Here is a 115,343-nt window from a genome sequence, read left to right as displayed (position 1 = left end):
ACAACAGATCCAAGAATTGAACCTAAGGCAAAAAAGTTGGATAAAATTTCTTATGAAGAAATGTTAGAACTTGCAAGTTTGGGTGCAAAAGTTTTACAAAATCGTTCCGTAGAACTTGCAAAAAAATTAAATGTAAATTTGGTAACTCGAAGTAGTTTTAATGAAAATGAAGGAACAATGATAACAAAGGAAGATCAAATGGAACAAGCTTTAGTGAGCGGGATTGCTTTAGATAAAAATCAAGCTAGAGTAACCTTAAGAAATGTCGAAGATAAGCCAGGTATTGCAGCTGAAATTTTTTCTGTTTTAGCAGATGAAAATATTAATGTAGATATGATTATACAAAATGTAGGTGTAGATGGGGCTACAAACTTAGGTTTTACTGTTCCTCAAAATGAACTTGATTTGGCTAAAAATGCCATACAAAAAATTTTAAGCGCTAAAACTACTATAGAAAGTGATAGTGCGGTAGTAAAGGTTTCTATAGTGGGTGTGGGCATGAAGTCTCACTCAGGAGTAGCCAGTAAAGCTTTTAAGGCTTTAGCAGATGAAAGGATTAATATAGGTATGATTTCTACTAGTGAAATAAAAATTTCTATGATAGTTCATGAAAAATATGGAGAATTAGCAGTTAGAGCACTGCATGAATGTTATGGGCTAGATAAATAAATGAGTGATTTTTTAAGTTTTACTCTTGAAAATATTCGTAACGGTGGAACTTTTATGGCATGGATGGAGTCGCGTCGCCTAGAATGGGCTCCTTTAATGGCAGCAAGACTTAAATATCTTTTAGAAGGTTATACTTTTGTTTTAGTGTGTGATGATCAAAGATCTTGGTATGAAGAATATTTTTTAAAAAATATTAATGCTAAAGCTAATCGTCCTATGTTGCCTTTTGTATCTTTAAATTCTTTGTGTAAAAAAAAGGTGCAAAATTCAGAAGATATAGCTTTGCTTAATGATTTACTTGATATTTCTTTTCCTAATGGTTATGTGTATTTTTATATAGGCAGTGCAGCAGATCATAAATCTTTAATTGCTAGATCAAAAGATGATAGCTTATTGTGGCTTTTTGATGAACAATTACAAGATAGTTTTTATTTAAATTCTAAAGACAAGGATTTAGACATTAAGCTTATTAGTTTGTATCAACTTTTTGATGTAAGTTTGGATGCTATTTTATTTTCTAAAGTGCAATTAGGGTGATTTTTGTTTATTAGCAAGATTATTATTAGTGAAGATTTTGAAACTATTAAAGAAGAAATGATTAATGCTTTTGGTATAAATAATTTAAGATTTTTTATACCTCAAAATGAGTTTTTACTTGATGATGCTAGAGCGGTAGAAAAAGAAAGTTATGTAGCAGAAACGCAAGAAAAAATTCTTGTTTTAATGGCGCATTCTTTTAGGATTGAAGCACAAAATTTCTTACTTAAACTCCTTGAAGAACCTCCAAAAAATATCAAATTTTTAATAGTAGTTCCTTCTAAAAATTTGCTTTTACCAACGGTAAAATCGCGTCTTATTTGCGAAAAAAGAAAATGCAAAAAAGAAGAGAAAATACTTGCATTAGATCTTGAAAAAATGGATTTAAAAATGCTTTTTGATTTTGTGCAAAATAATGAAAATTTAGATAAAAATGAATTGATGGAGCATATTTGTTTGCTTGCAAAACAAAGTGTAAAATATAAAAATTTTAATGCTAAAGAACTTGAGTTATTTTATCAAAGTTATGAGCTTGCAAGGCTTAATTGTAAAAGTGGAGTGATTTTAGCAACGCTTTTGTTAAATTTTTATTTAAAGCCCTAAGATGAAATTTTTTAAGATTAATTCAAATACTGATTTTAATTTGCTTTGTTCTTTTATAAGTCCTCATAAAATAGGACAAAAAATCATGTCGCAAAAAGAGCAAATTCATTTTATTTTGATAAAAGATCTTAGCACTCCTGCAGTAAATATTTTAAAACAAGATGCTTTAAGAATAGGGGCTGAACTTGTTACACATAAAGAAGTTATTACAGCTAAAATCGCTCACTCTAATGCTTTATTAATGGCTACAAAAGAACAAATGCAAAAGCTTGTTGCTAAAGAAAAACTTCAAGATTTTGGACTTAAAGATTTAGCTAATTTTTTGCAAAAAGATTTTTTAAAACCTAAGAAAGTTGAACTTATGGGTGTGATTAATGTTAATGAGGATAGTTTTCATCCAAATAGTCGTGTAAATGAAAATAATTTTGAAAAAAGACTTAATGAAGTCTTGCTTTTAAATCCACAATATGTTGATATAGGAGCTGTTAGTTCAAGACCAGGAAGTAAGTATTGTGGTAAGGATGAGGAATTTAAAAGACTTAAAAATATTCTTGATTTAATTTATAAAAAAAAATATTATGAAAAAGCTATTTTTAGTCTTGATAGTTTTGATGAATATGTTTTAGAATATGCTTTAAATAGAGGTTTTAAACTCATTAATGATATTAGTAGTTTAAGGAATGAAAATTTAGCTAAGCTTGCTAGTAAATATGAAGCAAAATATTGTCTTATGCATATGCAAAATGATCCAAGTAATATGCAAGATAATCCTTATTATGAAGATTTGCTTTATCAAATGAGTGAATTTTTTAAAATTAAGCTTGAGCTTTTGGAAAAATATGGTGTAAAAGAAAGTATTTTAGATGTAGGTATAGGTTTTGGAAAAAGTGCAAAACATAATATGATTTTAATTAAACATTTAGAACATTTTTTGCAATTTAATAAACCTTTACTTATAGGGGCAAGTCGTAAAAGTGTTATTAATGCTTATTTTCAAAGTGAGGTAAAAGATCGTTTAGCAGGGACTTTGTATTTACACTTGAAAGCTTTTGAAAATGGAGCTAGTATTATAAGAGTACATGATTTATATGAACATAAGCAGCTTTTTGCTTTAGCACAGGCTATGGATAAAATAGGAGTTTAAATGACAAAAGAGCAGTATTTAGAAAAAGTAAAACTAGCAAATTTATGGATGAGGGCGTATTATGAAAAAGATGAGCCTTTAGCAAGTGATGAAGAATATGATGCTTTAATCAGAGAATTAAGAGCTTTTGAAAAGATAAATGAAAATGAGATTGCAAAAGATTCTCCAACGCAAAAAGTTGCACCTATTATACAAAGTGAATTTAAAAAACTTGCCCATTTAAAACGCATGTGGTCCATGGAAGATGTTTTTGACGAAACGGAGCTTAGAGCATGGGTAAAACGTGTAAAAAATGAGAAAAATTTTTTTATAGAGCCTAAATTTGATGGGGCAAGTTTAAATTTGCTTTATGAAAAAGGTAAATTAATAAGCGGTGCAACAAGGGGTGATGGTGAAATAGGTGAAGATATCACTCTTAATGTTTTTGAGATTGATAGTATTCCTAAAAATATCCCTTATAAAGAAAAGATAGAAATTCGTGGTGAAGTAGTTATTTTAAAAGAAGATTTTGAAAAAATCAATGCTAAAAGAGCGAGTTTAAATCAGGCTTTATTTGCTAATCCTCGCAATGCAGCAAGTGGGAGTTTAAGGCAATTAGATACAAGTGTTACAAGGGATAGAAATTTAAAATTTTATCCTTGGGGGGTAGGAGAAAATAGTTTAAATTTTAAAACTCATAGTCAAATTATGAGTTTTATAAGAGAACTTGGTTTTTTAAAAGATGAATTTATTAAAGTTTGTAAAGATGTTGACGAGGTTTTAAAAGCTTATAAAGAGCTTTTAGCTTTAAGAGAACAAAAAGCTATGATGATGGATGGAATGGTTGTAAGAATTGATGATCTTGCGCTTTGTGATGAGCTTGCTTATACGGTAAAATTTCCAAAGTTTATGGTAGCTTTTAAATTTCCTGCTCTTGAAAAAACAACGCGTTTAATAGGTGTGAATTTACAAGTAGGAAGAAGTGGAGTGATTACTCCTGTAGCTATTTTAGAAGCAGTAAATTTAGATGGAGTTATGGTAAAATCAGCAACTTTGCATAATTTTGATGAGATTGCAAGGCTTGATGTTAAAATTAATGATTTTGTTAGTGTTATAAGAAGTGGGGATGTGATACCAAAAATCACTAAGGTGTTTAAAGAACGTCGAGATGGTTTAGAAATTGATATTACTCGTCCTCAATTTTGTCCTACTTGTCATAATGAGCTTTTAGATGAAGGAACTTTGTTAAAATGTCAAAATATAGACTGCAAGGATAGGCTTGTAAATTCTATCATTCATTTTGTTTCTAAAAAGTGTTTAAATATAGAAGGTTTGGGAGAAAATATTGTTGAGCTTTTATATAAAAATAAAAAAATTACTACACTTGAGAGTATTTTTCACTTAGAATTTGCTGATTTTGAAGGTTTGGAAGGTTTTAAACAAAAAAAGATTAATAATCTTTTAAATTCTATTAAAAATGCAAAAGAATGTGAGCTTTTTCGTTTTATTAATGCTTTGGGTATTGAGCATATAGGTGAAGTTGCCGCTAAGAAATTAAGCTTGAGTTTTGGTTTGCAATGGCATAAACAAGATTTTCAAGCTTATATGAGTTTAGAAGGTTTTGGTGAGCAAATGGCTTTAAGCCTTTGTGAATTTACACGGGTAAATCGTTTAAGAATTGATGAGTTTTATAAACTTTTAAATTTGAAAGTAGAAGCTAGGCAAATTATAAATAATAGTACAATTTTTGGAAAAACCTTTGTTATTACAGGTACGCTTTCACGTCCTAGAGATGAAATAAAAGCCTTAATAGAAAGTTTTGGAGCTAAGGTAAGTTCTTCGCTTTCTAAAAAAACAGATTATGTGCTTTTTGGCCAAGAAGCAGGATCAAAATTAAGTAAAGCTCAAGATCTTGGTGTAAGGTGTATTAATGAGAACGCTTTTCATAAGCTTATTAAAAAATAGTATTTATATTTTAGTTTTTTTTAGTCTTGTTTTATTTTTATTAACTTGGCAAAAAACAGCTTTTGCACTTCTTTTTTTACTCCCTCTTTTTTTAACTCTTTTTTGGGAATTTTTTTTATTTTTAAAATTAAGAAAAAATATTATTAAAGAGGCTACCTTGATTAAAGGGAGTTTATTTTATCGTATAAGTATGGGGGATTTTTATCTTTATATTTTTAGTTTTTTTCTAGCATGCTTTGGTATGGTTTCTTTATTTTTAAATTTTTTAAGTTTAGAAAAAAATGATTTTATTTTTGCATTTATTATTTTACCTTTATTAATGTTGTTTTTTAAAAATAAGCTTCATTTGCAATTTGTAGACAATGCTTATAATGATTTTAGAATAGTTATTATTTCAAGTTTTTTCACTGCTTTTTTATATGCAGGTTTTGGATTATTATTTTCTTATGATGAAATTTTAAATTTAAACCTTTTTTCTCAAAAGATTATTGCTTATAAGAGTTCTTCTTTTTTTTATTTGGATTTTTTATCTGAAATTTTATATTTTATTTCTCATTTAAAACTTTTCTTTTTTTCTTATTTTGGGAATTTGGGTTTTAAAATTTTAAATTTTATTTTTGATTTTTTTAACTTTTTTATGTTTTGTTCCCTTTTGTCCTATATATTTAATTTTATTTTGAAAATAAAGATCAAGTATGTGATTTTATTTTTATCTTGTGTGGGGGTTGTTATGAATTATTCTTTAAAAGAAGAAAGAAATAATGTTTTAAAAAGAGAACAAGAGCAAATCTTATCATGGATGAACAATTTTGTTCTTTTTAAAGATAATAATTTTAGCGTAATTCAAAAAGAAAAAGATGAGTTTGAAAAAGACCTTAAAGAAGTGAAGAAATTGTTTAATAAAAATGCTTTTGAACTAGGTATTTGGTGGTTTTCTAAAGAAAAGCAGGATTTAGAAAAAAGAATAAATGAAAGTTTAAAATGAGATACGATTTTTTTGTTGCAAAACGTTTAAATATCAGTAGAAATAAGGCTTTAGAATTGATAGAAAATGAAGAAGTTTTGCTTAATGATAAAAGTTTTAAAGCTTCTTTTAATATAAAAAAATTTTTAGTAAAACTCAAACAGAAAAAAGATTTAAGTTTTGAAGAGATTTTTTCTTCTAAGGAATTAAATTTGGAGCTTTTAGGTAAAATTTATGTTTCAAGAGCGGCTTTAAAATTAAAAACTTTTCTTCAAAATAATAATATTTTTATTAAAGATAAAATTTGTTTAGATATAGGATCTAGTACAGGAGGCTTTGTTCAAATTTTATTAGAAAATAAGGCTTTGAAAGTTGTTGCTTTAGATATAGGGGATAAACAATTGCATGCAAGTTTAAGATCTCATGCTAGGCTTATTGTTTATGAGAACACAGATTTAAGAGAGTTTAAAAGTGAAGAACAATTTGATCTTATAACTTGTGATGTAAGTTTTATTTCCTTAAAAAGTTTGCTTTTTTATATAGATCAATTAGCTTTAAAAGAGCTTATTTTGCTTTTTAAACCTCAATTTGAAGTAGGAAAAAATGTTAAACGAGATAAAAAAGGGGTTTTAAAAGATGATAAGGCTATTTCAAAATCTAGATTAGATTTTGAAAAAGAATGTGCTAAATTGGGTTGGATTTTAAAAAATACGCAAGAATCTTGTATTAAAGGAAAGGAGGGTAATATTGAATATTTTTACTACTATGTTAAAAACTAATGTTAGTTCTTTGGCATTGGGTTGTTTTGATGGTATGCATTTAGGACATTTAAAGCTTGTAGAACATTTAGATGAAAATGGTATTTTACTAGTGATTAATAAATTTAAAGGTAAAATGCTTTGTTCTAATACACAAAAAGAAGAAATATCAAAGAAAAAAGTTATAGAATTGGATTTTGAAAGTATAAAATCTTTAGAGGGTAAAGAATTTTTAGATTTTTTAAAAAAAGAATTTATACATTTAAAATTAATAGTTGTAGGTTATGATTTTTCTTTTGGTAAAAATAGGGTTTATAAGGCTCAAGATATTGAATTATTAAGTAAAATAAAAACTTTAATAGTAGATAAATTTAGCATTGATGGTGTAGCAGTTCATACAAGCTTAATTAAAGATTTTTTAGCTAAGGCAAATTTACAAAAAGTAAAAAAATTCTTAGGAAGAAATTATAGTATTAAAGCAAGGGTAGTTAAAGGACAAGGGCTTGGTTCTAAAGAACTTTTTGCTACTATTAATTTAGAATGTAAAGATTATTTTTTACCTTCAAATGGAGTTTATGCAAGTATATTAAAGAGTAAAAACAAAATTTACAAAAGTGTAAGTTTTATAGGTATAAGATCAAGTGATGATAAATTTGCTATAGAAAGTCATATTTTAGAACATTTGAATGAAAAATTTTCTTTAGATGAGGTTTTAGAACTTGAATTTGTTGATTTTATTAGAGAAAATCAAAAATTTAAAGATTTGAAAAAACTTAAAGATCAAATTGCTAAGGATATTCATCAAGCGCATAGCTTGTTAAGGGGAAGTTAATGAAAGATGAGCTTTTTAAACAAGATTTAAAAAAACAATTTGAGTTTGATAAGAATGTGGCTAGTGTATTTGATGATATGATTAATCGATCTGTACCTTTTTATAAAGAAAATCTTGAGCTTTGTGGGAGATTACTAGCTAAAATTTTACCTTTGCAGGCAAGTGTTTGTGATTTGGGTTGTTCAAGTGCTAATTTTTTAATTTTTTTAGCTAATCTTAGAAAAGATTTAAAATTGTTTGGAGTTGATAATTCTGCTTGTATGCTTGAAATAGCAAGATCAAAAATACAAGCTTATGGATTTGATGTAAAATTTTTTGAAGCAGATTTATGTGAATTTGATTTTTATAAATGCGATGCTTTTATAGCAAATTATACTATGCAATTTATTCGTCCTCCTAAAAGACAAGAAATGATTAATAAAATTTATGAGAATTTAAATACTCAAGGTGTTTTTATTATGAGTGAAAAAATTCTTTATGAAGATGCCTTTTTATCAAAAAATATGATAGAACTTTATGCGCATTATAAAGAAAAACAAGGTTATTCTAAATTTGAGATTGCAAGCAAAAGAGAAGCTTTAGAAAATATTTTAATACCTTATACACAAAAAGAAAATATTACAATGTTACAAATAGCCGGTTTTAAAAAGATAGAAAGTATTTTTAAATGGGCTAATTTTGAGACTTTTTTGGCTTTTAAGGAATAATATTATCTTCATCATCAAATTGATCTTTTGGAAAACCTACTTTATAAGCATTAATGCAATCTTGACTAATGATGGATTTATTTTTGCATTCTAGGCTTCTTTCTCTAGCTTCTTGAGGGTGATTTTGATAATATTCTACACTTTTAGTTTGTTCACATCCTAGCAAAAGTAGGCTGATAAAAATTGAAAGAAAAATTGTTTTCATGGCAGTTTTTCTTGTACTAAATTAACCTCATTTCCAAAGGTGGAGTTTTGCATTTTAGAAGGATAAACTTCAGAAAATTCTTCTGCCATAGGTGCTACAACTATATTGTCATTATTTTCTAAATTATGATCAAAATCTTTGGTATTTTGATTTTCTAGGGTATATTCATAGTTTTTTAGATTTTGCTCAAGATCTTTGACAATTGTCTTATTTTCTTGTTTTAAAATTTGTGTTTGCTGGTTTAAAGTTTTATTATTTGATATTTTATTGTTAAATTTTGATTGAATGTTGGGGCTATATTTACTTTCTTCATGTGTTGGTTTAATGCCTATTTTTAATGCATGGATACATTCTTTGCTTAAAGTATTTCTTTCTTTGCATTTTTTTGCTTTTTCTTTTGCTTCGTTAGGATGAGTTTTGTAATAGTTTTCCATTTTGTCATCATCACAGGCTGTTATAAAAAACATTATAAATATTATAAAAAAAATCCCTAATTTTTGCATTCGTTTATCTCCTACTATTTTTTATAATCTTATCTAATTAATAATAAATTAATAATAAATTATTTTTCTTCATTGTAAGAAAATATAGGCAAAGACCATTGATATTTAATAGCTAAAAGTCTAGCTATTACTCCTATAAATAAGGTTAAAAGTGTGCAAATTAGGGTATTTAGTTCAAACCAAATAATAAATATATAATAAATTGCTCCTGCTATCATAGCAATACCTGCATAAATTTCTTTTTGAAACACTAAAGGAATTCTCATGCATAAAATATCTCTTAAAATTCCTCCAAAAACTCCAGTAATAACAGCAGCCGCAATAGCTATAATAAAACCATGGTTTTCATCTATGGCTATTTGTGCTCCAAGTATGCTAAATACCACAAGTCCAATGGCATCAAGAGTTAAAAATAAGCTTTCAAGTTGAGTGACTATGCGTGGAATTTTGGTTGCTATAAGAGCACAAACACAAATTAAGATAATATATTCAGGGTGTTTTACCCAAGTTAGTGGATAATGTCCTAAAAGCACATCTCGTATACTTCCTCCACCTATTGCTGTTACAAGTGCTATGAAAATTACCCCAAAAAGATCCATTTTATGTCGTCCTGCGGCTAAGGCTCCTGTCATACCTTCTGCTGAGATTCCTATAATATAAAGAATGGTGATGGTAAGGGCGTTTATTTCCATGTTGAGTCACCTAAAATTTATCACAATTTATTTTATATTTATTGATATCTTCGTTTTCAACTTCATGATTTGGCACTTTATAACATTCTTTAAATTTTGGGGTTTTGATGATTTTAATATAAGAAAAAGGTATAGCAATATGATTTTTAATAAATTGTGGATTTTTATCATAAAGGACTAGATTTAAAACTTCAATGCTATGAAATTTTAAAGCCAAAATTCTCTCTTTTTGTTCAATTTCATTCCAAATTTTATTATTAATTTGTTCATTTTGTGGAGTAATATTACTCATTAAAAATACTGAATTTTGAGCAGCTTTATTAAAATTAAATGAGGCATTTGGTGCGGTATGTCCTCGTGTGTAGCCGCTATTTTTATAATCACTCCATGTGGTGCGGTATTTTTTAGGTATATTTGTATCATCTTCAAAGCGTGGACGTTTTTTAATTTGTTTATTTTTAAAATTTTTAGCTTCTACTTGGTAAGCTATGGCTTTAGTGCCTTTAAGTTTATAATCGTAACAATTTAAATAAAAAAATTTATCTAAAATTTGAGAACAATTAATAGGGTTAAAATAAGAAGCAAATTCAGCACTAGGTTTATAATGTTCAAAGGCAAAACTTTTTAAATATAAAATTAATAATACAATCAATATTTTCATGTTATCTCTTTATCCTTGCTTTTACAAAGATGGTTTAAAAAACATGTTTTGCATAAAGGTTTTTTTGCTTTACAGGTATAGCGTCCAAAAAGCACCATAGCTTGATGAAGATAGTTAAGATTGTCTTTAAATATGTATGTTAAATCTTCTTCTGTAGCTTCAGGGGTTTTTGCTTTACTTAAATTTAAACGATGTGCAACGCGAAAAACATGAGTATCTACTGCCATGAAATTAGCTCCACACCATTCAATTAAAACTACGTGAGCTGTTTTTTGTCCTACTCCAGCTAAAGATTTTAAATCTTGTTCATTTAAAGGGATTTCTCCATCAAAATTCTCGCAAACTGTTTGCGCCATTTTTATAAGATTTTGGGCTTTATTATTATAAAAAGAACAAGTTTGTATGTAGGTTTTAAGACTTGATAAATTAGCTTTTGCAAGAGTTTTAATATCAGGATAAGCTTTAAAAAGATCTGGAGTGATAAGATTTACTCTTTTGTCTGTGCATTGAGCAGAAAGCATAACGCAAACTAAGAGTTCATAAAGGTTTGAAAATTTTAGTTCTGTTGTAGCTTTATTAAAATGTTGTAAAAAAAGTTCTTTAATTTTTAAATTTCTTTTCATTTTTTAATTTTAGTTAATTAGCTTTAAACCAAGTTTAGATATAATTAATTTTATATATATTTTATTATAAAGGAAACATAATGAAAAAATTTTCTTTAGTCGCAGCAGCTTTGATTGCGGGTGTAGCTTTAAATATAAATGCAGCTACAGTGGCCACTGTAAATGGTAAAAATATTAGTGATGCACAAGTAGGTGATTTTTTTGCCCCTGTTCTTAGAGGTCAAGACTTTAAAGCTTTGCCAGATGATCAAAAAAGAGCTCTGGTGCAACAATACATTATGCAAGATTTAATAACACAAGATGCTAAAAAGCAAAATTTGGAAAAAGATCCCCTTTATGCAAAAGAACTTGATCGTGCAAAAGAAGCTATACTTCTTAATGTTTATCAAGAAAAAATTTTAAATGCTATCAAAATTGATGCTGCTAAAGTAAAAGCATTTTATGAGCAAAATAAAGACAAATATGTAAAACCTGCAAGAGTGCAAGCAAAACATATTTTAGTAGCTAGTGAAAAAGAAGCTATGGATATTATTAGTCAACTTAAAGGTTTAAAAGGTAAAGAATTAGAAGCTAAATTTACTCAGCTTGCTCAAGAAAAATCTATTGATTCAGGATCAAAAAATCAAGGCGGTGAACTTGGTTGGTTTGATCAATCAACTATGGTAAAACCTTTTACAGATGCTGCTTTTGCCCTTAAAAATGGTACAATTTCTACAACTCCAATAAAAACCAACTTCGGTTATCATGTCATTTTAAAAGAAAATTCTCAAGCTAAAGCTCAAATTAAATTTGAAGAAGTTAAGCAAGGTATTGAAAATGCGCTTAAATTTGAAGAATTTAAAAAAGTGATGAATGAAAAAGGGCAAGAATTATTAAATAATGCTAAGGTGGAATACAAATAATGGGTGTATTAAGCCTTGTAAAAGTAGGGGTGGTTAGTGGAAGTGACTTAAATAAAGTTTATACTTATGCTAAGGCAGAGGGTTTTGCCATCCCTGCAGTTAATGTTGTAGGAACTGATTCGATTAATGCTGTTTTAGAGGCTGCTAAAAAGGTTAATTCTCCTGTTATTATCCAGTTTTCTAATGGTGGAGCTAAATTTTATGCAGGAAAAAATTGCCCTAATGGAGAAATTTTAGGAGCTATTAGCGGAGCTAAGCATGTGCATTTGCTAGCTAAAGCTTATGGTGTGCCTGTGATTTTACATACTGATCATGCTGCTAGGAAACTTTTACCTTGGATTGATGGACTTATTGAGGCTAATGCTGAATATAAAAAGATTTATGGGCAAGCTTTATTTAGTTCACATATGTTAGATCTTAGTGAAGAAAGTTTAGAAGAAAATCTTAGCACTTGTGAACTTTATCTTAAAAAACTTGATGCTTTGGACATAGCACTTGAAATAGAGCTTGGTTGTACGGGTGGTGAAGAAGATGGAGTAGATAATACAGGTATAGACAATTCTAAACTTTATACTCAGCCAGAAGATGTGGCTCTTGCTTATGAAAGACTTGGAAAGATAAGTGATAAATTTTCTATTGCGGCAAGTTTTGGAAATGTTCATGGGGTCTATAAACCAGGCAATGTAAGTTTGCAACCAGAAATTCTCAAAAATTCTCAAAAATTTGTTAAGGAAAAATTTGCTTTAGATGCTCACAATCCTATTAATTTTGTGTTTCATGGCGGAAGTGGTAGCGAGTTAAAAGATATTAAAGAAGCCTTAAGTTATGGTGTTGTTAAAATGAATATCGATACAGATACTCAATGGGCTTTTTGGGATGGAGTGCGTAAGTACGAGCTTAAAAATAGGGCTTATTTGCAAGGACAAATTGGAAATCCTGAGGGTGATGATAAGCCAAATAAAAAATATTATGATCCACGTATTTGGTTAAGAAGTGGAGAAGAAAGTATGATAAAGCGTTTAGAAATTGCTTTTGAAGATTTAAATTGTATAAACAAAAACTAAACTTAAAAATTTAGTTTTTGTTTTAAAATTGTTATAATAAAATTTTTATAATAAATCAGTTAAAATCTTAAAATTAAATTTTTAACGAGGTATTTGTTTTATGGAGATTAAATCAGATGCAATTTCAGAGCTTGTTTTGCCTGAAGGTAGAGAGGTAAAAAGTTCTTTACTTTATTTAAAAATTATTTTTATTCCCGCTTTTTTGTATGCTTTAATTTTATTAGCTTATTTTAATATCATCAATTTTAAAGTTGAATTTTATACCCTTGTAATGACTGGTGTGATTTTTTTTGTAGCATTGATTTTTGCTAGACATAGTGCTGAGTATGCTTATGGTATTTTAGAACAGCAAAAAGATGAATTTAAGCAAACATTAAAAAGATATATTATGAAACACTTTTTAGCTATTGGAAAAGATACAAAATCAAATGCTAATTTTGATGATTTTGCTCGTGCTTATATTCAAGATGCAAGAAATGAAAATTTTGCTAATATAGGTTTTGCTATATTTCCTATGATGGGAATTTTAGGTACTTTTATAAGTATAGCTTTATCTATGCCTAATTTTAGTTCTAGTGATACAGAGGCTTTAGAACAAGAAATTGCTGATTTATTAAGCGGGGTAGGTACGGCTTTTTATGTTTCAATTTATGGAATTTCTTTGGCGCTTTGGTGGATATTTTTTGAAAAATTTGGTAAGAGTAAAATAGAGCGTTTATTAAATCGTCAAAAAAACTCAACTAGTAGTTTTTTTTGGACTAAAGAAGAATTAGAACAAAGATATTTAAGTGAAAGTTTGCAACATTTTGAAAAGATTAGTACTATTTTTAAACAAGTCAGTAATGAGGATTTTTTTGCTGAACTTGATCATGCTATTGATAGGAAATTTGGTATTTTTCAAGATATGTTAAATGTAGAAGAAAAAGCTATAAGATTAAGTAGCGAACACATTAAACAGGCTATGGGTGAATTAGGTAGGGCTCAAAGAGATCAAAGGGATCTTGGAAAACTTTATAGTGAGATGTTAAATGGTGTTGCCTTGTTAAATCAAAATTTAAAAGAAATTAATACAAGAATGTCAGAACAATATAATCGTTTATTAGATATTAGTACAGATAAAATTCATCATTTTGATAAAACTTTGAGTGCATTTGATGAAAGAGTAGAGCGTTTTGGAAAAAATTTTGAACTTTATGAAAGAGCTATGTTAGAAACTCAAGAGAAGGTTTTTGAAGGGTTTAAAAGTAGTTTATTTGAGGGTATGCATAAATTTAAAGAAATATATGAAGAAGAAAAAAGTATTGATGCTAAGATTAAGATGATGGATGAGCTTAAAAAGGAAATAAAAGCACTTGATGAAGAAACTAATAAAATAATGGATAAATTTGATAAAAAAGAGTGTAATCAAGAAGAACAATTAAATGATACCATGCAAGAATTAGAACAAGAGTGTAAAGAAGACAAATGAAAAATGAGTCACAAGAGGATAGTAATTTCTGGATAGCTTATGCAGATTTAATGGCAGGTTTGTTATTTGTTTTTATTTTATTAATAGGAGTTATTGTTGTTAAATATGTTTTAACTCAAAGCGATTTAAGAGAGATTAAAGAAAATTTAAATAAGCAAGAAGTTAGATTAGAAGAAAGCAAAGAAGAATTAAGAAACAAAGAAGCCATAGTGTTTAATTTGAGTTTTGATTTAAATAATGCTTTTCATGCTTTAAGTCTTGCTAATTCTCAAAAAGCAGAATTAGAAGCTAATATTACAAATTATAAACAACTTAGTAAAGATTTAAATTCAACTCTTGATGATAAAGATAAACAAATCCTTATTTTAATCGCACAATTAGAAAAAAAAGATGAAGAATTTAAAAATTTACAAGAAGATTTTAAAAAAGCTAAGATGAAGGTGCAAAGTCTTGGTTTTATCCGTGAAAATTTAAGTAAGCAATTGCAAAACAAACTTGATGATAATATTACTGTGGATGAAAAAACAGGTTCGATTTCTTTGCCTGCTGCAGTTCTTTTTGATAAAGATTCTTATGTTTTAAAAAATGAAGCTAAAGCAAGTTTGAGAAAAATTTTAAGTGAGTATTTTAACGCTATTTTTGAAGATCCAAAAATTCTTGCTAATATTGAAAATATTATTATTGAAGGTCATACTGATAGCGATGGATCTTATATTTATAATCTAGATTTATCACAAAAAAGAGCTTACGAGGTGATGAATTTTATTTATACTTTTTATAAAAATGAAAAACTTCAAAAACTTTTAATGGCTAGTGGACGTTCTTTTTCAGATCCTGTCTTTGTTAATGGGATAGAAGATAAAAATAAAAGTCGTCGTATAGAAATAAAATTTAGTATTAAAAATGATAATGCTTTAAAAGAAGTAGAAAAATTTTTTGAATTCCATTAAAATGATAAGTCCTATACAAAAAGTTAATTTTAAAGGATTTGAATTTTATGTAAAGCGAGATGATTTATTAGGAGAGCTTAATGGGAATAAAGCTAGAAAACTTGCTTTTTATCTTCATCAAAAATATCCTAAAAATCAGCGTTTTATTAGCTATGGTGGAACTCAAAGTAATGCTTTGGGAGCTTTAAGTATTTTTGCTAAGCAAAGATCTTATAAATTCCTTTTTGTTTGTGAAAAAATTTCTCATTTTCTTAAATCTCATCCTTGTGGGAATTATGCTTTGGCTTTGGAAAATAATGTAGAATTTATAGAAAATACTAGTTTTTTGCCTTTAAAAGAATTTGCCTTGTCTTTATGTGAAAAAAATGATATTTTTATAGAACAAGGTATAGCTAATTTTAGGGCTGAACAAGGTTATATAGAGCTTGCTAAAGAAATTCAAATCCAAAGTGAAAATTTAAATTTGCAATTTGATATTTTTTTGCCTTCAGGTACAGGTACTTCTGCAGCTTTTTTAGCAAGAAATTCTCAATTTAAAGTATTTACTTGTGCTTGTGTGGGTGATATTAAGTATTTAAAACAGCAAATTTTAACATTAATGCAAAATTACGATTTTTCAAATTTGGAATTTTTACAAAGTGTTAAAAAATATCATTTTGCTAAACCTTATAAAGAATTTTATCAACTTTATATAGATTTAAAATATGAATTAGGTATTGAATTTGATTTGCTTTATGATATTTTAGCTTTAAATATAGTTTTGAAAAAAGAATGGAAAAATCCTTTACTTTATATACATCAAGGTGGACTTTTGGGTAATTTGAGTATGCTGCAAAGATATCGTTTTAAAAAATTAATCTGATAATATTATAATTGTTCTAATTTTTGCAATAAATCATTGGTATTAATAAAACCTGTAATTTTTAATTTTTCTTCTTGATTTTTAAAGAAAATTAAAACAGGAGGACCAAAAACTTGAAATTCTTTCATGATTTTGATTTGTTCACTATTATTTTCACTTACATCTATTTTGATAAGTTTATAATTTTGCATTTTTTTTATGATTCTTTCGTCGCTAAAAGTTAATTCATCTAAAAGTTTACAATTTTCGCACCAAGAAGCTGTAAAATCAAGCATTAAAGGTTTGGTATTTGTTTGTATTTCTTCTTTTAATTGTTCAAGGGTGTTAATATAGGTGTAATTTAAGATTGATTTGCTTTGAGGATTGAAATTAATATTGAAAGGATTTAATATATTTTTTGATCCAAAAATTTCCCCTAAAAATAAACTTAAAGAATACGTTAAAACAAGGATTAAAATACTCTTTTTTATTTTAGATATTGTAGTATAGCTTTTTTCAAATATTCCCATAAACACGCTAAAAAATACTCCAAGTATTCCATAGGCTATTAAGATATAATCAATTTTAATAATTCTAGAAAGTATCCAAATTGCCATAGCTAGCATAATAAAACCAAAGAAAATTTTAACTTTTTGCATCCAATAATCAGGTTTTAAAAATCCTAATCCCAATCCTATAAAAAGTAAAGGTATGCCCATACCAAAACTCATGATAAACAGTGCGCTAGCTCCTAATAATGCATTACCTGTATTAGCAATGTAAATTAAAGCTCCTGCTAAAGGAGCAGCCACGCAAGGTCCTACTATTAAAGCAGATAAAAATCCCATAGTAGCTATACCTAAAATACCTTTACCTTTTTCACTTTTTTTATGAATAAAATTTTGAAATTTTAAAGGCAATTCAAAACGAAAGACTCCAAACATAGCAAAAGCAAATATTATAAAAATTAAGGCAAAAAGAATTAAAATGATAGGTTTTTGTAAAATTCCTTGAAGACTTGCTCCTAGAATGCTTGCTATAACTCCAGCAAGAGCATAGGCCAAAGACATAAAAAACACATAAATAAAGGAGAGAAAAAAACTGTGTTTTTTAGATGTATTAGATCCAATTTTAGTTACTATAAGAGAAGATAAAATAGGGATCATAGGCAAGATACAAGGGGTAAGAGAAAGTAATAAACCATAGCCAAAAAAGCTAAGTAAAATCCAAAAAAGATTATCTGTAGCTAAAAAATGGGCTATAGCATTTTCTTCAGAATCGATTTTGATTTCTTGTTTAGTTGTTTGCATTTTATAGGGTTTGGAGATTTTAAAGGTATTGTTATTGTATTCAAGATCAAAATACCAAGTTTGAGGATTATAGCACAAACCTTGTTTAGAGCAGCCTTGAAATTCAAGTTTGATTAAATTAATTTCATTTTTTACAAAGCGCTCTAAAAGTAAATTGGGTAAAGCTAAATTGATATTTTGATCATAAATATTTTCATTGTCTTTTTTGATGCTTTGGGGTAAATTGATTAAAGAGCTTATATCTTTTTCATTGATATAAAGTTTAAGTTTATTAGAGTAAAGATAAATATCTTTTCCTAAATTAATATCAATAGAAATAGAGCTATTGTAAGAATTTGATTTTATATTAAAGGCCTCATTTAAAGATAATATAGAAGCAAAACATAAAGAAAGACTTAATAAAAAAATACTAATAAAACGCATGATTTTCCTAACAAATTATTTTTAGAATGAAATTATAATTTATTATAGTAAATTTTGTTTTTTTGTAAAATTTTGAAAATAAAAATTTATAAATTTTTATTTAAGATACAAGCAAATATTTATTTTTACTATAAAATATAGTAATATTATTGATATTTTAAATTCATTTTAATAATGAATAATTTTCTTTAAATCTTTAAGCATTTTTTTAGCCATTAGTTCATACCCTTTTACAGTAAGATGTACATCATTTAAGGAAAATTTTTGTTCTATCCATTTGTTTTTTCCTCCACTATCTTGCATGAATTGATGCATATCAAAAATAAGTGTTTTTTCTTCTTTTGCAACTTCATAAAGGGCTTTACGTATAGTAAAAAAATCAGGTGCTAATTTATAGATTTTTCCTTCTTTTTGTACCACGGTTGGAGGTGAAATTAGCATAATGAGTGCATTTTTGTTATAGGTTTTTAAAATTTTTATCCAATTTTTTAAATTATTTTTAAATTCTTGTTTTTCAAAACCTTTAAAAAGCACATCATTAGATCCATAAGCAAGTATGATTAAATCATTATGTAAAAGTTGGAGTTCTTTTTTTACAACAGTTTGATTCCAAGAGAGCCAAAGGTCACTTTTAGCTCCATTAATAGCAATGGTATCTAAAAAAATATTGTTATTTTTTTGGGTAATAAAATATCCTCCAAGTTCTGCATCTTTTTGCAAGGCTGAAATTTCTAAAGGAAAATGTAGTTCTACTTCTTTATAAAACCATTGATTAATTTGAGTTGTTCTTAATATGTAGTTTTTATTTTGAGCGTCTTTGATGCTAAAAGCATTTGTATCGTGTTTAGCTTTAAATAAAAATCCTATCTTAAAAGATTTTTTATCTAAATGGGTATCAAGATGAATTTTTGCACCTTTATTTTTTGCTTTGGCTATAACTCCACCTAAGGGAAAATTTTCTTTAGTATTGGTATAGTTTCTTGAATTTAGAATTTCAAAATTAGTATAAGAATATTTAAGATTAAGATTTTGTTGGTATTTAGGTTGCAAGGGATAACTAAAGCCTATTGCATTAGAATGGATTAAATATCCTCTTATAATACGTGGAAAAAAATCAGCTGCCATATGAGAATCCCCATAAATTCTAATGCCTATATTTTTTTTATCCTTGAGTTTTTTTTCTAAAATTTTAAGATCTTTTTTAGGAGCATAATTGCTTAAAGCAGAATGATTTGCACTTTGTTTTAATATAGAATCTATTGTATCATCAGCGTTTATTTTTTTTGCGTAAGAATATGTAAAAATAAGTAAAGATAATAAAATAAATCTTAATTTATTTGCTGGCATTTTCTTCCTTGAATTTTATGTGTTTTAGCAAGAGTTTAGACATTTCTTGTGCACCGCGTGGTGTAAAATGAATACCATCATCTGTTCTTGCTTTTATGCTTTTATTATTTTCATCCTTTATATAAGCTGAATATTTATCATTAATACTAAAAAAAGATTTAGTATTAATAAAAATTTCTTTATTTTTTGCAATTTCTTCACTATAAATTTTGTTTAATATTTGTATTTTTTTATTCAAATCTTCTTTTTTAACAGGAGGAATTTCAAACCAAAATACTTTAACTTTATATTTTTTAGCAATTTTAATGATCTCATCGACACGACTTGTGTAAATTTCAATCCAAGAAGCAGATCCAAAGCGATGGTAATTGCCTCCTTTTTTAATATCCCAAGGATCATTAGCTCCAAGAAGTACTACAAGGTATTTAATGGTTGAATTTTTTAAGGCATCATTAGTAGCTTTTGACCAATCAAAATAAGATTTATAAGAAAGTCCTGTATTTTGTTTGCTTAAATTAAGGGTTTTAAGATTTAAATTTCTAAAATCTTTGTTTAAGGCTATGGCAACTCCTTGCATTAAGGAATCTCCAATGAATAAAAATTTATCCCCACTTTCTAATTCTAATTGAATATTTTCATCAAAATGATTATCTTTTGAGTTAATAGCTATTTGTTTATGAAGGTTTTGTTCGTATATTTGAGGGTGGTTAGGAATTGTTTCTAAAAGATCTTTGCTTAAATTTTCATCTGTTATTTTATTTTCTTGAGTTTCAAGTTCATAGATTTGAGGCAAGGGATTATTGCTTAAAATGGCACGAATTTGTTCTAATTTTACTTTAAAACCATTAGCTTCTTTTAAAAGATCATTGTGAGGATAAAATATCAAATGATATTTTTGTTCTATATAAGAGCTAATGCTTTGATTCATAACAACAACAACTAAACTAAATACTATGATTAAAATAAAGAAAAATCTAATTACATTCATTTAAAAACTCGAATAAATAAAATCAGGAATTCCATCTGGCATAAAAGCAAAAACCAAAAGTAAAATAAAAGCTATGATAAAAGGTTTTAATAAAAATGGGGTAAGATTAAGAATTTTAATGCAATAATCTTTAAAATTGATAAACAAAGGATAAATGATAAAAAGTATAGCAAAAGCTACTAACATATAAATATCATTGTAGCTTGGAATATTAAAAAAATTGTCATAACAAGCTTTAAAATACTCTAATGCATCGTCTAAATTTTTGCTATAATAAAAGAAAATCCAAGTAAAACATATAAATTGCAAGGTTAAAAATCTTCCTAAGATAGGAATTTTTTGTAAATTAAATTTGCTTAAAGCTAATAAATGCATAAACACAACACCAAAGCCATGCAATAAACCCCAGATCACAAAAGAAAGTGTATTTCCATGCCACATACCTGAAAGTGTAAAAGCAATGAGTATATTTGATATAGTGCGAGCTAAACCTTTTTTATTTCCACCTAAGGGTATATAAATATAATCTCTTATAAAAGTTGAAAGACTAATATGCCATCTTGCCCAAAAATCTTTAAGATTTTTAGCAAGATAAGGCATGTTAAAATTAAGCGGCAATTTAAAACCTAGCATTAAAGCAAAGGCGCACACTAAATCAATATATCCACTAAAATCACAATATATTTGAATAGTATAAGCATAAATTGCACTTAAAAGTTGTATAAAATTATAAGTTTGTGGAAAATCTAAAATATTTTTGGCATAAATTCCTAAATAATTTGCAATAAGAACTTTTTTAACTATGCCAAAAATAATTAAAATAATAATAAGATTAGTATGTTTAAATTCACGTTTTTGAAAAGCTTGTTCGAAGAAAAAAGAACTTCTCATAATAGGCCCTGAAATTAAAGTTGGAAAAAATGATAAAAAAGTTGCTAGATTTAAAAAACTTTCTAAACGATGTTTTTTATAAACTTCTACAATATAAGTAATGGAACTAAAAGTATAAAAACTAATGCCTATAGGTAGCATTAAGTCTATATTTAAAAATTCTAAGCCAAAAAAATTAAGCATTTCATCAAAACTTTCTTTAAGACTAGGAAAATATTTAAAAAAGCATAAATTTAAAACAATAAAAGCTATGCAAGTTATAAAAATATAACGTTTTTTACGCACAAAGATTACTAAAGCAAAATAGTGTATAAAAAAAGTATATATAAATAAAACTAAAGCAAAATAAGGATTGATCAAGATATAAATAATATATGAAAAAATTAAAATCAAAATATTTTGTATTTTATAACTATTTTTAAAAGCCCAATAAATAGCAAAAAAAGCTATCATTAAAATACTAAATTCTAAAGAAAAATAAGTCATATTTTAATCCAAAATATAATTTACTCTAAATAAAGAGTTAGATTATTTTTTTCTATTTAATGCAAGGTTTTTGATATATTCATCAGCTAAGTAAAGCCCATTACCATGTTCTCCAATGAGTTTAATTTTATCGACTATACCGCGAAAAAGTGCTTCTTCTTCATGTTGTTCACTTACATACCACTGTAAAAAATTAAAAGTAGAATAATCTTTGTGTATTAGCATGTGTTCTACTAAGGTATTGATTGATTTTGTGATAAATTGTTCATGTGCATAAGTTTTTTCAAAAACATCAAGTAAAGATTTGAAATTTTGTTCAGGTTGTTTTACTGCTTTAAGTTCTACATGAGAGTCTGTTTCATTAAGATAAGTGATGAGTTTTTGTGCGTGATTATTTTCTTCGCTTGCATGAGCAAATAAAAAAGATCCAGCTCCATCAAAACTGTTTTCATAACACCAAGAACTCATACTAAGATATAAATTTGCTGCGTACATTTCTTTATTTATTTGTTCATTTAATAAATTTACAATTTCTTTAGAAAGCATAGTCAGTCTCCTTCTTCACTTTTTAAAATATTTTATAATAATATATTATTTTTTTAAAAATAAGATAAAATTGTAAATTTAAAGATTAAAAATTTTAAATTATTTAATAATGAATCTGGTATTTTCATAGTTTTATTTCTTGTTAAAGCGGATTTTTTACTTTAAAATTAATTATATTTATAATGCAAAAGTAAAAATGTTTCTAAAATGTTTCCAAAATTATTTAAAATTTTATCATTTTTTACAAGCAAGGAGAAAACAATGAACAATAAAATAATTTTAAGTATAATAAGTTTTGCTTTTTGGAGTGGTTTACATGCAGCAGATTTAAAAAGTGCAGGATCATCAACTGTATATCCTTTTACCTCTTTTGTTGCTGAAGAATATGCTTTGATTAAAAATGTAAAAACCCCTATAGTTGAGAGTTTGGGAACAGGTGGGGGATTTAAAGTTTTTTGTGAGGGAATTACTGATATTTCTAATGCTTCAAGACCTATGAAGCTTAGCGAATTTCAAGCTTGCCAACAAGCAGGTATTACTGATATAGTAGGAGTTATGATAGGTTATGATGGTATAGTTTTAGCGCAAAATAAAACTAATATTCCATTAAATATTACAAAAAAAGAGCTTTTTTTAGCTTTAGCAAAAGAAATTCCACAAGATGGGAAATTAATACCTAATCCCTATACTAACTGGAATCAAATCAATAAAAATTTACCAAATCGTAAAATTAGTATTTATGGTCCTCCTTCAAGTTCTGGCACAAGAGATACTATAGAAGAGCTTATAATGAGTGATATTTCTAAAAAACTTCCTGAATATAAGGGAGAATATAAAACTATACGCCAAGATGGGGTTTATATTTCAAGTGGAGAAAATGATAATTTAATCGTTTCAAAATTAAGTATTGATAAAAATGCTTTTGGAATGTTTGGTTATGGTTTTTTAATGAGTAATTCAGATAAGATTAATGCGGCCAGTATTGATGGAATTGCTCCAAGTAAAGAAAATATTGCAAATGAAAAATATGAACTTGCAAGGAGTTTGTTTATTTATATTAATGCAAAGAAAAATCCTCAAGAAGCTTTTGAATTTGCAAAAATTTATATGAGTGATGATTTGGCAAAAAGTGGTGGAGAGCTTGAAAAAATAGGACTTATTCCCTTAAATGATGATAAATTAAAAGCTTCTCAAAAACACATAGAAAATAGAAATATTTTAACAAGTGAATTTGTAAAAGCTGGGAAAGTTTTTTAAGGAAATGTTTTGTTAAAAGAAAAAATAATAAAATTTATACTTTTTTTATGTGCTTTTGTAAGCGTGATAGTAAGTTTTGCTATTATGCTTACTATCTTAATTGAAGCTTTAAAATTCTTTCAAAAAGAAAGTGTTGTTACTTTTTTATTTTCAAGCGAATGGGCAGCAGATGCAGCTTTTATGAATGCTGATGGGACGAGCAAGCAAGGTGTTTTTGGTGCAGTACCACTTTTTTGGGGGACTTTTTATATTTCTTTAATCGCTATGCTTACGGCTTTACCTTTAGGGGTGATGTGTGCTATATATTTAGGTGTTTTTGCAGGTAGAAAATCAAAAAATTATTTAAAACCTATTTTAGAGATCATAGCAGGAATTCCTACTGTTGTTTTTGGATTTTTTGCAGCTATAGTTGTTGCACCTTGTATAGTGTGGTTTTTTTCTTTATTTGGGATACAAGCTAGTTTTCAAAGTGCTTTAGGGGCTGGATTTATTATGGGAATCATGATAGTTCCCATTATAGCTTCTTTATCTCAAGATTGTATTGAAGCTGTGAGTGAAAAAAGGATTAATGGAGCTTATGCTTTAGGTATGACAAAAAAAGAAGTAGTTTTTGCAGTTATTTTGCCTGAGGCTGTACCTGGTATAGTAGCAGCTTGTCTTTTGGGACTTTCAAGGGCTTTAGGAGAAACTATGATAGTTGTCATGGCAGCTTCTTTACGCCCTAATTTAAGTATGAACTTCTTAGAAGATATGACAACAGTAACAGTAAAAATTGTAGAAGCTTTAAGCGGGGATCAAGCTTTTGATAGTTCTTTAGCTTTGAGTGCTTTTTCTTTAGGTTTTGTGCTTTTTATCATTACTTTATTTATTAATATGTTTAGTGTCTATCTCATTAATCGTTTTCACAAAAGGAAAAATTTATGAAAAAACTTTTCAAAAAAAGGCAAAAAGCTTCAAAATCTTTTAAAAGACTTTGCAAAATGGGACTTTATATTAATTTAGTTTTTCTTTGCATTTTTTTAGGAAGTGTGCTTTATCTTGGCATTGGAGCTTTTAAACAAACTTATATTTATGTGAAAATACCTAATAATTCTTCTGTTTATGAGCTTTTATCTCGTGCAGAGCAAAGAAAAATAAGAACAGGACAAATCACTCAAGAAACTTGGCTTTTAGCAAATTCAGAAGTGGATCAATATGTCAAACGTAAATATAATCGTTTGAGCGAAAAAGAAAGAGTTTTAGTAGATAAGTTGGTGCAAAAAAAAGAAATAAAATTTCAATTTAATATGAATTTCTTTTTAAATGGGGATTCAAAATCACCTGAAAATTCAGGGATTTTATCTTCACTCATGGGAACTTTACTTGTAATGTTAGTATGTATGATAGTAAGTGTTCCTATAGGAGTTGGAGCAGCTATTTATTTAGAAGAATTTGCACCACAAAATTTATTTACACATTTTATAGAAGTGTGTATTAATAATCTTGCAAGTATTCCTAGTATTTTATTTGGTCTTTTGGGTTTGGGTGTATTTATTAATCTTTTTAGTATGCCTAGATCAAGTGCTTTGGTAGGAGGACTTACTTTGGCAATGATGAGTTTGCCTATTATTATTGTTTCTACAAAAGCAGCTTTAAAAAGTGTTGATATTAATATGAAAAATGCTGCTTATGCTTTGGGTATGACTAAGGTACAAATGGTAAAAGGTATTATGTTGCCTTTGGCTATGCCTATGATTTTAACAGGTTCTATTCTTACTTTAGCTCAGGCTATAGGAGAGACTGCACCTTTAATGATTATTGGTATGATAGCTTTTATTCCTGATGTGGCAAATTCTATTTTTGATCCAACCAGTGTTTTGCCAGCTCAAATTTATTCTTGGTCATCTATGCCTGAAAGAGCATTTTTAGAAAGGACTGCAGCTGGTATTATTGTGCTTTTAGCACTTTTGATTATACTTAATTTAAGTGCTGTTTTATTAAGAAAATATTTTCAAGGAAAATTAAAGTGATAGCAAAAATAACAAATTTAAATTTATTTTATGGAAAAAAACAAGCTTTATTTGATATTAATATGCAAATAAAGAAAAATCAAATCACTGCTCTTATAGGAGCTTCAGGATGTGGAAAATCAACTTTTTTACGTTGTTTTAATAGGATGAATGATAAAATTGCTAAAATTGATGGTTTGGTTGAGATAGAAGGAAAAGATGTTAAAAATCAAGATGTCGTGGTTTTGCGTAAAAACGTAGGTATGGTTTTTCAACAAGCAAATGTTTTTGTAAAAAGTATTTATGAAAATATATCTTATGCGCCAAAACTTCACGGTATGATTAAAAATAAAGATGAAGAAGAGGCTTTGGTAATAGATTGTTTAAAAAAAGTAGGGCTTTTTAAAGAAGTTAAAGACAAACTCAAACAAAATGCTTTAGCTCTTTCAGGAGGGCAGCAACAACGTCTTTGTATAGCAAGAGCTTTAGCTATTAAACCCAAGCTTTTGCTTTTAGATGAACCTACTTCAGCGCTTGATCCTATAAGTTCTGGGGTTATAGAAGAACTTTTAAAGCAATTAAGCCATAATCTTTCTATGATTATGGTTACGCATAATATGCAGCAAGCTAAGCGTATTGCTGATTATACAGCATTTTTTCATCTTGGTGAACTTGTAGAATTTAATCAAAGTAAAGATTTTTTTGTAAATCCAAAAGAAGATAAAACTAAGGCTTATTTAAATGGTGTTTTTGGATAAATATTATTTTAATAAAGCTTTTAAACCTATGAGTTTTAAAATCCATTTAAATTCTACTAATTTTTTAAGATAAGAGGGAAGTTTGCCTTTTAAGTGAATATTTCCTATTTGAGCTATGGCATAATTATTGCCTAAAGAGCATATAGTTGTTTTATGATGATAATAAAACTTTATTTTATTATTTGTATTAAAAATTTTAGCTAAATACAAACCTTGTTGGTAAGCTAATTGTGCGCTTGATGGAAAAAATTGTCCACTTTTTTTATCTTTTAAAGCACAACAATCACCTAATACAAAGATATTTTCCATTGTTTGATTTTGCTTTATAGGATTTAAAAATCCATTAACTTCGATTTTGCTTCTTTGAGATTTAAAAAAAACTAGAATTTTCTATAACTTTGTTTCCTTTAACTCCTGCTGTATAAAGTATTAAATCAGCTTCTATTTTTTCTTTTTGACCATTTTTTTCAAATATAAGAGAATTTTTTTCACATTTTTCTATTTTAGCATTAAGATAAAATTCTACACCTAATTTCTCTAAATATTGTTTGGCAAATTGTGCTAAATTTTTATTGAACATGGGTAAAATCATAGGCATAGCTTCCACACATTTTAATTTAATATTTTTAAAATGTAAGGCTAAATCAGCTAAAAGTTCTATGCCGCTAAAACCTGCACCACAAACTATAACTTCACATTTATCTTTTAAACTTATTTCTTGTAATTTTTTGTGTATATCTAGGCAATTGTTAAAATTTTGCATAGCTAAAGTATGTTCTTCTACTCCGCTAATTTTAAAATCATCTCTATTAAATCCAAGTCCTATAATTAGTATATCATAAGTGTAATTACCATTTTTAGCTATAATTTTTTTTCTTGAATTTCTAAGATTTCATCTTTTATAAATTTACATTTTTTAGGCAAAATATCTGTATATTTTAAAGTAATATTTCTAGTTTTGCTTACTACTTCATGAAGCAAAACACTAATATAATGACTTTCTTCTTTTGAAATCAAGCTAAAGTCAAATTGATTGAAAATGCTTGCATTAAGACTTTTTATAAATGATAAACTTGCATATCCTCCACCTAAAATTAAAATTTTTTTCATAAATAAATAACCTTTCTTTGGCAATGTTAATTTTGAAAATAAACACAAATTATTTTGCAATTTAATATTAACAAAAAATAATACTATATTTTTTAATATAATAAATATAGTATTAAAATCAAAATATATTGTTAATAAAAGTAACATAATTTGTATATTTTTTTACTTTTTTACTCAAAAATATACAAATTAAGTAAAAAGTTTATAATTAATTCATAATAAAAATTGAATTAAGGTTTTCTAATGAGGTATTCTTGGTCTAACACTTTAAGTTATATTTTAATAACTGCTGGAGCAACTATAGGTTTTGGTGCTACTTGGCGTTTTCCTTATCTTGTGGGAGAAAATGGCGGTGGTGCATATGTTTTAACCTTTGTTGTGGCTATGATAATTATAGGAATTCCTATGATTTTAGTCGAAAATATTATAGGTAGAAGAGCACATAAAAATGCATTAGATGCTTTTGATCCTAAATATCAAGGTAAAACTTTTTCTAAAGCTTGGAAAATTGTAGGATTTATGGGTCTTATTGGTTGTTTTGGAATTATTGCATATTATATGGTTTTAGGTGGCTGGGTCTTAACTTATATTAGTAATATATTAAGCGGTAATTTAAATCTTTCAGGTAATGTGACAAAGGAAATTACCCAGCAATTTTATAATATAAACATAGAACAATAATCCTTTAATGATTACTTTTTATACTTTAATTTTTATTTTATTAAATTATGTAGTTTTAATTAGGGGAATTTCTGATGGTATAGAAAAGGCTATGAAATTTTTAATGCCTTTGTTGTTTTTATGTCTTATTGTTGTAGTGATTAGAAATTTAACTTTAGAGGGTGCATCTGTTGGCATTAATTTTTATCTTAAGCCTGATTTTAGTAAGATTACTCCAACACTATTTATAGCTGTTTTAGGACAAGTATTTTTTGCTCTTTCTTTAGGATTTGCTGTTATGATTACCTTATCCTCATTTTTAAATAAAAATGAAAATATGGTAAAAACTGCTATTGCTACTAGTGTAATTAATACTTTAATCGCACTTTTAGCTGGTTTTATGATTTTTCCTTCTTTATTTGCTTTTGGCTTAGAACCTAATTCTGGTCCTAAATTAGTATTTGAAGTTTTGCCTATAGTTTTTTCAAAAATGCATTTTGGTTCATTTTTTGCTGTGAGTTTTTTTACACTTTTATTAATAGCTGCATTTACTACTTCTATCACTCTTTATGAGCCTTTAGTTACTACTTTGCAAGAAAAATTAAATATGAGTAGAAAAAAAGCTGTTTTTTGGATTTTATTTTTAAGTTTTATTTTGGGTAATTTACCTTCTATTATGGCTTATGGACCTTTAAGTGAAGTGAGTATTTTAGGTAAAAATATTTTTGATGCTTTTGACTTTATTAGTGGTAATGTATTTTTTGTATTAACTGCATTAGGTGCTTCAATTTTTGTTGCTTGGGTTTTAAAAGAGGATGCAAAAGAAGAGTTAGCTAGAGGATTTAATAATAAAATGGTTATAAATTTATGGTTTTATTATGTCAAATTTATAATCCCTATTATAATTGTACTTATATTTATAAGTGGAATTTTTTAATTTTTAAGGAGTGTTAAATGATTGTAGGTTGTGCTAAAGAGATTAAAACTCATGAATATAGAGTTGGACTTACCCCACAAAATGTTAAAGAATATATTGAAGCTGGACATCAAGTTTTAATAGAAAGAGGAGCTGGAGAGGCTATAGGTTTTTTAGATAGTCATTATGAAAAATATGGCGCTAAGCTTGTAAATAAAGACGAACTTTTTGAAAAAAGCCAAATGATTGTTAAGGTTAAAGAACCATTGCAGAGTGAATATGAGTATTTTAGAGAAAATCAAATTCTTTATACTTATTTACATCTAGCTGCTGATGAAAACTTAACTCAAATGTTGCTTAAAAAGCATATTTCTAGCATAGCTTATGAAACTATAAAAGTAGGAAATGCTTTACCTTGTTTAGCTCCTATGAGTGCGATAGCAGGAAGTTTGGCTATTTTTGAAGCAGCTAAATACAGTCAAAAAACTTATGGTGGTAGTGGAATTTTATTAAGTGGTATTGCAGGAGTGAAAAAAGGGAAAGTTGTTATTATTGGAGGTGGAGTTGTGGGTATAAATGCTGCCCAAATAGCTCTTGGTATAGGTGCTGATGTGAGTATTTTAGATATCGACACGCAAAGATTAGCTTATATAGATCAAATTTTTAATATGAAAGTGCATACTTATTATAGTTCTAAGACAAATTTATTATCTTTGCTAGAAGATGCTGATGTGGTTATAGGTGCTATTTTAATACCTGGAGCAAAAGCTCCTAAAATTGTTAATAAAAATGATTTAAGTATTATGAAAAAATCTTCTATTTTGGTAGATGTTGCTATAGATCAAGGCGGTTGTTTTGAAACTTCTAAACCTACTACTCATAGTGATCCTATTTATGTATTTGATGATATAGTTCATTATTGCGTAGCTAATATGCCTGGATGTGTAGCTAAAACTTCTACTTTAGCGCTTACAGAGGTGACTTTAAAATTTGGTTTACAAATTGCAAATAATGGTTTTAAAGAAGCAGTTTTAAAAAATGAGGTTTTACTTAGCGGTTTAAATACCTATAAGGGTATGTGTATTTATGAGGCCGTTGCCAAGGCTTTTAATATTGATTATATAGATACTAAAAAGGCTTTAGCTTAAATACTTTTTTAATAGAATTTTTTATTTTTACAATAAAAAATTCTATGTTTTTATAAAATCAAATTCAATAATTTTTAAAAAAATAAAACTTTTTACTTAGATTTTGTATTTTTATCATAAATTTGTTTAGATAATTTAGCTAATAAGACAAGACTTTTATAGTATTAATGAATTGTTAGTTAAAACATACCCATTGATTTATAAATAAAAATTATTTAAAAATATGTTTAAAATATAATATTTATAAATTAAATGTTTGCCTTTTGTGATTTTGTATAATTTCTAAAACAAAATCCTATAATAATTAATTTAAAATAAATTATAAAACCATGGTTTATATAATATTTTATGTGAAATCTAATTAAAATGTAACTTTTTGTAAATTTTTAAAAAATAATTCTTATATCTTGATATTTGCATGAATACTTTTTGGCTTATTTTTATTATTTTTGTTAAGTTATCACCATTATTTTTTATATGTATAAAAAAGTAACATTATAGAAGTATTTTTTAATTTTTTATTCCTTTGATCTTAATAAATATTTTGTTTTTAATGTACTTAGTATTAATATAAGATTAATTACAAATAAAGGATTGTTGTATGGAAGAAGTTGTAATAGTAGCAGCTAAAAGGAGTGCTATTGGATCTTTTTTAGGTTCTCTTAAAATGCTTAAACCTGTAGATATGGTTAGTGATTTAAGTAAGAATTTAATATCAAATTTAAATTTAGATGCTTCTTTGGTAGAAGAACTGATTTTGGGACAAGTTTTGCAAGTTGGTCAGGGCCAAAATATAGCTAGACAAGCTCTTTTAAAAAGTGGTTTAAAAGAAGATAAAACGGCTTTTTTGGTAAATATGGTTTGTGGATCTGGTCTTAAGGCTGTAGAACTTGGTTTTAACTCAATAAGTTTAAATCATTCGTCCTTGCTTTTAGCTGGCGGTGTTGAAAATATGTCTTTATCACCTTTTATAGTTGAGCACACTAGACTTGGTTGCAAAATGGGTAATCAAACTTTAATAGATACTATGATTCATGATGGTTTGTGGTGTGCTTTAAATGATTATCATATGGGTATTACTGCTGAAAATTTAGCTAAGAAATATCAAATTTCAAGAAAAGAACAGGATGAATTTGCTTTTAATTCACATAAAAAAGCATCAAAAGCTATAGAAAAAGGTTATTTTAATGATGAAATTTTAGCTTTAAATATAAAAAATAAAAACAATGAAGTACTTTTTAAAGAAGATGAGTTTGTAAGAAAGGATATAAGTTTGGAGAAACTTTCAAAACTTCCTCCTGTTTTTGATAAAGAAGGTAGTGTAAGTGCTGGAAATTCTTCTGGCATTAATGATGGTGCTGCTATGCTTATGTTGGCTTCTAGAGAAAAAGCTAAAGAATTGGCTTTGCCTATTCTTGCTAGTATTAAATCTTTTTGTAGTGTGGGCGTTGATTCAAGTATTATGGGTATAGGTGCTGCTTTTGCAACTAAAGAACTTTTAAGAAAAAATAAGCTTGAACTAAAGGATATAGATTTAATAGAAATGAATGAGGCTTTTGCAGCACAAAGCATAGCTTGCATTAGAGAATTAAAAGTTGATGAAGAAAAGGTAAATATACATGGTGGAGCTATAGCTTTAGGGCATCCTATAGGTGCTAGTGGGGCTAGAATACTTATAAGTTTAATTTATGCTTTAAGGCAATATAAAAAGAATTTAGGACTTGCTACTTTATGTATAGGCGGAGGTCAGGGGATAAGTGTATTGGTTGAAGTAAAGGAATAAAGATGAATAAAATTATAAATGATTTAGATATTGCTTTTAAAGATTTAAAAGATGGCATGACTCTTTTAGTTGGTGGATTTGGACTTTGTGGTATACCTGAATATAGTATAACTAAGATCAAAGAATTAGGTGTAAAAGATTTAACAGTAGTAAGTAATAATTGCGGCATAGATGATTTTGGTCTTGGAATCTTGTTAGCAAATAAGCAAATTAAAAAAATGATAGCTTCTTATGTGGGTGAAAATAAAATTTTTGAACAGCAATTTATTAATAAGGAATTAGAAGTCATACTTACTCCACAAGGAACTCTAGCTGAACAATTAAGAGCTGGAGGAGCTGGAATTGGTGGTTTTTATACTCAAACAGGAGTAGGAACTTTAGTAGCACAAGATAAAGAACATAAAGAATTTGATGGGAAGATTTATATTTTAGAAAAGGCTATAAAAGGAGATTTTGCTTTAGTAAAAGCTCAAAAGGCTGATAAATATGGCAATTTAATTTTTAATAAGACTGCTAGAAATTTTAATCCTTTATGCGCTAGTGCAGGAAAAATTACTGTGGTTGAGGTTGAAGAACTTGTAGATGAACTTGATCCAGATAGCGTGCATTTGAGTGGAATTTATGTAGATTTTGTTTACAAGGGTAAATCTTATGAAAAAAGAATAGAAAAATTAACTGTATATAAAGGATGATTGATGTCAAAACAAATTATAGTAAAAAGAGCTCTAAAAGAGATTGAAGATGGGATGTATGTTAATTTGGGTATAGGAATACCAACTTTAATAGCTAATAAAATTAATACTTTAAATTTAAAAGTATTTTTACATTCTGAAAATGGACTTTTAGGTATAGGGCCTTACCCTAAAGAAGATGAAGTAGATGCTGATTTAATTAATGCAGGTAAAGAAACTATAAGTATAGTTAAAGGGGCTTGTTTTTTTGATAGTGCCCAATCTTTTGCTATGATAAGAGGAAATCATATTGATTTAGCACTTCTTGGAGCTATGGAGGTATCTCAAAGCGGAGATTTGGCAAATTATATGATACCTGGGAAATTGGTTAAGGGTATGGGTGGAGCTATGGATTTGGTTGTAGGCGCTAAAAGAATAGTTATTGTTATGGAACATACTAATAAAAAAGGTGAAAGCAAGGTAAAAAAAGAATGTACTTTGCCTTTAACAGGTAAGAATGTGGTGCATAGATTGATTACAGAGCTTGGAGTTTTTGATTTTGAACAAGGAAGCATGAAGCTTATTGAATTACAAGAAGGGGTAAGTTTAGAACAAATAAGGGCTAAAACTGAGGCAGAATTTGAGGTGTGTTTGTAGGAAATAATATGTTTTTATTAAGACGTTTCACTTCAGCTTGTGTGTTTTTAGCATCAAAATGTTTACCTGATTCTTTTGTTTTAGTGGGAATTTTAAGTTTTTTGGTTTTTATTCTTGTTTATATTTTCACAGATCAAAATGTATCAGATATAGTTTTTAGTTGGGGAAATGGCTTATGGACACTTTTAGGTTTCTCTATGCAAATGGCACTTGTTTTGGTATTAGGTCAAGCTTTAGCTAATGCTTTATTGATTCAGAAATTTTTAAAATATCTTTCTTTTTTGCCCAAAGGTCCCTATATGGCTATAGTTTTAGTTACTTTTGTATCTTTAGTGGCAAATTGGATTAATTGGGGATTTGGTTTGGTTATTAGTGCTATTTTTGCAAAAGAAATTGCAAAAAATGTTAAAGGGGTGGATTATAGACTTCTTATTGCGAGCGCTTATTCTGGTTTTGTGATTTGGCATGGAGGCTTTTCAGGATCCATTCCTTTAAGCATAGCTACGCAAAATGAAAATTTGCATACAATAAGTGCAGGTGTGATTAGTAAAGCTATTCCTCTTACTCAGACTATTTTTTCTACTTATAATTTATTTATTGTTGGTGTAATTTTTATTGTTTTACCTTTTTTGATGGCTATAATTCATCCTAAAAAAAATGAAAGGATTGAATTTGATATAAATTTATTAGAAAATGAAAAAAAAGATTTTAAATTGATTAGTCATGAAGTTCATAAAACCCTAGCGTATTTTCTTGAAAATAGTGCTTTACTTTCTTATCTTTTAGTTTTTTTAGGTTTTATTTATCTTTGTATGCATTTTTTAAAAGGGGGAGGACTTAGTTTAGATATAGTAAATACTATTTTTCTTTTTTTAGGAATTTTACTTCATAAAACTCCTTTAGCTTATATTAAGGCTATTAATCATTCTGCTAAAAGTGCAGCTGGAATTTTGCTTCAATTTCCTTTTTATGCTGGAATCATGGGTATGATGATAAGACATAATTTAGAAAACAATTCTTTAGCACAAATGCTTTCTTTAGCTTTTACGCAATTTGCTAATGAAAAAACTTTTGCTTTGATGACTTTTTTAAGTGCTGGGATTATTAATATTTTTATTCCTTCTGGTGGAGGTCAATGGGCTATTCAAGCTCCTATTATGCTTCCTGCTGGACAAAATTTGGGGGTAGATCCTAGTGTGATTTGTATGGCTATAGCTTGGGGTGATTCTTGGACTAATATGATACAGCCTTTTTGGGCTTTACCGTCTTTAGCTATTGCAGGTTTAAGTGCTAAAGATATTATGGGTTATTGTGTGCTTACTCTGATTTTTGTAGGTTTGGTGGTTTGTTTTGGATTGTATTTTTTAACATAAAAAGGAGAAATAATATGAAAAAAGTTGCAATTATTACAGGAAGTGCTAGTGGAATAGGGTTAAATATGGCTGAGAAATTTTTAGAGCAAAATTATAATGTGGTTTTTTCAGATATTAATGAAGATGCTTTAAATTTGGCTATGAAAAATTATCCTCAAGAAAAAATTTTAGGTATTAAATGTGATGTTAGTAAAGAAAGTGATATGCAAAATTTAATTCATAAGGCTTATGAGAAATTTAAACGTATAGATGTTTTAATTAATAATGCAGGACTTCAATATGTTGCTAAAATTGAAGATTTCCCTGTTGATAAATTCAAGCAGATGATTGAAATTATGTTAGTAGGTGCATTTTGCAGTACAAAATATGTTTTACCTATCATGAAAGAACAACAATTTGGTCGTATTATTAATATATCTTCTATTAACGGTCTTATAGGTTTTGCTGGAAAGGCTGCTTATAATAGTGCAAAACATGGGCTTATAGGTCTTACAAAGGTAACAGCTTTAGAATGTGCTTTATTTAATATTACAGCTAATGCCATTTGTCCAGGTTATATAGATACTCCTTTAGTAAGGGGTCAAATGCAAGATTTAGCAAATACTAGAGGAGTTAGTGTAGATCAGGTTTTAGAAGAAGTGCTTTATCCTTTAATACCTCAAAAACAATTGATTGATATTAATGATATTGCAGCTTTAGCTTTATTTTTAGCTTCTAATGAGGCTAAGCATATAACAGGTCAAAATATGATAATTGATGCAGGTTATACAGTACAATAATGAGGTAATATTAATATGACGGGTATAATTTTAGGTTTAATTATTTTAATGGTATTAGCATATCTTGGTTGGTCTATAGTATGGGTTGGACCTATTGCAGCTGGTGTGGTAGCTTTAGGCGGTGGTTTGGATTTATTTGATAGTTATACTAATGTTTATATGGGAGGTTTTGTTGCTTTTGCTAAAACTTGGTTTCCTGTTTTTATGCTTGGAGCAATATTTGGTAAATTGATGGAGCTTACTTATATGGCTAGTTCTGTTTCTTTAACTATAGGAAAAATTCTTGGTGAAAAAAGAGCTATTTTGGGTGTGATTCTTGCAGCTGCTATTTTAACTTATGGAGGTGTTAGCCTTTTTGTGGTAGTTTTTGCAGTCTATCCCTTAGCTTTATCTTTATTTAAAAAGGCTAATATATCAAAAAGACTTATTCCTGCTGCTATAGCATTAGGTGCTTTTACTTTTACTATGGCAGCTCTTCCAGGTAGTCCTCAAATTCAAAATTTAATTCCTATAAAATATTTTGATACTACTGCTATGGCAGCTCCTATTATGGGTATTATATGCGGATTAATCATGTTTGTTGGAGGATATTTTTATCTTAAATACAGGGAAAATTATTTAAAAAATTTGGGAGAATTTTATGAAGAATCAAAGGATAAATATCAATTACCCTCAGATGAAAAAATTCCTCATTTTATTTTATCGTTAATTCCTTTATTGTGTGTAATTATTTTGTTAAATGTATTTTCTTTTGAAATAATTAATGCTTTATTGTGTGGTATTTTTGCAATTTTACTTTTAAATATACACAGATTTAGAAATTTTGTTAAAGCTATGAATGAAGGAGTGCAAGGTTCTATAATAGCAATAATTAATACATCAGCTGCAGTGGGTTTTGGAAGTGTGGTTAAAGCAGTTCCAGGATTTCAAACTTTAACTAATTTGCTTTTAGATTTTAAAATTAATCCTTTAATTTCTGAGGGTATAGCAGTTAATTTATTAGCAGGAGCTACAGGATCTGCATCTGGTGGTATGGGTATAGCTTTAGAGGCTTTAGGTGCAAAATATAAAGAAATAGCATTAAGTGAAAATATTCCTTTGGAATTATTTCATAGAGTAGCTTCTATAGCATCTGGTGGGTTTGATGCTTTACCTCATAATGGAGCAGTTTTAACTTTGCTTGCGATTACTAGTATGAGTCATAAAAAGAGTTATTTAGATATTTGTGTAGTTGCTGTTATTATTCCAATAATAGCTTTAATTGTTGGTATAATACTGGCTTATTTTGGAATTTATTAAAAAAGAATTTGCTTAAATTGAGGAATTATTTTAAAAATTTAAATAAAAACTTAAGATTTTATTTAAAGATATTTTTAGTTAAGATTTATTTGAAAAAAAGCATATTTTTATTACAATCATACTCTTAAAAATAATTTTTAAAGAGTATGATTTAGAATATATTCTAAAGATAAAGACTTTAGGGTGAATCTTAAAATTAATCATTTATAAATCAAGGTTTTTAAAAATAATTATGATAAAAAAACAATTTTCCTTAATAAGACTTACTTTTCCTATTTTTTGGGATTTACTTTCAAAATATTTAACAGTTATTATTAATACTGCTATGGTTTCTCATTATTCTAATTTTCTTGTAGGAGCTATGGGTGCTGGAAATCAAATTTTAGACTTTTTTATTACTATTTTTTCATTTTTAAGCGTGGGTTGTAGTGTGGTAATTGCACAAGCTCTTGGGGCAAGAGATTATGCGCTAGCAAGAAAAGTAATTCATCAAAGTTTATTTTTAAATGCACTTTTAGGTTTTGTGTGTGCTGTGTTAATTTTTTGGCATGGAAAATATTTACTTTATCTTTTAAAAATTCCACAAGAATTATTAAAAGATAGTGAAATATATTTACGCATGCTTGCTATTTGTTTATTTTTTGATGCTGTAAGTATTGTCTTAGCTGCTATTGTTAGGGTTTATAATATGGCTTATTGGGTTATGATTATAGGTTTTTTAATGGATATAGTAGTAATTTGTGGGAATTATTATGTTTTACATTATACAAACTTAGAGCTTTTTGGAATAGGGCTTAGTAATATCATAGCACGTGTTTTTGCTATAGTGGCTTTAGTTATTATACTTTTTTATAAATTGCAAATTCACCTTACTATTAAAGAAATGATAAATTTAGAAAAAAAAGTTTTAAAAAAAGTTTTAAATATAGGGGGTTTTTCAGCAGGTGAAAATGTTATATGGACTATACAATATACCATAGCTTTTGCTTTTGTAGCAAGTTTAGGGGAGGCAAATTTGAGCGTACAAACTATTTATTTTCAAATCTCAATGTTAATCATGTTAATAGGACAAGCAGCTAGTATAGCTAATGAGATTATTGTAGGTAAATTAGTTGGTGCAAGATATGAAAATATAGCTTATAAGCATACTTGGCGTGCTTTATATTTTAGTGTTATTGCTAGCGCTTTGCTTGCCTTTTTAAGTTATTTATTTCAAGATTTTATTATGCAAACTTTAGGACTTAAAGAAGAGCTAAAAAATCTTATGATACCTTTATTTACTCTTTCTATTTTTCTTGAGATTTCGCGTACTTTTAATATTATTATGGTTAATGCTTTACGTGCTAGTGGAGATGCTAGATTTCCTTTTTTTAGTGGACTTGTATTTATGATGGGGGTATCTTTGCCTGTGGGCTATGTGCTTTGTTTTTATTTTAATCTTGGAATTTTGGGTATTTGGATTGGATTTTGTGCAGATGAGTTTTTGCGTGGAATGGTAAATTCTTATAGATGGAAAAGTAAACAATGGCAAGGCAAAATTCTTGTTTAAAAGAGTTAGTTTATAATAATGAAAGATTTTTTTATTCTAAAAAACATATTAAATTTTTAAGATTAAGGATAAATGAAAAAGGCGAATTGATTCTTAGTATACCTTATTTTTGTCCTTTTTCTACTGTATATAAGTTTTTAGATGACTCAAAAGAATGGATAAAAAGATCTAAGCAAGCATTTAAACAAAAATCTTTAAATGAGGAAGAATTAATTTTTTTAGCTAAAAAATATAAAATTATTTTTAATACGCATGCTAAAAAAACTTATTTTAATAAAAATACTATTATTAGCCCAAATCAAAAAAGCTTAGATTTATTTTTAAGAAAAAATGCTCAAAAGATTTTTTTATTTTATCTTAAAAAATGGAGCAGAAAAACAGGTTTAATTTATACTCATTTAAGTATTAAAAACATGAAAACACGCTGGGGATCATGCAATTATAATAAGGCTTATATTAATTTAAATTTAAAACTTTTGCAAAAAAGCTTAAAAGCCATAGAATATGTTATTTTGCATGAATTAGCTCATTTAAAATTTCCAAATCATGCTAAAGAATTTTATCATTTTATAGAATATTTTATGAATGATTTTAGACAAAGGGAGAAAGAATTTTTAAGTTAAAAATGTTATATTTATAAGTTTATTTTTCAAAAAAGGCATAATATGATTTTAGAATTTGATTTTATTTATAGCGCAAATAATGATATATTTGAATACTTATTGCGTTTTTATGCGAAAGATTATCATTATGCTTTGGAGAAGCAAGGGGATACCTATCGTTTTGTAATTGAAGGTGATGAGGAGAAATTAAAGCTTTTTTGCGATTCTTTAAAATTGATGAGTCATAGTATTTTTTTAAAAAAATTTGATGTTAAAATAGGAGAAAAATTTAGTTCTTCTTGTATAGAAGATCAAGATTTTTTAAAATTTTCTTATATCACCCATTTAAATTCTAGTGCCTATCAAGAAAAAAAAGTTTTAAGTAAAAATGAATGGGGTGTATTTTGCGAATCTTATTTTTCAAGTGATTTAAAAGAATTTCATTGTATTGATGAAACTTGTTTTAATGTATTTTTAGACCAAGCTTTTAGTTTGTTATTAAAAGATAAAAGTATTTATATAAAAGATAAAAAAGGTATTTATGAATTGGCTTTATTTAAGGATGATTTTACTTGCGATTTTTTAGTTCCTTGTGATATTAAAGCTATTAATTCAGCTTTTATTTGTTCAAATGAAAATTTAAAATTTCTTGCTAGTCTTGAAAAACCTTTGATAAAATTAAGATTAAATGCTATGTTTAGAAAAAATCATAATCTTAAATTCCATGATTTTAAAATAAGACTTGCACAAGATTTGTTTTGCTTTGCTTTAGGATTTAAATTGTTTGAAGATGGATATAAATTTTTAAGCGTTAAGAAAATTAAAGAATATGAAAAAGATTTTCAAATTGTACCTTTAGATAATCAATTTGTGGTTTTAGAAGGTTTTGAATTTATAAATATCAAGGCAAAGGAATTGATTTTTTCTAAAGAAGATAAAAATATGGCAAGAATTTCTTATATGCTTAGTCTTTATGGGGAAAAAGCTTTTATATTGGAATTAAGCAAGAATTATGAAGATATCTTACTTGTAAATAAAGAGCTTAATTTACTTCAACTTTCTTTACCTAAAGATTCTAAAGAACTTTATGATGAGATTAAAAAAGATGAAATTGGAGCAAAACTTTTAGAAAATTTTGCTAAAGAATTTCCATTATTGAATGAGGATTTTATACTTAAAAATAATTTTTATTCTTTATTTTGTTTGGTGGGTAGAGTGCTTAATTTAGACACTAATTTACAAAAGGCAGGAGAAGAACTTTTAAAAATTGCTGATGAATCAAAAATGCCACGAGGAGTTAAGATTGATTATCGTTTAAAAGAAAATAAAAGCTTTGATTATACGAGGACTGTGCGTTCTGTCATGAGTTTTATGTTAGCAGGAGTGGATAGTCTTAATATTGCTTATGGAGTTGTAGAAAGTTTAGCTTATTTTTTACGTGATACTTATGATGATTTAAGGGATAAAAATTTAAGTGAGTTAGCCTTAATAAGTGGTTCTTTGTTTGAGCATAAGGCTTTACTTAAAAATACTTTAAAACATCTAAAAAATTGTCAGCTTAGCAATGTGCCACTTAGGATATAAAATAAAAATTTCAGGACTAGTCCAAGGTGTGGGTTTTCGTCCTTTGGTTTTTGAATGGGCTTTGAGATTAAATCTTTTTGGAGAAGTAAGAAATGATGGTTTTGGAGTAGAAATTATACTAGCTTGCACTCAAGAAGAATGTGAAATTTTTATAGAAAAGATAAAAAACCATCTTCCAACTCTAGCTAGAATAGATAAACTTGATATAATAAAAACTTCTATTCCAAAATATACAAATTTTAAGATAAGCTCTTCTTTACAAAATACAAAAAGTGTACCTATGTTAAGTGATTTTTCCCTTTGTAAGCAATGTAAAAAAGAATTTTTTGATAAAAATAATGTGCGTTTTTTATACCCTTTTATTACTTGTACACATTGTGGACCGCGTTTTAGTATTATAAAAAGTCTTCCTTATGATAGATGTAATACTAGTATGCAAGATTTTATTATGTGTGAATTTTGTAAGAGTGAATATGAAGATCCTAAAAATAGGCGTTTTCATGCTCAGCCTATTAGTTGTCCACAATGCAAAATAAGTGTTTTTCTTAAAAATCAAAAGGGAGAAATTTTAGCTGAGGATACAAATGCTTTTGTAAAATGTGCTCAGCTTTTAAAAGAAGGTAAAATTTTAGCTATTAAAGGTATGGGTGGTTTTCATTTAATGTGTGATGCTTTTAATGAAGAAACTTTAAAACTTTTAAGAATGAGAAAAAATCGTCCTGAAAAACCCTTTGCTTTGATGTGTAAAGATTTAAATTATGCTAGAGAACTTGCTTTTATAAATGAACATGAAGAGGCTTTGTTAAGCGGTAATTTAGCACCCATTGTAATCTTAAGAGCTAAAAAAAAATATCCTTTTATAGCTCCTAATGTCAATAAATTAGGTATTATGTTAGCTTATACTCCTTTGCATCTTTTACTTTTTGAGTTTTTCAATGGTACACTTGTTGCAACGAGTGCGAATTTAAGTGGAGAGAGTATTATTAAAGATGAAAAAAATTTGCTTCAAAAACTTAGCGGTGTTTTTGATTTTTATTTAGATTATGAAAGAGAAATTATTAATGCAAGTGATGATAGTATAGCACAGGTTTTTAATAAAGAGGTTATGTTTTTACGCACTTCAAGGGCTTTAAATCCTTTTTATTTAGAAAATCAATTTAAACAAGAAGGTACTTTTTTAGCATTAGGTGCTGAACTTAAAAATGAATTTGTGATTTTTTATGAAAATAAATTTTTGATTTCTCCTTATATAGGAGATTTAAAAAGTGTGGATGTCCATGAAAGATTTTTTAGTCTTTTGGAGTTTTTTAAGCAAAATTACGATTTAAAATTTGATGCAATACTTTGTGATAAACATCCGCATTTTAGTTATATAAAACAATTTAAAAATACGAAAAAAATTGCTCATCATTATGCGCATTTTTGTGCGGCATATTTTGAATATGAGAAAGAATTTATTCAAGATGAAAAAGCTTTAGCTTTTATATATGATGGTACAGGCTATGGAGAAGATGGTAAGATTTGGGGTGGAGAAATTTTTATAGGAAATCTAAAAGAATATGAGAGGATAGCGCATTTTGAAAATTTTACTCTCATTAATAGTGATATTAAAAATATACAAAATTTAGCTTTAAGTTTGATTTGGCATTATAATTTAGAAGATCAAGCTCAAGAGTTTTTAAATAAAATTCCTAAAATTAAACTTGAAAACCTGAAAAAAATTTACACTCAATCTACTTTACAAACTAGTTCTTTAGGACGTATTATCGATGCTTTTGGAAGTATAGTTTTTAATATGGATAAAATTTCTTATGAGGCGCATATAGGTTTAATGTGTGAAGCTTTTTATGATGAAAAACTTGATTTTTCTTATGAGCTTTTTTATGAAAAGGGACAGATTAATTTTAAAAACTTGATTTTAGGCGCTTTAAAAGATGATAAAACAAAAGCTATTACAGGTATGTTTAATGCTTTGGCTAATTTTATTATCACTTTTAGTAAAAATTATAATTTAAAAGTGCTTGTAAGTGGTGGTGTTTTTCAAAATAAAACTTTATTAGAGCTTTTAAAAAATAAAAATTTTAAATTTTATGTACCTTTGAAATACCCTTGTAATGATAGTTCCATAGCTTTAGGACAAATGGTGCATTATTTAAATTTGCAAAAATTAAAATAAATATTTTAAAAACTCATAATTTTTTAATTATTTTAAAGTTAAAATTCAAAATAAAAATTATAAAGGATAACAAATGTGCAAAGATTGTGGTTGCTCTATTAATTCATCCATGCCTCATGAAAATACTCATCATCATGTTCATCATGAAAATCCTAGTTTAAAAGAAAGTAAAACTATAGAAGTTATTTCAAAAATTTTAAGCAAAAATGATGAACAAGCTGCGCATAATAGAACCCATTTTAATGAGACTAATACACTTTGTATTAATTTAATGAGTTCTCCAGGAAGTGGAAAAACAACTCTTTTAGAAAATACTATTAAGGCTTTAAAAGATGAATTTAAAATCGCGGTTATTGAAGGAGATTTAGAAACTAATAATGATGCTTTAAGAGTTAAAAATGCAGGTGCTTTAGCTTATCAAATCACTACAGGGCAAAGTTGTCATTTAGATGCTTTTATGGTGCATGAAGCTTTGCATCATTTATCTATAGATAATATAGATTTGCTTTTTATAGAAAATGTTGGAAATTTAGTATGTCCTGCAAGTTATGATTTAGGAGAGCACTTAAATGTCGTTTTACTTTCTGTAACCGAAGGTAGTGATAAGCCACAAAAATATCCTGTAATGTTTAAAAAAGCAGATATTGTACTTATTAGCAAAGCTGATTTGGCGCATCATTTTGATTTTGACATTAAAGAGGCAAGTCGGTTAATTAAAGAATTAAGTCCAAGAGCTGATATTATTAGTCTTGATGCTAAAAATGGTACTAATATGGAGCTTTGGTATAAATTGCTTAAATTTAAAAAGGAGCTTTTTTAAATGTGTTTATCTATTCCATCTGAAATTTTAGAAATTGACGAGTTTAATAATGCTTTAGTGCAAACTTTAGGAGTAAGAAGAAAAGTGAATTTAGACTTGATTGATGAATCTTTGCAAAAGGGTGATTATGTTTTAATTCATGTTGGTGTTGCTATGGAGAAAATCGATAAAGAAGCTGCTTTAGAAAGCATAAAAACTTATGAAGAAATCGTAGAAAAAATGAATAATGAAGAAATAAAAAGTGATGAAGGAGATTTAGGTTTAAATGAATTTTATCGACGAATTCAGAAATAAAGATAGTATTTTAGCTTTAAAAAAACTTATAGTTAAAGAACTTAAAACTCCTATTAATATTATGGAAATTTGTGGAGGCCATACTCACAATATTATGAAATATGGTTTAACCTCGATTTTGCCAAAAACGATTAATTTTATTCATGGTCCAGGTTGTCCTGTTTGTGTTATGCCACGAAATCGCATTGATGTTGCCATTAAACTTGCTTCTATGAAAAATACCATTTTTTGTACTTTAGGAGATCTTTTAAGAGTAAGAGGAAGTGATTTTTCTTTACTTGATTTAAGAGCAAAAGGAGCTGATATTAGAGCGCTTTATTCTCCTCTTGAAGTATTAAAAATTGCTAAAGAAAATTCAAATAAAATTATTATTTTTTTTGCTATAGGTTTTGAAACAACAACTCCTATGAGTGCTTTGCTTCTTAAAAAACTTATAGAAGAAAAAATAAAAAACGTATTTTTTCATATTAATCATGTTACTGTTCCAGCCCCACTTATAGCAATTATGAGTGATAAAAATGTAAGAATTGATGCTTTTTTAGGTCCTTCTCATGTGAGTGTAATTACAGGTTATAAGCTTTATGAACCTTTGGTTGAACAATTTAAAGTTCCTATAGCTGTTAGTGGTTTTGAGCCAGTTGATATTTTAGAGAGTATATTAAATATAGTAAGACAGGTTAATGAAGGAAGTTTTAAAGTTTATAATCAATATAAAAGAGCAGTCAGTCAAGAAGGCAATGTAAAAGCTCAAGATTTAATTAAAGAATATTTTCAAATTTGTGATTTTGAATTTCGTGGTTTAGGGCTTATTAAAGAGGGTGGTTTGAAATTAAAGGAAGAATTTAGTGCTTATGATGCAAGTAAACAATTTGATTGTAGTGTGCAAAGTAAAAGTGAAAGTAAAGCTTGTATTTGTAGTCAAATTTTAAGAGGTTTGGCTAAGCCTTATGATTGTAAAGTTTTTGGTAAGGCTTGTACTCCAAAAAATCCTATAGGAAGCTGTATGGTTTCAAGTGAAGGAGCTTGTGCAGCATATTATAAATATTCAAAGGTTGGTGTATGAAAAATATTTCTTTGGCACATGGAGGCGGTGGAGAAGAAAGTAATGAACTTTTAACAAAATTTTTTAAAATATTTGATAATAAAATTTTAAATGAGGCTAATGATGCAGCTATTTTAGGAAATTTAGCTTTAAGCACAGATTCTTTTGTTTTAAATCCTATTTTTTTAGATGATGAAATAAATATAGGAAAACTTTGTGTTTGTGGGTCTGTAAATGATGTTTTAATGGTGGGAGCAAAGCCAAAATATTTAAGTTTGAGTCTTATTCTAGAAGAAGGTTTTGAAATAGACAAACTTGAAATTATTTTAAAAAGTATTAAAAAAGAGTGTGAAGAATGCGAACTTACTCTTGTTTGTGGTGATACTAAAGTGGTGCCAAAAGGCAAGGGTGATGAAATTTATATTAATACTACAGTTTTAGGAGAAATCATTTCTAAAAAAGAAACTAAAAATATTCATGCAGGATGCAGTATACTTATTTCAGGCGATATAGGTAGACATGGGGCTAGTGTTTTGATTAAAAGAAATGATTTGCAAGCAGATGTGAAAAGTGATTGTAAGGCTTTAAATAAAGAAGTTTTGGAGCTTTTGGAAAAAAATATTAAAGTAGTAGCTATGCGTGATGCTACACGTGGGGGTTTGAGTGCAGTTTTAAATGAATGGGCAAAACAAAGCGGGTATGATTTATTAGTTTTTGAAGAAAAAATTATCGTACAAGATGAGGTTATGGGACTTTGCGAACTTTTTGGCTATGAAGCATTTGAACTTGCAAATGAAGGAACTTTCATACTTTGTGTTGAACAAGAAGATGAAAAAGAGGCTTTAGAAATTTTAAAAAAATACAATCAAAATGCAAATATTATAGGTAGGGTTTTAGAAGAAAAAAAAGCACAAGTAATCTTAGAAAACTCTTATGGGGCTAAGCGTTTTTTAGAATCTCCTAAGGGTGAACTTTTGCCAAGAATTTGCTAATGCATGAATTAAGTATTGTAGAATCTTTAATAGAACTTTGCGAAGAACAAGCTTTAGCTAATCAAGCTAAAAAAGTACAAGAAATTTATGTTAAAATAGGACGTTTAAGTGGTATAGAAGGAGATCTTTTTAAACGTTGTTTTGAAACTTTTAAAGAAAATTCGTCTTATTGTAAAGATGCTTTGCTTTTTATGGAGCTTGCCCCGCTTGAAATTACATGTTTGGTATGTCATAAAGTGAGTGTTTTAAAAGAAAATATTTTTAAATGTTCACATTGTAATGCTTTAGATTATAAAATCACTCAAGGTGAAGATTTGCATCTTATGCGACTGGTAATGGAATAAATAAAATTTAAATATAAGTATTTGATATTTTTATGCATTTGATTGATTTTTTATTTTATTGATTTGATGATTCTTGCGAGTTTAAGTAGACTAGAAATTAAAAATTCTTTTTTTATAATTTTAGAATTACTTTTAAGTTCATATTCACTTTGAAGTAAAAGGGTGAAAATTTCTTTATATTGTTCAATTTTTAAACTGAAAGCTTGCGAGCTTAAGTTTTGTCCTACTTGGGGTGGAGGTGTATAACCTAAAAGTTCTTTAAAGTCTATTTTTCCATTGATTTTAACATAAAGTGCGATTTTAAATAAGCGATAAAAAGCATTATATAAAGAATTAATTAAAGCAATTTCATTGAAATGATCTAAAATTTTTTCAAGTTCACCTTGAAAGTCTTGTTTTTTTAAAATTTTTTCAAAAAAGCTTTCAAAATTTCCTAAATTTAAGCTATAACAATATTGTTTTATAGTTGTTTCATCTACTTTTAAACCATAAAATTTATTAAGTTCGCTGGCTGCAAGGTATAAATTTTCATCAAAATTTGTAAATAAAGTAAATAAAGCATTGTGAGTAATTTCTATTTTTAGTTGCTTAGCTTTAATACTTAAAAGTTCTATTCCTTCTTTTGCTCCATTGGCTTTAAAAAAGCGTACAAAATGAGGAGAGAAAATTTTTTCTATATCGTTTTGTTTAGAATTTTCATCATAAAATTCCAAAATAAAAAAATGATTTAGGTTTTTTTGGCAAAGATCAACTAAAATTTTAAGATCTTTTATAGGTATTTTTTTAGAAATTTTAATTTCTAGTAGTTTTTTTTCACTAAATAAAGAAGCAGAAGATAAAAAATCATTTGCTATAGTAAAATTATATTCTTCAAAAAACAGTTTTAAAATTTCATCAGCTTGATATTTTTCTTTAATGAACTCACTATAAAGTTCAATTTGGAAATTATCTGATCCATAAAGGAAAAAAAAGTTAGAAATAGAATTTTTAGTAAGTAGGTTTTGAAGATCTTTTCTATACATTTTCTTCCTTTTTGTTTAATTTTTGGGTGATTTTTCCATAAATTTTAGCCATTACAATATCTGCTTGTATAATTTGCACTTCAACTCTTTCTAGTAAATTTACTTTTGTATCATAAAGAATAAGATCAGCTCCTTGAATTTCGTCTTCGAGCTTAGCTATGCAAATTCCATCATTTTGTATGATTAAGGCCTTGAATGTTTTTCCTATATTTTTAGCTGCCCATCTGGCAAATTTTCTATCCATAAAATCAAATGCTACTTTATCAGCTTCTCTTTCAAGTATGTTAAGATTTTGACAAGTATTTTCTATATTTAAAAGTAAATAATTAAATAATTTTTCATCGTTTTTTTGTTTGGCTTTTAAAAGTCTGTGCAAAATAAGATCAGAATATCTGCGTATAGGGCTTGTAAAATGAGAATATTTTTTAAAACCTAAACCAAAATGTCCCGCATTAATACTAGAATACTCAGCTTTTTTTTGTGCTTTAATAATAAGTTTATCGACTTCTGATCTTAAATTAAGTTCATCGGCTAAATTTTGTATATTACGTATGAGTTCTAAAAAATTACCTTTAAAATGAGCATCAATTCCAAGTTCACGTAAAGCGCTTAAAAGTTTATCAATTTTTTTTGTATCTGCGCTTAAATGATTTCTAAAAATGCCTATATCTATGAGTTTTGCAGCTGCTTTATTGGCTAAAAGCATACAATCTTCTATTAAATTATGCGATGGAGTATCTTTTTCAAAAACAGTACTTTTAAGATGTAAATTTTTATCTAAGGTCATTCTAAGTTCTTCAGTTTGAAATTCAAAAGCATTTTTAAGACGGTTTTTGCGTAAAATTTGAGTGACCTCAAAGAGTTTATAAAGCCAAGATAATTCTTTTAAATCAGGTTTATTTATTAAAATTTCATCTACTTCATCATAATTAAAACGGCGTTTTGAGTTGATAATACCTTCAAAAAGCTCTTCTTTTACAACTTTATATTTATGATTTAAAGTAATTTTAAAACAGTAAACTAGGCGATCTAAATTAGGTTTTAAAGAGCAAATGTTTTCGCTTAAAGGACGTGGAAGCATGGGTATGGCAATATGAGGAAAATATATTGAAAATCCGCGATTTCTTGCTTCTTTGTCAATAGCACTATAAGCATAAACATATTCGCTTACATCAGCAATAGCTACATAAATCTCACGTTTTTTTATATCAAAATAAATTGCATCATCAAAGTCTTTTGCATGAATAGGATCTATGGTGCAAAAAGGCAAAGATCTTAAATCTGTGCGATTTTTATACATATTAGCATCTACAGTATCACCATTAGCTAGAGATTCTTTGATACAAATATCATTAAAATCATTATTTTTATTAAAAAGTGCTAAAGAAATTTTTTCATCTACTTTTTCATCATCTATATGTCCTAAAACTTCTATAATATTATTATTTTCATTTTCTATTTTTAAAATTGTCCCTAGAGGCAAATTTTTTAAAGATTTTTGAGAGGCTTTTAAAGCAGTACTTAAACCTGTTTTTATATTCATTCCAAGTATAGCTTGACCATATTTTTTAGTAATTACTAAAGAGGTTTCATTAGCTCTTTTTATAATTAAAACCACTTTAGCGCTAGGACGTTTTTTCTTTAAAGGTAGTAGTTTTACCGCAATAATATCTTTATAATTTGCTCCTTTTAAATATTTATTTTCTATTAAAAGATCTTTTTTAAAATTCTCATCAAAGCTTTTTAAAAATCCTGTTCCTTTAGATGAAATATCAAGTCTTCCAAAGGTAAAACCATTATTAAGATAATATTTATTTTTGTGTTCTTTGATAATGTTATGAACTAAAAGTTCTCTTAAAATTTGTTTAAAATCATTATTGATATTAGAAACATTTATACCATAATTCAGACTATTTAAAAATTCTTTCACTGTTTATACTTTGTAACTTTTTATGAAATTCTTACATAAAGTTTATAAAAAAAATATGAAATTTATACTTTAATTGTTATAATGGATTTTTTAATTTTTTGAATTTTAAGGAGTAATTGTGGCAATTAGGGTGTTTTATGATAAAGATTGTGATATAAATTTAATTAAATCAAAAAAAGTGGCTATTATTGGTTTTGGTTCTCAAGGTCATGCTCATGCTATGAATTTAAGAGATAGTGGTATTGATGTTATTGTAGGGCTTCGTGAAAATGGTTTAAGTTATACTAAGGCAAAAAATGCAGGTTTTGATGTTATGAGTGTGAGTGAGGCTTCAAAACTTGCTGATGTAATTATGATCTTAGCTCCTGATGAAATTCAAGCAGAAATTTTTAATCTTGAAATTAAACCGAATTTAAGTGAAGGTAAGGCTATAGCTTTTGCCCATGGTTTTAATATCCATTATGGACAAATTGTCGCTCCTAAGGGTATTGATGTGATTATGATTGCACCCAAAGCACCAGGGCACACAGTAAGAAATGAATTTGTTATAGGTGGTGGAACCCCTTGTTTAATCGCTATTTATCAAGATGAAAGCCAAAATGCTAAAAATTTAGCTTTAAGTTATGCAAGTGCTATTGGAGGAGGACGTACAGGTATTATAGAAACAAGCTTTAAGGCTGAAACAGAAACTGATTTATTTGGTGAACAAGCTGTGCTTTGTGGTGGACTTAGTGCTTTAATACAGGCAGGATTTGAAACTTTGGTTGAAGCAGGTTATGAACCTGAAATGGCTTATTTTGAATGTTTGCATGAAATGAAACTCATTGTAGATTTGATTTATCAAGGAGGGATTGCTGATATGCGTTATTCTATTTCAAATACTGCAGAATATGGTGATTATATTACAGGACCAAAGATTATTACAGAAGAAACCAAAAAAGCTATGAGAAAGGTTTTAAAAGATATACAAAATGGTGTTTTTGCCAAAGATTTTATTTTGGAGCGTCGTGCAGGTTTTTCAAGAATGCATGCAGAGCGTAAAAATATGAATGATTCTTTAATAGAAAAAACAGGGCGTAATTTGCGTGCTATGATGCCTTGGATTAGTGCTAAAAAATTAGTAGATAAAGACAAGAATTAAGCCTTGTCAAAAAAGAAATTATCTTTTATTGTACTTATATTTTTTTTAATCTGTATAGTTTTATTTGTGGGAATTTTAATTAAGTATAAAAATTCCCAAAATATTAATTATCAATCAGATTTTATTATTCAAACCAAAGAAAACCAAGAAATAAATATAGATTTTATTGATAAAAATATAACAAATGAACATTTTGGTATTTTTAAACCTATAGAAGAAGAAAGTATTCAAAATGATCAAGCTATAAGTATTTTAGAGCAAAGAATTAAAGATTTGAATATAAGTTTGAAAGAACAAAATTTAAGCAATAAAGAGCAAAATCTTAGTTTAGAGTCAAACCAAAATTTCATTTTAAAAGATGAAAATACTTCGTTACAGGATAATTTACATTTGCAAAAGGATGTGAAACCGATCAAAGATAATTCTTTGCCAAAACTTGCTATTATTATAGATGATATGGCTAATGCAAATCAAGTTAAGAATTTGAAAGCTTTAAAATTAAAACTTAATCCTTCCTTTTTTCCACCAGATAAAAACCATAATAATACGCCAAAACTTGCTTTGCAATTTGATTTTTATATGGTACATCTGCCTTTAGCTGCTATTGATTATAATAAACCTGAACTTGATACCTTGAGTCCTAATGATAGCAAAGAAAGAATTTATAAAAAAATTAAACAAATTAAAAAAGATTTTAAGAATTTAAGATATATTAATAATCATACAGGTAGTTTATTTACTAGTAATGAAAAGGCTATGAGAAACCTTTATGAAGTTTTAAAAACTCAAAATATATTTTTTGTAGACTCTAAAACTATAGCTTATTCTAAAGCAAGTAAAATAGCTAAAGAGCTAGGACAAATTTATATACAAAGAGATATTTTTTTGGACAATGAAGATGATATAGCATATATTAAAAAACAACTTTTCAGTGCAGTAAAACTTGCGCAAAAAAAAGGTTTTGCTCTGGCTATAGCTCACCCTAAGGAAAACACTTTTAAGGCTTTAGAGCAAAGTAAAGATTTGTTAAAAAGTGTGAATCTTGTATATTTGAGTGAAATTTATGGTAAGTAAAATTTTAGATTGTGAATTTTTAGAATATTTTAAAAATTTACAAAAACCACCTAAAAAATTATATTATAAAGGAAATTTATCTTTATTAAAACAAGATAAGATTGCTATTATAGGATCTAGACGCATGAATGTTTATACAAAAAATTGTGTTTTTTCTTTAGCTAGTATGCTTAAAAATGCTAATATTTGTATAGTTAGTGGAGGTGCTTTAGGTGTAGATATTACAGCAAGTATGGCAGCTATGCCTAATACTATAGGTATTTTTGCTAATGGTTTGGGACAAATTTATCCTAAAACAAATGAAAAAATAATCAAGCAAATTTATCAAAATGCTTTGGCTTTGAGTGAAAATGAGGATAATTATGTGCCTAAAAATTATGATTTTTTATTTAGAAATCGTTTGATTATTGCTTTGAGTAAAGTTGTTGTTATAGCACAAGCTGATATAAAAAGTGGATCTATGCAAAGTGCTAGACTTGCTTTAGAATTAAATAAACCTTTATATGTTTTGCCTCAAAGACTTCATGAAAGCATGGGAACTAATTTACTTTTGAAAGAAAATAAAGCAAAATTGATTTATGATTTAAGAGATTTTGTGGATGAGTTTGCACCTTTGAATATGCAAAAAGATGAATTTTTAGAGTTTTGTCAAAAAGGTGTAAGTGTAGATGAGGCCTTAAAAATTTTTGGTGAAAAAGTTTATCAATATGAACTTGAAGGAAAAATTTCTATAGAAAGTCTTTTTATAAGGGTGTTAAAATGAAGGTTTTAGCTTTAGATGTGGGTTTAAAACGTATAGGTGTGGCACTTTGTGTGGATAAAAAAATTGCTCTACCTTTAGATGCAGTGTTAAGAAAGAATCGTTATCAGGCTGCTAATGAAATAAAAGCTTTGATTCAATTATATGATATTTCTTTGCTTATAGTAGGTATTCCAAAAGGAGGATCAAGTCAAGAAGAAATGACAAAGCGTATTAAACATTTTATATCTTTGCTTGATTTTAAAAAAGAAATTTGTTTTGTTGATGAGAGTGGAACTAGCAAAGCTGCTTTAGAATTGGGTGTGGTAAATACTCGTAAAAAAGATGGAAAATTAGATTCTTTAGCTGCTTTGCTTATGATAAAGGATTATTTTGCTCTCTAGAATCAGAAAGCTTTACACTAAAGAGGAGTTTGAAAATCTTTTGTCTTCTTTTGAAGAAGAAAAAAATATTTGTATTTTTTTAAATACTTTAGTTTCTAACGCTAAAATTTTAGAAGATGAATTTTTAAAACAAGGTTTAAAATTTCGTAAAATAAATGCTTATTGTTATTTGTTTCAAGCTAAAGATAAAAGTATTTTAAGTTCTATGAAGGCTTTTAAAGAATATAATTTTTATATACAAAATTATGCCTCTTATTTATGTGCTTTAAATTTAGATATTCAAGAAGGTCAAAGTGTACTTGATATGTGTGCTGCTCCTGGTGGAAAAAGTATCAACCTGGCTAATTTTACACAAAATAAAGCTCATTTAGTTTGTAATGAGGTAAATAAAGATAGGTTTTTTACGCTTCAAAAAAATCTTAAAAATTATAGAGTAAATGCTAAAATTTATATGAAAGATGGTAAAAGCATTGGTAATTTATGTCCTTTAAGATTTGATAAAATTTTGCTTGATGCACCTTGTTCAACACTTTCTAAAATAGGCTTTGAATTAGAAAAAAATTATAAAGAGATAAAAAATATTTCTAAATTACAAAAAAAGCTTTTACACTCAGCTTTAAAAGCTTTAAAAATAGGTGGAGAGCTTGTATATAGTACTTGTACTTTTACTAAAGAAGAAAATGAAGAAGTAATAGAAAATGCATTAAGAAGTGAATTTAATATAGAGCTTTTAGATATTAATTTAGAAAATGCAAAAGCTAAAGATGCCAAAAGTAATGAATTTAGTACAATGATAAAATGTAAACGTATTTTACCAAGTATAGATTATGATGGATTTTTTATAGCTAAACTTAGAAAATTAAGTTAAAATTGGATTTTATTCACATTAAAAATTAAATTCATAAAAAAACTTAAAAAACAATAAATATTTTTTTGTTTATTTTAAAGCTTAAAGTTCTATTTTTAGGTATTTTAAGAAGAAAATCACAGAGTGAAAAAGCTGTGAATAAAGTATTATTTTTTTTAAACTTAAAAAATAAAATTTTGTATTTTAGCTAATTTTGGGGCAATAATATTTTGACAATATGCTTGAGAAGGGTTCTTTGTAAAATAGTGTTGGTGGTAGTCTTCAGCTTTATAATAAGCTTTTAGTTTTAAAACTTGAGTAACTATATTTTTATTTAAAATTTTTTGTTGATCTTTAATAAAATTGTCAATTAATATTTTATCTTCTTCATTTTGATAAAAAATTACCGAACGGTATTGTATACCTATGTCTGGACCTTGTTTATCCATACTTGTTGGATCATGTATTTTAAAAAATAAATTTAAAATATCTAAGAGTGTAATTTGCTTTTCTTCATAGTCTAATTTTACAACTTCTATATTGCCATCTTTATTGCAAACACTTTCATAGTTGGGATTAGCTTTACCTCCACTATAACCTACTTCAGTGTGCAAGACACCTTCTTTTTGTTCAAAGGCGGCTTGAATGCACCAAAAGCACCCACCACCTAAAATAATACTTTTCATAGTTTCTTTCCTAAAAAATTTTTAACTTAAAAAAGCTAAGAATTTATCGATAATTTTTAATAGCTTTTTCTAAAATTGCAATAGCAGCTTTTTCATCTTGGAAATCTTGTACTTTAACCCATTTGCTAGGTTCTAATATTTTATATGTTTCAAAAAAATTTTTGATTTTATTTAGGCTTGCTTGAGGTAAATCTGTGTAAGTTTTGATATTATCATATCTTGCATCGATTTTAGAATTAGGAACAGCAAGCAGTTTTTCATCCATACCGCTTTCATCTTCCATAATTAAAACTCCGATTAAACGACAAGGGAGTATAGCTCCTGCTTGTATAGGGTATTCATTAACAATTAAAATATCTACAGGATCACCATCATCAGCTAAGGTATTAGGGATAAAGCCGTAATTTGCAGGATAAAACATTGCACTAGCCATAACACGATCTACCATAATAGCAGCACTGTCTTTATCAATTTCATATTTTATATTAGATCCATATGGAATTTCAATGACTGCATTGATTTTATTTGGAATTTCTCCAATTTTAATTTTATTTAAATCCATTTTATTTCCTTTATATATTTTGAATTTTTTTAATCAAATCTTTCATATCAGCAACAATAGGTTCTATCGTACGTTCTCCATCTATGATGAAATGAAGTTTTTTCTTTTGATAAAAAGCTAGAATTTCATTTAAAGGTTGTGTATATACTTTCATTCTATTATAAAAAATTTCTTCATTATCATCCGCACCACGATTTCTACCTAAGACGCGTTCTTTTGCTATTTCTTCGCTTACTCTTACTTCAATTACTCCTTTGAGAGAAATTTCATTTTGTTTACTTAAAACCTTATCAAATTCTATCATTTGTTCTATGCTTCTTGGATAACCATCAATAATAATAGTTTGTGTTGGAGCAGTTTTAAGAGCTGAAATTATAGTATTAATAACTATATCTAAAGGAACAAGATTGCCTTTGGAGATAAAACTATCTATAGTTTTTCCAAGTTCGCTCCCACTCGCTATTTCAGATCTTAAAAGATCACCTGTTGAATAATGGGTGATATGAGTATCACTTTGGGCTATTAAACTTGCATCAGTAGTTTTTCCACTCCCTGGTGCACCTATAATTAAAAATAATTCTTTCATTTGATATTCTCCCTTAGTTTGATTCCTAATTCTCTTAAGGCTTCATTATTAGCTATTGAAGGTGCTTGTGTCATAAAGCATTGTGCTTTTTGAGTTTTTGGAAAAGCTATTACTTCTTTAATGCTATTAGATTTTGTTACTAGCATAATAAGTCTATCAAGACCTATTGCAATTCCCCCATGAGGAGGAGCTCCAAAACTTAAAGCATTAAGTAAAAAACCAAATTGTTCTTTTTGTTGTTTTTCGTCTATATTAAGTAGTTTAAAAACTTTTTGTTGTATATCATTTTTGTGAATTCTAATGCTTCCACCCCCAAGTTCTACTCCATTTAGCACTATATCATAAGAAAACGATGAAATAGCTTCTAAATCATCTGCGTCAATATTTTTTGGCATGGTAAAAGGATGATGCATTGCAGAATAAGTTCCATCATCATTTTGTTCAAACATAGGAAAATCAATCACCCATGCAAATTCTAAAAGATTTGTATCAATAAGATTAAGTTCATTAGCTAGAAAAATTCTAAATCTTCCCATATAATCAAGTACTGTTTTTTTATTTCCTGCACCAAAAAATACTACATCCCCGGTTTCAAGTTTGCAACGTTGAGCTAGTGTTTGTAAATCTTCTTCGTTAAAAAATTTACAAAGAGGACCTTTAAGACCATCTTCTTTAACTTGTATAAAAGCTAAACCTTGAGCACCAAATTTGCGAACAAATTCTTCAAATCTTTGCATTTGTCTTTTTGAAAAAATAGTATCACCTTTAGGAACACGTATGGCTTTAATACGATTTTTCTTTGTATTGTTAGCAATATTTGCAAAAATTTCATTATTTGATTTTGCAAAAATATCAATAACATCGATCAATTGAAGATCAAATCTTAAATCTGGTTTATCAGATCCATAATTTTCCATAGCTTCTTGATATTGTATTTGTCGAAAAGGAATGTGAATTTCTTTTCCACAAGCTTTAAAAATATCTTTTAACAAAATTTCAGCTGTTGTTATAACATCTTTTTGTTCGCAAAAACTCATTTCTATATCAATTTGTGTGAATTCAGGTTGACGATCAGATCTTAAATCTTCATCTCTGAAACATTTTGCAATTTGAAAATAACGATCAAAACCGCTGCACATTAAAAGTTGCTTGAAAAGTTGAGGGCTTTGAGGAAGGGCATAAAATTGACCTTGATGCACACGAGAAGGTACAAGATAATCTCTTGCGCCTTCTGGAGTTGCTTTAGTGAGAATAGGAGTTTCAACTTCTAAAAAACCCATATTTGCTAAAGAATTTCTAGCGGCTATACAAGCTTTAGAACGTAGGGCAAAATTGTCATAAAGCTTAGGATTTCTTAGATCTAAAAAACGATATTTTAGACGTAATTCTTCATTAACATTTTCATCTCCAATAGCAAAAGGGGGAATAAGACTTTCATTTTCTATACTAAGTTCAAAAACAACAACTTCAATTTTTCCTGTTTGTAATTTTGAATTTATAAGCCCTTCTCCGCGTGGACGTATGGTGCCTTGTACAATTAAAACAAATTCATTTCTTACATTAGAAGCAATTTCATGAGCTGCTTTGCTATCATTAGGATCGCAAACAAGTTGAATAATACCGCTTCTATCTCTTAAATCTATAAAAATAACTCCACCATGGTCACGGTAGCTATTTACCCAACCGCAAAGTTTAACGCTTTGACCAACATGGGAAATTCCCAAGTCTGTATTATAATGAGTTCGCAAATTTATTCCTTGAAAAATGTTTTTAAGATAAAAATTAAAATTATAATATTTTTATTCTTTTGCTTTGCTAAGATTTGATATAATTTTTTATGCAAAATAAAATAGATTATAAAAATATTAAAAAAATTGGACTTGTTGCACGACCTAATTCGAGTTTTGATAAAGAAATTTTAAAACTTCAAACAATTTTAAGAGTATATGATATTGAACTTGTGTTATTTAAAAAAAGTTCTAAAATATTAAATTTATTACAATATGAACTTGATGATTTATTTAAAATATGTGATTTGATTATTTCTTTAGGTGGAGATGGAACTTTGATTTCTTTATGCTGTAAAGCTTGTGAGCATGATAAGCCACTTTTAGGAATTCATGCAGGACGTTTGGGTTTTTTAACCAATTTTAAAATGGATGAGGCAGAAAATTTTTTTAAAGCATTTTTTCAAGGGGAATTTAGGGTTGAAAAACCTTATTTATTGAGTCTCTCTTTGGAAAATAAACAAGGAAAAAATTTAGAAAAATTAGCCTTTAATGATATAGTTATTGGTAAAAATAATAAAGCGTCTATGGCTCATATAGAAGTGTTTAGAAAGGCTAAAAAATTTAATGAGTATTTTGGAGATGGTCTTATTGTTGCAACTCCAGCAGGTTCAACAGCTTATAATTTAAGTGCTAATGGACCTATAGTTTATACCTTAGCACAAGCTTTTATATTAACACCTGTATGTTCTCATTCTTTAACTCAAAGACCTATTGTTTTACCAAAGGGTTTTGAAATAGAAATCATGGCAAAAGATTGTATACTTTGTGTAGATGGGCAAGAAAATTATCAAATGAATGATTTTAAAAGTGTAAAAGTGGGTTTAAGTGATAAAAATGTATCTTTAATTCATCCTAAAAATAGAGATTATTTTCAAATTTTAAAAGAAAAATTGCATTGGGGAAATTAATGATTGATAAAATTTTAATAAAGGAAAATCTTAGCTTTAAAAAAGTAGAGCTTCAAATTTCTAAAGGACTTACAGTTTTTACAGGTCTTAGCGGGGTAGGAAAATCAGTTTTATTTAAAGGAATTTTATCAGCTTTTTCTTTATGTGAAAGTGAAGCTAAATTTGTTGAAGTTAGACTTGATGATAGATTGGATTTAGAAAGTTTTGGTATAGAGAGTGAAGAAGAGAATGTATTTAAAGTTTTAAAAGAAAAAAATACTAAATATTTTATTAATAATCAAAGTATAGCCAAAAAAAGTTTATACAATTTAAGTAAAACCTTTATTAAATATTTGAGTGTTAAAGAGAATAATGAATTTAGTAATGAAAAATTTTTAAAGCTTTTAGATACTTTAGAAGTTCAACAAGATTCACAATTTATTTCTTTTTTGGAAGAATTTAAAAAGGAATTTTATGAATATATAGAAGCTTTAAATCAATTAAATCTTCTTTTAGAAGAAGAAGCAAAAATAGAAGAATTAAAAGAGCTTGCTAAAATACAAATTGAAAAAATTTCAAGTATCAATCCTAAAATAGGCGAATATGAAGAGCTTTTAACACTTAAAAAAAAGCTTTCTAAGAAAGATAAATTAGAACAAGCTTGGAGTAAAGCAGAGCGTATTTTTGATTTTGAAAAAGTTGTAATAGATGCTTTAAATTTAAGTGAAGTAGATCCAAGTTTTTTTAGTGAATGTTTAAATGAGTTGCGTATTATTTATGAAAATTTAAAAATGGAAGATTTGGATTTTGATGTTGAAACGCTTTTAAATCGTATTGAAAATTTGTCTTATCTTATTAAACGTTATGAAAGTATAGAAAATACTTTAGAGGTTTTAAAGTCCAAAAAACAAGAATTGCAACATTATGAAAATTTAAGTTTTGAAAAAAAAGAACTTGAAAATAAAGTACAAGTATTAGAACAAAAATGCATGCAAAAAGCACAAATAATAAGTCAAAAAAGAAGTAAAAATCTTCAAAAATTAGAAGATTTATTAAACGATTATCTTAAAAATCTTTATATGAAAGATTTAAGTTTAACCCTTAAAGAAAATAATAAAATTGCAGTTTTTGGTAAAGATGAGATTGTGCTAGATATTAATTTAACAAGTTTGAAAAATTTAAGTTCAGGAGAATTAAATCGTTTAAGACTTGCTTTTATAGCTACAGAATGTAAAATTTTAAATGAAGGCAAGGGTATATTGTTTTTAGATGAAATTGATGCTAATTTAAGCGGAAAAGAAGCTATGAGTATAGCAAGAATCCTAGTAGAGCTTTCAGAGTTTTATCAAATTTTTGCTATTTCGCATTTGCCTCAACTTTCTTCTAGGGCCCATAATCATTTCTTGGTTGAAAATAAAGATGGGGAAAGTGTGGTAAAAAAGCTTAATCAAGATGAGAGGATAAAAGAGCTTGCTAGAATGGTTAGTGGTGAACTTGTAAGCGATGAAGCGCTTGAATTTGCTAAAACTTTATTTAGGGGTTAAGTGGATTTTTTATTTTATTATGCTAAAATATATAATTATAAAAATTTTCTTTCTTAAAATAAGTATAACGTAGATAAAATTTCAATATAAAGGTATTTTGCACAATGGGTAAAAAAATTTTAATTATTGATGATAATAAAATGCTTGCAAAGCTTTTAGCTAAAAAAATTCAAACAACTTTGAATTATGAAGTAGATATTGCTTTTGACTTTGCAAAGGCTCAAGAATTAATGGAAAATGAGTATTTTTTAGTTTTTGCAGATTTATGTTTATTAGATGCACCAAATGGTGAAGTGGTTGATTATATTATTGAAAAGAAAACTCCAGTTGTAGTATTAACAGCTAGTGCAGATAAAGCTACTAAAGAAAAATTTATGCATAAAGATATACTTGATTATATTTTTAAAGAAAGTGAAACTTGTATTGATGAGATTATCAATTCTATTGTAAAATTAAATCAATATGCAAAAACTAAAGTCATTTTGGCTATGAGTAATTTAAATGAGCGCAATGAAATTAAAAAAATACTCACTCAAAGAAAATTTAATGTTTTAGCTGCAGCTCATGGTGAAGAAGCTTTAAGTTATTTAAATGATAATAATGATATTAAGCTTATTATTGCCGATGCGCATATGCCTGTAATTAATGGTTTTGAATTGTTAAATCAAGTAAGAGAACGTTTTAATGATGATGAATTGTGTGTGATTCTTTTAGGTGAGCATAATGATACTTTTGAAGTTGATGCTTTTAAAAATAGTGTTAATGAATATTTATTTAAACCTTTAAATAAAGAAAGTTTTAATTGTCGTTTGGATCGATGTTTATCTTATATGGAAGATAAGAAATTTTTAAATACTTATAATATTTTAGATCCTGTTTCTGGAATTAAAAATTATAATGCTTTAATGAGTGGTATTGAAGATTATTTTGCTCAAGTAGCTGTAAAAGAAGAAGAATTTGCTTTTGCTTTTTTGAATATAGATAATCTTGAAATGATTAATGAAGAGTATGGTTATGATGTAGGCGATGAGGTAATTAAAATTTGTGCTAATGAGATTGTTAATGAAGTTAAAGGACGTGATCTTGTGGGTCAATATAGTGGAGAAAAAATTTGTATTATACTTAAAAATATATCTCAAGAAAAAGCTATTAAGATTTTTTCTCGTATACGTGTAAATATTAAAAAAACAGGTGTTTTAGTAAATTTAGATGAAGTTTTTTTTACAGTGTCTATAGGTGTAGTTTTTGGAACGAGTAAAGATAAATTTGATAATTTAGTTCAAAAAGCAGATAGGGTATTAGCTCAGGCTAAGAATAATGGTAAAGATAGGGTTGAAATATGTTCTTAAATTTTGAAAATGATGGTAAAATTATTGATACACATTGCCATTTGGATAGTGAAATGTTTAAAGATGATTTAGATGAGATTATAAATCGTGCTTTTAACAATGGTATAGAAAAAATAATTATACCAGGTGCTGATATAAACGATCTCCCTTATGCGGCTAAAATTGCAGAACAATATGAAAATATTTTTTTTGCAGCTGGTGTGCATCCTTATGAAATTGATAATTATGATGAAATGGTATTAAGGCAGTATTTATCTCATAAAAAATGTGTAGCTATTGGTGAATGTGGGCTTGATTATTTTCGTTTTAAAAGTGATATTTTAGAAGAAATTGAAAAAGAAAAAGAAAGACAGAAGAAGGTTTTTATAGCTCAAGTTGAACTTGCTATTGAATTTAAAAAACCTATTATTATTCATTCAAGAGAAGCTAATTTTGATACTTATGAAATTTTACATTATTATTCAAAAGATCTTCAAGGTGGAGTTTTGCATTGTTTTAATGCAAGTGAACATTTATTACGTCTTTGTGAAGAGGGCTTTTATTTTGGTATAGGTGGAGTTTTGACTTTTAAAAATGCTAAAAAATTACTTGAAATTTTACCTAAGATTCCTAAGGAAAAATTATTGCTTGAAACTGATGCTCCTTATTTAACCCCAGAGCCTTATCGTGGAAAAAGAAATGAGCCTTTATTTACTCAATTTGTAGCAAATAAGATGTCTGAAATTTTATCTTTACCGAGGAAAGAACTTTTAGAGCTTTGTTTTAATAATTCTGAAAAATTATTTTTTAAGGGTACTGGATGAAAAAAATTTCATTATGTTTTATATTTTTTTATACCTTTGTTTTTGCACAAATGAGTACTCCTGAATTTTATGATAGACAAATGAATATTTTAAGAAATTTGGATATACACCCAAGTTTTATAAGTGATTTAGTTTTTATTCAAACGCAACAAGATTTAAAATCAAAACATACTCAAAGTTTAATAAATAGCATGCAAAATTTTTCTCAACTTACATTTATGATAAGAAAAATTTTAGCTCAAGAAGAACTCCCTGAAGAAATTTTATATTTAGCTATGGTTGAATCAGGATTGAAAACTCATAGCGTTTCAAATGCTAAAGCAGTAGGTGTTTGGCAATTTATGCAAGCAACAGCCAAAGATTTAGGTTTGAGAATAGATGCTTATGTTGATGAAAGACGCGATCCTGTTAAATCAACCTATGCAGCTATAAATTATTTAAAAATATTAAAAGAAGAATTTGGTAAATGGTATTTAGCTTTTTTAGCTTATAATTGTGGAAATGCTAAGTTAAAACAAGCTATTAAGCAAGCAAAAAGTGATGATTTAAGTGTGTTGCTTGATCCTGATAAAAAATATCTTTCTTTGGAAACTAGAAATTTCATAAGAAAAATTTTAACCTTCGCTTTTTTAGCTAATGATAGAGATTTTTTATTAGATGAGGATGCATCTTTAATTAATTATGCTTTAAGTAATGAATTTATAAAAGTTGATATTCCCTCTTCTGTTTCTTTAAGGGAAATAGCACGGAAATTAAATATGGATTTTTCAAAGTTTAAAAAATATAATCCTCAATTTAAGCATGATTTTACGCCCCCAGGTAAAGGGTATTATATATATATACCTATAAATAAAGTAGCATTTTTTAATCAAAATTTTAAAGTAGACAAACTTTCAAAAGTAGATACAAGTATACCTATGACAAGAATTTATATTGTTAAATCAGGGGATTCTTTATATAAAATTGCAAAAAATTATAATATAGATATTGATACTATTCGTCAATTAAATCAAATTACAAAAAATCATCTTAGTGTTAATCAAAAATTAATTATACCAATTAAGGAGAATGTGAATGCAAAGAAAAATAATTATGCTAAAGTTGTTAGCCGTTAGTTTAACAGGATTGATTTTTAGTGGTTGTTTAAGTACAAGTTTTTTTTCTAGCATGGATAATGCTACAATATATTATCCATCTAATGACTTTAAAAGTACGCCTCATTCATCATCAAGTGCTAAAGGAACCATGAAACCTTATACTATTAATGGTAAAACTTATTATCCTACTGTTGTATCTGTAGGTGAAACTGCTGATGGAATTGCTAGTTGGTATGGCCCAGGTTTTCATGGAAAGAAAACTTCTAATGGGGAAATTTATAATCAAGATGGTTTAAGTGCAGCTCATAAAACCTTGCCTATGAATACTATTTTAAAGGTAACTAATTTAAATAATAAACGTGAAGTTATTGTTCGTGTGAATGATAGAGGTCCTTTTGTAAACAATCGTATTATAGATTTGTCAAAAGGGGCTGCAAGTGAAATTGATATGCTTGCTTCAGGTACAGCTCCTGTAAGACTTGAAGTTATAGGTTTTGGTTCTAAAAATTCAGGTAATAACATTGTACATTCTAATGTAAATTATGGTAGTAGTGGTGAGATTGTCAATAATGGACAAATTTATGAAGGCGGGAATTTTATGGTGCAAATTGGAGCTTTTAAAAATTCAGATGGAGCTAGGACTATAGAATCTAAATATAAAACTTATAGAACTTATAGTAGTACTATACGTAAAAGTTCAGCAGATGGCTTAAGTCGTGTTTTTTTAACAGGTTTTAGAAGTGAAGATGAGGCTAGAGATTTTGCTGCAAGTGGTGTATTTTCAGGTGCTTTTGTTGTAAGAGAATAAAAAATGATAGAATTAATTTTTTTAGATGTAGATGGTTGTTTAACAGATGGAAAAATTATTTATACTTCAAATGGAACCTTTGTTAAAGAATTTGATGTTAAAGATGGAGCAGCTATTGAGGCTTGGCTAAAGCTTGGAAAAAAACTTGCTATTATTACAGGCAGAATTTGTCCTTGTGTGGAGAAAAGAGCTAAAGATTTAAAAATAAATATTTTGTATCAAGGTGTTAAAGATAAGCTTTCTTGTGCAAAAGAAATTTTACATCAATGTAATTTAGAATTTTTTCAATGTGCTGCTATTGGAGATTATTTAAATGATAAGTCTCTTCTTGAAAATGTAGGAATGAGTTTTAAACCTAAGGATGCTCATAAAGATTTAAAAGTAGATATAGTACTTGATAAAAAAGGTGGTCAAGCTGCTGTGGCGCAAATGATAGAGATTTTAATAAAAAAGAATAATTTAAAAGAAAAATGGGATAAGCTTTGGCTATAAAAATTTTTGGAATTTTGATTGCTCTTTTTACTATTACTTTTACAATTTTGAGTTTGCAAGATCCATATTCTTTAAATTTGCAAGCTCATGCTTTAAATTTTAAAAATATTGAAGCTCAAAATTTAAGAGCTTATGAGAGCAATACCAGTGTGGTTAAAGCTTATTATAAAACTCGTTCTTGGATAAGATATGCTAATAAAGATGAGTTTTATGATTTTATTAATTTAAATTTAGATTTTAATTTAAGTGCTAAACGTTTAGAATTTTTTGATAAAGATATGAATAAGGTTTTATTTGAGGGAAATGTAACTTATGTAGGTCTTAATGGTGTAAAAATTACTTCTGAAGAAGTAGAATATCAACCTAAAGATAAAATTTTATATACTCATACTGATTTTAAAGCTTTGATTAATGGAAATATTATTAATGGAAATATTTTAAATTATGATATAAAAAATAAAATTTTAAATATTCAAGGAGTAAATGCGTGTTTGCGAGAAAAATAATTTTATTTTTAGCTTGTGTAAGTGTGGTTTTAGGAGGGCAAATTGAAGTAAAAGCTTTGAATTTTTATTCAGATGAAAATAAAGGTGAAAGCATATTAAGCGGTAATGTAGAAGTGATTAGAGGTGATGATATTTTAAATTCTGAAAAATTAATTATTTATACGGATAAAAATCGCAAACCTATTCGTTATGAAGCTATGCAAAATGCTAGATTTAAGATTATTTTAAAAGATAAAACATATAAAGGAAGTGGGGATAAATTTATTTATAATGTTGTTCAAGATGTATATGAAATAAATGGAAATGCTTATATAAACGAGCTTAGCAGTAATCAAAAGCTTTATGGAGATAAAATTGTAATAGATAGAAAAGCTAATATTTATCGTGTAGAGAGTAAGGATCAAAAACCTGCTCGTTTTGTGTTTGAGCTCAAAGATAAATGATAATTGGTGCTAAATTTATTACCTCTTTGGTGAAATTTGATAAAAATTTACAATCAAATATTAGTGAAGTAGCTTTTTTAGGGCGTTCTAATGTTGGAAAAAGTTCTTTGATTAACTCTTTGTGCAAGCAAAAAAAATTAGCTAAAAGTTCAGCAACTCCTGGTAAAACTCAAATGATTAATTTTTTTGAGGTAATGTGTAAAAAAGATGAAGAAAAATTTAATATTAATTTTATTGATTTACCCGGTTTTGGATATGCAAAAGTTTCAAAAAATTTAAAGCAAATATGGAATCGTAATTTAGATGAGTTTTTAAAACTTAGAACTTCTATTAAATTATTTGTACATTTAATAGATGCAAGACATACTCATTTAGAAATTGATATGTATTTAAATGATTATTTAAAAAGTTTTTTAAAATTAGATCAAAAAATTTTAAAAGTTTTTACTAAATGCGATAAATTGAATCAAAGTGAAAAGGTTAAATTAAAACATGAATTCAAAGATTGTATTTTAGTTTCAAATACGAATAAAATAGGCCTTGATTCTTTAGAGTATGCAATAATTAATCAAATTTTAGGCTTTGATAAATGAGAAGAAATCTTAATATTTATAAAGCAAAATTTAATGGTAATTATATTATTTTAGGATTTTTTTTTATTATTTATCAAATTCTTGGTTCTATTTTTATATATGCCCCTTTACTTTATGGTATATTTTTTTGTTATATGTTTTGCCTTTTAGAGGAAAGAGAAAGAAATTTTTCTAAATTAGATTTTAGATGGTATTTTTCTTTATTTTTTTTATTTTTTACTGATGTTACTTATAATTTTGTTATTTTTTCATCCTGGTTTGCATTTTTTATTTTTTATTATATTTGTGCTGATTGGATTAAAACAAACTTAAAAATAGGTAAATTTATTCCTGTAGTTTTTGTTCTTTGTACCTATTTTATCGTTTTATTTTTAGATATTGTATTTTCTTATATTGAAGATGAAGAGATTAAAATTTTATCTTGGGTATATTTTGTTTTAGTGTTTATGGAATCTTTATTAGCTTATGTATTTTTTAAGGATAAAATTTAAATGAGAATGCGTTTGGTTGTTTTTTTTATACTTTTATTTTTTATATTTTTATTAAGTCGTGTTTATTATTTGAGTATAAAATCAAATGTATATTATGAAGAACTTGCTAAACAAAATGCTATAAAAACTGAATTTTTAGTACCTGTTAGGGGACAAATTACCGATAGAAATGGGACATTATTAGCTATTAATGATTTAGGTTTTAGTATTTCTATTGAGCCTTATTTGAGTATTAAAAAATCAAAAAAAGGTATTTTAGAAAAAGAATTGTCTAAACTTGAGGATTTATTTCCTGATTTAAATGCTAAAAAATTAGTTGATATTTACAAAAAAAATGATTCTTATTATAATCAAGATTTTATTAAGGTTATAGATTTTATACCTTATGATGAGATAATTCCTTATTATTCAGAGTTAAATCTTAATAAAATTATAAAAATAGATCCTGTTGTAAAAAGAAAATATCCTTTTGGTAAATTAGCTTCTCATATTATTGGTTATGTAGGAAAAGCAAATTTGCAAGATATTCAAGAAAATGAGATTGCAAAACTTGCAAATTATACTGGTAAAAGTGGTATAGAACGCTATTATAATGATATTTTACAAGGTAAAAAGGGGAGTAGAATTTATAAAGTAAATGCTTTAAATCAAGAAGTTGAGCAACTATCTTACACTCCTCCTTTATCTAATGATATACAATTAAGTATTGATATAGAGCTTCAATCTTATTTAACTTCGTTATTTGAAGGTAATGCAGGTGCTGCTATTATTATGGATATTAATGATGGATCTATTTTAGCAGCTGGAAGTTATCCTGAATATGATCTTAATCCTTTTGTAACAGGAATTTCTTTTAAAGAATGGGATGAACTTTCAAATAATCTTGATCATCCTTTTACAAATAAACTTATTAATGGATATTATCCTCCAGGTTCTGTTATAAAAATGGGAGTGGGGCTTTCTTTTTTAAATTCAAAAAATATTAGCCCATCAACTCAATATGTTTGTAATGGTAGTATAGAGCTTGGTGGTAGATTTTTTAGATGTTGGAATAGATCAGGACATGGTGCTGTAGATTTAAAACATGCTATAAAATATAGTTGTGATGTTTATTTTTATAATGGAAGTTTGCAAGTTGGAATAGATCAAATTAATGAAACCTTATCTCGTATTGGTTTTGGTGCAAAAACCGGGGTTGATTTGCCTAATGAATTTGTAGGTACCTTGCCAAGCAAAGAATGGAAAATGCAAAGGTATAAACAAGCTTGGTTTCAAGGTGATACTTTAAATACGGCTATAGGTCAGGGTAATTTTCTTGCTACTCCTATGCAAATTGCTAGATATACTGCTCAAATTGCAAAAGGTGAAGAACTTATACCGCATTTTTTAAAAAGCATAGAAAATAATAATACCGCAATGCAAGATTTTTCAAATAAAAAAGAGATTTTTACTTTATTCGAAAAGAGCCAATTGCCTTATATAAGAGATGCCATGTATGCAGTAGCTAATGAGCAAGGAGGAACGTCTTATCGCTATTTACATAATCTTGATATCAAGATCGCAGCTAAGACAGGAACAGCACAAGTAGTAGGTTTTTCTCAAACTGATAAAAATAGGGTTGATGAAAAGCAATTTCAATATTATACAAGATCACATGCTTGGGTGACTTCTTATGCACCTTATTCTAAGCCACGTTATGTAGTAACTGTATTGGTTGAGCATGGAGGTAGGACTATAACTTCAGGACTTACTACAGCAAAAATTTATCAAAAAATGATAGATTTGGGATATTTTAAATAATTTAAAATAAAAACTAGAAAAAGTATTCTAGTTTTTATTGATTTTAAATCATCCTAGTTCTTTCTTCTAGCCATTTTAAAGCTTTTGGTTCATTGTGGAGCTTAGGGGAAAGTTTTTCATAAACTTCTTGATGGTAATTATTGATCCAAGATTTTTCCTTTTCATCTAATATGTTTTGATCAATGCAGCTTAATTCAAAAGGACAAAGTGTTAGAGTTTTAAAATATAGAAATTCTCCAAAATCTTTATTTTTAGGTTTATCTATTTTTGTATTAACCACCAAGTTTTCAAGTCTAATACCCCATTTTCCCACTTTATAAATTCCTGGTTCTATGGAACTTAACATTCCTTCTTTGGCTTTTGTTTTTTCAAGTACAGGGCTAAGATAAGAAAGTACTTGAGGGCCTTCATGAACATTTAAAAAATAGCCCACCCCATGACCTGTTCCATGAGCATAATCGAGTTGTTCTTGCCATAAAGGCACTCTTGTTATGCTATCAAGTAAAGGCATACAGATATCTTTTGGGAAAATAGTACTTGACATAGCTATATGAGCTTTTAAAACTAAAGTATAATCATGAATTTGTTCTTCATTTATCTTGCCTATAGGTACCACTCGGGTAATATCTGTGGTACCATTTTTGTATTGTCCGCCAGAATCTATAAGTAAAAGTCCATCTTTTTGAATATAGGAAAAATTTTCTTTTTCTGCTCTATAATGTGGAAAAGCTCCATTGCCATTAAAACCTGCTATAGTAGCAAAACTGTTACTAATATAATAAGGACTTTGAGATCTTAGTTGGGTAACTTTGGTATCAATATCAAGTTCACTTATTTGTATATTATTTTCAATGCTTTCTTCAAGCCAAGCAAAAAATTTACATAAAGCTACCCCATCTTCTATCATAGCATTTTGAATATGTGCGATTTCTTTATTTGTTTTAGTAGCTTTTAAGTGAGTACTAGGATTGATTTCTTCTAAAATTGTAACATTTTTATTTAAAAAGCTTATTAATAAAGCAGTCATTTTTAATGGTTCTATAAGTAAGCTTGTATTTTGGAGTTGTTTGAGTTCATTTTCAATTTCTTTATAATCTTTAAGCCAAATGCCATCAGAATTTAATTTTTTTTCAAGTTCAAAATCAATTTTTTCTTTATCTACAAAAAGTAAAGCTTGATTTTCTAAGATTAATAAGTGGCTTAAAAATACAGGATTATAATTTACATCACTTCCTCTTAAATTGGTAATCCATGCTATGTCATCAAGACTAGAGATAAGATGATTTTTTGCTTGAAGTTGAGCCATTTTTTCACGTACAAGACTGAGTTTTTCTTTTCTTGTATATGAACAATATTCTAATTCGTGTTCATAAATTTTATTTTTAGGCAAGATAGGGCGATTTTCCCAAATTGGAGTAATAAAATCTTTATGTTTTAATTTAGCTTTACAGTGTTTTTGCAATTCTTTTTGTAAAGATAGAGGTAAAACTGCAAAATCTACACCTAAATTTTGATCTTCATTTAAATTTTCTTTTAACCATTTTGTAAAAGTATTATTGGTATCTTGTTTTTGAAGCATTATGGAGGTATTTTTTAATTCTTTTTCAGCTTGAAGCCAATATCTTCCATCTACCCATAAAAAAGCTTCTTTATGGGTAATAAGTAAAGTGCCTACAGAACCTTTAAAACCACTTACAAAAACTCTACTTTGATAAAATTCAGGTAAATATTCACTTAAATGTGGATCAGCACTTAAAATTAAATAAGCATCGATTTTTTCTTTTATCATGAGTTGTCTAATTTGTTCAACTCTTGTTTTATAAATGTTCATTTGCTTCCTTTTCTTTTTGATTTTCTATTATTTTATAAATAGGTTTTCTTATTAAAAATAAAATTAGAGTCATTATAAATAATAACCACATACATTGTCCAAATAGATCAGGCAAAGAAGATATATTTTTGTCATCAACATGTCCTCCAATTAATCCTGCAACTACATTTCCCAGGGCTCCTGCTACAAACCAAAGTCCCATAACTTGATTTTTTATTAGATTAGGAGCAATTTGAGTCATTATCGATAAGCCAACAGGAGAAAGACATAATTCTCCTAAAGATAAGAACCACATACTAGCAATAATCCAAAGCATGGAAACGCTTGCATTGCTAGTTAAGACATTTTTAGCTGCAAACATCATGATCATAAAACATACACCTGCCATTAAAATTCCCAGGGTAAATTTAGTAATAGAAGATAGTTTTAAACCACGTTTGTCAAGAAAAATCCATATAGCAGACATAATAGGTGCAAAAATTATAACAAAGATGGAATTAAGAGATTGAAACCATGGCGTTGGTATTTCCCAGCCAAAGATTACTTTGTCTGTAAAATCTTGTGCAAAAAGATTAAAAGAAGTTGGTTGTTGTTCAAAAAAACTCCAAAAAAATACTGCTGCAAGAAATAAAACGACAAAAACAATTAGATTCTTTTTTTCTTTATTACTTAAAGAGCTGAAAAAGAAAAGATATAAAAAATAAATTCCTGTGCAAGTTAAAATAACAAAAATCATTTTTTTAGATAGTGAAACTGGGCTTAAATCAATTAACCCAAAATAAGATAAAGCAATTATTGTCGCAAAAATAGCAAGACAAGTAATAACAATAAGACCCATATGTTTGTTTTCTTTAACAGGTTTTTCCCAATCATATGCTAAACCAATTTCTTGATTAAATTCTTTTAAATCTGGTATGGTTTTAAAATAAAAAATTATAACGGCTAAAAGCATGCCAAGTCCACCCGCACCAAAACCAATATGCCATCCATATTCTTTTTGTAATAAGCCACAAATTAAAGGAGCGATAAAAGCTCCAAGGTTAATACCCATGTAAAATATAGTAAAACCTGAATCACGCCTAGTGTCATTATTTTTATAAAGCATGCCTACCATTACAGAAGCACAGGTTTTAAATAAACCAGTTCCTACGACTATAAATCCTAATCCTATAAAAAACATCAAGGAATCAAAAATAGAAAGAGCTATGCTTAAATGACCTAAAGCTATGATGATAGATCCTAGAAATATTGCTTTTTTTTGTCCTAGATAATTATCTGCAATCCAGCCTCCAGGTAAAGCCGCAAGGTATAAACATCCTGCAAAGATTCCTACTATAGCGGCAGCACTTTCTCTTTCCATACCAAGTCCACCTAGGTTAATGGCTGCAGACATAAATAATACAAGTAAGGGGCGAATTCCATAAAAAGAAAATCTTTCCCAAACTTCTATCATAGATAAACTAAATAAAGGTTTTGGATGTCCTAAAAAAGCCGTATTTATTTTTTTATTTTGCATATTAAATTACCTCTTTTTTAAAATATTTATTTCATTATATGAAATATCTAACAAAAATATATAAATTATATAATTTAGTAACATTTTTTAATATTTCTGTGTATTATATGTTACAATATGTGACCTAATTTTATTATTAAATGTAATAATTATTATAAATTTTAAAAATATTGGTATAAAATTTATAATAATGATAAAATTAATATTATTTTTATATTTAAAAATAAAATGATTAAAATGGGAAATAAATTTTATTTTTATCAATAAAAGATATATTTAGTTTTAAATGCAGATTTAAATTTCTTGAATTGTCAAGTTCAATACTATGAATTTGAGAATGCATATTTAAATATTCTAGATTGTGTATAAAAGGAAGTATTTGCTCGAAATTAGCTTGTAAATCTATAAAAATATAATGATAGGGAAATTTATTTTTTTGTGAAATTTTAAGATTATTGATAGATAAATGGTTACATAAATTATTAATTTGTTTAATAAAGGAGTTTTTATCATATGAGTATGAATTTAGTTTTTGTAATAATCTTGTAATTTTTTATCTTCAATTGCCATTTTTTCGATTAAATTATTTTTAATTTCTTGTAGATAAGCAAGTTCTAATTTAATTTCGTTTATAGGAAAATTACGAGTTTTTTTGAAAAAATCTTGTAAAAAATTATCATGGAATTTAAAAGCTAGAAATAAAGCACAAAGAAAAACAAAACAAACGAGTAGAAATTTTTCTCTAGAATTTAAATTGTGCAATAATAATTCTAATTTAATCATGTATTTTCTCTAAAATGATTTTATATTCATTTTCACTTTTATTAAGAATTTTAAAATGAGAACTTAAATATTTTAATGCCAGATCAAAATTGTTTTTATTCCCAAAAATAAGAATGATTTTAGATCCTTGTATTTTAAGATAAATAATTTTAAGCTTATTGTCATTAAGCCATGATATAGTGTAATTTAGAATAGAAGATATATCTTTTTTTGTATTCATTGTATTTACCAGGGATGATAAAATTTGACTTTGCTCTTGTGCTAAAGATGTTTTATTGTTAAGAGTGGAATTTAAATCTTGTATGCTTTTTAAAAGTTCTTGTTTGTTTTCTTTTAATTTAAAAAAATCTTTTTGTGTAAGGGTATTTTTGCTTTGAGTGACTTGGTTTTGTTTGTATTTTATAAAATCTCCAAAAAGTAAGATTGCAATACTAAGACTAAAACTGAGAATAAATAAAAAAATAATTTTTATATAAAGAGGTATTTTTAATTTATCATGTTTTATAAAATTACAAGTTGGATCTAAATGTTTTATACTGTATAAACTTAATTTTTCTAAACTATTTTTATTAAGTAAGGTATCTAAATTTAAGCATTTTATTTCTTTTGAAATGTGATTTTTAATATAATAAAGATTATAATGAAGTATTATTTTACTATCATAATGTTCTAAAAGCTCTAAAAAACGATTTTGTTTTAAAAATAATTCTATATCATCTTGATTAAAATTTGCTATTTTTTTTAAACTAGTAAATTTTCCTTCTTCATAAAAGTATAAATATAAAGTTTTGTCATATAAATTTAAAATGCAAAAATTATTTTCTTCTATTAAATTTTCATCATATAAAGCTTGAAAGATTAAAGGCTCAGGAAAACAGTAAGAACTCTTATTTAATTTAGAAATAGGGGTTAAAAAACAGTGATAAATTTCATTATATTTTAAAAAAGCCATTTGGTAGCTAAAAGGATTATTAAGTTTGTGATCTTTACTTAAAACATTAAAAAGTTCATCTTCTTGATATATCCCTATTTTTTGAGAATAAAGTAGTTGTGGAGATTTAACAAAACTTATTTTTTTTGAAAAATTAATTTTAATCATCGAAAAGTTTAGCTAAAAATTCTTTATCTTTTTGCCAATTCTTTTTTACTTGCACAAATAATTTTAAGAGTATTTTTTTTTGTGCAAGTTTTGCAATTTTTAAACGTGCTGTTTTACCTATCCTTTTTAAAGTTGCACCTTCTTTTCCTATAAGCATGGCTTTATGGGAAAGGGTGTCAGTAATAATTTTTGCTTCTAAGATTAAAAGGTTAGGGGTATTTTTGGTATTTAGGATGAAAACTTCACTGCTATAAGGAAGTTCATTACTTAAGTTTTCATAAATACTTTCAAGTATAAAATCACGATAAAGTTCTTTTTCATTGTTTACACTAAGAAAACTAGGATCATAAAAATATTCATGTTCATTAAGATATTTAGTTATTTCATCTAATAAGATTTTTTTATAACTTTTTTTCTTACAAGAATAAGGAACAATAGCTTTAAAATATTTATCAAATTTTGCGTATTGTGCAAGTTTTTTTAAAAGTGTAGCATTATCACTAAGATCAACTTTGTTTAAGACTATAATATGGGGTGCTTGTGGATTAAAACTGAGAAAATTCTCATAATCTTTTGTATTATCAAAAATACTTGCAACAAACAAAATTACATCACAATCTTTTATAGATTTAATCGCACTTTGTATTAGCAGTTGATTAAATACTACATTACTTTTGTGAAGTCCTGGGGTATCTGTAAAAATGATTTGATTGTTTTCGTGCATTATAATAGCTTTAATTTTACGTCTTGTAGCATTTTGTTTGTGGGAGACTAGGGCGATTTTTTCTTCAAGTAAAGAATTAATTAAAGTGCTTTTTCCCGCGTTCGTTCGCCCTATAATGCTAACAAAGCCACTTTTCACAAAATATACCTTGCAAGATCTTTATTCTCTATAATATCTCCAAGTTTTTCATTGACCATTTTTTTATCTACTATAAATTTTTGTCCCGCATATTCGTCAGCTTCAAAGCTAAGATCTTCAAGTAATTTTTCTATAACTGTATGCAAGCGTCTAGCACCAATATCTTGCATTTCTTCATTAGCTCTTGAAGCGATTTTAGCAATTTCTTCAATAGCATCATTATTAAATTCAAGTTCTAAGTTTTCTGTTTTTAAAAGTTCACAGTATTGTTTTAATAGTGAATTTTTTGGGCGTGTTAAAATTTCATAAAGGGCTTTATCATCAAGACTATCAAGTTCAACTCTTAAGGGAAAACGCCCTTGAAGTTCAGGGATTAAATCGCTGGGTTTGCTAAGATGAAAAGCGCCTGCAGCAATGAAAAGAATATGATCGGTTTTTAAGGTTCCTATCTTTGTTTGTACGCTTGATCCTTCAACAATAGGAAGTAAATCTCTTTGCACCCCTTCTTTGCTAGGATCTTGTCGGCTTGAATTTCCGCTTGAAACAGCAATTTTATCAATTTCATCAATGAAAATAATCCCCTCATTTTCAGCTCTTTTTAAAGCTTCACTTTTGATACTTTCTTGATCTAAAATTTTTTCTCCTGCTTCTGTTTTTAAAGCATTTTTGGCATCTTTAATTTTCATTTCTTTTTTTACTTTTTTACTACCAACCCCAATAACTTTAACTATATCTTGCATGGCACCCATTTCAGGAGGTAGATTAGGATTTGCATCAAACATATTTTGAGAAATTTCTATTTCTATGGTGCTTTCATCAAGTTCACCATTTCTAAGTCTAATTTTCATTTTTTCAAGACTATTTTTATATTCTTCTTGTTTTTCATCACTGATACCTTTTGGTAAAGGTGGTAAAAGTTTCTCTAAAATTTTATTTTCTATAAATTCATCAATTTTATCTTTATTTTTTTCTCTTTGTTCATTTTTAACTAAATTTAAAGCCGCATTAGCTAAATCTCTAACCATGCTTTCTACATCACGACCTACAAAACCTACTTCTGTGTATTTACTTGCTTCAATTTTAATAAAAGGAAAACCCATCATTTTGGCTAAACGTCTAGCAATTTCGGTTTTTCCAACACCAGTTGATCCTATCATTAAAATATTTTTAGGCACAATATCATCTTGTAATTGAGGGCTTAATTGCATTCTGCGGTATCGATTTCTTAAAGCTATAGCTATAATTTTTTTAGCTTTTTTTTGGCCTATAACATAATCATCTAAAAATTGAACAATTTCTTTTGGAGTTAGATTCATTTCTCATCCTCGATTGTATAAGTTTTAATATTAGTATTTGTATAAATACAAATTTCACCTGCAATTTCAAGACTTGATTTAACAAGTTTTTCTTCGTCTAAATTAGCATATTTGGCTAAGGCTCTTGCAGCTGAAAGTGCATAGTTTCCACCACTTCCTATGGCAGCAATTTTGCCATCTTCTGGTTCTACTACATCCCCGGTTCCTGAAAGTAAGAAAATATGATTTCTATCAAGCACTAGCATCATAGCTTCAAGTTTTCTTAGGTATTTATCTTTTCTCCATTCTTTAGAAAAATCAATAGCTGCTTTTAAAAGATCTCCTTTTGAACTTTGAAGAAGATTTTCAAACATATCAAAAAGATTAAAAGCATCAGCAGTAGATCCTGCAAAACCTGCTAATACTTTACCATGGTTAAGTTTTCTAATTTTGACTGCATTAGCTTTTAAAACTGTATTTCCAAAGCTTACTTGACCATCTCCTCCAATTACAGATTTGTTTTTACCTTTATAGGCTAAGATTGTTGTTGCATGAAACATTAGTGTGCCTTTATATTAATATTAAATTTCGCATGTATAGCATGACCTAGTTTTGCACTTACTTCATGAATTCCAAGGCTTTTTAAAGTATCACATTCTAAACTTTTTTTATCAAGATCTATATTTGTTTGTTCTTTTAAAGCATGGACGATTTCATCTTTTGTTACGCCACCAAATAAATTGCCATTAGCACCTACAGGTTTTGAAATTTCAAGAGTGATTTTACCAAGCTCTTCTTTTAATTTTTCTAAATTTGCAAGGGTAAAACGTAAATTTTCCATTTCTTTTTTCTTATCATTTTCATATTTTTTTAAAACCTCGTTTGTGGCAGGTTTAGCAAGACCTTTAGCGATTAAGAAATTTTGACCATAGCCATCTTTTACTTCTTTAATTTCACCTGCTTTTCCAAGGCTTTTAACATCTTTAATTAATAATACTTTCATTGTAAATTCCTTAAATATTAAAATTTTCTTTTATTTTTTCCTGCGATAATAAAACGTAAAGCATTGAGTTTGATAAAACCTGCTGCATCTTCTTGTTTGTAAACTTCATCTTCTTCAAAGGTGCAATAAGCAGTGTTAAATAAACTATCATTGGCGCTTTGACGAGCTATAACTATGATATTGCCTTTATAAAGTTCAAGTTTTACTGTTCCATTAACATGAATTTGAGATTGATCTATTAAAGCTTGAAGCATCATTCTTTCAGGAGAAAACCAATAACCATTATATATTAAACTTGCATATTTTGGCATTAATTCGTCTTTTAAATGCGCTGCTTCTTTATCTAGTGTGATACTTTCTATGGCTCTGTGTGCTTTTAAAAGTATAGTTCCACCTGGAGTTTCATAACAACCACGACTTTTCATTCCTATGTAACGATTTTCAACTATATCAATGCGACCTATACCATGTTTTGAGCCTAATTTGTTCAGTTTGCTTAAAAGCTTAGCAGGACTCAATTTCTCACCATTTATGGCTATTAAATCTCCTTTTTGAAATTCAAGTTCAATAATTTCACTTTCATCAGGTGCATTTTTTGGATGATTTGTCCACCTCCACATATTTTCATCAGGTGCTTTTGATGGATCTTCTAAAATGAGTCCTTCATAAGAAATATGAAGTAAATTAGCATCCATAGAATAAGGGGATTGACCTTGTTTTTTAGAAATATCAATACCATGTTTTTGTGCATAAGTTAAAAGTTTTGTGCGACTATTTAAGTCCCATTGACGCCAAGGAGCAATGATTTTTAATTCAGGATTAAAAGCAAGATAAGCTAATTCAAAACGTATTTGATCATTCCCTTTTCCTGTTGCACCGTGACTTACAGCATCTGCTTTGGTTTGTAAAGCAATTTGTGCTTGAGTTTTTGCAATTAAAGGTCTTGCTATACTTGTGCCAAGAAGATATTCGCCTTCATAAATAGCATTTGCTCTAAACATAGGAAATACATAATCTTTAACGAATTCATCTTTTAAGTCTTTGATAAAAATATTTTCTTCTTTTATTCCCAAGCTTAATGCTTTTTTTCTTGCAAGATCAAGTTCTTCACCTTGTCCAATGTCGGCTGTAAAAGTTACAATTTCACAGCGATATTGATCTTGAAGCCATTTTAGAATAATACTTGTATCAAGTCCACCAGAATAAGCTAAAACTACTTTTTTTATTTCATTTTTCATTTTTTTCAAAAAAATCCTTATTTAAAGATTAAAAATAATCAAATATTGTATCTAAAATTCATTAAAGAAAAGTTTTTTATTTTTTTATTTATCAAAGAAAAAATAAGAGTGTTTATAGAGTTTGTTTTAAAATTTGATTTTTTTTGCTAAAATTGTTTTTATGAGAGTGGATAAATTTTTAAATGTAGTCAATATTACCAAAAGACGTGCTATTGCTGAAGATATGTGTAAAAGCGGGGTTGTAGGGATTAATGGAGTTATTGTTAAAGCAAGTAAAGAAGTAAAAATAGGTGATATTATAAGTTTGCATTTTACTCAATATGTTCAAAAATATAAAGTTTTGGCTTTGCCAAGTACTAAAAGTATTCCTAAAAATACACAAAATGAATATGTGGTGAAATTATGAGAGAGTTTATTTTGGCTAAAGATGAGCTTAAATTAATGCTTGAAAATGTACCTAAAGAAGGTGTTGTTTTACTTGAAGGAGATTTAGCTAGCGGGAAAACAAGTTTAGTTCAAGCTTGGGTTAAATTTCTTGGTCTTGATGAAAAAATAGATTCTCCAACTTTTTCTATTATGCAAAAATATAAAAGTCAAAATATATGCATTTATCATTATGATATATATCAACAAGGTTTAGAGGGATTATTGGTTAATGGTTTATTTGAAAATTTTTTTGAAGAAGGTTTGCATTTAGTTGAATGGGGGGATGAGAAATTAAAGAGGGCTTTGTTAAAACTTGGAATTGTAAGTGTGCAAATTAAAATTAGCATAGAAAAAAATAAAAGAAAGTATGAAATTTATGAGTAAGTTAGAAGTTATTAATTTAGAAAAAATCATTAAAAAAACTAAGATTATTCATGGAATTTCCTTAGAAGTCAATAGTGCAGAAGTAGTAGGACTTTTGGGTCCAAATGGAGCAGGAAAAACAACAACTTTTTATATGATATGTGGACTTATTGCTCCAAGTAATGGAAGGGTTTTATTAGATGGTTTAGATGTGACAAAAGATCCTTTAAATAAACGTGCCAGATCAGGAATAGGTTACTTGCCTCAAGAAAGTAGTATTTTTAAAGATTTAAGCGTAGAAGATAACTTGCTTTTAGCAGCTGAAATTTTTTATAAAGATAAGAAAATTTTACATGAAAAAGTTGAACAAATGCTTGAACTTTTAAGTATAGAGCCTATACGCTTAAGAAAAGGTTTAAGTTTAAGTGGAGGTGAAAGAAGGCGTTGCGAGCTTGCTAGAAGTTTAATATGTGAGCCAAAATTTTTGCTTCTTGATGAGCCTTTTGCTGGAGTTGATCCTATTGCAGTGGCTGAAATTCAAGTTTTAATTAAGGAACTTAAAAAACTTGATATAGGTATATTAATCACAGATCATAATGTACGTGAAACTTTAGCTATTTGTGATAGAGCTTATGTTATAAAATCAGGATCTTTGCTTGCTAGTGGAAATGCTGATGAAATTACAAAAAATAAAGATGTTAAAAAATACTACTTAGGAGCGGAGTTTAAACTCCTTGATTAATGCTAAAACAAAAAATTACTCAAGTGCCTAAAACTAAAATTTCTCAGACTTTACGTTCTTGGTTGCCTATTTTACAAGCTAGTATAGAAGATTTAAAAGATAGTTTAGATAAATTTTCTCAAGAAAATCCTTTTTTGGATATTCAAGATTCTATACAAACCCATGATAAGGGTAAAAAATATTTTGATTCATTTTATAAACATAATGTTAATTCAGCTTTTGTAGAAAGCAAAGGATTAACTAAAAAAAGTGTTTATGAGCTTTTAAATGAGCAAATTCTTCCTCCTCTTTTTCCTACTAATAAATCTCAAGAACTTGCAAAAAAGATCATAGAATGTTTAAATGAAGAAGGTTATTTTGAATATGATGAAACCATTTTAAAAGCATATTCTTTAGAAGAAATTGAACGTATTAGAACAAGATTTAAATTTTTAGATCCTATAGGTGTGGGAGCAAAAGATTATAAAGAAGCTTTTTTATTTGCACTTGAGAATATGGAATTAGATGCAGATCTTGACGAGTTTTGTAGAATTTTAATTAAAGATTTTGAAAATATACAAAATTACACTAAAAAATCTTTATATAAAGATGCTTTGACAGTTTTAAAACGTTTTAGCATTCCTCCTTTTTTAGAGTATTTTGAAGATTCTCGTATGATTGTTCCAGATATTTTTGTATATAAAGAGAATGGTGAAATTAAAGTAAAAATTAATGAAGAATATTATCCTGAAATATCTATACAAACTGATGGTTTAGAACATGATTTTTTAAGTCATTATATTAAAGAAGCAAAAAATTTAGTTGATGCATTAGCTATGCGAAAAGCAACTCTTTATAAAATAGGTCTTATGATAGTAGAATATCAGTATGATTTTTTTATGGGAAAAGAGATTAAACCAATGACTTTTAAAGATTTAGCACTTGATTTAGAACGTAATGCTTCTACTATTTCAAGGGCTGTTGCTAATAAATATTTAAGTTGTGAAAGAGGATTGATACCTTTACGTGATTTTTTTGCATTTGCTTTAGATGAAGAAGGTGAAACTTCTAATGTTGGTGTTAAAGAATTTATAGTTAATTTGATAAAAAATGAGGATCGTAATAAGCCTTTAAGTGATAGTAAAATTTTAGAATTTATTAAAAAAGAATTTAAAGTTGATATAGGACGAAGAACTATTACTAAATACCGCAAGCATCTTAATATAGCAAGTTCTACAGAAAGAAAAAAATTGTATGAGCTTGAAGGATAAAATTAAGCAATTATTATAAATTAATAAAATAATTTATATATTATAAATCTTTTAATTTGCGAATTTCATCCCTAAAAGCTGCAGCTTTTTCAAATTCTAATGCTTTAGCAGCTTCTAACATTTGTTTACGCAATTCTTTGATAAGTTTGGTTCTTTCTTGTGCAGGCATTTTTTCTAGTTTTTTACTCTTGCGATAAATTTCACCTAAATTTTCATCATTTTTTAAACTTTCTTCTATGTGACGTTTTACTGAAGTTGGTGTAATATTGTGTTGTTTATTATAGGCTTCTTGTAATTTACGACGCTCGTTGGTAATGTTTATAGCTTCTTGCATAGATTTTGTGATTTTTTTACCAAAAAGTAAAACCTTGCCATTTACATTTCTAGCAGCTCTTCCTATAGTTTGGATAAGACTTGTAGTGCTTCTTAAAAAACCTTCTTTATCAGCATCCATAATAGCAATTAGTGAAACTTCAGGTAAATCAAGTCCTTCTCTAAGTAGGTTAATACCTATTAGTACATCAAAAGTACCATTTCTTAAATTACGAATAATTTCATTACGCTCAATCGCATCTACATCTGAGTGCATATATTTTACTTTTATACCTAGTTGTAAATAATATTTTGTCAGTTCTTCAGCAAGTTTTTTAGTGAGTACAGTAACTAAAACACGTTCATTTCTTTGAATAACTTTTTTAGCTTCATCAAATAAAATTTCAACTTGATTATCGCTATCTTTTAATTCTATAAAAGGATCAAGTAGTCCTGTTGGACGCATGATTTGATGAAAGATGTTTTTTTCACTCAGCTGAAGTTCTAAAGGTGCAGGGGTAGCTGAAACAAAAAGAAATTGACAATTTTTATGAATAAATTCATCAAACATTAAAGGACGATTATCAAGAGCTGAAGGAAGGCGAAACCCATAATCAACCAAGGTTTGTTTTCTACTCCTATCTCCTGCAAACATACCACGAAATTGAGGTAAAGAAACATGACTCTCATCGACAATAACAAGAAACTTTCTATCTTTTATAGCAAAATAATCAAAAAGTGTATAAGGGGTGTCACCTTGTTTAAGACCTGTTAAATGCCTTGCATAATTTTCAATACCCTTGCACATTCCTGTGCTAGTAAGCATTTCAAGATCGAATTCAATCCTTTGTTTAAGGCGTTGATATTCTACAAGTTTGTTCTCATGTTCAAATTGAGCTAAGCGTTCGTTTAATTCTATTTTAATATCTTTTATGGCTTGTTGTAAACGTGTTTGACCTACGCTAAATTGACTTGTAGGATAGAGTATGAAACGTTTTAAATCTTTACCTTTTTTATTTTCTAAAACATTAAAATGATACATATTGTCTAATTCATCGCCAAAAAATTCAAGTCTTACTACTTCATCTTCATAATAAGCAGGATAAATGTCTATAATATCGCCTTGAACACGAAAATCAGCGCGATCAAAGAAATTATCATTTCTTGTATACCCCATATCTACAAGTTTTTTTAAAAGTTCTTTTTGTGAGATTTTCATATTTAATTCAAAGATTAAAACCATACCTATGTATTCTTGTGGGTTTCCAAGCCCATAATTTGCTGAAACACTAGCAATACATACTACATCTTCATAGCTTAAAAGTGAAGCTGTTGCACTTAATCTTAAGCGTTCTAAATCTTCATTAGTTGAACTATCTTTTTCTATAAAAACATCTGTACGTGGTATATAAGCTTCAGGTTGATAATAATCATAATATGATATAAAATATTCTACATGGTTCTTAGAAAAAAAACCTTTAAATTCGCTATAAAGTTGTGCACAAAGGCTCTTATTATGACTCATAATAAGAGTTGGCATATTAAGTTCTTTAATAACATTAGCCATGGTAAAGGTTTTTCCACTTCCTGTAACTCCTAGCAAAGTTTGATATTTATTTCCTTGTTTGATGCTTTTAACTATGCCTTGTATGGCTTTTTGTTGATCTGGGCTAGGTTTAAATTCACTGGTTAATTCTAACATTGTTTCTACTTTTGTTTTGGTTTATTTCTAAAAATTTTAGAAGAAAATACTTTAATTATAAATTAATCATCAATAAAAATCAAAATTTAATTTTTTTTCTGCTACAATATATAAAAATATTTTCCAAAAAAATTATAAATTTTCCAAAGAAGGCAAAAAATATGTTTGATGAAAAGGTAATCAACACTATGACAGATAAAGTAAATGAACTAATTGAAAAATATAATGAAGTTTGTAAAGCAAATGAGGCTTTAAGAAATGAGCTTGTTAGTGTAAAAGCTCAAAATGAAGCAAAAAGCAATCAAATTATGCGCTTAGAAGAAGAACTTAAATCACGTAATATAGAAAGTGAAGATATTTATAAGAAAATAGAGGCTGTTCTTGGCAGATAATTTAAAACAAGTTATTATTAATGTTAATGCAAAAGATTTTATTGTTAAATGCAGTGAAGATTTTGCAAATTTTTTAGAAGATGATATTGCTTTTATTTCTGGGGGCACTAAAAAAATAGAATTAAAGCATTTTGTTGATGCTTTTGTAAAAAAAAGTTATGAAAATTATATCTTAGAAAGGGAGCTTAAAAAATTAATAAAAGCTATCAACGAAGAATTATTAGTTAAATGAAAAAAGCATTTACTTTGCTTGAACTTATTTTTGTAATATTAATTATAGGAATTTTAACGAGTTTGTCTTCATCTTTTATAAATATTACTAAAGATGAAGTAAAAATATTAAAATTAAAAACAGATTATGAAATGTTAAATTCTGCTCTTACTTTAATGCGTACTCAAATGCAACTTAAAAATTTAGATTTCCCTAGTATCTTAGATCATGCAAGAATTAACCATGCTAGAGAAAAACTTTTTTATTGTAATGATTGTGGATATTCTTTGTTGGATACACCTATTTATTCTGATTTTAAATTTTGGATGAAAATTGATAAAAATCATTATAGTTTTTTCTTAAATTCTAAAGAATCGATTAAATTTGTTTATGATCCTAAAGAAGGCTTGTTTAAATGTTTGGAAAGTTTTAGATGCAAAGACTTGATATAAGATATTATGAGCTTGCTGTTTGCGGTTTGTATTTAGATAATTTAATTTTTCATAGTATTGATAAAATACAACCTTTAACACAAGTGATTATAGATTTAAAAACCAAGAAAGATCTTAAGGCTATTGTTATAAAAGAATGTGAAAAACCTGATTTTAATACAGTGCAAATTAAAGCAGTAACGCAATATTGTTTAAGTCCATTACAAGCTGATTTAGCATATTTTATCACTTACTACTATGCTTCAAAATTGGGTTTTGTTTTGGGATTTTTTCATACAAGCATGGATTATGAGTGCGAAGAAGTTGAAATAAAAAATATTCCTCAATTAAGTTGTGAACAAGAAAAAGCTTTAGATTTTATTAAAAAGGAAAATTCTTCTTTGCTTTTTGCTGACACGGGTAGCGGTAAAACAGAAATTTATATTGCTTTAATTAAGGAATATTTAAATAAAGGTAAGCAAGTTTTACTTTTAATGCCAGAGATTGCATTAACTCCGCAAATGCAAAAGCGTTTGGAAGTGTATTTTAAAGATAATTTTTTTCTTTGGCATTCTAAAATTTCAAAGAAAAAAAAACAAGAATATTTAGAATCTTTTTGTCAAGGTAAAACACTTTTAGTTGCGGGTGCAAGATCGGCTTTATTTTTACCTTTTAGAAATTTAGGGTTAATTATAGTAGATGAAGAACATGATAATTCTTATAAGGCTTCTAATCAACCTTTTATTAATGTAAGAGATTTATCCCTTGTTTTGGGTCAAAAAAATAATATCAAAGTAGTATTAGGATCTGCTACTCCAAGTTTAACAAGTTTTTATAAACAAAAAAGTTTTAGATTAAAAGGGACATTTTTTAAGAGTAAAAAATATTTTTTATATGATGAAAATGATCTTAGTGTTACGCCTATGCTTTTAAATGAATTGCAAAAAAGTTTAAATTGTAAAAAACAAGCCATAGTATTTTTACCTACAAGAGCTAATTTTAGGCAAATTGTTTGTAAAGATTGTGGAGAGACTATACAATGTCCTTTTTGTTCTATTGCAATGAGTATGCATAAAAGGAAAAATGTTTTAAAATGTCATTATTGTAATTATATTTCTTTAATAGAACAAAGTTGTCCAAATTGCAAAGGGGAGATGTTAGAAGCTAAAAAAATGGGTACAGCAGAACTTCAAGAACTTTTACAAAGTGCTTTGCCTTTGGCAAATATCGTTAAATTTGATAGTGATGAAATCACTAGTGTTAGAAAATTAAATGATATTTTAAAAGATTTTAATGACAATAAAATTGATATACTTATTGGAACTTCTATGCTTGCTAAGGGACATGATTATCATAGTGTTGATTTAAGTGTGATTTTAGGACTTGATGAATATTTATTTCATCCTAGTTTTAAAGCCAGTGAAGAAACTTTGGCTTTAGCTATGCAAGTTGCTGGAAGAGCCGGTCGTAAAGGTGAAGCGAGGGTTCTTTTGCAAACTAAAAATAGGGCTTTTTTTGAAAAATATATACAAGATTATGATGCTTTTTTAAAAGATGAATTAAAAAATAGAAAAGGACTGTATCCACCATTTAAGCGTCTTTTAAGAGTTCTTGTAGAAGATAAGGATCAATTCAATGCTCAAAAACTTTGTGAAGAGCTTGCAAATTGTTTTAAGGGTATAAAACATGTTGAATTGATAGGTTACGGTGTTTGTGGTGTTGAAAAATTACATGGAAAATATCGTTTTTATTTATTATGTAGGAGTGAAAATTATAAGGCTTTGATTGCAATTGAAAATTATATTTTACAATTTAAAAATGTAAGTGCTGATATTGATCCTATTGATTTTATATAATTATAAATATTTAGATGTTTTTTGATTTTTCATATATTTTTATAAATTTTTGATAATATTTCCAAGAGCTAAGAATATCGTTGCGATATTGTTTTAAATGAAAAAAAATTATTTTCAAAAATATTAAAAAATTTATCAAGAAATGATTTGTTTTTATTTAAATAAGATATTACATCTTTTTCTTTCATCATTTTTAATTCAGTTTCATCTATAGTTTTTTTGATTTCATGTAAAAAATCATATAAATAATGTTTGATGGTTGTAAATAAGAGATTATTTTGTTTTAAATGATTAAAATCATTTTTGTCGATATATACTCCCATATCATAAGATAAATCATTGTTTATGATTTCTTGTATTATATTAATTTTTTCATTATTTATATGCACTCTGTCTAAAATAATAGGAATACTATTTACATGATCAATATTGGGATTTTTTTTATTATTGGGAGTATTTAAGTAGAAAGTATTGGGAATATCTTTTGAATTTGCATAAAGAGTGATGGGAAAAAGATAACGCATATATCCTCTAAATTCTTTAATTTTAAATAAGTCTAAATGTTCTTCATTAGGAGGAGTGAAATTAAATTTTTTAGCTAATAAATTCATTGTGTTAAAGGCTTTTGTATGGCTAATTTCTTCCATATCAAGGTAATATATATTATCTTGATTAAAATATTTCAATAAATAAGAAAAAATAAAAACTCCATTTTGTAATTCATTAAGATCAATTTTTATTTGATGATTTTGATGAGATAAAAAATGGATATAATGGCGCCAATCATAAGTTAAATTAAATTGGGTTTGATAATTTCTTTGAACTTTACTCCAATCTCTACCCCAGTTGTGTTTTAGTATTCCTATTGGATCACGTACTCCGCAAATAATATCACAGTTGTAGTCTATTAAAGATAAATATTTGTCAAAATAAGGTAAATTGATTTCTGAGATATTAATAGCATATTGTTTTATAGTATTATCATTAAGACACATATAATTGATGCAATATCTTTCTTTTGCATCATTTGGTAAAACCCATGAAGCAAAACAAATAACATTACAACATTGATTAAGATACCTTAAAAATGCTGCTGATCCAACTCCATGAGGAGAAATATAAATAAATTTATAGCGTTTAGGCAGAGGTAGATTTAAATCCCAAGCTAATTCCGCACAATATCTGCTTGCATCTATTTCTATAAAATTAGGGTTAATTAAAGGAGGGTAAGGATGTTGAGTTGTTAAATATTTATTTTTAAATTCATTAGAATTAAGCCAAGTGCAAATGATTTTAATGTTTTCTAAAACAAAATGAAAGAAATTTTCATTTTTTGAATTTTTTAAAGCTTGCAAAAGAATTTGGGCTAAACTTTGATTTAAATTATTTTTTATATAAAGTAGAAGATTTTGCAATATTTTTCTTTATTTTTCTTGTTATCATTTTATTATCTTAAATATTTTTCAAAAATATAGGGTTAAAATAAAATTGTTAAATTATATCAAAAATAAACTTTAATTAAAGTAATAAAAGTTAAAATTTTGATTATCTTAATTTCAAGAAGTAAAAGTATGGAGTATAGAAGATTTCAAACTAGGCAAATTAAAGTGGGAGATGTTTTAATAGGTGGAAATGCACCAATTTCAGTTCAGTCTATGCTTTTTGCTAAGACAAGAGATATTGAAGCTTGTTTGGAGCAAATTAATCGTCTTTATTTTGCAGGGGCAAATATAGTGCGTTTAGCTTGCCTTGATATGATTGATGCAAGAGCTTTGAAAGAGATTAAAAAGCAAAGTCCTTTACCTTTAATAGTTGATATTCATTTTAATCATAATTTAGCTGTATATTGTGCACAGTTTATTGATGGGGTGCGTATTAATCCAGGTAATATAGGCTCTAAAGAAAATATTAAAGAAGTTGTTAAAGCTTGTAAAGAGCGCAATATTCCTATACGCATAGGGATTAATCATGGTTCTATAGAAAAACAATTTAGTAATAAATTAGGTTATGGTATAGAAGCTATGCTTGAGAGTGCTATGTATAATATTAAGCTTTTAGAAGATCTTGATTTTTTAAATATTAAAATTTCAATGAAGACTTCAGATACTCGAAAAACTATAGAGGCTTATGAAAGACTTAGACCGCTTTGTGATTATCCTTTTCATTTGGGTGTAACTGAAGCAGGGACGCAATTTCATAGTACCATAAAAAGTTCTATTGCTTTAGGCAATTTACTTCTTAAGGGTATAGGTGATACTATGCGTGTTTCTATGACAGGTGAGCTTGAGGAGGAAATTCGGGTTGCAAAAGCTATTTTGCAAGATAGCGGGGTGCAAAAAAGCGGGATAAACATCATTTCATGTCCAACTTGTGGAAGGATTCAAAGCGATTTAGTCAGTGCTATTAAAATTGTTGAAGAGAAAACTAAGCATATAAAAGAACCTTTAAATATTAGTGTGATGGGTTGTGTTGTAAATGCTTTAGGAGAGGCTAAAGGAGCTGATGTAGCTATAGCTTTTGGTAAAAATCAAGGACTTGTGATAAGACATGGGGAAGTTGTGGCTAAGCTTAAAGAAAGCGAACTTGTAGATAGATTTTTAATTGAAGTTGAAGATGAAGTAAAAAGTAGAACAAAAAAATAAGCCAATTAAGATCTTTTGATCTTAAAATGGCCATATTGTTTCTATAAATTTGCTGCCCCAAGGTTTTCTAGTGTTTTTATCTACTTCACCTTCTGTTTTATATAAAATTTTAGCATCTGCTATGTATTTGCTATCTATTGTATTATCTTGACTGATGTCATAAGGACGGATAATACCACTTAATTGTATGATTTGTTTTTCTCCATTGATTAAAAGTTCTCTTGAGCCTTCAATAAAATAATTACCATTAGATAAAATTTTAATTACACGTGTTGAAACTGTAGTATTAAAACTTTCATTTCTACTTTGCGTTCCTGTTCCTGTATAATTATTTGAACTATTTGTTTTGAAACCTATATTAGAATAAGCATTAACTTTATTAAGTGCATCTGCTATAATACCTGAACCTCCTGTTAGAGTTCCACCTCCTAAATTTGATGTATTGGTTCTACTTGTTGCTTTATTTGCTTGTGTACTTTGGGTAGTACTTTCTTGTATAATAACTGTTACTAAATCATTTACATTCATAGCTTTTTTGTCAGAAAATAAAGGATTGTCTCCCTTGCCAAAAAGAGATCCTGGTGCACTTTCTATGTTATTACTTTGTTTTGGAGCTAGTTCTTCAACATAAGCTGGAGGTTTCATGGAAATTTGAGGATCAACTGTTGCTGAACAAGCAAAAAATGCAAATGGTAACATATAAAATAAAACTTTTTTCATTTTTTGTCCTTAAAAATAGGAATTTTTATTTTTATTTGTTAAAATTAAAAAAGCAAAGAGTGTTCCATATTTATAAAAGTAAGGAGAAAATAATGGCGAATCTTTATTTAATGAGATCTAGGAGTGATGAACTTAATACTATTATCAGTTCAAAATTGCTTAAAAATTATAGTAAATTGTATAAAAATATTGCAATTTATTGTCCTGTAATTTATATACATCGTATACCTGTTTTGCAAAATTGGCTAGATGAATTTAATATTAATCAAACTTTAAAAAGTGCTTATGGTTTTACTTTTAGAGATGCTATGGAGGAATTTAGTAAAGATCCACATAATTTTTTTAATGTTATTATAGAAGAATATGAGGAATTAAAACGTAAATATGATTTTGTGTTTGTAAATAGTTTTTGTGAATTTGGAATTCTTGATGGATTTGATCTTAGTATAAAATTAGCTAAAAACCTTAATACTCCTATTGCTGCTATTATTAATGATGAGGATAAGCTTATAGCCCAAAAATATTTTGATCATGCTTTAGATGGTAGAAATTATATTTTAATTAATGAAAATTTTAATTTTGAAGAAGTGCAAAAACTCCAAGAATATGATTTTATTACCCCGTACCGTTTTAAATATCAACTTATTAAACAGAGTGTAAAAAATAAAAAAACTGTGGTATTGCCAGAAAGCGATGATGATAGAATTTTAAAAGCCGCTGAAATTTTACTTAAAAGTAATATTGTTGATTTAATTTTATTAGGAGATGAGGAAAAAATTAAAAAAAATATTCATAATTTAGGACTTGATTTAAGCACTATACAAATTATTAATCCTTTAAAATCAGAATATAATCAAGAATTTACTTCTATTCTTTATGAATTGAGAAAATCCAAAGGAATGAGTTTTGAACAAGCACGTAAATTGGTTCAAGATAAAACTTATTTTGGAACTTTGTTAATACATACTGGAAAAGCTGATGCTATGGTAAGTGGGGCTTCAACTACAACAGCTGAAACTATTCGTCCTGCACTTCAGCTTATTAAAACTAAAGAGGGCATTAATTCAGTTTCAGGAATCTTTTTTATGGGACTTGAAGATCAAGTGTTGGCTTTTGCTGATTGTGCTGTAAATCCCAATCCAAGTGCTGAGCAACTTGCTACTAGTGCTTATGTTAGTGCTATGACTGCTAAATCTTTTGGACTTGAACCACGTATAGCTTTACTTTCCTATTCTAGTGGTGATAGCGGTAAAGGAGAAAGTGTTGAACTTATTAAAGAGGCTTTAAAAATTGCTAAAGAGAAATACCCTCACTTAAATATAGATGGTCCTATGCAATTTGATTGTGCTTATGATCTAAAAACAGCAGAAAAGAAAATGCCTCATTCTAAAATAGCAGGTCATGTTAATGTATATATTTTTCCTGATCTTAATGCCGCAAATATTTGCTATAAAGCTGTTCAAAGAACTGCTAATGCTTTAGCAATAGGTCCTATTCTACAAGGACTTAAAAAACCAGTAAATGATTTAAGTCGTGGATGTTTAGTAGATGATATTGTAGATACTGTCATTTTAAGTGCTATACAAGCACAATAACAAAAAAAGGAAGGATAATGAAAATTTTAGTTTTAAATTCAGGATCTTCATCGATCAAGTTTAAATTTTTTGATGATAAAATTGTTAAAGCCAGTGGTTTGGTTGAAAAAATTGGCGAATATAATTCAAAAGTTGTTTTAAAAGACACTTTAAATAATCATCAATTTCAAAGAGAGTTAAACATAAAGAACCATGAAGAGGGACTTCAAATTGTTAATGAACTTTTTAAAGAATCAGGTATTTTAGCAGATGTAAATATGCTTGATGGATGTGGACATCGTATAGTACATGGAGGAAGTAATTTAAGCGAACATTGTTTAGTGGATGATTATGTTCTTGAAGAAATTGATAAAGTAAGTGTTTTTGCACCTTTGCATAATCCTGCGCATTTAGCTGGAATAAAAACTATGTTTAAGGCTGCTCCTAATGTTCTTAATGTCGCTGTTTTTGATACAACATTTCATCGTAGTATTCCTGATTTTGCTCATATGTATGCTTTGCCTTACGAATTTTACAATAAGCATGGTATAAGAAAATATGGTTTTCATGGAACTTCTCATGCTTTTGTTAGCACTCAAGCAGCTTGTATGCTTCAAAAAGATAAAAATGAATTAAATTTTATTTCAGCTCATCTTGGAAATGGTGCAAGTGTGTGTGCTATAAAAAAGGGTCAAAGTGTAGATACATCTATGGGTTTTACTCCTCTTGAAGGTTTAATTATGGGGACGCGTTGCGGTGATATAGATCCTGCTATTTTACCTTTTATCAGTCGTCTTGAAGGTTTAACTATAGAAGAGATTGATACATTAATGAATAAAAAAAGCGGTGTTTATGGAATTTGTGGTTTTAATGATTTTAGGGATATAGAAAATCAAATCAAACAAGATAATGATAAGGCGCGTTTAGCATTGGATATGTTTTGTTATCGTCTTGTAAAATATATAGGTGCCTATTTTGCTGTGTTAGAGCAAACAGATGCTATTATTTTTACTGGAGGTATAGGGGAAAATGATAGTTTAGTACGTCAAAAAGTTTGTGAAAAATTAACTCATCTTGGTATAGAATTAGATTTTAAACTCAATGAGCAAAGGGTTGCACAAGCAAGAATGATTAATTGTACTCATTCTAAGGTGAAAATACTTGTTGTACCAACAGATGAGGAATTAGAAATTGCTAGAATTACAGAAGAGCTTATCAGTAAGAAATAAATTTTAAAAACTATATAAATCTTATTGCTTATATCATTTTATAGCTTTGATTTATTATAGTTTATTTTATATATCCTTATAATGAAGGTGTTTTTAAATAGAGATGAATATTTGTTATTTTTTAATATATTTAAAATTATGTGAATTTACAAAAATAGAAATTTTTAAGTTTTTTAAAATAATCATTTAGTTGAAATTAATTTTCTTTAGATAAGATTTTTAATTAAAAAAAATAAAGTGTCAATAATGAAAACATGGAGAGAATTAAGCTTAAATTTTTTATTTAAAATATCAGATCAACCCGTTCTTGTACGTGATTTATTAGAAGCTAATGCTCTTTTTAATGATGGTATGCTTGTGGATCCTTCTAAGTTGAATTTTAATTTTAAAATTTTAAATTCTTATATTTATTTCGGTCTTTTTTGTGTGCTTGTTTTATTGCCTTTGCTTTTAATTACACATTATTTTTTAACAAAACTTGATTTTCATATAAGTATAATGAGTGCTGTTGTAGTGACTGCTTGTGTATTTATAGGATATGATATTTTTAAAGTTTATGTACGTAAAATAATTTCTAAACAATTAATTCAAAAGGCTTGGGCTTTACATTTTCCTTATTTTCCTTATGAGAAATATTCTTTAATGGCTGGAGAATTTTACAAACAAGCTTTAAAAGAAGAAATTCCAAAAGTCAATTTAGAACAGTATGTTTTAGACAAAATTATTCATTCTAAATAATCTAAAATTTGATTTTGAAAGCGCATATTTTCTAATCTTCTTTTTAAATCTTTATTTTCTTCATTCAAAACACTTTCTTCCGTTTTTAAAATAGCAATTTCTCTGCTAAGATAATAAATTTGATTTCTGATGTAAATTTGAGGAGTAAATAAAAATAAAGCACAAATTACAAATAAGATTGCAAATAAGAGATGGTTGAAATTTAAATTTTTATCTTCTTTTGTTGCTTTAGAAAATCCTTCAAGTAGTACATTTTTAATTTTTTGAGAATCTTCATTATTTTGTTTCACTGGAATTTGAATTGGTGGAGTTGAGATTTTTTGCATATTATCTTGTATTTTTTTTTGCAAATTTTCTAAGCTTTGTTTGATATTGATTTGATTTTCTTTTATAGATTTTTTATAAAGAGCTTGAGATTGTTTTGTTTTAGGATTTATTTGTTGTGTTTTATTGAAAGATTTGATAGTTTCTTGTTTATTTGAAGTTATAATAAGATTGTTATTATTTAAAGTCTGTTTTTGTGATTTAATTTGTATATTATGGGTATTGTTTATTTTTTTTTCTTTTGGTGCAAGATTTTTTTTATTTTTTTTATTTTTTCTTGCTTTAATTTTGGAAAAAAAAATTTTAGCAAAAGATTGTTTTTCTTCTAATTTTACATTAATTAAATCTTTTTTTAAATAAATATTAGATTTTTTATTATGCTGTGTGTTGTATTCTTGATCTAATTCTTCTAAAAAATTATTGTTAGATTTTTTATTAAAACGACGTCTTAAAATATTATCACTAGAAAGTTCTTCTTTTAAATCATCATCAAGAGGTTTTCCTTGATTCATTGCGCGAGAAAATTTTAACATTTTTTGGCGTATATTTTGTCGCTCTTTTAAAAAATCATCTTCTAACATTTATGATCCAAGGTTTTAAAATGAAAAGTACGCATTTTAGCCGAGCTTGCTCGAGAATTATTTGAAAGTTCTTCTTCATTTGCTTTTATAATTTTTTTATTTATGATTTGACCTAAGCTGTGATTATTTCCGCACTCACAACGCAATGTTTTTTCATCGCATATACAAGTTTTTGCCCATTTTTTGAAAAAAGTTTTTATAATTTTATCCTCTAAAGAGTGAAAACTAATAATAGCTAAAATACAATCTTGAAGTTTTAAAACTTCTAAGTCTTGCAGAAATTTTTTAAGTACTTGAAGTTCTTGATTTACTTCTATTCTAATAGCTTGAAATACTAAATTTGCTTGAGATATTTTTCTATGATTTTGCTTCATTTTTCCTATAATTTCATGAAGTTCTTTAGCACTTGTAATTACTTTTTTCTTTCGTGCATAACAAATTTTTTCAGCAATAAAGTAAGCATTATACAATTGTCCGTATTCTTTAAAAATAAAAGCTAGTTGTTCTTTTGTATAGGTGTTAACAATATCAAAAGCTGATATTTTAGCATTTTGATTCATTCTCATATCTAAAAAATCAGAATTTAAGCTAAATCCTCTCTCATTATTGTCAAGTTGAAATGAGGAAACACCAATATCAGCTAAAATGCCTTTGAGTTTGTTTTTATCGCTAATTTTTTGTAAAATTTCACTAAAATTACTTTGCATAAAAATAATTCTATCATCAAAAACTTTTAATCTTTTTTTAGAAAATTCTAATGCTTGTTTATCTTGATCACAAGCGATAAAATGCATGTGAGGGTGATTTTTAAGTAAAGTTTCGCTATGTCCACCAAAGCCTAGGGTGCAGTCTAAAAAATAACCTGTTTTAAGATTTTTAAAAATTTCTTCTACTTCATGGAGCAAAACTGGGATATGGGGAATTTTCAAAATATTAATCCTAAAAATTTATTATTTTAACATATGATTATATCTAAATTTCATTTCAAAAAATTAAAGTGTAAATATTTTTTAGTAAAAATTTTACAATTAAACTCTACTTAAACACTTCTTGGATACAATAATCTAGTTTAAAATGAATCAAGGAATGTTATGCTTACTTGGATGCAACACCACAAAAAATATCTTATTATTACTATATGGGTTAGTACTATAGCTTTTGTTGGAGCAGGATTTTTAGGTTGGGGTGCTTATGATTTTAATCTTAATCGTAGTTCTAGTGTTGCAAGTGTAGGTAGTGAAAAAATATCTTTTAGTGAGTTTGATACTCGATATAAACAGGTCTTAGCTTATTATAATCAAATAAGTAGCGGTGCCTTAACTCAAGAAAATGCTGAACAATTGGGTCTGAAAAATATGGCTTTAAGTTCACTTATTGAAGAAAAACTTTTATTAAATTTTGCTAAAGATTTGGGTATTAGTGTAAATGAAAAAGAAATTGTGCAAAAACTTTTAAGTGTTAAGGAATTTCAAAATATTAATGGAGATTTTAATAAAACCATTTATTATGAGCTTTTAAATGCTAATAATTTAGCACCAAAAGATTATGAAATGCAGCTTGGAAACGAAATAATTATAAATAAATTAGATCAAATTTTTAATATTCCTAGTAAAGATGAAGAATTAAAAATGTTAGGTTCTAGTTATTTTATGCAAGATGAATTAAGTATTGCAAAGATTGATTATGAAGAAAAAAATATTCAAATTAATGAAGAAGAATTAAAAAAACTTTGGAATGAACATAAAGAAGATTATAAAACTCAAAAAATGTATGAAATTTCTACTTATTTTTTGCCTCCTAATGAACAAAAAATTGATGATAAGGAATTAGAAAATTTTTATAATCAAGAAGAAAATAAATTAAAATATAAAGATACTTCAGGTAAGATAATGGATTTTCAAACAGCTAAGAATGAGGTATTTAAAGATTATACTTTAATGCGTTTAAAAAATATTGCTAATTCCAAATTTTTAGATTTAAAAAATCAAAAGGATAGTTTTCAAAAAGATCTAAATATTAGTGAATCAGATATTTCATATCCTATTGATCTTTTAAATAAGGCTAAAAATGCAGATATTTTAAGACCAATGCCTTATAATAATGGATATATTATAATTCGTCTAAATAAAATAGATCCTATTAGAAATAAAACTTTTGAAGAAGCAAGAGAAGAAGTTTTACCTATGTATTTGAGCGAACAAGCTAGAAAAAAATTAGAAGAAAAAGCTAAAAAGAATTTAGCACATTTTCAAGGAGATAATATAGGTTTTGTTACTCGTGATAGTTCTCGTGAGAATGTAAAGCTTGATGATAAATTGCTTAATGATTCTGAATTTGCTTATTTTTTAATTAATGTGTTTAATTCGGATCAAAATAGTTCTTATGTACCCATAAATGACACAAAAGCTATACTTTATAGAATAAATAAACAAAAATTAGATATCAGTTCTGATAAATTTAGACAATATAAAATTATGTTGGAGCAAAATTTACAAAACTTAAAAGCAAGCGAACTTAAGCAAGAACTTATTGATAAACTTAAAAAAATATATCCAATAAAAATTTATTATAAAGGGAATTGATTTTGAATATATTAGGAATTGATTTAGGCTCAACTCAAACTTGTGCCATCATTGCTCAAAAAGATGAAGATGGGTTAAAAATTATTGGTTTTTCTAAAGCAAAAACTAATGGGGTGAAAAAAGGTGCTATTACTAATATAGAGTTAGCTTCTAAATCTATTGAAGAAGCTGTTAGAAATGCTGAAATGATGAGTGGTGTTCATTATGATAAGGTTGTCGTATCTATTTCTGGTGCTTATACTAAAAGTATTGATAGTATAGGGGTTGTAAATATTCCAAATTATGAAATAGGTATTAAAGAGATTCATCGTGCTGTAAGTACAGCTAAGCATACTGCGAATTTACCTAGTGGCTATGAAATTATTCATGTATTGCCTTATAATTTTAAAGTTAATGATCTTGAGCATGTTGATGATCCTTTGGGTATGAGCGGTAATCGTTTAGAGGTATCAACCCATATAGTAATTTCTCAAGAATCTCATATTAAAAATCTTAAAAAGGCTGTTGAATTAGCTGATTTGAGAGTTGATAATATAGTTCTTTCAGGATATGCTTCAGCTATAGCTTGTTTGGATGATAGTGAAAGAGAATTAGGAGCAGTTTTAATAGATATGGGTGGAGCTATTTGTGATATGGTTGTACATACTGGAAATTCCATTCGTTACAATGATTGTTTGCAAATTGGTTCTATTAATATTACTCAAGATTTATCTATGGCTTTGCATACTCCTTTAAAAGAAGCAGAAAAAATTAAACTTAATTATGCAGCTCTTTCTCAGCAACCTAATGTTTTAATACAAATTCCATCAATGGGTGATGAAAAAAAAGTTAATGAAGTTTCTTTGGATATTATTTCTAATGTCATTTATGCAAGAGCAGAAGAGACTTTAATGATTTTGGCCAAGATTTTAAGTGATAATCGTTATGCAAATACTATAGGTGGAGGAGTAGTTTTAACTGGAGGAATGACTAAATTAGCTGGAATTGACGAATTAGCTCCTGCAACTTTTGATAACCGTTCAATCAGACTTGCTACTGCAAGAAAGGATTTAATTAGTGGCTTTAATGAAATTTTTAATGATCCTGAAAATACTTGCGCTATAGGACTTTGTTTATATGGAGCAGGTTATTTTACACCTTATGAGCTTGATTCTAATGAAAAATTAAGATATAAAGGTGAAATTGAAAATTTTAATCGTCAAATTAAACAAAATATTTCTTTGCAAAAAGATGCACAAAGTGAAATAAAATCTGATTTTTTTGATGCAAATTTGCAAGAAAATGATACAATTACAATACAAGAACAACTAGAATTTAAAGAGCCAAAGGAAAAAAAACCTAGTGTTTTTTCAAATATATGGCATAAAATTATGAATCAATTTTAACAAGGAGAAATTTTATGAGTGAATTTTTGGTAGAAGAAATGCAACATAATAAAGGCGCAAAAATTAAAGTCATAGGATGTGGCGGTGGCGGTGGTAATATGATCAATCACATGGTTAAAATGGGATTAAATGATCTTGATTTGATTGCCGCAAATACTGATGCTCAAGCTATTTCAATTTCACTAGCAAAAACTAAAATTCAACTTGGTGAGAAAAAAACTAAAGGTTTGGGTGCTGGAATGCTTCCTGAAGTCGGAGCAGAAAGTGCTAAAGAAAGTTTTGAAGAAATAAAAGCTAGTTTAAGTCAAAGTGATATTGTATTTATTGCTTCAGGTTTTGGTGGAGGTACGGGAACAGGTGCTACTCCAGTTATTGCGCAAGCAGCTAAAGAAATTGGAGCCTTAACCGTTTCTGTGGTAACTATGCCTTTTGCCTTTGAAGGAAAGCAAAGAAAAAAACTTGCTGAAAATGGTCTCCTTGAGCTTAAAAAAGAGAGTGATTCTATCCTTGTTATTCAAAATGAAAAATTATTAAGTATTATTGATAAAAAAGCAGGTATTAAAGATGCTTTTAAATTAGTTGATGATATTTTGGCTCGTGCTGTAAAGGGTATGGTATCTATTTTGCTTGATAATGGTGATATTAATGTTGATTTTGCAGATGTTAGAACTATTATGAGTCATCGTGGTCTTGCGCTTATGGGTGTTGGTAGTGCTAGTGGTGAAAATGCTATAGAAGAAGCACTTTGTAATGCTATAGAATCTCCTTTGCTTGATGGAATGGATATTAAAGGTGCTAAAGGTGTTATTTTACATTTTAAAACAAGTTCTAATTGCTCTTTATTTGAAATTTCAGCAGCAGCAAACAGTATTCAAGAGATTGTTGATGAAAATGCAAAAATTATTTTTGGTTCTACTACAGATGATAGTATGGAAGACAAAGTAGAAGTAACTATTATTGCAACAGGCTTTGAAGATAAAGAAGCTATAAATCAAAAAGCCATTGAAAATACCCAAACTTCTAAAAAAAATCCTTATTTAAATCTTAAAAAAGTAAGTGGTGGTTATGATGAAGAAATAATGGCGCAAATTGAAACACCTACTTTCCTACGCCGTCAAATGGACTGATCTTTAAAGCAAGGTTTTATCTTGCTTTTTTCTCTTATAAAATTTATTTTTAACTTGGAACACTCTTTGCTTTTATACCTATAAAATCTTAGTTTTATAGGTGAAAATATGCAAAATGGATATTATCAAGCAACAGGTGGAATGGTAACTCAGTTAAACAAACTTGATGTTATTACTAATAATCTTGCCAATATTAATACAAGCGGTTATAAAAGAGATGATGTTGTCATTGCAGATTTTAAAAGGATTTTTAAAGAAACTCAAGATGAGTTACCTATAGAAAATCATACAAGAGATGCATCGCGTTTTGTGAATACTACTATAGATAGTATTCCTCAGGTTTCTCAAGAATATACAGATTTTAGCTTAGGTTCTTTAAAAGCTACTAATAATCCTTTAGATTTAGCAATAACACGAGAATATGTTTTTTATTTGGTTAAAACTAAAGATGGGGAAATAAGATTGAGTAAAGATGGAAATTTTCAACTTGATGATGAAGGTTATTTAGTAAATAAGCAAGGTTATCAGGTTTTAAGTACGTATTATTTTAATAATCCTCAAAATGCAGGAATTCGTATTCCAAATGGTGCTAATAAAATTAATGTAGATAAAAATGGCGTTATTGAAGTTGATGGACTTGAAAATTCTAAATTATTTATAGCTCAAGTTGATGATATAAGAGCATTGCAAAAAGATGGAGATAATGTTTATAAAATTGATGATTTAACTCGCATTAGGCATTTAGATCATTCTAATGCTATCTATCAAGGTTTTTCTCAAGGATCAAATGTGAATCCAGTTACTGAAATGGTGGCATTAATAGAGGTTAATAGAATGGTAGAAATGTATCAAAAGGTTATGACAGCTCATATGGATGATTTAAATCAAGAAGCTATTAATAAACTTGCAAGTGTTAAATAATATAAAAAAGGATAAAAAATGATGAGATCTCTTCATACTGCAGCTACAGGGATGATAGCGCAGCAAACTCAAATTGATGTTACTTCAAATAATATTTCCAATGTTAATACGGCAGGATTTAAAAAAAGTCGTGCAGAATTTGCTGATCTTATGTATCAAGTTATGAAGTATGCAGGAACTTCAACTTCATCAACAACCCTTTCTCCCTCTGGTATAGAAGTAGGAGTTGGGGTGCGTCCTACAGCAATAACTAAGGTTTTTACTGAGGGTAATTTAAAATCAACAAGTACAGATGGGCTTGATATGGCTATTGCAGGCAATGGATTTTTTCAAATTCAGCTTCCAGATGGTACTATAGCGTATACTAGAAATGGACAATTTACAAGAGATAATGAAGGTAATATTGTAAATTCGGATGGCTATAAACTTTTACCTGAAATGACTGTACCTGAAGGTGCCTTAGGCATTAGTGTTGCTAAAGATGGAACTGTTTCTGTTATGCTTCCAGGAGAACAACAAGAAACCCAAATTGGTCAAATAGAACTTGTTCAATTTATTAATCCGGCAGGATTACATTCTATGGGAGATAATCTTTATCTTGAAACAGGAGCAAGTGGAGCTCCTGTAGCAGGTATAGCTGGGCAAGATGGACTTGGAAGCATTAAACATGGATTTATAGAGCTTAGCAATGTTCAACTCGTTGAAGAGATGACAGATCTTATTACAGGACAAAGAGCTTATGAGGCGGGTTCAAAAGCTATAACAACTAGTGATGAAATGCTTGGTATAGTAAATCAGCTTAAAAGATAATAAAAATATTTCATTTTTTAATGGCGCATAAAGCGCCATATTTTTTAGCAAGAATAACAAGTTTTAAATTCATAAGCAGTTGGACGGGCTTCTATTGGCCACACTTGGGTTTTAAATTTTAAATGTTGGTATTCATCTATAAAAATATCACTCATTACAGGCTTTAAAAAGGCATTGTGTCGAATGAGTGCTTCAAGGCTTCCTCTTAAAGTATGAGGTAATTGTTCTATGCCCTTTTCACGAATTTCATCTAAGGTTAGATCAAATAAATTTTCTTCCATAGGACCTACAGGAATGGTTTTATTTTTAATTCCTTCAAGACCTGCCATTAAAAGACTTACAAAAGCTAAATAAGGGTTAGCAGTGCTGTCGGGGAAACGAATTTCAATACGAGCTGAATTTTTGTTTATACCATAAGGAATGCGACAACTTGCAGATCTATTTTGAGAAGAGTAGGTTAAAATGCAAGGTGCTTCAAAGCCTGGAACAATTCTTTTGTAAGAATTAGAGCTTGGATTTGTAAAGGCTGCAACACTTCTAGCATTTTTTAAAATTCCTCCTATATAATTTATAGCTGTTTGACTTAGCCCATTATAACCATCTTTATCGTAAAATAAATTAGTTTCTTCTTTCCATAAACTCATGTGTACATGCATGCCATTTCCATTATCACCATATAAAGGTTTTGGCATAAATGTTGCGGTTTTGCCATTAAGGTGAGCTACCATTTTTATAACGTATTTATAAATTTGTACATTATCAGCTGCTTCTACAAGGGTTCCAAAATTTACTCCTATTTCAGCTTGTCCTTGAGCTACTTCATGATGATGAACAAAAGTTTTAAGACCTACTTTGTGAAGTGTTTGAACCATTTCAGATCGAATATCTACTAAAGAATCTATAGGTTGAACTGGAAAATATCCTCCTTTATTTCTAGGGCGATGTCCTGTGTTATAGCTATCTGAAAATTCTCTATTATCATTCCATTCTCCTTCTTCAGTATCTACTTCATATTTAGAACAATGAGCACTATCAACTATTTTGACACTGTCAAAGATAAAAAATTCGTTTTCAGGTCCAAAATAAGCAGTATCAGCTATGCCGCTATTTTGAAGGTATTGCATAGCTTTTTTAGCTATACTTCTTGGACATTTTTCATACATTTGACCTTTATAGATATCATAGACATCGCAAAATACTATAATAGTAGGATCAGCTGTAAAAGGATCTAAAAAAGCACTTTGAACTTCAGGTTTTAAAATCATATCTGATTTTTCAATAGGTTGCCATCCATGAATTGAACTTCCATCAAAAGGAATTCCAGTTTTGAATGTTTCTTCACTAATAGCATCAAGATTATAAGTGATATGATGCCAAGTTCCTATCATATCTGTAAAACGGAAATCCACAAAGATAACTTCATTTTGTTTGCAAAAGCTGAAAAAATCGTCTATATTGTTAACAAATTTTCCCATGTTTTTACTCCTTATTTTTTAATTTAATTTATAAAATTATATCATAAATTTTTTAATTAAGATTTAATTAATATATTTTTTATAAGAATATTATAATTTTAATCTAAAAATAATGATAAACTAAAAATTTATATTTTTGTTTTAGATAAAATTGATTATAATTTCAAGTGAGTTATGAAAAATTTATATTAAAAAAGGGAAAAAATGACACAAGAAGAGCTTGATGCTTTAATGAATGGCGAAGTTGATCTTGATTTAGAATCAAAAGAGCAAATACAAGATAAAGAATCTGAAGTTGAAGAAGATACTTTAATGTTGGAAGATGTAAAAATAGCTGATTACAAGCCTAATCCTAGTGTAGTGTGGCCACCACCCCCACCAAATCAAGAACATAAAGTTGTACATCAGCTTGATGATGTAACAAGAGATAGCGAGCTTAAAGCCACTGAAATGATGGATAAACTTGAAAGTATTAATAATTTTTTTGCAGATTCTGAAAATTTAACTAAAGAGATCAATAAAGCATTGGAAAAAAATATTGATATTTTTTCTAAACTTAGTGAAAAATTTCCCAATGTAGTAAGTTTTAATGAGACCTTAGAATTAAATAAGACGATTAAAAAAAATGTTAATGATATGGTTGCTAATCTTCAAAGTGGACAAGATGAAGTGATGATGGCTATGGATGCAATGCAATATCAAGATATCCATCGTCAAAAAATTGAACGTGTTATTAATGTTATGCGCGCTTTAAGCCGTTATATGAGTTCGCTTTTTGAAGGTAAAATTGATGATAAAAAGCGAGTAAGTTCTGCTGTTCATATTGAAGGTGACAATACTGCTGATATTGTAAGCAATGATGATATAGAAGCTTTAATTGCAAGTTTAGGACAAAAATGATCATCCCTCAAATAGTAGCCCCTGCAGGAAATTTTATTAAATTAAAAATTGCTTTAGCTTATGGTGCTGATGCGGTTTATGCAGGTGTGAATAATTTTTCTCTTCGTTCGCGTACCGCAAGAGAATTTAATTATGAAAGTTTTGAAGAAGCTATAAAATATACCCATGAACGAGGTAAGAAAATTTATGTTACTTTAAATGGTTTTTATTTAAGTTCACAAATTGAAGGTTTAAAAAGGCATATATTAAGATTACGTCAAATGAATCCTGATGCTTTTATTGTAGCTTCTTTGGGTGTTATGCGTTTGGTAAAAGAACTTGCTCCTGAAATTGCTTTACATGTTTCTACGCAAGCTAATATTTTAAATTATTTAGATGCGCAAGCTTATAAAGATATGGGTGCTAAAAGAGTAGTTATTGCAAGAGAATTAGGGCTTAAAGATGCTAAGGCTTTAAAAGAAAATTGTGATATAGAGCTTGAAGCTTTTGTGCATGGTTCTATGTGTTTTGCTTATTCTGGGCGTTGTTTAATAAGTTCTGTGCAAAGTGGAAGGATGAGTAATCGAGGTTCTTGTGCTAATGATTGCAGATTTAATTATGAACTTTATGCAAAAAATCCTGAAAATGGTACTCTTTTTCGTTTGGAGGAAAATGAAAATGGCACTCATGTATTTAATTCTAAAGATTTAAATCTTTGTTCTTATATAGAAAAAATAATGCAAGAAAATTGCATTAGTGCTTTTAAAATTGAAGGTCGTACTAAAAGTGAATATTATGTTGGATTAACAACAAGAACTTATAAAATGGCTATACAAGATGTTTTACAAGGTAAGTTTCAATCAAGTAAATATGAAAAAGAAATCGCTACGCTTAAAAATAGAGGTTTTACAGATGGTTATCTTGTTATGCGTCCTTTAGATAAAACTAATACACAAAATCATTATGCAAGTATAGAAGAAGGGACTCATCAAGTTCATGGTATGAGTGAAGATGGTATGTTTTTTAAATGCAAGGGTAAGGTGATTTTAAATACTCCTTATGAGATTTTAATGCCTTTGTATGATACAATAGATTTGTGTGATAATGCTTTGGGTAAAATTTATAAAAAAGAAGATAAATATTTTGTGGAATTTAAAAAACTTATAGCTAAGAATAATAAAGAATTTAATGAAATTCATAGCGGTAATGAAAATGCAATTCAATTACCAGGTCGAATTAGCCCGTTAAGTTTTCTAAGAAAGGAAATATAAATGGATTTTGTTTCAATTTTAATAGGAAGTAAAAGTGATTATGAGGTTATAAAAGAGACACTTAAAATTTTAGAAAATTTTGAAGTCAAATATGAGCTTATTATTTCCTCAGCTCATCGTAGTCCAAAAAGAACAAAAGAATATATTATAGATGCTGAAAAAAGAGGTGCTAAGGTTTTTATTGCAGCAGCGGGTATGGCGGCACATTTAGCAGGAACTTGTGCTGCTTATACTATAAAACCTGTTTTGGGTGTTCCTATGCCTGGAAGTAATCTTGCTAGTATAGATTCTTTATTTTCTACTGTGCAAATGCCTAGTGGAATTCCTGTAGGGACTTTAGCTATTGGTAAAGCTGGAGCAATTAATGCTGCTTATTTGGCAATACAGATTTTAGCTATTGATAATACAATTTTGACTCAAAAACTTAAACAAGATCGTTTTGATAAAGAGCAAAAACTTATATTTGATTCAAAAGTAGTTGAAGTTTTATTATAAGGAATAAAAATGCAAACTTATTTAGAGCTTGAAGAATTTTGCAAATTAGTACATTTAAATGAAGATGTTGTAAGAGGTATGATAGCTAATGGTGCTTTAAAATTTAAAGAAGAAGAGGGTAAGATTTATATTGAAGCGCATCAAGGAACTTTTAGTGTGGTGCCAAGTGCATCTAAATCTCAGCATGCTATGGTCAATTCTATGTCTTTAGCTGGTGAAAGTTTTATTGAAAAAACTATAGGTACTATTTTAAATTTGCATGAAAAAGTTTTAGATGCTAAAGATGAGACACTAGATGCTTTAAAAAATGAGAATAAATTTTTAAAAGATGCGCTTTATTCTATGCAAGAGCTTTATGATGAAGATAGAAAAACCATAGAAACTTTAAATAATGAGCTAAAACATGCACGAGAAGAAATAGAATTTCTTAAACGTAAATATAAATTAATGTGGAGTAAGACCACAGAAATTTTTGGAGCTAATGCAGAACCTGATTTACAAATGAATAAGAATTTAGATCAAACTGATCACAATATAGGATAACTAAAGAGAGAAAAAATGACTTTTTCAAAAATAATACTTACTTTGCAAAATTATTGGCAAGAGCAAGGTTGTGCAATTGTTCAGCCTTATGATATGCCAGCGGGTGCAGGAACTTTTCATCCTGCTACTTTTTTAAGAAGTTTGGGAAAAAAACCTTGGGCAAGTGCTTATGTAGCACCTAGTAGAAGACCAGCAGATGGACGTTATGGAGAAAATCCTAATCGTTTGGGATCTTATTATCAATTTCAAGTTTTGATTAAACCAAGTCCTGATGATATACAAAAATTATATCTTAAAAGTCTTGAAAATTTAGGTTTTGATTTAAAAAGTCATGATATCCGTTTTGTTGAAGATAACTGGGAAAGTCCAAGTTTAGGTGCTTGGGGTCTAGGATGGGAAGTTTGGCTTGATGGTATGGAAGTGACTCAATTTACTTATTTTCAGCAAGTAGGGGGTATTCCTGTAGATTTAGTTAGTGCTGAAATTACTTATGGACTTGAAAGAATAGCTATGTATTTGCAAAATGTGGATAATGTATATGATATAATTTGGAGTGAATATAATGGAGTTAAGATGAAATATGCAGATATACATAAGCAAAGTGAATATGAATTTAGTAAATATAATTTTGAACTTAGCGATGTTAAAATTTTAAATGAACAATTTGAAAATTCTTATCAGGAGTGTAAGAATATTTTACAAGAAGGCTTAGCTTTGCCTGCCTATGATTATTGTATGCTTGCTGCTCATACTTTTAATCTTTTAGATGCAAGAGGTGCGATTTCTGTTGCTCAAAGACAAGATTATATGTTAAAAATTCGTGAGCTTTCTAAAAATTGTGCTGAAATTTATAAGAAGAATTTAAATGAAGCTGAGTGAAATTTATAATTTTTTAGATAACTTAAGTCCTTTTGACACTCAAGAATCATGGGATAATAGCGGTCTTTTACTTGGGGATGAGAATAATGAAATTTCGAAAATTTATTTAAGTTTGGATATTGATGAAAGTATTATTGAGAAAGTAAGCGAAAATTCTTTACTCATTACGCATCATCCTTTGATTTTTAAAGCTTTGAAAAATTTAAGCGGTAAAGATTATCCTAAAGGTTTTATTAAAGATTTGTTAAGGAAAAATATTTCTTTAATTAGTATGCATACAAATTATGATTTAAGTCATTTAAATGCTTATTTTGTTGAAGAAATTTTAGGTTTTAATATTTCTTTTAAAGATGAATTTTTAATTTACGTAGAAAATTCTATGTCTTTTGAAAATTTATGTACTTTGGTAAAAAACAAATTAAATATAAAAAATTTGCGTATAAGTGATTGTGGTAAAAAAGATATAAAACGTATTGCTATTTGTACTGGAAGTGGTGGAGATTTAATTTCTAAAGTAGATGCAGATTGTTTTTTAAGTGGAGATTTTAAATATCACCAAGCTTTAGAAGCTATTAGTAATCAATTAAGTCTTATAGATTTAGGACATTTTGAAAGTGAAAGATATTTTTCTCAATGTTTAGCAAAGGACTTGAAAAATTTGCCACTACAAGTTATAATAACAGTTTCAAAAAATCCATTTCAATATTTTTAAGGAAAATAAATGAATAAATATCTTGAGCAATTAGTGTTATTATCAAAAATAGATCAAGAAATTGATAGTTATGAGCCTAAAATAGAAAGTATTCATAAGACTTTAAAAGATGCTGAATTGAAAATAGAAAATATTAATGCAGGTCTTGAAAAGATTGATGATGAAATTAAAGATATAGAAAATCAAAAAATTCAAAATAATGCACATATTGCAGAGTTTTTGGCAAAAATTAAAGAACTTTCTAAAAAGAGTGGGGCAGTAAAAACAGAAAAAGAAGCTAATGCTTTAAAAATTGAAGAGGATATTGCAAAAGAGCAGTTAGATGCAGCAAATGATGAAATTATAAGATTAGATAAAATTTTAGATAATAAAGAAATTTATAAAAAGGAACTTCAAGAAGAGAAGTTTAAGCAAGAAGAAAATATAAATGAAATTAGAGCAAATATTAAAGCTGAAATGGAAATTTTAGAAAAAGACCGTATGAGTATATATGATAAAAAAACTAAACTCATTAATGAGATGAATCAAAAGGTTTTAAGTTTTTATGAAAAAATTCGCAAATGGGCGAAAAATACTGCCATTGTTCCGGTAAAAAAACAAGCATGTTATGGATGTTTTATGAAAATTTATGATAAAACTTATTTATCTATTATTAAAGATGAAGAAATTGTAACATGCCCTCATTGTGGAAGAATTCTTTATAAAGCTCAAGAAGAATAAAGTTGGTCTTTTTTTACTATATTTTAGTATGGATAGCATTTTTATTTTGCTTTATTTTTCTTTTTTTATTTTCTTTTTTAAAGCCTAAATATAAGATGAGTTTAAAATCTCGTTTCTTTTTGTATCGAAATTATTATCAAGAAAAGGCTGATGTGCATTTTCATGTTTGTTCTTATGGGGAAGTTAAAAGTATTAAAGAATTAAGTTTAGAATTTGATTCAAGAATTACTACTATTACTCAAACAGGTTTTGAATGTGCAAAGCAATTTTGCACAAAAGTAAATTATCTTGTTTTTGAAAATTTCTTACCTTTTTGGTTAAAGCCTTGTAAAGTTTTAGTTATTTTTGAAGCAGAGTATTGGCTTATGCTTGTTTTTATGGCAAAATTATATCAAGCAAAAATTATTTTATTAAATGCAAGAATACCTGATAAATCTTATGAATCTTATAAAAAATTTTCATTTTTTTATAAAAAAATTTTTTCTTATATTGATGAAGTTTTTGCACAAAGTAATTTAGATAAAATAAGACTTGAAAATTTAGGTGCTCAAAATGTTCAAATTTTTAAAAATATTAAAGCAAACATAAGTATTAAAAATCATAAAAACTATTTAAAACCTAAAGAAAAATTAATAGTTTTTGCAAGTACTCATAAAGGTGAAGAAGAACTTTTGCTTGAAAATTTTCAATTAGAGGGAAATGAAAAACTTATTATTGCTCCACGTCATCCAGAACGTTTTAAAGAAGTTGAAGATTTACTTTTAAAAAAGAAATTAGATTTTGTAAAATTTACTTCTTTAAAAGATCAAAATCATTTTTTTTGTAAAAATGTTTTACTTTTAGATACTTTAGGTGAGCTTTTAAATTTTTATGCTATTTCTGATGTTGTTGTACTAGGAGGTTCTTTTATAGAGGGTATAGGCGGTCATAATCCTGTTGAAGTAGCATATTTTAATAATGTTTTAATAAGCGGGAAATTTATTCATAATCAAAAAGTTTTATTTGATGAAGTAGAGAATGTATATTTTTGCGAAGATTTAAAAACATTAAATAGGCAAATTCACCATGCAAATTTAAAAGCTAAAATTTTTAAGAAAAATGATTTAAAGCTTATTGTACAAACTATACAAGAAGGAATTGATGCAAGAAAAAGCTTATAAAATTTTAGCTTTGCAAGAAAAAATTTCGAATCGAGAAGCCAAAGATTTAATTGATAGGGGTTGTGTTTTTTCTCATGGAAAAAAAATTACTCTTGCAAGAGCTTTGATGAGTAATAAAACAAGATTTAATATAATAAAGATAAAAAATCCTCAAATTATTTTTGAAGATGAAAAAGTTCTTGCTATTAATAAGCCTTATGCTTATGTCAGTGAAGATTTAGAAAAAAGATTTAATGCTAAACTTTTAAATCGTTTAGATAAAGAAACTAGCGGTATAATTTTACTTTGCAAGGACGATAATTTTAGAAAACTTTGTATAGAAGAATTTAAGCAACATAGGGTATATAAAAGTTATATTGCTATTTTAGATGGAGTTTTAGCCGAAGAACTTGAGATTAATGAGCCAATTTTAACTATAAAAACTAAAGGCGGGGCATTAAGTAAAATTTCTAAAGATGGTTTAAGTGCTTTAAGTTTAGTTAGACCTATATTAATACAATCAAAAAAAACTTTAGCAAAAATTATAATTAAAACAGGTAGAACGCATCAAATTAGAGTGCATACACAATTTGTAAAACATGGTGTTGTGGGCGATGAAAAATATGCAAAAATTTCAAGCGATAGAATGTACTTACATAGCTATGAATTGAAAATATTGACTTATTCTTTTAAAGCAAATTTAGATAATGATTTTACAAAATTTGGTTTTGAAATAAAAAATTTAGATTTTTAAAGCCATTTAAGAAAAAATTTTGTATAATGCAAGATTTGATTAATAAATTTATAGAAAGGTGATAAAGTGTTTGAATTACTTAGTGAATCTTTTAAGTCAGCAATAAATAAAATTCGTTTTATTGATGATGCAAAGGCGCTTAAAAATGCTTTAGAAACCTTAAAAAAAGCTTTATTGAAAGCAGATGTCCATCATAAAGTTACAAAAGAACTTGTAGTTTTAATAGAAGAAGATCTTAAAAAAAATGGTATAGGACAAAAACAGTTTTTAGATGCTATTAAAACAAATTTAGAAAATATTTTAAATGTTAAGAATAAAAATCAAGGTTTTGTATTTGCTTCTAAACCACCAACAGTAGTTTTAATGGCTGGTTTACAAGGTGGTGGTAAAACAACAAGTACTATTAAACTTGCAAATTATCTTAAGTTACGCGGTAAAAAAGTTTTAGTTGCAGCTTGCGATTTGCAACGTTTAGCAGCTGTAGAACAACTTAGGCAACTTTGCAAGGTAAATGAAATTGAGCTTTTTTTTATAGAAAATGAAAAAAATCCTCTTAAAGTTGCTACTCAGGCTTTAGAGAAGGCTAAAAATTCTATGGTAGATGTTTTACTTGTAGATACTGCAGGACGTTTAGCAATAGATGAAATTTTAATGGATGAATTAAAAGCAATAAAAAATATTTTAAAGCCTGATGAAATTTTTTATGTTGCAGATGCTATGAGTGGACAAGATGGAGTAAAAACTGCAATAAATTTTCATGAATCTTTAGATATTAGCGGGGTTATTTTATCTAAATTTGATGCAGATACCAAAGGTGGCGTAGCTTTGGGTATAGCAAAACAAGTAGGCATTCCTTTAAGATTTATTGGTGTTGGAGAGAAGGTAGCAGATTTAGAAGTTTTTATACCTAATCGTATCGTAAGCCGTATTATGGGTGAAGGAGATTTACTTACTTTAGCTGAAAAAACTGCTGCAGTAATTGATGAAAAAGAAGCTAAAAAATTAAATCAAAAAATTAAAAAAGGTGAATTTAATTTTAATGATTTTCTTGATCAAATGGAAAGTATAAAAAAATTAGGTAGTATAAAATCTTTGATTGGTATGATACCAGGACTTAATACGATGTCTAATGCATTAAAAGATATAGATTTAGATAATTCTAAAGAAATTATACACATTAAGGCTATGATTTCTTCAATGACTTCTAAAGAAAGAGAAAATCCTGATTTATTAAATAATTCAAGAAAACGTCGTATTGCTCAAGGGGCTGGACTTTCACAAATGGAAGTTAACCGTTTTTTAAAACAGTTTAATAATGCTGCAAAACTTGCAAAAAGATTTTCAGGAAAAAAAGGAATGGAAAATTTAACTCAAATGATGAGTCAAGCTAGAAGACAATTTTAAAAAAGTTTATTTATAAATATTGCTTAGTATTTATAAATAAACTTTGAAATTTAAGGAGTATAAATGACAGTTATTAGACTTACAAGAATGGGCAGAACAAAAAGACCATTTTATCGTATAGTAGTTACTGATAGTAGAAAACGCCGTGATGGTGGCTGGATTGAGAGTATTGGATACTATAATCCTATGGTAGAACCTGAGTTAATTAAAGTAGATATAGAACGTTTAAATTACTGGAAAAGTGTTGGTGCAAAACTTAGTGATAAAGTCGCTTCTATTACTAGTAAATAATTATGGTAGAAAATTTTCTTAAAGAATATGCAAAATTAATTGCAGATTATCCTGAGCAAATTGATATTCAAAAATTAGAATTAAGTGAAAATTTTTTTGAAATTATTCTTTTTGCGCATAAAGTTGATACAGGTAAACTTATTGGTAAAAATGGAAAAATGATTAATGCTATTAAGACAGTAATTTCTGCTTATAAAAGCAAGGAAGTAAATACTTATAGAGTAACGGTAAAAGCACTTGAGTGAAAAAGATTTTGTTCAAGTTGCCAAACTTGGTAAAACTGTTGGTCTTAAAGGGTATATAAAATTATACAATCTTAGTGATTTTTCTTCTCAGTTTAAAAAAGATGCTTCTTTTTTTATTGAAAATGGTAAAAAAATTTTAAAAATTAAACATTATAATGCAAATAATTCTACTGTTTTGTTTCAAAATTATGAAGATATTCAAAAAGCTAAAGAATTGATCAATATGATTCTTTTTCAAAGTATAGAACAAAGTAGACAAACTTGTAAATTAAAAAAGGACGAATTTTTTTATTTTGATATTTTAGAATGTGAAGTTTTTGATGAGCATATAAAATTAGGAAAGGTGATTAATATTTTAGAAATAGGAACTTCTTATTTACTTGAAGTGCAAAGTGATGAAAAATGGGTAGAAAAAAAATATTCTCAAAAATTTTTTATTCCTTATTTAAATAAATTTATAAAAAGTGTAAATATACAAAAACGTGAGATTTTTTGTACTAAAGATGCTTTTTTAATTTTAGAAAACTCATGAAATTTACATTTATTTCTTTATTTCCTCAATTAATTGAATTTTATTTTAAAGATTCTATACTTTTAAAAGCACAAGAAAAAGGATTGTTTCAAACGTATTTTGTCAATCCAAGAGATTTTTCTAAAAATTCTTATCATAAGGTCGATGATTATAAAATAGGTGGTGGTGCAGGACTTTTAATTCAAGTTGAACCTTTATGTGAAGTTTTGCAAAATATTAAAATGAAAGAAAAAAATTCTCATTTTATATTTTTAACTCCTAGTGGAAAAACTTTTAATCAAAAAGATGCTAAGCGTTTGAGTATAAAAAAAAATATAGTTTTTATATGTGGACGTTATGAAGGTGTAGATGAAAGAGTACTTGAATTATATGCTAATGAGGTTTTTAGTATAGGAGATTTTATTTTAACAGGAGGAGAATTGCCAGCCCTTGTTATGTGTGATGCAATTTTAAGAAATGTAAAAGGGGTTTTAGGCAATATACAAAGTTTAGAGGAAGAAAGTTTTGAAAATGCTTTGCTTGAAGCACCTTCTTTTGCAAAACCTTTTATTTTTGAAAAAGGAAATAAAAAAATTTCAGCTCCTTCAGAGTTTTTAAAGGGTAATCACGCTAGAATTGCAAGTTTAAAAACTACTTTAGCGTCTTGCAAAACAAAATTTTTTCGTCCAGATTTATTTTTAGAGCATGAACGCAAAAAATGAGGAAATTTTATGAAAAATAAATATATAGAGCAATTTGAAGCAAAACAAATTCAAGATAAGAATATTCCAGATTTTCGTGCTGGAGACACTTTAAAGCTTGCAATTCGCATTAAAGAGGGCGATAAAACAAGAATTCAAAATTTTGAAGGTATTTGTATTGCTAGAAGAGGCAATGGTGTAGGTGAAACTTTTATTGTTCGTAAAATGGGTGCTAATAATGTTGGTGTTGAGAGAATTTTCCCTATTTATAGTGAAAGTTTAGAAAGTATTAGTGTTTTGCGTCGTGGTCGTGTACGTCGTGCTAGATTGTTTTATTTAAGAGATAGACGCGGTAAAGCAGCCCGTATTAAAGAACTTAAAAAATAATTATATTTCATTTGTGAAATTAAAATTAGTTCATAATTTTTATTATTTGATTAAAATTATTAATTATATTCTTGTATAATATTTATAAACAATATTATACAAGGGAAAAGAATGTTTTTTATTCAAAAAAATTGGTTATTGCTAACTTTGTTAAGACTTTTAAATTTTAATAAATATCAATTAATTGCTTATTATATTATATTATTTAAAGAATTTATTTTTAAAATTACAGTTCAATTTTATTATGCTTTAGATAAAAACAATATCAGACAAAATATAAAAAAGATATATAACATTTTTTATATTAAAAAAAATAGAAATAAATTATCTATATTTAAAAAAGTTAAATTTTGTATTGAAACTTGTTTTACTTCTTTGAAGATAAATACCCAATGTTTTGAAAATTCAAAAAATTGTTATAGCTTAATACAACTAAGACCTTGTATTGTTTTAGTTTATAAAAATTATCTGATAGAATGGAATAAATGATTATGATGTGGACAAAAAATTCTTGGAAAAATTATCCTATAAAACAACAACCTGTATATCCAAATCAAGAGGAATTGAATAAAGTTTTATCTAGACTTGAAAAACTTCCTCCTCTTGTTTTTGCTGGAGAGGTTAGAGATTTGCAAAATGTTTTAGCTAAGGTTGCGCGTAAAGAAGCTTTTTTACTTCAAGGTGGAGATTGTGCTGAAAGTTTTGAAAATTTTGGAGCTATAAATATTCGCGATATGTTTAAAATTTTACTTCAAATGGCTATAGTTCTTACTTTTGCTAGTGGATGTCCTGTGGTGAAGATTGGTCGTATTGCTGGGCAATTTGCTAAGCCAAGAAGCGATGATTTTGAGGAATTAAATGGGGTTAAACTTCCTAGTTATCGTGGGGATATTATTAATGGTTTTGATTTTAATGAGGCGGCAAGAATTCCTGATCCTAAAAGAATGCTTGAAGCTTATTATCAAAGTGCAACGACTTTAAATTTATTGCGTGGTTTTGCTAAGGGAGGTTTAGCAGACTTGCATGAGGTGCATCGCTGGAATTTAGGTTTTTTGAAAAAAAATGAACTTCATAAACAATATGCTGATATTAGTGAAAAAATTTCTCAAGCTTTAGCTTTTATGGAGGCATGCGGAATTAATACAAATAATACTCCTAGTTTAAAAGAAGTAAGCGTTTATACTTCTCATGAGGCTTTATTATTACCTTATGAACAAGCTTTAACTAGAGTTGATAGTTTAAGTGGGGAAATTTATGATTGTTCAGCACATATGTTGTGGATAGGTGAAAGAACCAGGGGTATTAATGAAGCACATGTGCATTTTTTAAGTGGTGTTAAAAATCCTTTAGGAGTTAAAATAGGTCCAAATGCCAAGGCAGAGGAGGTTATAGCTTTAGCTCATGCTTTAAATCCAAATAATGAAGAAGGCAGGTTAAATATTATTATTCGTATGGGTGCGCATAATATTGCTAAAAATTTACCACAGATTTTTTCTAAACTTAAAAGTGAAGGTTTAAATTTGATTTATAGTATCGATCCTATGCATGGTAATACTGTAAAAGCTGGAAATTTTAAAACACGTGAATTTGATAATATTATGGAAGAAGTAAGAACATTTTTTGAACTTGCTAAAAGTGAAGGTATTTACGCAGGAGGGGTGCATCTTGAAATGACAGGACAAGATGTTACTGAATGCACAGGTGGAGCAAGTAATGTGACAACTCAAACTTTAAAGCAACGTTATGAAACCCAATGTGATCCAAGATTAAATGCTGATCAAGCATTAGAACTAGCGTTTTTAATAGCTGATTTAGTAAAAAAGGCTAGAAAATGAAGCTTTATGGAATAAAAAATTGCAATTCTGTAAAAAAAGCTATAGATTTTTTGCATGAGAAAGATTTAGATTTTGAATTTTTAGATATTAAAAAGATTGGTCAAGAAATTTTATCTTTATGGCTTAAGCAAAAGTCTTTTGAAGAGTTAATTAATAGTGCAGGTTTGACAGCTAAAAAACTTGGATTAAATAAGGAAAAAATTAAAAATTTAAATAATAAAGAACTTGAAAAAATAATTTTAGATAATCCAAGTTGTATTAAACGTCCTGTTATTGAATATGAGAAAAAAATTTATATTGGTAAAGAATATGAAGTAATTTTATAATAGAGTGTATTTTACACTCTATTATTTATAAGTTGTATAATTTCATTCTCATAAGGAAATCTTTGACTTTCACAGTTTATTAACTGTCTTTTGGAAAAGACAATATCTCCATTTACTTCAACGATGAAATCTCCTTTTTTGCCAATTTCAAATTCTATTGTTATATCTTTAAAATTATTTTGTAATTCTTCTGCAACCCTTGCAGCTTGTGGATAATAATTTCAAATATTGCAATAAGTAATTTTTATTTTCATTTTGTTCTTTAATTTTAATTTTTTAAGATGATATCTTAAGTGATCTATTATAATGCATTTTGAGTAAATTTTTCCATTTATATTAAAAAATCAATTCAATTTTATTATTAATTTCTTTCAAATTCAGCCATAACAATTTATAATTTTTAAAAATATTAGTTTTGGAAAAATAAAGGAAAAAAATGAGTCAATTTACCCATTTACATTTACATACAGAATATTCTTTGCTTGATGGGGCGAATAAAATTAAAGAACTAGCAATGACTTTAAAAAAACAAGGTGCGACAAGTGTAGCTATGACAGATCATGGCAATATGTTTGGAGCAATTGATTTTTATCAGACTATGAAAGCGCAAGGTTTGAAACCTATTATTGGTTTAGAAGCTTATTTGCATAATCATGATCAATTAAATGATAAAAGTTCACGTCAACGTTTTCATTTGTGTTTATATGCTAAAGATGAAATAGGCTATCAAAATTTAATGTATTTGAGTTCTCAAAGTTATATTAAAGGTTTATATTATTATCCGCGTATTAATAAAAAACTTTTAAAAGAATATAGTCAAGGTTTGATTTGTTCTTCAGCTTGTTTACAAGGTGAAATTAATTGGCATTTAAATACTTATAGTCAAAGAAATTTGCGTTTTGGTGCAAAGGGTTATGAAGCAGCAAAAGAAGCAGCTTTGTGGTATCAAGATGTTTTTGGAGAAGATTTTTATTTAGAAATTATGCGTCATGGTATTAATGATCAAAGAATGATAGATGATGATATTATAAGACTCTCTAAAGAATTAAATATTAAAATTATTGCTACAAATGATACGCATTATACTTTTAAAGAAAGAGCTGCTGCACATGAAGTTTTTATGTGTATTGCTATGGGTAAAAAATTAAATGATCCTGATAGAATACGTCATAGTGTGCATGAATTTTATGTTAAAAGCCCTGCTCAAATGAGTGAAATTTTTGCAGATATACCAGAAGCTATAGAAAATACTCAAGAAATAGCTAATAAATGTAATCTTGAATTAAATTTAGGTAATCCAACACCACCTAATTTTAAATTTACAAAAGAATATGCCAAAAAATATAATATTTCTTTGCCAGAAGAAACTAAAGATTT

The 115,343-nt window shown here is 27.6% G+C and carries 120 protein-coding genes and 2 pseudogenes (2 of these 122 only partly in view); 87 read left to right on the top strand and 35 right to left on the bottom strand.

All coding sequences use genetic code 11. The features are described from left to right. The 9 genes in view from A2J15_RS03710 to cmoA are tightly spaced (at most 3 nt apart) and all read left to right on the top strand, a layout consistent with a single transcriptional unit that may run on beyond the window. A protein-coding gene (locus tag A2J15_RS03710) for an aspartate kinase (protein ID WP_066776500.1) crosses the window boundary here: on the top strand, positions 1-669 show its 3' portion. The gene continues 534 nt to the left of window position 1, outside the view; the window shows 669 of its 1,203 coding nt (coding positions 535-1,203); its start codon lies beyond the left edge, outside the window; the stop codon is at positions 667-669. After that, positions 670-1,206: a HobA family DNA replication regulator gene (locus A2J15_RS03705; RefSeq protein ID WP_066776502.1), complete on the top strand. Its 537-nt coding sequence runs from the start codon at positions 670-672 to the stop codon at positions 1,204-1,206. Between the two features lie 3 nt (positions 1,207-1,209). Continuing rightward, positions 1,210-1,809 (top strand): DNA polymerase III subunit delta', encoded by a 600-nt coding sequence (locus A2J15_RS03700; protein ID WP_066776504.1) that lies wholly within the window; start codon positions 1,210-1,212, stop codon positions 1,807-1,809. A gap of 1 nt (position 1,810) precedes the next feature. Continuing rightward, entirely contained in the window at positions 1,811-2,953 is a 1,143-nt protein-coding gene (folP, locus tag A2J15_RS03695) for a dihydropteroate synthase (protein ID WP_066776511.1), read from the top strand. Beyond that, entirely contained in the window at positions 2,954-4,897 is a 1,944-nt protein-coding gene (gene ligA, locus A2J15_RS03690) for an NAD-dependent DNA ligase LigA (protein WP_066776514.1), read from the top strand. After that, a complete protein-coding gene (locus tag A2J15_RS03685) occupies positions 4,878-5,882 on the top strand; it encodes a hypothetical protein (protein ID WP_116980518.1) in 1,005 nt (334 codons plus the stop codon). The genes ligA and A2J15_RS03685 overlap by 20 nt, the downstream gene beginning before the upstream one ends. Next, the gene (gene tlyA, locus A2J15_RS03680) at positions 5,879-6,640 is read left to right on the top strand and encodes a 23S rRNA (cytidine-2'-O)-methyltransferase TlyA (RefSeq protein WP_066776519.1); all 762 of its coding nucleotides are present in this window, start codon (positions 5,879-5,881) and stop codon (positions 6,638-6,640) included. Before A2J15_RS03685 ends, tlyA begins: the two co-directional genes overlap by 4 nt. Further along, positions 6,606-7,451, top strand: a complete 846-nt coding sequence (locus tag A2J15_RS03675; RefSeq protein WP_083074264.1) for a bifunctional riboflavin kinase/FAD synthetase — start codon at positions 6,606-6,608, stop codon at positions 7,449-7,451. Before tlyA ends, A2J15_RS03675 begins: the two co-directional genes overlap by 35 nt. Beyond that, positions 7,451-8,158 (top strand): carboxy-S-adenosyl-L-methionine synthase CmoA, encoded by a 708-nt coding sequence (cmoA, locus tag A2J15_RS03670; RefSeq protein WP_066776522.1) that lies wholly within the window; start codon positions 7,451-7,453, stop codon positions 8,156-8,158. The genes A2J15_RS03675 and cmoA overlap by 1 nt, the downstream gene beginning before the upstream one ends. Here cmoA and A2J15_RS03665 read toward each other — a convergent pair. From A2J15_RS03665 to nth, 5 genes are read right to left on the bottom strand one after another with little or no spacing between them, the layout of a single operon-like run. Beyond that, positions 8,148-8,363: an EexN family lipoprotein gene (locus tag A2J15_RS03665; RefSeq protein ID WP_066776525.1), complete on the bottom strand. Its 216-nt coding sequence runs from the start codon at positions 8,361-8,363 to the stop codon at positions 8,148-8,150. The two genes, cmoA and A2J15_RS03665, sit on opposite strands and share 11 nt — an antisense overlap. Beyond that, entirely contained in the window at positions 8,360-8,866 is a 507-nt protein-coding gene (locus A2J15_RS03660; RefSeq protein ID WP_066776528.1) for an EexN family lipoprotein, read from the bottom strand. The genes A2J15_RS03665 and A2J15_RS03660 overlap by 4 nt, the downstream gene beginning before the upstream one ends. 59 nt (positions 8,867-8,925) lie before the next feature. Beyond that, entirely contained in the window at positions 8,926-9,558 is a 633-nt protein-coding gene (locus A2J15_RS03655; protein ID WP_066776530.1) for a trimeric intracellular cation channel family protein, read from the bottom strand. Positions 9,559-9,568: 10 nt separating this feature from the next. Then, positions 9,569-10,219: a DNA/RNA non-specific endonuclease gene (locus A2J15_RS03650; protein WP_066776533.1), complete on the bottom strand. Its 651-nt coding sequence runs from the start codon at positions 10,217-10,219 to the stop codon at positions 9,569-9,571. After that, entirely contained in the window at positions 10,216-10,842 is a 627-nt protein-coding gene (gene nth, locus A2J15_RS03645; protein ID WP_066776535.1) for an endonuclease III, read from the bottom strand. Before nth ends, A2J15_RS03650 begins: the two co-directional genes overlap by 4 nt. Before the next feature lie 80 nt (positions 10,843-10,922). On the opposite strand from nth, the gene A2J15_RS03640 reads away from it, so the two are divergent. From A2J15_RS03640 to A2J15_RS03620, 5 genes are all read left to right on the top strand, one after another. Next, positions 10,923-11,744 carry a peptidylprolyl isomerase gene (locus tag A2J15_RS03640; RefSeq protein WP_066776537.1) on the top strand — a complete coding sequence of 274 codons (822 nt, stop codon included), beginning with the start codon at positions 10,923-10,925 and terminating at the stop codon, positions 11,742-11,744. Continuing rightward, complete coding sequence (gene fbaA / locus A2J15_RS03635; protein ID WP_066776539.1) at positions 11,744-12,808, top strand: class II fructose-bisphosphate aldolase; 1,065 nt, start codon at positions 11,744-11,746, stop codon at positions 12,806-12,808. The genes A2J15_RS03640 and fbaA overlap by 1 nt, the downstream gene beginning before the upstream one ends. 100 nt (positions 12,809-12,908) lie before the next feature. Continuing rightward, positions 12,909-14,276, top strand: coding sequence for a MotA/TolQ/ExbB proton channel family protein (locus A2J15_RS03630; protein ID WP_066776542.1), 1,368 nt, complete (start codon positions 12,909-12,911; stop codon positions 14,274-14,276). Continuing rightward, positions 14,273-15,226, top strand: a complete 954-nt coding sequence (locus tag A2J15_RS03625) for an OmpA family protein (RefSeq protein WP_066776546.1) — start codon at positions 14,273-14,275, stop codon at positions 15,224-15,226. The genes A2J15_RS03630 and A2J15_RS03625 overlap by 4 nt, the downstream gene beginning before the upstream one ends. Further along, positions 15,213-16,088, top strand: a complete 876-nt coding sequence (locus tag A2J15_RS03620) for a 1-aminocyclopropane-1-carboxylate deaminase/D-cysteine desulfhydrase (protein ID WP_083074266.1) — start codon at positions 15,213-15,215, stop codon at positions 16,086-16,088. The genes A2J15_RS03625 and A2J15_RS03620 overlap by 14 nt, the downstream gene beginning before the upstream one ends. A 5-nt stretch (positions 16,089-16,093) precedes the next feature. On the opposite strand, the gene dsbD is transcribed toward A2J15_RS03620, so the two are convergent. From dsbD to A2J15_RS03595, 5 genes are all read right to left on the bottom strand, one after another. Further along, on the bottom strand, positions 16,094-17,800 hold the full coding sequence (dsbD, locus tag A2J15_RS03615) for a protein-disulfide reductase DsbD (protein WP_066776558.1): 1,707 nt from the start codon (positions 17,798-17,800) through the stop codon (positions 16,094-16,096). A 168-nt stretch (positions 17,801-17,968) separates the two neighbouring features. Beyond that, the gene (locus A2J15_RS03610) at positions 17,969-19,147 is read right to left on the bottom strand and encodes an SGNH/GDSL hydrolase family protein (RefSeq protein WP_066776561.1); all 1,179 of its coding nucleotides are present in this window, start codon (positions 19,145-19,147) and stop codon (positions 17,969-17,971) included. Beyond that, positions 19,134-20,135: an SGNH/GDSL hydrolase family protein gene (locus A2J15_RS03605; protein WP_066776565.1), complete on the bottom strand. Its 1,002-nt coding sequence runs from the start codon at positions 20,133-20,135 to the stop codon at positions 19,134-19,136. The genes A2J15_RS03610 and A2J15_RS03605 overlap by 14 nt, the downstream gene beginning before the upstream one ends. Beyond that, positions 20,136-21,512 carry an MBOAT family O-acyltransferase gene (locus tag A2J15_RS03600; RefSeq protein ID WP_066776568.1) on the bottom strand — a complete coding sequence of 459 codons (1,377 nt, stop codon included), beginning with the start codon at positions 21,510-21,512 and terminating at the stop codon, positions 20,136-20,138. A 42-nt stretch (positions 21,513-21,554) separates the two neighbouring features. Continuing rightward, positions 21,555-22,058: a ferritin gene (locus A2J15_RS03595; RefSeq protein ID WP_066776571.1), complete on the bottom strand. Its 504-nt coding sequence runs from the start codon at positions 22,056-22,058 to the stop codon at positions 21,555-21,557. 261 nt (positions 22,059-22,319) lie between these two features. Between A2J15_RS03595 and A2J15_RS03590 the strand changes: the two genes are divergently transcribed. Genes A2J15_RS03590 through pstB form a run of 4 tightly spaced genes read left to right on the top strand, consistent with a single transcriptional unit; the run spans position 22,320 to position 26,061 of the window. After that, positions 22,320-23,315, top strand: a complete 996-nt coding sequence (locus A2J15_RS03590; protein ID WP_066776580.1) for a substrate-binding domain-containing protein — start codon at positions 22,320-22,322, stop codon at positions 23,313-23,315. Positions 23,316-23,324: 9 nt separating this feature from the next. Then, positions 23,325-24,239, top strand: a complete 915-nt coding sequence (gene pstC, locus A2J15_RS03585; protein WP_066776582.1) for a phosphate ABC transporter permease subunit PstC — start codon at positions 23,325-23,327, stop codon at positions 24,237-24,239. Next, positions 24,236-25,324: a phosphate ABC transporter permease PstA gene (pstA, locus tag A2J15_RS03580; protein ID WP_066776585.1), complete on the top strand. Its 1,089-nt coding sequence runs from the start codon at positions 24,236-24,238 to the stop codon at positions 25,322-25,324. Before pstC ends, pstA begins: the two co-directional genes overlap by 4 nt. Continuing rightward, positions 25,321-26,061: a phosphate ABC transporter ATP-binding protein PstB gene (gene pstB / locus A2J15_RS03575; protein ID WP_066776588.1), complete on the top strand. Its 741-nt coding sequence runs from the start codon at positions 25,321-25,323 to the stop codon at positions 26,059-26,061. The genes pstA and pstB overlap by 4 nt, the downstream gene beginning before the upstream one ends. Positions 26,062-26,064: 3 nt before the next feature. On the opposite strand, the gene A2J15_RS03570 is transcribed toward pstB, so the two are convergent. From A2J15_RS03570 to A2J15_RS03560, 3 genes are all read right to left on the bottom strand, one after another. Next, positions 26,065-26,370: an NAD(P)/FAD-dependent oxidoreductase gene (locus A2J15_RS03570; protein ID WP_066776591.1), complete on the bottom strand. Its 306-nt coding sequence runs from the start codon at positions 26,368-26,370 to the stop codon at positions 26,065-26,067. Between the two features lie 61 nt (positions 26,371-26,431). Next, positions 26,432-26,887 carry an FAD-dependent oxidoreductase gene (locus A2J15_RS03565; RefSeq protein ID WP_240621319.1) on the bottom strand — a complete coding sequence of 152 codons (456 nt, stop codon included), beginning with the start codon at positions 26,885-26,887 and terminating at the stop codon, positions 26,432-26,434. Positions 26,888-26,922: 35 nt separating this feature from the next. Next, positions 26,923-27,171, bottom strand: coding sequence for a hypothetical protein (locus A2J15_RS03560; protein ID WP_066776596.1), 249 nt, complete (start codon positions 27,169-27,171; stop codon positions 26,923-26,925). A gap of 243 nt (positions 27,172-27,414) precedes the next feature. On the opposite strand from A2J15_RS03560, the pseudogene A2J15_RS03555 reads away from it, so the two are divergent. The 17 genes and pseudogenes from A2J15_RS03555 (at position 27,415) to A2J15_RS03475 (ending at position 45,860) form a co-directional block, all read left to right on the top strand. After that, a pseudogene (locus tag A2J15_RS03555) lies at positions 27,415-28,768 on the top strand (sodium-dependent transporter). A gap of 17 nt (positions 28,769-28,785) precedes the next feature. Continuing rightward, positions 28,786-29,895 carry an alanine dehydrogenase gene (gene ald / locus A2J15_RS03550; protein ID WP_066776597.1) on the top strand — a complete coding sequence of 370 codons (1,110 nt, stop codon included), beginning with the start codon at positions 28,786-28,788 and terminating at the stop codon, positions 29,893-29,895. A gap of 601 nt (positions 29,896-30,496) precedes the next feature. After that, complete coding sequence (locus tag A2J15_RS03545) at positions 30,497-31,678, top strand: thiolase family protein (RefSeq protein ID WP_066776599.1); 1,182 nt, start codon at positions 30,497-30,499, stop codon at positions 31,676-31,678. Between the two features lie 2 nt (positions 31,679-31,680). Continuing rightward, complete coding sequence (locus A2J15_RS03540) at positions 31,681-32,370, top strand: CoA transferase subunit A (RefSeq protein ID WP_066776602.1); 690 nt, start codon at positions 31,681-31,683, stop codon at positions 32,368-32,370. 3 nt (positions 32,371-32,373) lie between these two features. Further along, entirely contained in the window at positions 32,374-33,006 is a 633-nt protein-coding gene (locus A2J15_RS03535; RefSeq protein WP_066776607.1) for a 3-oxoacid CoA-transferase subunit B, read from the top strand. 8 nt (positions 33,007-33,014) lie between these two features. After that, the gene (locus tag A2J15_RS03530; RefSeq protein WP_066776610.1) at positions 33,015-34,379 is read left to right on the top strand and encodes a TIGR00366 family protein; all 1,365 of its coding nucleotides are present in this window, start codon (positions 33,015-33,017) and stop codon (positions 34,377-34,379) included. A 14-nt stretch (positions 34,380-34,393) separates the two neighbouring features. Then, the gene (locus tag A2J15_RS03525) at positions 34,394-35,158 is read left to right on the top strand and encodes a 3-hydroxybutyrate dehydrogenase (protein WP_066776613.1); all 765 of its coding nucleotides are present in this window, start codon (positions 34,394-34,396) and stop codon (positions 35,156-35,158) included. A gap of 15 nt (positions 35,159-35,173) precedes the next feature. Next, positions 35,174-36,457, top strand: coding sequence for a GntP family permease (locus A2J15_RS03520; RefSeq protein WP_066776619.1), 1,284 nt, complete (start codon positions 35,174-35,176; stop codon positions 36,455-36,457). Positions 36,458-36,689: 232 nt separating this feature from the next. After that, positions 36,690-38,006 (top strand): MATE family efflux transporter, encoded by a 1,317-nt coding sequence (locus tag A2J15_RS03515; protein WP_066776622.1) that lies wholly within the window; start codon positions 36,690-36,692, stop codon positions 38,004-38,006. Then, positions 37,982-38,629 carry a M48 family metallopeptidase gene (locus tag A2J15_RS03510; protein ID WP_066776624.1) on the top strand — a complete coding sequence of 216 codons (648 nt, stop codon included), beginning with the start codon at positions 37,982-37,984 and terminating at the stop codon, positions 38,627-38,629. Before A2J15_RS03515 ends, A2J15_RS03510 begins: the two co-directional genes overlap by 25 nt. A gap of 42 nt (positions 38,630-38,671) precedes the next feature. Continuing rightward, positions 38,672-40,192 (top strand): hypothetical protein, encoded by a 1,521-nt coding sequence (locus A2J15_RS03505; protein WP_066776626.1) that lies wholly within the window; start codon positions 38,672-38,674, stop codon positions 40,190-40,192. Continuing rightward, positions 40,173-42,368, top strand: a complete 2,196-nt coding sequence (hypF, locus tag A2J15_RS03500) for a carbamoyltransferase HypF (protein WP_066776628.1) — start codon at positions 40,173-40,175, stop codon at positions 42,366-42,368. The genes A2J15_RS03505 and hypF overlap by 20 nt, the downstream gene beginning before the upstream one ends. A gap of 73 nt (positions 42,369-42,441) precedes the next feature. Next, on the top strand, positions 42,442-43,188 hold the full coding sequence (hypB, locus tag A2J15_RS03495) for a hydrogenase nickel incorporation protein HypB (RefSeq protein WP_066776629.1): 747 nt from the start codon (positions 42,442-42,444) through the stop codon (positions 43,186-43,188). Beyond that, positions 43,189-43,482 (top strand): HypC/HybG/HupF family hydrogenase formation chaperone, encoded by a 294-nt coding sequence (locus A2J15_RS03490; RefSeq protein ID WP_066776632.1) that lies wholly within the window; start codon positions 43,189-43,191, stop codon positions 43,480-43,482. It begins immediately after the preceding gene. Next, entirely contained in the window at positions 43,454-44,545 is a 1,092-nt protein-coding gene (hypD, locus tag A2J15_RS03485) for a hydrogenase formation protein HypD (RefSeq protein ID WP_066776635.1), read from the top strand. Before A2J15_RS03490 ends, hypD begins: the two co-directional genes overlap by 29 nt. Then, positions 44,542-45,516: a hydrogenase expression/formation protein HypE gene (hypE, locus tag A2J15_RS03480; RefSeq protein WP_066776637.1), complete on the top strand. Its 975-nt coding sequence runs from the start codon at positions 44,542-44,544 to the stop codon at positions 45,514-45,516. Before hypD ends, hypE begins: the two co-directional genes overlap by 4 nt. Further along, entirely contained in the window at positions 45,516-45,860 is a 345-nt protein-coding gene (locus tag A2J15_RS03475; protein WP_066776640.1) for a hydrogenase maturation nickel metallochaperone HypA/HybF, read from the top strand. The genes hypE and A2J15_RS03475 overlap by 1 nt, the downstream gene beginning before the upstream one ends. Positions 45,861-45,910: 50 nt before the next feature. On the opposite strand, the gene A2J15_RS03470 is transcribed toward A2J15_RS03475, so the two are convergent. Both A2J15_RS03470 and A2J15_RS03465 read right to left on the bottom strand, forming a co-directional pair. Next, positions 45,911-46,882: a DNA polymerase III subunit delta gene (locus A2J15_RS03470; protein ID WP_066776643.1), complete on the bottom strand. Its 972-nt coding sequence runs from the start codon at positions 46,880-46,882 to the stop codon at positions 45,911-45,913. Beyond that, positions 46,875-48,812, bottom strand: a complete 1,938-nt coding sequence (locus A2J15_RS03465; protein ID WP_066776646.1) for an RNB domain-containing ribonuclease — start codon at positions 48,810-48,812, stop codon at positions 46,875-46,877. Before A2J15_RS03465 ends, A2J15_RS03470 begins: the two co-directional genes overlap by 8 nt. Positions 48,813-48,930: 118 nt before the next feature. Between A2J15_RS03465 and ilvC the strand changes: the two genes are divergently transcribed. From ilvC to A2J15_RS03440, 5 genes are read left to right on the top strand one after another with little or no spacing between them, the layout of a single operon-like run. Next, positions 48,931-49,953, top strand: coding sequence for a ketol-acid reductoisomerase (gene ilvC / locus A2J15_RS03460; RefSeq protein ID WP_066776649.1), 1,023 nt, complete (start codon positions 48,931-48,933; stop codon positions 49,951-49,953). 3 nt (positions 49,954-49,956) lie between these two features. Further along, positions 49,957-51,027 carry a divergent polysaccharide deacetylase family protein gene (locus A2J15_RS03455; protein ID WP_066776653.1) on the top strand — a complete coding sequence of 357 codons (1,071 nt, stop codon included), beginning with the start codon at positions 49,957-49,959 and terminating at the stop codon, positions 51,025-51,027. Then, positions 51,017-51,790 (top strand): DNA-processing protein DprA, encoded by a 774-nt coding sequence (locus A2J15_RS03450; RefSeq protein ID WP_066776851.1) that lies wholly within the window; start codon positions 51,017-51,019, stop codon positions 51,788-51,790. The genes A2J15_RS03455 and A2J15_RS03450 overlap by 11 nt, the downstream gene beginning before the upstream one ends. Further along, entirely contained in the window at positions 51,787-52,170 is a 384-nt protein-coding gene (ruvX, locus tag A2J15_RS03445) for a Holliday junction resolvase RuvX (protein WP_066776657.1), read from the top strand. Before A2J15_RS03450 ends, ruvX begins: the two co-directional genes overlap by 4 nt. After that, positions 52,160-53,038 (top strand): RsmB/NOP family class I SAM-dependent RNA methyltransferase, encoded by an 879-nt coding sequence (locus A2J15_RS03440; protein ID WP_066776660.1) that lies wholly within the window; start codon positions 52,160-52,162, stop codon positions 53,036-53,038. Before ruvX ends, A2J15_RS03440 begins: the two co-directional genes overlap by 11 nt. 161 nt (positions 53,039-53,199) lie before the next feature. Here A2J15_RS03440 and msrA read toward each other — a convergent pair whose 3' ends face one another. From msrA to aspS, 4 genes are read right to left on the bottom strand one after another with little or no spacing between them, the layout of a single operon-like run. Then, the gene (msrA, locus tag A2J15_RS03435) at positions 53,200-53,703 is read right to left on the bottom strand and encodes a peptide-methionine (S)-S-oxide reductase MsrA (protein ID WP_066776663.1); all 504 of its coding nucleotides are present in this window, start codon (positions 53,701-53,703) and stop codon (positions 53,200-53,202) included. A gap of 43 nt (positions 53,704-53,746) precedes the next feature. Beyond that, the gene (gene ppa, locus A2J15_RS03430; RefSeq protein WP_066776666.1) at positions 53,747-54,265 is read right to left on the bottom strand and encodes an inorganic diphosphatase; all 519 of its coding nucleotides are present in this window, start codon (positions 54,263-54,265) and stop codon (positions 53,747-53,749) included. A gap of 10 nt (positions 54,266-54,275) precedes the next feature. Next, a complete protein-coding gene (locus A2J15_RS03425; protein WP_066776668.1) occupies positions 54,276-54,851 on the bottom strand; it encodes an adenylate kinase in 576 nt (191 codons plus the stop codon). Further along, a complete protein-coding gene (aspS, locus tag A2J15_RS03420) occupies positions 54,848-56,599 on the bottom strand; it encodes an aspartate--tRNA ligase (RefSeq protein ID WP_066776671.1) in 1,752 nt (583 codons plus the stop codon). The genes A2J15_RS03425 and aspS overlap by 4 nt, the downstream gene beginning before the upstream one ends. Before the next feature lie 89 nt (positions 56,600-56,688). On the opposite strand from aspS, the gene A2J15_RS03415 reads away from it, so the two are divergent. The 12 genes from A2J15_RS03415 (at position 56,689) to mrdA (ending at position 67,454) form a co-directional block, all read left to right on the top strand. Further along, positions 56,689-57,549 carry an NAD(+) kinase gene (locus A2J15_RS03415; protein WP_066776674.1) on the top strand — a complete coding sequence of 287 codons (861 nt, stop codon included), beginning with the start codon at positions 56,689-56,691 and terminating at the stop codon, positions 57,547-57,549. Continuing rightward, on the top strand, positions 57,549-59,072 hold the full coding sequence (locus A2J15_RS03410) for an AAA family ATPase (RefSeq protein WP_066776676.1): 1,524 nt from the start codon (positions 57,549-57,551) through the stop codon (positions 59,070-59,072). The genes A2J15_RS03415 and A2J15_RS03410 overlap by 1 nt, the downstream gene beginning before the upstream one ends. Positions 59,073-59,176: 104 nt before the next feature. Further along, positions 59,177-60,421: a bile resistance response regulator CbrR gene (gene cbrR, locus A2J15_RS03405; protein ID WP_066776679.1), complete on the top strand. Its 1,245-nt coding sequence runs from the start codon at positions 59,177-59,179 to the stop codon at positions 60,419-60,421. After that, positions 60,412-61,224: a TatD family hydrolase gene (locus A2J15_RS03400; RefSeq protein ID WP_066776682.1), complete on the top strand. Its 813-nt coding sequence runs from the start codon at positions 60,412-60,414 to the stop codon at positions 61,222-61,224. The genes cbrR and A2J15_RS03400 overlap by 10 nt, the downstream gene beginning before the upstream one ends. Next, positions 61,221-62,339 carry a lytic transglycosylase domain-containing protein gene (locus A2J15_RS03395; RefSeq protein ID WP_066776690.1) on the top strand — a complete coding sequence of 373 codons (1,119 nt, stop codon included), beginning with the start codon at positions 61,221-61,223 and terminating at the stop codon, positions 62,337-62,339. The genes A2J15_RS03400 and A2J15_RS03395 overlap by 4 nt, the downstream gene beginning before the upstream one ends. Continuing rightward, entirely contained in the window at positions 62,299-63,129 is an 831-nt protein-coding gene (locus A2J15_RS03390) for a septal ring lytic transglycosylase RlpA family protein (protein WP_066776693.1), read from the top strand. Before A2J15_RS03395 ends, A2J15_RS03390 begins: the two co-directional genes overlap by 41 nt. A gap of 3 nt (positions 63,130-63,132) precedes the next feature. Further along, positions 63,133-63,621 carry an HAD hydrolase family protein gene (locus A2J15_RS03385; RefSeq protein WP_066776695.1) on the top strand — a complete coding sequence of 163 codons (489 nt, stop codon included), beginning with the start codon at positions 63,133-63,135 and terminating at the stop codon, positions 63,619-63,621. After that, entirely contained in the window at positions 63,612-64,127 is a 516-nt protein-coding gene (locus tag A2J15_RS03380; protein WP_066776699.1) for a hypothetical protein, read from the top strand. The genes A2J15_RS03385 and A2J15_RS03380 overlap by 10 nt, the downstream gene beginning before the upstream one ends. Continuing rightward, on the top strand, positions 64,109-64,570 hold the full coding sequence (locus A2J15_RS03375; protein ID WP_066776702.1) for an LptA/OstA family protein: 462 nt from the start codon (positions 64,109-64,111) through the stop codon (positions 64,568-64,570). The genes A2J15_RS03380 and A2J15_RS03375 overlap by 19 nt, the downstream gene beginning before the upstream one ends. Continuing rightward, a complete protein-coding gene (gene yihA, locus A2J15_RS03370; RefSeq protein ID WP_066776707.1) occupies positions 64,567-65,163 on the top strand; it encodes a ribosome biogenesis GTP-binding protein YihA/YsxC in 597 nt (198 codons plus the stop codon). Before A2J15_RS03375 ends, yihA begins: the two co-directional genes overlap by 4 nt. Next, on the top strand, positions 65,160-65,654 hold the full coding sequence (locus tag A2J15_RS03365) for a hypothetical protein (RefSeq protein ID WP_066776711.1): 495 nt from the start codon (positions 65,160-65,162) through the stop codon (positions 65,652-65,654). Before yihA ends, A2J15_RS03365 begins: the two co-directional genes overlap by 4 nt. Further along, complete coding sequence (mrdA, locus tag A2J15_RS03360; RefSeq protein ID WP_066776714.1) at positions 65,655-67,454, top strand: penicillin-binding protein 2; 1,800 nt, start codon at positions 65,655-65,657, stop codon at positions 67,452-67,454. A gap of 43 nt (positions 67,455-67,497) precedes the next feature. Here mrdA and A2J15_RS03355 read toward each other — a convergent pair whose 3' ends face one another. The 9 genes from A2J15_RS03355 to A2J15_RS03315 form a co-directional block, all read right to left on the bottom strand. After that, positions 67,498-69,285 carry an aminopeptidase P family protein gene (locus A2J15_RS03355; RefSeq protein ID WP_066776720.1) on the bottom strand — a complete coding sequence of 596 codons (1,788 nt, stop codon included), beginning with the start codon at positions 69,283-69,285 and terminating at the stop codon, positions 67,498-67,500. Beyond that, positions 69,272-70,801, bottom strand: coding sequence for a peptide MFS transporter (locus A2J15_RS03350; protein ID WP_066776722.1), 1,530 nt, complete (start codon positions 70,799-70,801; stop codon positions 69,272-69,274). The genes A2J15_RS03355 and A2J15_RS03350 overlap by 14 nt, the downstream gene beginning before the upstream one ends. A gap of 525 nt (positions 70,802-71,326) precedes the next feature. Continuing rightward, a complete protein-coding gene (locus tag A2J15_RS03345; protein ID WP_083074269.1) occupies positions 71,327-71,584 on the bottom strand; it encodes a hypothetical protein in 258 nt (85 codons plus the stop codon). Then, positions 71,577-72,680, bottom strand: a complete 1,104-nt coding sequence (locus tag A2J15_RS03340) for a hypothetical protein (protein WP_066776853.1) — start codon at positions 72,678-72,680, stop codon at positions 71,577-71,579. Before A2J15_RS03340 ends, A2J15_RS03345 begins: the two co-directional genes overlap by 8 nt. Further along, positions 72,676-73,545 (bottom strand): GTPase Era, encoded by an 870-nt coding sequence (gene era, locus A2J15_RS03335; RefSeq protein ID WP_066776724.1) that lies wholly within the window; start codon positions 73,543-73,545, stop codon positions 72,676-72,678. Before era ends, A2J15_RS03340 begins: the two co-directional genes overlap by 5 nt. Continuing rightward, on the bottom strand, positions 73,542-74,861 hold the full coding sequence (gene hslU, locus A2J15_RS03330; RefSeq protein WP_066776727.1) for an HslU--HslV peptidase ATPase subunit: 1,320 nt from the start codon (positions 74,859-74,861) through the stop codon (positions 73,542-73,544). The genes era and hslU overlap by 4 nt, the downstream gene beginning before the upstream one ends. Continuing rightward, complete coding sequence (hslV, locus tag A2J15_RS03325) at positions 74,858-75,400, bottom strand: ATP-dependent protease subunit HslV (protein WP_066776729.1); 543 nt, start codon at positions 75,398-75,400, stop codon at positions 74,858-74,860. Before hslV ends, hslU begins: the two co-directional genes overlap by 4 nt. Beyond that, on the bottom strand, positions 75,400-75,843 hold the full coding sequence (rplI, locus tag A2J15_RS03320) for a 50S ribosomal protein L9 (RefSeq protein ID WP_066776731.1): 444 nt from the start codon (positions 75,841-75,843) through the stop codon (positions 75,400-75,402). The genes hslV and rplI overlap by 1 nt, the downstream gene beginning before the upstream one ends. Positions 75,844-75,860: 17 nt before the next feature. Then, the gene (locus A2J15_RS03315) at positions 75,861-77,081 is read right to left on the bottom strand and encodes an argininosuccinate synthase (protein ID WP_066776856.1); all 1,221 of its coding nucleotides are present in this window, start codon (positions 77,079-77,081) and stop codon (positions 75,861-75,863) included. A 160-nt stretch (positions 77,082-77,241) separates the two neighbouring features. Here A2J15_RS03315 and A2J15_RS03310 point away from each other — a divergent pair, with 160 nt between their 5' ends. Genes A2J15_RS03310 through A2J15_RS03295 form a run of 4 tightly spaced genes read left to right on the top strand, consistent with a single transcriptional unit; the run spans position 77,242 to position 79,862 of the window. After that, complete coding sequence (locus tag A2J15_RS03310) at positions 77,242-77,487, top strand: RNA-binding S4 domain-containing protein (RefSeq protein ID WP_066776861.1); 246 nt, start codon at positions 77,242-77,244, stop codon at positions 77,485-77,487. Then, the gene (tsaE, locus tag A2J15_RS03305) at positions 77,484-77,891 is read left to right on the top strand and encodes a tRNA (adenosine(37)-N6)-threonylcarbamoyltransferase complex ATPase subunit type 1 TsaE (RefSeq protein ID WP_066776733.1); all 408 of its coding nucleotides are present in this window, start codon (positions 77,484-77,486) and stop codon (positions 77,889-77,891) included. The genes A2J15_RS03310 and tsaE overlap by 4 nt, the downstream gene beginning before the upstream one ends. Continuing rightward, on the top strand, positions 77,884-78,612 hold the full coding sequence (gene lptB / locus A2J15_RS03300; RefSeq protein ID WP_066776859.1) for an LPS export ABC transporter ATP-binding protein: 729 nt from the start codon (positions 77,884-77,886) through the stop codon (positions 78,610-78,612). The genes tsaE and lptB overlap by 8 nt, the downstream gene beginning before the upstream one ends. Continuing rightward, entirely contained in the window at positions 78,612-79,862 is a 1,251-nt protein-coding gene (locus tag A2J15_RS03295) for an RNA polymerase factor sigma-54 (protein WP_066776734.1), read from the top strand. The genes lptB and A2J15_RS03295 overlap by 1 nt, the downstream gene beginning before the upstream one ends. 40 nt (positions 79,863-79,902) lie before the next feature. Here A2J15_RS03295 and uvrB read toward each other — a convergent pair whose 3' ends face one another. Continuing rightward, positions 79,903-81,876, bottom strand: a complete 1,974-nt coding sequence (gene uvrB / locus A2J15_RS03290; RefSeq protein WP_066776736.1) for an excinuclease ABC subunit UvrB — start codon at positions 81,874-81,876, stop codon at positions 79,903-79,905. A gap of 161 nt (positions 81,877-82,037) precedes the next feature. Between uvrB and A2J15_RS03285 the strand changes: the two genes are divergently transcribed. From A2J15_RS03285 to A2J15_RS03270, 4 genes are read left to right on the top strand one after another with little or no spacing between them, the layout of a single operon-like run. After that, complete coding sequence (locus A2J15_RS03285; protein ID WP_066776739.1) at positions 82,038-82,268, top strand: hypothetical protein; 231 nt, start codon at positions 82,038-82,040, stop codon at positions 82,266-82,268. After that, entirely contained in the window at positions 82,258-82,500 is a 243-nt protein-coding gene (locus tag A2J15_RS03280) for a hypothetical protein (protein WP_066776742.1), read from the top strand. Before A2J15_RS03285 ends, A2J15_RS03280 begins: the two co-directional genes overlap by 11 nt. Continuing rightward, positions 82,497-82,931, top strand: coding sequence for a type II secretion system protein (locus tag A2J15_RS03275; RefSeq protein ID WP_066776745.1), 435 nt, complete (start codon positions 82,497-82,499; stop codon positions 82,929-82,931). The genes A2J15_RS03280 and A2J15_RS03275 overlap by 4 nt, the downstream gene beginning before the upstream one ends. Continuing rightward, positions 82,913-84,766 carry a primosomal protein N' gene (locus tag A2J15_RS03270; protein WP_083074271.1) on the top strand — a complete coding sequence of 618 codons (1,854 nt, stop codon included), beginning with the start codon at positions 82,913-82,915 and terminating at the stop codon, positions 84,764-84,766. Before A2J15_RS03275 ends, A2J15_RS03270 begins: the two co-directional genes overlap by 19 nt. A 10-nt stretch (positions 84,767-84,776) precedes the next feature. Here the strand turns inward: A2J15_RS03270 and A2J15_RS03260 are convergent. Then, positions 84,777-86,181, bottom strand: a pseudogene (locus tag A2J15_RS03260) (DUF2972 domain-containing protein). A gap of 156 nt (positions 86,182-86,337) precedes the next feature. Here A2J15_RS03260 and ispG point away from each other — a divergent pair. Beyond that, positions 86,338-87,408: a flavodoxin-dependent (E)-4-hydroxy-3-methylbut-2-enyl-diphosphate synthase gene (gene ispG / locus A2J15_RS03255; RefSeq protein ID WP_066776748.1), complete on the top strand. Its 1,071-nt coding sequence runs from the start codon at positions 86,338-86,340 to the stop codon at positions 87,406-87,408. A gap of 21 nt (positions 87,409-87,429) precedes the next feature. Here ispG and flgH read toward each other — a convergent pair whose 3' ends face one another. Beyond that, positions 87,430-88,128, bottom strand: coding sequence for a flagellar basal body L-ring protein FlgH (flgH, locus tag A2J15_RS03250; RefSeq protein WP_066776751.1), 699 nt, complete (start codon positions 88,126-88,128; stop codon positions 87,430-87,432). 89 nt (positions 88,129-88,217) lie between these two features. On the opposite strand from flgH, the gene pta reads away from it, so the two are divergent. The 3 genes from pta (at position 88,218) to A2J15_RS03235 (ending at position 91,669) form a co-directional block, all read left to right on the top strand. Beyond that, positions 88,218-89,723 carry a phosphate acetyltransferase gene (pta, locus tag A2J15_RS03245; protein ID WP_116980517.1) on the top strand — a complete coding sequence of 502 codons (1,506 nt, stop codon included), beginning with the start codon at positions 88,218-88,220 and terminating at the stop codon, positions 89,721-89,723. Positions 89,724-89,740: 17 nt separating this feature from the next. Next, positions 89,741-90,931 carry an acetate kinase gene (locus A2J15_RS03240; RefSeq protein ID WP_066776754.1) on the top strand — a complete coding sequence of 397 codons (1,191 nt, stop codon included), beginning with the start codon at positions 89,741-89,743 and terminating at the stop codon, positions 90,929-90,931. Between the two features lie 246 nt (positions 90,932-91,177). Next, the gene (locus A2J15_RS03235; RefSeq protein ID WP_066776757.1) at positions 91,178-91,669 is read left to right on the top strand and encodes a hypothetical protein; all 492 of its coding nucleotides are present in this window, start codon (positions 91,178-91,180) and stop codon (positions 91,667-91,669) included. Here the strand turns inward: A2J15_RS03235 and A2J15_RS03230 are convergent. Next, positions 91,657-92,574, bottom strand: coding sequence for a hypothetical protein (locus A2J15_RS03230; RefSeq protein WP_066776760.1), 918 nt, complete (start codon positions 92,572-92,574; stop codon positions 91,657-91,659). The two genes, A2J15_RS03235 and A2J15_RS03230, sit on opposite strands and share 13 nt — an antisense overlap. Continuing rightward, positions 92,568-93,503, bottom strand: a complete 936-nt coding sequence (gene rsmH, locus A2J15_RS03225; RefSeq protein WP_066776762.1) for a 16S rRNA (cytosine(1402)-N(4))-methyltransferase RsmH — start codon at positions 93,501-93,503, stop codon at positions 92,568-92,570. Before rsmH ends, A2J15_RS03230 begins: the two co-directional genes overlap by 7 nt. A 162-nt stretch (positions 93,504-93,665) precedes the next feature. Between rsmH and A2J15_RS03220 the strand changes: the two genes are divergently transcribed. The 5 genes from A2J15_RS03220 (at position 93,666) to flgG (ending at position 99,399) form a co-directional block, all read left to right on the top strand. After that, positions 93,666-95,156 carry a peptidylprolyl isomerase gene (locus tag A2J15_RS03220; protein ID WP_066776765.1) on the top strand — a complete coding sequence of 497 codons (1,491 nt, stop codon included), beginning with the start codon at positions 93,666-93,668 and terminating at the stop codon, positions 95,154-95,156. Then, positions 95,153-96,541, top strand: a complete 1,389-nt coding sequence (gene ftsA, locus A2J15_RS03215) for a cell division protein FtsA (protein WP_116980481.1) — start codon at positions 95,153-95,155, stop codon at positions 96,539-96,541. Before A2J15_RS03220 ends, ftsA begins: the two co-directional genes overlap by 4 nt. A gap of 14 nt (positions 96,542-96,555) precedes the next feature. Continuing rightward, positions 96,556-97,668: a cell division protein FtsZ gene (gene ftsZ / locus A2J15_RS03210; RefSeq protein WP_066776770.1), complete on the top strand. Its 1,113-nt coding sequence runs from the start codon at positions 96,556-96,558 to the stop codon at positions 97,666-97,668. A 108-nt stretch (positions 97,669-97,776) separates the two neighbouring features. Next, a complete protein-coding gene (locus A2J15_RS03205) occupies positions 97,777-98,589 on the top strand; it encodes a flagellar hook-basal body protein (RefSeq protein WP_066776772.1) in 813 nt (270 codons plus the stop codon). An 18-nt stretch (positions 98,590-98,607) separates the two neighbouring features. Beyond that, complete coding sequence (gene flgG / locus A2J15_RS03200) at positions 98,608-99,399, top strand: flagellar basal-body rod protein FlgG (protein ID WP_066776774.1); 792 nt, start codon at positions 98,608-98,610, stop codon at positions 99,397-99,399. A 44-nt stretch (positions 99,400-99,443) separates the two neighbouring features. Here flgG and glnA read toward each other — a convergent pair whose 3' ends face one another. Continuing rightward, complete coding sequence (glnA, locus tag A2J15_RS03195; RefSeq protein ID WP_066776778.1) at positions 99,444-100,874, bottom strand: type I glutamate--ammonia ligase; 1,431 nt, start codon at positions 100,872-100,874, stop codon at positions 99,444-99,446. 204 nt (positions 100,875-101,078) lie between these two features. Between glnA and A2J15_RS03190 the strand changes: the two genes are divergently transcribed. The 17 genes from A2J15_RS03190 (at position 101,079) to A2J15_RS03105 (ending at position 113,966) form a co-directional block, all read left to right on the top strand. Beyond that, entirely contained in the window at positions 101,079-101,774 is a 696-nt protein-coding gene (locus A2J15_RS03190; RefSeq protein ID WP_066776781.1) for a chemotaxis protein, read from the top strand. After that, on the top strand, positions 101,771-103,024 hold the full coding sequence (locus A2J15_RS03185) for a peptidase U32 family protein (protein WP_066776784.1): 1,254 nt from the start codon (positions 101,771-101,773) through the stop codon (positions 103,022-103,024). The genes A2J15_RS03190 and A2J15_RS03185 overlap by 4 nt, the downstream gene beginning before the upstream one ends. Further along, positions 103,025-103,519: a 5-(carboxyamino)imidazole ribonucleotide mutase gene (purE, locus tag A2J15_RS03180; RefSeq protein ID WP_066776788.1), complete on the top strand. Its 495-nt coding sequence runs from the start codon at positions 103,025-103,027 to the stop codon at positions 103,517-103,519. A 9-nt stretch (positions 103,520-103,528) separates the two neighbouring features. Beyond that, the gene (locus tag A2J15_RS03175; protein ID WP_066776790.1) at positions 103,529-104,062 is read left to right on the top strand and encodes a DUF3972 domain-containing protein; all 534 of its coding nucleotides are present in this window, start codon (positions 103,529-103,531) and stop codon (positions 104,060-104,062) included. Between the two features lie 15 nt (positions 104,063-104,077). After that, positions 104,078-104,941, top strand: coding sequence for a glycine--tRNA ligase subunit alpha (gene glyQ / locus A2J15_RS03170; RefSeq protein WP_066776793.1), 864 nt, complete (start codon positions 104,078-104,080; stop codon positions 104,939-104,941). After that, complete coding sequence (locus A2J15_RS03165; RefSeq protein ID WP_066776795.1) at positions 104,928-105,653, top strand: Nif3-like dinuclear metal center hexameric protein; 726 nt, start codon at positions 104,928-104,930, stop codon at positions 105,651-105,653. Before glyQ ends, A2J15_RS03165 begins: the two co-directional genes overlap by 14 nt. A 9-nt stretch (positions 105,654-105,662) precedes the next feature. Then, complete coding sequence (locus tag A2J15_RS03160) at positions 105,663-106,373, top strand: zinc ribbon domain-containing protein (RefSeq protein ID WP_066776797.1); 711 nt, start codon at positions 105,663-105,665, stop codon at positions 106,371-106,373. Positions 106,374-106,375: 2 nt separating this feature from the next. After that, positions 106,376-107,533 carry a lipid IV(A) 3-deoxy-D-manno-octulosonic acid transferase gene (waaA, locus tag A2J15_RS03155; RefSeq protein ID WP_066776799.1) on the top strand — a complete coding sequence of 386 codons (1,158 nt, stop codon included), beginning with the start codon at positions 106,376-106,378 and terminating at the stop codon, positions 107,531-107,533. Continuing rightward, positions 107,514-108,266 (top strand): RluA family pseudouridine synthase, encoded by a 753-nt coding sequence (locus tag A2J15_RS03150; protein ID WP_066776802.1) that lies wholly within the window; start codon positions 107,514-107,516, stop codon positions 108,264-108,266. Before waaA ends, A2J15_RS03150 begins: the two co-directional genes overlap by 20 nt. 66 nt (positions 108,267-108,332) lie before the next feature. Next, positions 108,333-109,670, top strand: a complete 1,338-nt coding sequence (gene ffh, locus A2J15_RS03145; RefSeq protein WP_066776805.1) for a signal recognition particle protein — start codon at positions 108,333-108,335, stop codon at positions 109,668-109,670. A gap of 63 nt (positions 109,671-109,733) precedes the next feature. After that, complete coding sequence (gene rpsP, locus A2J15_RS03140; protein WP_066776807.1) at positions 109,734-109,961, top strand: 30S ribosomal protein S16; 228 nt, start codon at positions 109,734-109,736, stop codon at positions 109,959-109,961. Between the two features lie 2 nt (positions 109,962-109,963). After that, on the top strand, positions 109,964-110,206 hold the full coding sequence (locus A2J15_RS03135; RefSeq protein WP_066776809.1) for a KH domain-containing protein: 243 nt from the start codon (positions 109,964-109,966) through the stop codon (positions 110,204-110,206). Further along, positions 110,199-110,738 (top strand): ribosome maturation factor RimM, encoded by a 540-nt coding sequence (gene rimM / locus A2J15_RS03130; RefSeq protein WP_066776814.1) that lies wholly within the window; start codon positions 110,199-110,201, stop codon positions 110,736-110,738. The genes A2J15_RS03135 and rimM overlap by 8 nt, the downstream gene beginning before the upstream one ends. Beyond that, a complete protein-coding gene (gene trmD, locus A2J15_RS03125; protein ID WP_066776817.1) occupies positions 110,735-111,439 on the top strand; it encodes a tRNA (guanosine(37)-N1)-methyltransferase TrmD in 705 nt (234 codons plus the stop codon). Before rimM ends, trmD begins: the two co-directional genes overlap by 4 nt. Positions 111,440-111,448: 9 nt before the next feature. Continuing rightward, positions 111,449-111,805, top strand: coding sequence for a 50S ribosomal protein L19 (rplS, locus tag A2J15_RS03120; RefSeq protein WP_066776818.1), 357 nt, complete (start codon positions 111,449-111,451; stop codon positions 111,803-111,805). 494 nt (positions 111,806-112,299) lie between these two features. Next, the gene (locus A2J15_RS03110) at positions 112,300-113,640 is read left to right on the top strand and encodes a class II 3-deoxy-7-phosphoheptulonate synthase (protein WP_083074272.1); all 1,341 of its coding nucleotides are present in this window, start codon (positions 112,300-112,302) and stop codon (positions 113,638-113,640) included. Continuing rightward, positions 113,637-113,966 (top strand): ArsC/Spx/MgsR family protein, encoded by a 330-nt coding sequence (locus tag A2J15_RS03105; protein ID WP_066776823.1) that lies wholly within the window; start codon positions 113,637-113,639, stop codon positions 113,964-113,966. The genes A2J15_RS03110 and A2J15_RS03105 overlap by 4 nt, the downstream gene beginning before the upstream one ends. A gap of 11 nt (positions 113,967-113,977) precedes the next feature. Here the strand turns inward: A2J15_RS03105 and A2J15_RS07880 are convergent, their stop codons facing one another. Next, positions 113,978-114,220, bottom strand: a complete 243-nt coding sequence (locus tag A2J15_RS07880) for a SelT/SelW/SelH family (seleno)protein (protein WP_260338346.1) — start codon at positions 114,218-114,220, stop codon at positions 113,978-113,980. A gap of 182 nt (positions 114,221-114,402) precedes the next feature. Between A2J15_RS07880 and dnaE the strand changes: the two genes are divergently transcribed. After that, on the top strand, positions 114,403-115,343 hold the start of the coding sequence (gene dnaE / locus A2J15_RS03095; RefSeq protein WP_066776825.1) for a DNA polymerase III subunit alpha. The gene runs 2,659 nt beyond the window's last position; 941 of the gene's 3,600 nt are visible here — the first part of the coding sequence; its start codon is at positions 114,403-114,405; its stop codon lies beyond the right edge, outside the window.

Origin of the sequence: Campylobacter hepaticus, from assembly GCF_001687475.2 — a bacterium.
GTDB lineage: Bacteria > Campylobacterota > Campylobacteria > Campylobacterales > Campylobacteraceae > Campylobacter_D > Campylobacter_D hepaticus.
Note: the sequence above shows the minus strand (reverse complement) of the source record. Positions and strands in the feature narration are given on the sequence as shown.

Excerpts from the sequence above, each read along its gene's own strand:
- nth (WP_066776535.1), bottom strand. The coding sequence starts at position 10,842 with ATGAAAAGAAATTTAAAAATTAAAGAACTTTTTTTACAACATTTTAAT.
- A2J15_RS03560 (WP_066776596.1), bottom strand. The coding sequence starts at position 27,171 with ATGAAAAAAATTTTAATTTTAGGTGGAGGATATGCAAGTTTATCATTT.
- hslV (WP_066776729.1), bottom strand. The coding sequence starts at position 75,400 with ATGTTTCATGCAACAACAATCTTAGCCTATAAAGGTAAAAACAAATCT.
- A2J15_RS03385 (WP_066776695.1), top strand. The coding sequence starts at position 63,133 with ATGATAGAATTAATTTTTTTAGATGTAGATGGTTGTTTAACAGATGGA.
- A2J15_RS03450 (WP_066776851.1), top strand. The coding sequence starts at position 51,017 with ATGGTAAGTAAAATTTTAGATTGTGAATTTTTAGAATATTTTAAAAAT.
- A2J15_RS03535 (WP_066776607.1), top strand. The coding sequence starts at position 32,374 with ATGTCAAAACAAATTATAGTAAAAAGAGCTCTAAAAGAGATTGAAGAT.
- A2J15_RS03410 (WP_066776676.1), top strand. The coding sequence starts at position 57,549 with ATGATTGATAAAATTTTAATAAAGGAAAATCTTAGCTTTAAAAAAGTA.
- mrdA (WP_066776714.1), top strand. The coding sequence starts at position 65,655 with ATGAGAATGCGTTTGGTTGTTTTTTTTATACTTTTATTTTTTATATTT.
- A2J15_RS03400 (WP_066776682.1), top strand. The coding sequence starts at position 60,412 with ATGTTCTTAAATTTTGAAAATGATGGTAAAATTATTGATACACATTGC.
- pstA (WP_066776585.1), top strand. The coding sequence starts at position 24,236 with ATGAAAAAACTTTTCAAAAAAAGGCAAAAAGCTTCAAAATCTTTTAAA.
- A2J15_RS03490 (WP_066776632.1), top strand. The coding sequence starts at position 43,189 with ATGTGTTTATCTATTCCATCTGAAATTTTAGAAATTGACGAGTTTAAT.
- lptB (WP_066776859.1), top strand. The coding sequence starts at position 77,884 with ATGAGTAAGTTAGAAGTTATTAATTTAGAAAAAATCATTAAAAAAACT.
- A2J15_RS03185 (WP_066776784.1), top strand. The coding sequence starts at position 101,771 with ATGATCATCCCTCAAATAGTAGCCCCTGCAGGAAATTTTATTAAATTA.
- folP (WP_066776511.1), top strand. The coding sequence starts at position 1,811 with ATGAAATTTTTTAAGATTAATTCAAATACTGATTTTAATTTGCTTTGT.
- A2J15_RS03150 (WP_066776802.1), top strand. The coding sequence starts at position 107,514 with ATGCAAGAAAAAGCTTATAAAATTTTAGCTTTGCAAGAAAAAATTTCG.
- A2J15_RS03595 (WP_066776571.1), bottom strand. The coding sequence starts at position 22,058 with ATGCTTTCTAAAGAAATTGTAAATTTATTAAATGAACAAATAAATAAA.
- A2J15_RS03315 (WP_066776856.1), bottom strand. The coding sequence starts at position 77,081 with ATGAAAAATGAAATAAAAAAAGTAGTTTTAGCTTATTCTGGTGGACTT.
- tsaE (WP_066776733.1), top strand. The coding sequence starts at position 77,484 with ATGAGAGAGTTTATTTTGGCTAAAGATGAGCTTAAATTAATGCTTGAA.
- A2J15_RS03365 (WP_066776711.1), top strand. The coding sequence starts at position 65,160 with ATGAGAAGAAATCTTAATATTTATAAAGCAAAATTTAATGGTAATTAT.
- A2J15_RS03590 (WP_066776580.1), top strand. The coding sequence starts at position 22,320 with ATGAACAATAAAATAATTTTAAGTATAATAAGTTTTGCTTTTTGGAGT.
- flgH (WP_066776751.1), bottom strand. The coding sequence starts at position 88,128 with ATGAAAAAAGTTTTATTTTATATGTTACCATTTGCATTTTTTGCTTGT.
- A2J15_RS03135 (WP_066776809.1), top strand. The coding sequence starts at position 109,964 with ATGGTAGAAAATTTTCTTAAAGAATATGCAAAATTAATTGCAGATTAT.
- A2J15_RS03205 (WP_066776772.1), top strand. The coding sequence starts at position 97,777 with ATGCAAAATGGATATTATCAAGCAACAGGTGGAATGGTAACTCAGTTA.
- A2J15_RS03470 (WP_066776643.1), bottom strand. The coding sequence starts at position 46,882 with ATGTATAGAAAAGATCTTCAAAACCTACTTACTAAAAATTCTATTTCT.
- A2J15_RS03160 (WP_066776797.1), top strand. The coding sequence starts at position 105,663 with ATGAATAAATATCTTGAGCAATTAGTGTTATTATCAAAAATAGATCAA.
- ligA (WP_066776514.1), top strand. The coding sequence starts at position 2,954 with ATGACAAAAGAGCAGTATTTAGAAAAAGTAAAACTAGCAAATTTATGG.
- dsbD (WP_066776558.1), bottom strand. The coding sequence starts at position 17,800 with ATGCGTTTTATTAGTATTTTTTTATTAAGTCTTTCTTTATGTTTTGCT.
- A2J15_RS03345 (WP_083074269.1), bottom strand. The coding sequence starts at position 71,584 with ATGATTAAATTAGAATTATTATTGCACAATTTAAATTCTAGAGAAAAA.
- A2J15_RS03105 (WP_066776823.1), top strand. The coding sequence starts at position 113,637 with ATGAAGCTTTATGGAATAAAAAATTGCAATTCTGTAAAAAAAGCTATA.
- yihA (WP_066776707.1), top strand. The coding sequence starts at position 64,567 with ATGATAATTGGTGCTAAATTTATTACCTCTTTGGTGAAATTTGATAAA.
- A2J15_RS03415 (WP_066776674.1), top strand. The coding sequence starts at position 56,689 with ATGCAAAATAAAATAGATTATAAAAATATTAAAAAAATTGGACTTGTT.
- A2J15_RS03545 (WP_066776599.1), top strand. The coding sequence starts at position 30,497 with ATGGAAGAAGTTGTAATAGTAGCAGCTAAAAGGAGTGCTATTGGATCT.
- A2J15_RS03530 (WP_066776610.1), top strand. The coding sequence starts at position 33,015 with ATGTTTTTATTAAGACGTTTCACTTCAGCTTGTGTGTTTTTAGCATCA.
- A2J15_RS03510 (WP_066776624.1), top strand. The coding sequence starts at position 37,982 with ATGGCAAGGCAAAATTCTTGTTTAAAAGAGTTAGTTTATAATAATGAA.
- purE (WP_066776788.1), top strand. The coding sequence starts at position 103,025 with ATGGATTTTGTTTCAATTTTAATAGGAAGTAAAAGTGATTATGAGGTT.
- A2J15_RS03425 (WP_066776668.1), bottom strand. The coding sequence starts at position 54,851 with ATGAAAGAATTATTTTTAATTATAGGTGCACCAGGGAGTGGAAAAACT.
- hypD (WP_066776635.1), top strand. The coding sequence starts at position 43,454 with ATGAATTTTATCGACGAATTCAGAAATAAAGATAGTATTTTAGCTTTA.
- A2J15_RS03650 (WP_066776533.1), bottom strand. The coding sequence starts at position 10,219 with ATGAAAATATTGATTGTATTATTAATTTTATATTTAAAAAGTTTTGCC.
- A2J15_RS03295 (WP_066776734.1), top strand. The coding sequence starts at position 78,612 with ATGCTAAAACAAAAAATTACTCAAGTGCCTAAAACTAAAATTTCTCAG.
- glyQ (WP_066776793.1), top strand. The coding sequence starts at position 104,078 with ATGACTTTTTCAAAAATAATACTTACTTTGCAAAATTATTGGCAAGAG.
- ftsZ (WP_066776770.1), top strand. The coding sequence starts at position 96,556 with ATGAGTGAATTTTTGGTAGAAGAAATGCAACATAATAAAGGCGCAAAA.
- hypE (WP_066776637.1), top strand. The coding sequence starts at position 44,542 with ATGAAAAATATTTCTTTGGCACATGGAGGCGGTGGAGAAGAAAGTAAT.
- A2J15_RS03610 (WP_066776561.1), bottom strand. The coding sequence starts at position 19,147 with ATGCCAGCAAATAAATTAAGATTTATTTTATTATCTTTACTTATTTTT.
- ppa (WP_066776666.1), bottom strand. The coding sequence starts at position 54,265 with ATGGATTTAAATAAAATTAAAATTGGAGAAATTCCAAATAAAATCAAT.
- ispG (WP_066776748.1), top strand. The coding sequence starts at position 86,338 with ATGGAGTATAGAAGATTTCAAACTAGGCAAATTAAAGTGGGAGATGTT.
- A2J15_RS03190 (WP_066776781.1), top strand. The coding sequence starts at position 101,079 with ATGACACAAGAAGAGCTTGATGCTTTAATGAATGGCGAAGTTGATCTT.
- A2J15_RS03525 (WP_066776613.1), top strand. The coding sequence starts at position 34,394 with ATGAAAAAAGTTGCAATTATTACAGGAAGTGCTAGTGGAATAGGGTTA.
- hypF (WP_066776628.1), top strand. The coding sequence starts at position 40,173 with ATGTGCCACTTAGGATATAAAATAAAAATTTCAGGACTAGTCCAAGGT.
- A2J15_RS03175 (WP_066776790.1), top strand. The coding sequence starts at position 103,529 with ATGCAAACTTATTTAGAGCTTGAAGAATTTTGCAAATTAGTACATTTA.
- rplI (WP_066776731.1), bottom strand. The coding sequence starts at position 75,843 with ATGAAAGTATTATTAATTAAAGATGTTAAAAGCCTTGGAAAAGCAGGT.
- A2J15_RS03220 (WP_066776765.1), top strand. The coding sequence starts at position 93,666 with ATGCTTACTTGGATGCAACACCACAAAAAATATCTTATTATTACTATA.
- trmD (WP_066776817.1), top strand. The coding sequence starts at position 110,735 with ATGAAATTTACATTTATTTCTTTATTTCCTCAATTAATTGAATTTTAT.
- A2J15_RS03275 (WP_066776745.1), top strand. The coding sequence starts at position 82,497 with ATGAAAAAAGCATTTACTTTGCTTGAACTTATTTTTGTAATATTAATT.
- A2J15_RS03390 (WP_066776693.1), top strand. The coding sequence starts at position 62,299 with ATGCAAAGAAAAATAATTATGCTAAAGTTGTTAGCCGTTAGTTTAACA.
- A2J15_RS03110 (WP_083074272.1), top strand. The coding sequence starts at position 112,300 with ATGTGGACAAAAAATTCTTGGAAAAATTATCCTATAAAACAACAACCT.
- A2J15_RS03570 (WP_066776591.1), bottom strand. The coding sequence starts at position 26,370 with ATGGAAAATATCTTTGTATTAGGTGATTGTTGTGCTTTAAAAGATAAA.
- A2J15_RS03600 (WP_066776568.1), bottom strand. The coding sequence starts at position 21,512 with ATGACTTATTTTTCTTTAGAATTTAGTATTTTAATGATAGCTTTTTTT.
- uvrB (WP_066776736.1), bottom strand. The coding sequence starts at position 81,876 with ATGTTAGAATTAACCAGTGAATTTAAACCTAGCCCAGATCAACAAAAA.
- A2J15_RS03165 (WP_066776795.1), top strand. The coding sequence starts at position 104,928 with ATGAAGCTGAGTGAAATTTATAATTTTTTAGATAACTTAAGTCCTTTT.
- A2J15_RS03350 (WP_066776722.1), bottom strand. The coding sequence starts at position 70,801 with ATGCAAAATAAAAAAATAAATACGGCTTTTTTAGGACATCCAAAACCT.
- A2J15_RS03630 (WP_066776542.1), top strand. The coding sequence starts at position 12,909 with ATGGAGATTAAATCAGATGCAATTTCAGAGCTTGTTTTGCCTGAAGGT.
- ald (WP_066776597.1), top strand. The coding sequence starts at position 28,786 with ATGATTGTAGGTTGTGCTAAAGAGATTAAAACTCATGAATATAGAGTT.
- A2J15_RS03640 (WP_066776537.1), top strand. The coding sequence starts at position 10,923 with ATGAAAAAATTTTCTTTAGTCGCAGCAGCTTTGATTGCGGGTGTAGCT.
- A2J15_RS03475 (WP_066776640.1), top strand. The coding sequence starts at position 45,516 with ATGCATGAATTAAGTATTGTAGAATCTTTAATAGAACTTTGCGAAGAA.
- cmoA (WP_066776522.1), top strand. The coding sequence starts at position 7,451 with ATGAAAGATGAGCTTTTTAAACAAGATTTAAAAAAACAATTTGAGTTT.
- tlyA (WP_066776519.1), top strand. The coding sequence starts at position 5,879 with ATGAGATACGATTTTTTTGTTGCAAAACGTTTAAATATCAGTAGAAAT.
- A2J15_RS03395 (WP_066776690.1), top strand. The coding sequence starts at position 61,221 with ATGAAAAAAATTTCATTATGTTTTATATTTTTTTATACCTTTGTTTTT.
- hslU (WP_066776727.1), bottom strand. The coding sequence starts at position 74,861 with ATGAATCTAACTCCAAAAGAAATTGTTCAATTTTTAGATGATTATGTT.
- msrA (WP_066776663.1), bottom strand. The coding sequence starts at position 53,703 with ATGAAAAGTATTATTTTAGGTGGTGGGTGCTTTTGGTGCATTCAAGCC.
- A2J15_RS03515 (WP_066776622.1), top strand. The coding sequence starts at position 36,690 with ATGATAAAAAAACAATTTTCCTTAATAAGACTTACTTTTCCTATTTTT.
- hypB (WP_066776629.1), top strand. The coding sequence starts at position 42,442 with ATGTGCAAAGATTGTGGTTGCTCTATTAATTCATCCATGCCTCATGAA.
- A2J15_RS03655 (WP_066776530.1), bottom strand. The coding sequence starts at position 9,558 with ATGGAAATAAACGCCCTTACCATCACCATTCTTTATATTATAGGAATC.
- A2J15_RS03240 (WP_066776754.1), top strand. The coding sequence starts at position 89,741 with ATGAAAATTTTAGTTTTAAATTCAGGATCTTCATCGATCAAGTTTAAA.
- A2J15_RS03625 (WP_066776546.1), top strand. The coding sequence starts at position 14,273 with ATGAAAAATGAGTCACAAGAGGATAGTAATTTCTGGATAGCTTATGCA.
- fbaA (WP_066776539.1), top strand. The coding sequence starts at position 11,744 with ATGGGTGTATTAAGCCTTGTAAAAGTAGGGGTGGTTAGTGGAAGTGAC.
- A2J15_RS03285 (WP_066776739.1), top strand. The coding sequence starts at position 82,038 with ATGTTTGATGAAAAGGTAATCAACACTATGACAGATAAAGTAAATGAA.
- A2J15_RS03540 (WP_066776602.1), top strand. The coding sequence starts at position 31,681 with ATGAATAAAATTATAAATGATTTAGATATTGCTTTTAAAGATTTAAAA.
- glnA (WP_066776778.1), bottom strand. The coding sequence starts at position 100,874 with ATGGGAAAATTTGTTAACAATATAGACGATTTTTTCAGCTTTTGCAAA.
- A2J15_RS03270 (WP_083074271.1), top strand. The coding sequence starts at position 82,913 with ATGCAAAGACTTGATATAAGATATTATGAGCTTGCTGTTTGCGGTTTG.
- rplS (WP_066776818.1), top strand. The coding sequence starts at position 111,449 with ATGAAAAATAAATATATAGAGCAATTTGAAGCAAAACAAATTCAAGAT.
- ruvX (WP_066776657.1), top strand. The coding sequence starts at position 51,787 with ATGAAGGTTTTAGCTTTAGATGTGGGTTTAAAACGTATAGGTGTGGCA.
- cbrR (WP_066776679.1), top strand. The coding sequence starts at position 59,177 with ATGGGTAAAAAAATTTTAATTATTGATGATAATAAAATGCTTGCAAAG.
- rpsP (WP_066776807.1), top strand. The coding sequence starts at position 109,734 with ATGACAGTTATTAGACTTACAAGAATGGGCAGAACAAAAAGACCATTT.
- A2J15_RS03520 (WP_066776619.1), top strand. The coding sequence starts at position 35,174 with ATGACGGGTATAATTTTAGGTTTAATTATTTTAATGGTATTAGCATAT.
- A2J15_RS03355 (WP_066776720.1), bottom strand. The coding sequence starts at position 69,285 with ATGAACATTTATAAAACAAGAGTTGAACAAATTAGACAACTCATGATA.
- A2J15_RS03705 (WP_066776502.1), top strand. The coding sequence starts at position 670 with ATGAGTGATTTTTTAAGTTTTACTCTTGAAAATATTCGTAACGGTGGA.
- A2J15_RS03230 (WP_066776760.1), bottom strand. The coding sequence starts at position 92,574 with ATGTTAGAAGATGATTTTTTAAAAGAGCGACAAAATATACGCCAAAAA.
- A2J15_RS03310 (WP_066776861.1), top strand. The coding sequence starts at position 77,242 with ATGAGAGTGGATAAATTTTTAAATGTAGTCAATATTACCAAAAGACGT.
- A2J15_RS03235 (WP_066776757.1), top strand. The coding sequence starts at position 91,178 with ATGAAAACATGGAGAGAATTAAGCTTAAATTTTTTATTTAAAATATCA.
- A2J15_RS03505 (WP_066776626.1), top strand. The coding sequence starts at position 38,672 with ATGATTTTAGAATTTGATTTTATTTATAGCGCAAATAATGATATATTT.
- A2J15_RS03665 (WP_066776525.1), bottom strand. The coding sequence starts at position 8,363 with ATGAAAACAATTTTTCTTTCAATTTTTATCAGCCTACTTTTGCTAGGA.
- flgG (WP_066776774.1), top strand. The coding sequence starts at position 98,608 with ATGATGAGATCTCTTCATACTGCAGCTACAGGGATGATAGCGCAGCAA.
- A2J15_RS03660 (WP_066776528.1), bottom strand. The coding sequence starts at position 8,866 with ATGCAAAAATTAGGGATTTTTTTTATAATATTTATAATGTTTTTTATA.
- A2J15_RS03605 (WP_066776565.1), bottom strand. The coding sequence starts at position 20,135 with ATGAATGTAATTAGATTTTTCTTTATTTTAATCATAGTATTTAGTTTA.